Genomic DNA, 114543 nt, shown 5'->3' on the forward strand with positions numbered 1-114543 from the left:
CAGCCCCCGGCCAAGAATCGCTGTGGACGTAGCTTGAGCCACGATTGCAGAAAGCTTGTAGGCGGCAAAGCCTGATGCTTTGATGGCAGCCTGCAGGGAAGCCATCATGAGTGGCCCAGTACCTGTGAAGTTCGCTCCCAGGCTGTTGAACAACGCTTCACGTTCTTGTTCAGTCATCCGATCAATCGATTCTTCGAGAACCTTCAGTAAGATGACCATTTCGATTTTCGGGCAATCGCTGTTCTTGTTGTAGTTGACCTTCAAATGGTCAGCCACGTCACACAATAGCTCTTTGTATGCCACACCCCTCCCTCTTCGGAAGAGATTGAGGAGGGTATTTCCGCCGAATTTTCGCAGTTCTTGGGAAATGAGCGCGACATCTTCAGGGGAGACTCTCCCCGAGGCCTTGGCAAGTACGAGTTGTGCGCAGGACTCAGCGGAGAGCGAGATGCGCCCATCCCCCTTGGCAGTGATGTGGTCAATCAGAATGTTGATGTCGTCACTGTCCGAATCCAGAAGCAGATTATCCAGGTCAGGATCGATACTGTGTGCCATGTTCAGGGTCTTTATCAGTTGGCTGTTTGATCTGGTTTGCCAGCGATGCCGCCAGAGCGACAAGCACCAAATTCTGCATGCGGAGCTCCTCGTGCTGTGGCTGTCTGAGGAGCATCAACGCCCCTAACGTGTGAGTTATACGTCTGCGTCTTTCGTCTCTGCTGTCCAGGCGGGCTTTCTCCCTGGGATCAGGCGTTGCGTTGGAGGGCCGTGGCGTTCTGAACACGCCCACTTGTTCGAGAACTCGATGCACCGTTGCGTGGCTTCCAAAATCATTTCGCAGGAGTTTGTCGGCAGACTTCATCATTGTTTCAAGATCGCCCACGGCCTTGATCAAGAGCTCCCAGTCTTCTGGCGTCATGAGAAGAAACGCCATGGGGATACCCAGAAGATCGGCTAGCTTGGACAAGGTGCGTAGATCTGGTTTGGGTTCCAGCCCCTCCTCTGCTTGCCTGAGCGCTCGAAGTGTGCTCCGAGCAAGGCCGGTTTGCCTGTAGATGTCGGTGTCTCTCCAACCCCCTGCGCGGCCATCTTCGCGCTCAGGACCAGAGACGCTTAAGGCGGCCTTGATATTCATACGAAGCGCTTGGCAGTAGGCGTCAAAACGGTCTGACTCACCAGCGCCGTGGTTTGTTGTCATGCTGCGACCACTACGATTTCATCGCGACAGCAATGGAAATAATGCCCAGCACGGCGATAGCAGCGATCCGTGTGTTGCCGTCTGATTCCTTAGCCAATTCGAGGATGCTCTCAAGAATGTCTTTCATGGCTCTTCTCCAAAAAGTAAGTTTTTAAGTAAAGCTGTAGGTGAGTGAAGAGTACTGGATAATCTTCCTTTGGAAACTCCATATTGGAGTTTTCACGCTACATAAATAATAATAGTGGAGTTTATATGCTACGAATAGTCGCTTGATGAGAGTCTGTATCAAGAAAATTGGCACGGCAATTTGTCGCAGGGTACTGCAGTGGGTGGGGATACGGGCGACGACATTGGCCTGAAGAAAAACTATATTTCCGAGTAGTGCCTGTCGGCCAGGACGTGACTGCTGAAGCGGAAACCCTAAAAGAAAGTGACCTGATCGCCCGACATGACATGCGGTTTGTAACCGTCGCGGATTTTCAAAGCCTGGCAGCCTTTGACCTGAAGGCTGATGAGCGCCTTGTCACCGACCTGACCGAGCTGAACAAGGAATACGCCTTCTTCCTGCCCCTGGCGGGGTATGAAAAAACGGTGATGTATCCGGAGCGCCCGGCTGACCTCAAGGCCACAGAGAAAATGGGTCAGCTGTTCGACCTGATCCGCGAACGCAATGACCTCACTAAACCCGAAGACATCCATGAACTGAATGTATTTCTAACGCGCCTGCTGTTCTGCTTCTATGCCGAAGACACTGGCATCTTTGAAGAAGGCCAACTGACTTCCACGCTATAAGCCTGCACGCGCGAAGACGGTTCAGACGTAGATCAGTTCTTTACCGATCTGTTCACGGTGCTGAATCTGGTAGAAGACTCGCCCCAGCGCATGCGTATGCCCAGCCATCTCCAGGCATTCCGCTATGTGAATGGTGGGTTGTTCCGAGATGACGAACCTGTGCCTGAATTTGGCCGCAAGGCGCGGCGCCTACTGTTGGACTGCGGTGGGCTGGACTGGTCGGAAATCAAGCCGGATATTTTCGGGTCAATGTTTCAGGCGGTGATTGACAAAGAACAGTGCGGCAACCTGGGGCAACATTACACCTCAGTGTCCAACATCATGAAGGTGATACAGCCGCTGTTTCTGGACAAGCTGCACGCCGAACTTGAAAAAGTGCGTGGCAATGAGAAGAAGCTAAAAGCGCTGCTGGTGCGCCTGCAGAACCTGCGTATCTTCGATCCCGCCTGCGGTTCCGGCAATTTTCTGATTATTGCCTACGAGGAACTGCGCAGGATGGAAATGGAGATTATTGATGCCCTGAATATCTTAGGCAAACAGGCGGAAATGTACTACTCGGGCATCAAACTGACGCAGTTCTATGGCATTGAGATTGATGATTTCGCCTGTGAGATCGCTACGCTTTCGCTCTGGCTGACTGAGCACCAGATGAATATTGCGTTCAAAGAAAAATTTGGCTTCGCCGAGGCAGCCTTGCCATTGCGTGATGGCGGGCATGTAGTATGCGGCAATAGTTTGCGAAGAGAATGGGAAGAAATCTGCCCTTCACAGAACAAGCGCAGCGAGCCTTATGAAGTTTATATCTGCGGAAATCCCCATTTCATGGAAATAAGGGAAGAGCCGAACAGCATATCGATGATATGCAAACGGTCCTTGGTGATATAAAAGGCTAGCCTTTAGGACAAGCAGCGTCGAGTTGACGCGATAGCCTACGGAAATGATGGCGTCCAGACTATAGTGCCTCAGGCTGCGTTTAACCTGACGCTTGCCTTCCGTTCGAACTACTAAGAAATCCTTAGTAGTTGCCGGTTCGGTGAGTTCCTCAGCGTCGTAAATGTACTTCAGGTGCATCAGCACGTTTTCTGGAGATGGGGTCACTTTGTCCCACGGAATCAAGCCGCACCAGGCATCTTTTTTCGAAGCCCCGGAAATACACAGCAAACCCATGATTTTCAACGAAATCATGGGTTTTTTGGTATGCGGCCGCCATGCCCGCCGTGGCCGGGCCGGGTGCCGGCGCGTACACGGGGAAGCATCAAGGGATAGCGCCGAACTTTCCCTGCGACGCCCAGTCTAAAGTGCGATTCACATAATAATTTCATGCATGCCAACTTCGTGCATTCGCTTCAAATTGTCAGGGGCTCGCAACCATGTCATCCACTTCCTTTTTTCGTGATTCACACGTTCGTTACGGGCTGGTCAGCCGATGTTTGCATTGGCTGATGACGTTTGTTTTTGCCTGGCAGTTCACCTCGGTGGCGGCACGGGTGCTGTTCGAAGACTCGGCTTTCGACGAATTCATGTGGGCGACCCATAAAGCAGTGGGCGCCACCTTGATGCTGCTGATCGTGTTGCGCCTGCTGTGGTGGGCCGTCAATGCCAATACGCGCCCGCCCGCCGTCAGCCTGGCCGCCCGCCTGGGTCATCTGGCCTTGTACGCCTTGATGTTCATGGTGCCACTGATCGGCCTGATACGGCAGTATGGGTCGGGCAGGGCATTTTCGGCGTGGGGCATACCGCTTATGCCGGGTTTCGAAGGCGACAAGATCGAATGGATGACCGACCTGGGCGGCAACTTCCATGGCTTGTTGGGCTGGACGCTGCTGGCCTTGATTGTTGGCCACATTGGCGCGGCCTTGTGGCACCGGCGCAAAGGCGGCAATCAGGTCATGCAGCGCATGGTCGGCACGGTCTGAGGCCCTAGCGGCAAAAATCCCCTATTCGGAATCAATATCGGTATTGGGAATCAATATCGTTTAAACTGGCGAGCTTACCGTTACATCAAAGCATTCGGGGGATCGCTATGCGCAAATTATTATGGGGGGCGGGTCTGGCCGCATGCTTGGGCACCGCCGCGGCGTCTGCCGCTGTCGAGCCGAAGGCCGTGGTCAAAACCTACGCGGATGTGGCGCTGGCCGAATACCAGGATGCCCTGGCGACCGCCCAGGTCCTGCAGAAGTCAGTCGGCGCCTTGGTCAGCCAGCCCAGCCCGCAAACTCTGGCGGCCGCGCGCAGCGCCTGGTTGAAGGCCCGCGTGCCTTACCAGCAAACCGAAGCCTATCGTTTCGGCAACGCGATTGTCGACGATTGGGAGGGCAGTGTGAACGCCTGGCCCCTGGACGAAGGCTTGATCGATTATGTCGATGCCTCGTACGGCACCGAGTCGGACACCAATGCTTATTATGCCGTCAACGTGATTGCCAATCCCGCTTTGAAAGTGGGGGGCAAGCAGGTGGATGCATCCGAGATTACGGCCGAGTTGCTGCGCGATGGCCTGCACGAGGCGGACGGCCACGAGGCTAATGTGGCCATTGGCTATCATGCCATCGAGTTCCTGCTGTGGGGCCAGGATCTGAACGGGACAGGCCCGGCGCCCGCCGGCCGGACCGGCACGCCGCAAGAGCGCCATGCAGGCAATCGCCCGCATACGGATTTTGATCCCGCCCACTGCACCAACGGCCACTGCGAGCGCCGTGGCCAATACTTGAAAGTGGTTACCGATATGCTGGTGGCCGATCTGGAAGACATGGTCGGTGAATGGCAAGCCGATGGCGCCGCGCGCCAGGCTGTTCAGGAAGACCCCAAGGCGGGCCTGATCGCCATGCTCACCGGCCTGGGCAGCCTGTCATACGGGGAACTGGCGGGCGAACGCATCAAGCTGGGCCTGATGCTGCATGATCCTGAAGAAGAACACGACTGCTTTTCCGACAATACGCATAACTCCCATTTTTACAACCAGGTGGGCATGATGAATGTCTATCTGGGCCGGTACGAGCGCGTGGACGGTTCGCAGGTCAAGGGCGCCAGCCTGTCCGAGTTGGTCAAGTCGCGCGATGCCAAGCTGGACGGCGAAGTGCGCGGCAAGCTGAATGACACGCTCAAGGCCATGCAGGCCATGAAAGACCGCGCTGAAAACGTCGAAACCTATGACCAGATGATTGCCCAGGGCAATGCCGAAGGCAATGCGGTGGTGCAGGCGGTGATCGATGGGCTGGTGGCCCAGACCCGCAGCATCGAGCGCGTGATTGCCGCGCTGGAGCTGGGCAGCATCGAACTGGAAGGCTCCGACAGTCTGGATAACCCCAACGCTGTGTTTCAATAGGTGCGCGCCGCAAGGCGCATACTGTCCACGAAACCGGCTCGGCGAGTAGAACAAGTGTGAAACGGATTATTGGTTTGACTGCGCTGGGCGCCGCGCTGGCAGCGTCGGCCGGCCCTCTGGAGCACCGCGATGACCTCGATGCCAAGGATAAAGAGCGGGTCGCGCATATTACGAAGGCGGCTGCCGGCTTTACGGCTGCGGAACCGTTCGAGTCGATGCAGGGCGGCGCGGGGACGGTGCAAAAGCTCATCAATGCGGATATTTTCTCGCACCCGGCCGCCAACCTCGATTTCGAGGGACGGCAGGAATTCATGGTGGGCAACGGCTTGTTCCGTAAAGACTGGGTGTCCTCGCCCGCATCGACCCAGGCCTCCGACGGGCTGGGCCCGCTGTTCAATGCACGCTCCTGTCAGGGCTGCCATGTGAAAGACGGCCGGGGTACTGTGCCCGGCTTCGATCCCCTGGAGCAAAATGATGCGGTCGCCTTGCTGGTCCGCCTGTCTTTGCCGGACAGTTCGGCCGATGCGCGCAAGCGGCTGGACCAGGGCGAGGTCGCGTCGCGGCCCGACCCGGTGTATGGCCATCAGTTGCAACCCTTTGCCGTGGCGGGCCTGCCTGCCGAGGGACAGATACGCATCAGCTACCAGGAAGAGCCGGTCGCGCTCAATGGTGGTGAAACCGCCGTGCTGATGCGGCCTGCCTATCGGATCGACAACCTGGCTTATGGGCCTTTGCATCCGGATACGCGCCTGTCGCCCCGGCTGGCTCCGCCCATGCTGGGGCTGGGCCTGCTGGAAGCCATACATCAGGACGATATTCTGGCGCATGCCGGCCGTGATCATGGCGACGGCATTTCGGGCCGGCCCAACTGGGTCACCGATCCCCGCACGGGCCAGCGTGTGCTGGGGCGCTTCAATTGGAAGGCGGGCCAGCCTACGGTCGAACATCAGTCGGCCAATGCCTTTTCGGGCGATATGGGGCTGTCGACGCCTATGTTCCCCAGCCACTTCGGCGATTGCACGCCGGCGCAGCAGGCTTGCCACGGCATGCCGCATGGCGCCCAGCCCCATCTGGGCGAGCACGAGGTGCCGGCACGCCTGATGGATTTTGTGACGGTTTACTCGCAGAATCTGGCCTTGCCGCAGCGGCGCGATGTTGATGACCCGCGCGTTCTGGCGGGCAAACAGTTGTTTTACGCTGCCAACTGTATTGCCTGCCATGTGCCCAAGTATGTCACCCGCCGCGATGCCAAGCGGGCCGAGCACCGGTTTCAACTGATCTGGCCGTACACCGATCTGCTGTTGCACGACATGGGGGCGGGGCTGGCCGATGGGCAGGATGAAGGCGATGCCAGCGGCCGCGAATGGCGCACGCCGCCGCTATGGGGCATAGGCCTGACCAAAACCGTGAATCCGAATGCGACCTGGCTGCATGACGGGCGGGCTCGCACTTTGCTGGAAGCCATCTTGTGGCATGGCGGCGAAGCGCAGGCCGCGCGTGATCGCGTGGTGGACATGAGCCCCGAGCAGCGAGCCGACCTGATCCGCTTTCTGGAATCGCTGTAAATCATCAGGATCGCTATCAAATACAGGAGCCGCAATCACATCATGGCTGATTTCATCAAGTGCGCGGACAGGCGACCACGGGTCTTCAACAGACGGCAGCAGGGCAGCGCGGCTTTGCCAAGCCGTGGGTTGCGGGCGCGGCTGAGCCTGGCTGCCAGGACACGGGTGCTGGCCGGTGCCGTGCTGCTTGCTGGCGGCGGCCTGGCGCAGGCGGGCGAGCTGCCCGCCGATTATGGCGAACGCCTGGTCCAGGATTACATTGCCCCCGCCATGCAAGGCTTTCAGGCATCGGCGCGCCAGTTGCAAGCCAGCCTGCAGGCCTGGTGCGCGCTGCCGGCGCAGCAAGATGCGCCTGGCGCGGCAGCGGCGATGGCGGCGCCAGGCCAGGCCGGCGATGGGCGGGCGCCGTCCGGTTCCATCAGCGCCGGGCAGCTGGACGAGGCCTTTGCGCAGACCGTCGAAGCGTGGTCGGGCATTGAGTTCCTGCGTTTCGGCCCCTTGGTGGCGGCCAACCGCTACGAACGTATCTATTTCTGGCCGGATCCGCGCGGCGTTACCTTGCGCCAGGTGCAAGGCCTGCTGGCCAAGCCGGACAGCGTGCCCGATGCGAAAGCGCTGGCGACGCACAGCGTGGCGCTGCAAGGCCTGCCCGCATTGGAGTATGTGCTCTATAAAGAGAACGGCGTGTTGTCCTTCGGTGGGGCGGCGGCGCCTGCCGGGGCTTCTGGTTCACCCGGCGCTGCCTCAAGGTCAAACGCCGCCGCCTGCGATTACGCGGCGGCCGTTGCCGGCAATCTGGCCGCCGTGGGCGCCGAGCTGGTCCAGGCCTGGATGCCGGGTGGCGAATATGCCCGGCAGTTCAGCAGGCCCTTGCCCGACAGCACCTTGTATCGCAGCCAGCAAGAAGTGGCGGGCGAAGCCATCAAGGCGCTGTCCACCGGCCTGCAGTTTGCGCGCGATGTAAAGCTGCTGCCGGTATTGGGCGACAGCCCGGAGGCCGCTCAGTACAAGCGCGCGCCGTTCTGGCGCAGCGGCCTGTCGGCCCGGGCCATGGGGGCCGCGGTGCAAGGCATGATCAAGTTTTACCAGGCGGGCGCTTATCAATATGGCCATGACGAAGCCTGGGTGGACCGCAATGTGCAAGAGGAATTGCAGCGGGCGCGCGATGATTTTTCTGCCATGCGGGGCGATGCCCAGCAGTTGGTGCACAGTGCCGAGGGTTATCGTCAACTGACCCTGGCAAGCTTGCTGCTCAAGAACGCCAAGGTCATGGTGGATGAACACATGGCGCCGGCATTTGGCGTAAGGATAGGTTTCAATGCCCTTGATGGAGATTGATCGCCGCCGTTTTCTGGCCTTGCTGGCCGCCAGCGGGGCGGGTGCGCTGGCAACAGGCTTGGCCTGGGCACGCAGTGCTGCGGATGGCGCCGCCCCCTTGCCCGGTATCGGGGCGGCACGCTATCTGGCGGCGCGCCAACACGCCGGCCGATTCGAAGCGGCGCTGCTCGACGGCCAGGGGCGCGATCAGCAGGTGCTTCCCCTGCCTGGCCGGGGCCACAGCTTTGCCATTGACGCCGCGCGCGGGCGGGCGGTCGCTTTCGGCCGGCAGCCGGGCTTCTTTGCCGTGGCTTTCGATGTCGCGGGCGAACAAGCCCTTCAATCCCTGGACGTGGCGCCGGGCCGCCATTTTTTCGGCCATGGCGTGTACTCGCCCGATGGCCAGTTGATGCTGGCGACTGAAAATGACTACGAGGCGGGCCGTGGCGTGCTGGGTATCTATGACGCCAGCCCGCGCGGTGCTTACCGGCGCGTGGGCGAATTTTCCACCTACGGCGTTGGGCCGCATGAAGTGGTGCTGATGCCTGACGGGGGCACGGTATGCGTGGCCAATGGCGGCATCTTGACGCATCCCGATTATGGCAAGCTGCAGTTGAATGCCGACACCATGCAGCCTTCGCTTGCCTATATAGATATAGCAAGCGGCGATCTGCTGGAGCAGGTTTATCTGGATAAGGCCTTGAGCCGGCTTTCCATCCGGCATATGGTCGTGGATGGCACAGGCGCGGTCTGGTTCGGCTGCCAGCATACTGGCCCGGCGCACGAGCAGCCTGCGCTGGTGGGGCGGCACCGGCGCGGCGCGGCGCCGGATTTGTTCACCGGCGCGAGCGACGTCCTGCGCAGCATGCGGAACTACGTCGGCTCGCTGGCGGTCAGCCATGACGGCCTGACCGTGGCGACCAGCAGTCCCGTGGGCGGGCTGGTGGCGTATTGGGATGCGCAGAGCGGCCGCTGCCTGGGCAGCACGCCGGTTTTCGACGGCTGCGGCGTCGCGCCCGCGCCCGCCGGGGGATTTCTTGTCAGCAGCGGCGAGGGGGTATTGACGTATTCCATGGCGGGCCGGGAGCAGGCGCAACAGATAGCCAGGACGGACGGCCTGGCCTGGGATAATCATTTACGCCGTTTTTGAGCGCTCCGGGAATGTAAATCTCTGAAAACTCGAAGAAAAAACAGGGTTTGGCACAACCTTGAAACCCCCATTAAAAACAAGCGCTTGCGGTAAATACTTAAAATGACGCTGTAAGTACAAAGGCGCGTTTTTTTGTGGTGCGTCCGCCACATTCAAAACAAGGGTAAACCCTTATAATTTACCGGCAAAAACGCTGTTTTGTTGCTAAAAGCCTACAGCCTGTGCAAAAAACGCCACGTTTCCCAACAGGATAATAGCCAGCAGGCTGGAATTTTGATGCAATAGCACCAACTTCCCATCGCGGAGTTGGAAAGAGCAGCAGCACAGTGCAAACAAGTAGTCGCTGCTCTAGTTACTCAAATCTACGGAGATTTCTTACATGAAAAAGACTCTGCTCGCTGCTGCTCTCACCGTCGGCTTTTTCGGCGTTGCCCAGGCAGAAACATCGGTCACCCTGTACGGTATTATCGATACCGGTATCGGCTACAACAAAGTTGAAGTTGGTGACACCGATGCCAAGAAAGTCGGCCTTATCAACGGTGTTCAGTCCGGCAGCCGCTGGGGCCTGAAAGGCACTGAAGATCTGGGCGATGGCCTGCAAGCTGTTTTCCAACTGGAAAACGGTTTCGACAGCTCGACCGGCTACGGCGCTCAAGATGACCGTATGTTTGGTCGTCATGCCACCATCGGTCTGCAAGGCGACAGCTGGGGCCGTCTGGATCTGGGCCGCCAAACCAACATCGCGTCCAAGTACTTTGCTGACGTAGCCAGCCCCTTCGGCGCCAGCTTCGGCCAAGCCAACGTCGGTGCGACCTTCGGTTCGTCCAACACCGTCCGTTGGGACAACATGGTCATGTACCAAACCCCCAACTTCTCGGGCTTCCAGTTCGGCGTTGGTTATTCCTTCAACACCAACGGCGCCCAAGAGTGGGATGTTGACGGTATCGAAGAAGACAACGACAAGGGCGTCACCACCGGTCTGCGCTATGCAAACGGCCCCATCGGTGCTGCTCTGACGTACGACCAAGTCAAGAACGACACGGTTGACGAGAAAGTCAAACAGTGGAACTTGGGCTTGAGCTACGACTTCGAAATCGTCAAGCTGCACGCTGGTTTCGGCCAAACGCGTGACGGTTGGATCGGTGGCTACAGCTACGGTATCGCAGGCGCCCCCACTGGCACCATGTACGAAAGCGGCCGTGACGCCAACCTGTACACTGTCGGCCTGAGCGCTCCTCTGGGTGCTGGCAAGATTATGGCTTCGTGGGCCATGGCTGATTTCGACGACAACAACGGCGTTGACTACGAAAAGCAAAACATCTACAGCCTGGGCTACACCTACGCACTGTCCAAGCGCACCAACGTGTACGCTTACGGTTCGTATGCTAAAGACCTGTACGGCATCGACGACACCAAGTCGACCGCTGTCGGCGTCGGTGTTCGCCACCAGTTCTAATCGGATTGCATAGCTAGCCTATGCATCTGAACGGTCCGGCTTTGCCGGGCCGTCGTGGAACGCAGGCAGGCGCAAGCCTGCCAACAAAAGCCACCCCTAGGGGTGGCTTTTGTGTTGGCCTTTTCAGACTGTTGTGCGCAGACTGCCAACATGTTTCAGCTTAGGGTTATTCAGCAGAATGACGCTCTCAAAATGCTACAATCCAGAAGTTTACTTATCGTGATTGGATGCGCAGCATGAATCTGCAACAGTACTTTCCCGTTCTGCTGTTTATCGTCGTGGCAACCTGTATTGGCTTTGCCCTGCTGGGCGCAGGCAGGCTGCTGGGCCCGCACCGCCCTTACGACGAAAAGCTCTCGCAATACGAATGCGGTTTCGAAGCCTTCGGCGACTCGCGCATGAAGTTCGACGTTCGCTATTACCTGGTTGCGATCCTGTTCATTATGTTTGACCTGGAAATCGCTTTCCTGTTTCCGTGGGCCATGGCCAACGGCACCATAGGCATGGTCGGTTTCTGGACGGTTCTGGTGTTTCTGGCCATTCTCACCGTGGGTTTCATCTACGAGTGGAAGAAAGGCGCGCTCGATTGGGAGTAAGCGGCAGGTGTCCAGCCCCGCTCCAGGGCGCTTCGGAACAAGGCTAAAGGTAAATTATGGCTATTGATGGCATCATGAAAGAAGGTTTTATAACCACCAGCGCAGACAAGTTCCTGAACTGGGCCAAAACGGGTTCGCTGTGGCCCATGACGTTTGGCCTGGCCTGTTGTGCGGTCGAAATGATGCACGCGGGCGCGGCGCGTTACGACCTTGACCAGTTCGGCATTATTTTTCGTCCCAGCCCGCGCCAGTCCGACCTGATGATCGTGGCGGGCACGCTGTGCAACAAGATGGCGCCGGCGCTGCGCAAGGTCTACGACCAGATGCCCGAGCCGCGCTGGGTGGTTTCCATGGGCTCCTGTGCCAACGGTGGCGGCTACTACCATTATTCCTATTCGGTGGTGCGCGGCTGCGACCGTATCGTTCCTGTCGATGTCTACGTGCCGGGCTGCCCGCCCACGGCGGAAGCCCTGGTGTACGGCCTGCTGCAAATGCAGAACAAGATCCGGCTTACCAACACCATTGCGCGCTAGGCCCTGTGGCTGTCACCTTTAACGTTGAACTGCTTGAATTATGACTCGGCTCGAAACGCTACACACTAATCTGCAGGCCGCCTTCGGTGAATCCGTTGCGCTGAAGCTGGCCCTGAACGAACTCACGCTTGAAGTCCCCGCCAAGAACTGGATCGATGTCTGCACCGCTTTGCGCGACAACGACACGCTGGGTTTCGATACCTGCATCGACCTGTGCGGCATGGACTATTCCGCCTGGGGCGCGCCCACTTATCCGGCCGCCGCCGCTGCGCATCCGCAGCGCTTCGCCGTGGTGCTGCACCTGCTGTCGGTCAAGCGCAACTGGCGCTTGCGGGTGCGCGTCTATGTCCCCAATGACGAATTCCCCGTTATTCCGTCGCTGGTCGATGTCTGGCCCTCGGTCAACTGGTTCGAGCGCGAAGCCTTCGATCTGTACGGCATCGTGTTCGAAGGCCACCCCGACCTGCGCCGCATCTTGACCGACTACGGTTTCATCGGGCATCCGTTCCGCAAGGATTTCCCGCTCTCGGGCAATGTGGAAATGCGCTACGACACAGAACAGAAACGGGTGGTCTACCAACCCGTCACCATCGAACCGCGCGAAATCACGCCGCGTGTCGTGCGTGAAGCAGGCTACGGAGCAGGGCGCTAGAACATGGCTGAAATCAAAAACTACACACTGAACTTTGGTCCCCAGCATCCGGCTGCGCACGGCGTGCTGCGTCTGGTCCTGGAGCTGGACGGCGAGGTCATCCAGCGTGCCGATCCGCACATCGGCTTGCTGCATCGGGCCACCGAGAAGCTGGCCGAGCACAAAACCTTTTTGCAGGCGCTGCCCTATATGGACCGCCTGGACTATGTGTCCATGATGTGCAACGAGCACGCCTATGTGATGGCGGTTGAAAACCTGCTGGGCATCAAGGCGCCTTTGCGCGCGCAGTACATCCGCGTCATGTTCGACGAAATCACGCGCTTGCTGAACCACCTGATGTCGCTGGGGTCGCACGCGCTCGACGTGGGCGCCATGGCGGTGTTCCTGTATGCCTTCCGCGAACGCGAAGACCTGATGGACTGCTACGAGGCGGTATCGGGCGCGCGCATGCACGCCGCTTATTATCGTCCGGGCGGCGTCTACCGCGACCTGCCCGACGCCATGCCGCAGTACGGGCAATCCAGCAAGTACCGCGGCGAGAAAGAACTGCGCGCCATGAACGACGCGCGTTCGGGCTCGCTGCTGGACTTCATCGAGGACTTCACCAACCGTTTCCCCACCTGCGTGGACGAGTACGAAACCCTGCTGACCGATAACCGTATCTGGAAGCAGCGCCTGGTAGGCATTGGCGTGGTCGATCCCGATCGCGCCAAGGCGCTGGGCTTTACCGGCCCCATGCTGCGCGGCTCGGGCGTCGAGTGGGATCTGCGCAGGCACCAGCCCTACGAAGTCTACGATCGCCTTGATTTCGACATTCCCGTGGGCACCAATGGCGATTGCTATGACCGCTATCTGGTGCGCATTGCCGAAATGCGCGAAAGCAATCGCATTATTCGCCAGTGCGTGGAATGGCTACGCAATAACCCCGGCCCGGTCATCATCGACAACCACAAGATCGCGCCGCCCAGCCGCGAACGCATGAAGACCGGCATGGAAGACCTGATCCACCACTTCAAGCTCTTTACCGAAGGCATGCATGTGCCCGCGGGCGAAACCTATGCCGGCGTCGAACACCCCAAGGGCGAGTTCGGCATCTACATGGTGTCCGACGGGGCCAACAAGCCGTACCGCGTGAAGATACGCGCGCCCGGCTTTGCCCACCTGCAGTCCCTGGATGAAATGTCGCGGGGGCACATGATTGCCGACGCCGTCACCATTATTGGGACGCAAGACATTGTGTTTGGCGAAATCGACCGTTAATCGGCGCAAGCCAAGGTAAAAACCGGATTCAAATTATGCTGCTTTCCGAACAAGCCTATCGAAAAATCGACCGGGAACTCACCAAGTTCCCGGACGACCAGCAACAGTCCGCCATCATGGCGGCGCTGACCATTGCACAGGAAGAAAAAGGGTGGGTCTCGACCGACGTCATCGCTGATGTCGCCGCCTACCTGCGTGTGCCGGCCATTGCGGTGCAGGAAGTCGCCACCTTCTACAACATGTTCAATACCCACCCCGTGGGCCGCTTCAAGATCACCGTCTGCACGAACCTGCCCTGTGCCTTGCGCGACGGCGTCAAGGCGGCCGACTATCTGAAGCAGAAGCTGGGTATCGATTTTCACGAAACCACGCCCGATGGCCTGTTCACGCTGATGGAAGGCGAGTGCATGGGGGCATGTGGCGATTCGCCGGTGATGCTCATGAACAACAGGCATATGTGTGTACGCATGTCGTCGGAAAAAATCGACGCCATGGTCGAAGAACTTAAACAGCACGGGGAGTCGGCATGAACGCGCCGGGCCTATTGCAGCAGTTTTCCCAGGGCTTGACGCCCAATCCCGGCACCGAGCTGTCGGCCAGCATGATCTTTCACGATCGGCACATCAATCCGCAGATTGTGGCCGGGCTGGACGGCAGCAACTGGGGCCTTGAAGACTACGTCAAGCGCGGCGGCTACGAAGCCCTGCGCAAGATCCTGACCACCGGCATGACGCCGGACGACGTCATTGCCGAAGTCAAGGCCTCCAGTCTGCGCGGCCGGGGCGGCGCGGGTTTCCCCACCGGCCTGAAGTGGAGCTTCATGCCCCGCACTCTGCCGGGCCAGAAGTATCTGGTGTGCAACTCCGACGAGGGCGAGCCCGGTACATTCAAAGACCGCGATATCCTGCGCTTCAATCCGCACATCGTGATCGAAGGCATGGCCATTGCCGCCTACGCCATGGGCATTACCGTGGGCTACAACTACATCCACGGTGAAATCTTCGAAATCTACGAACGCTTCGAAGAGGCGTTGGAGCAGGCGCGCGCGGCGGGCTTCCTGGGCGACAAGATCCTGGGTTCCGAATTCAACTTCCAGCTGCATGCCTTCCATGGCTACGGCGCCTACATCTGCGGCGAAGAAACCGCTTTGCTGGAATCGCTGGAAGGCAAGAAAGGGCAGCCGCGCTTCAAGCCGCCGTTTCCAGCCAGCTTTGGCCTGTACGGCAAGCCCACCACCATCAACAACACCGAGACGTTTGCCGCGGTGCCCTGGATCTTCCGCCACAGTGCGCAAGAATACCTGGACATTGGCGTTGCCAACGCCGGAGGCACCAAGCTGTTTTCGATTTCCGGCGACGTCGAACTTCCCGGCAACTACGAAATTCCCCTGGGCACGCCGTTCAGCAAGTTGCTGGAGCTGGCCGGCGGCATGCGCGGCGGCCGCAAGCTCAAGGCGGTGATTCCAGGCGGGTCCAGCGCGCCGGTGCTGCCCGCCGACATCATGATGCAGACCAATATGGACTACGACTCGATCGCCAAGGCGGGTTCCATGCTGGGCTCGGGCGCGGTCATCGTCATGGATGAAACCCGCTGCATGGTCAAGTCGCTGCTGCGCCTGTCTTATTTCTATTTTGAAGAAAGCTGCGGGCAGTGCACCCCTTGCCGCGAAGGCACGGGCTGGCTGTATCGCATGCTGGCGCGCATTGAAAATGGCCAGGGCCGTCCGGAAGACCTGGACGTGCTCGATTCGGTCGCGCACAACATCATGGGCCGCACCATTTGCGCCCTGGGCGATGCTGCCGCCATGCCGGTACGCAGCTTCATCAAGCATTTCCGCGACGAGTTCGCACACCACATCGAGCATAAAAGCTGTGTGGTGCCCAAATATTTGTAGGGTCAGGACACGCTAATGGTTGAACTCACCATCGACGGCATCAAAGTAGAAGCCCCCGAAGGCAGCATGGTCATACAGGCCGCGCATAAGCTGGGGGTGTATGTGCCGCATTTCTGCTATCACAAGAAGCTTTCCGTGGCGGCCAACTGCCGCATGTGCCTGGTCGACGTCGAAAAGGCGCCCAAGGCCTTGCCCGCTTGCGCCACGCCGGTGACCAACGGCATGGTCGTGCACACGCGTTCGGAAAAAGCCATTGCCGCGCAAAAAAGCGTCATGGAGTTCCTGCTGATCAATCACCCGCTCGATTGCCCGGTGTGCGACCAGGGCGGTGAATGCCAATTGCAGGACCTGGCCGTGGGCTATGGTTCGTCGGCCTCGCGCTATCAGGAAGAAAAGCGCGTGGTGGTTGCCAAGGAAATGGGCCCGCTCATTTCCACCGACGGCATGCAGCGCTGCATCCACTGCACCCGCTGCGTGCGGGTGGGCCAAGAGATCGGCGGCATCATGGAAGTGGGCATGATCAATCGGGGCGAGCATTCCGAAATCACCACCTTTGTGGGCAAGGCCGTGGAATCCGAGCTGTCGGGCAACATGATCGATGTCTGTCCGGTTGGCGCGCTGTTGTCCAAGCCGTTCAAGTTTACGGCCCGCACCTGGGAAATGGCCCGCCGCCGCTCGGTCAGCCCGCATGACAGCCTGGGCGCCAACCTGGTCGTGCAGACCAAGCTGGATCGCGTCCTGCGGGTGGTGCCTTTTGAAAATGACGACATCAACGAATGCTGGATCAGCGACCGCGACCGTTTTTCGTACGAAGGCCTGTATACGCAAGATCGCCTGGCGCATCCCATGGTCAAGGGCGAAGACGGCCAATGGCGCGAAGCGTCCTGGACGGACGCGCTCCAGGCGGTGGTGCATGGCTTCAACACCGTGCGCGAGCAGTTCGGCCCCGAGCAGATCGGCGCCATCGGGAGTCCGGTGGCCACGGTCGAAGAGCTGGCCTTGCTGGGCCGGCTGGTCCGTGCGCTGGGCTCGGAAAATATCGATTTCCGCCTGCGCAGCATCGACCCCGCGTTCGACCAGGCCGTGACGGGCGTGCCCTGGCTGGGCATGCCGGTGGCCGAGCTCAATCAGCTTGACCGCGTGCTGGTGGTGGGCTCCTTCCTGCGCAAGGATCATCCGCTGATGGCGCAGCGCCTGCGTCAAGCCGTCAAGCATGGCACGCAGGTAAGCTTTATTGATTCGGCCGCCGAAGACCCCTTGTTCCCGGTGGCCAGCCGCATGACGGTGGCGCCCAGCGCGCTGCCCAATGCACTGGCCGAAGTCCTGGTCGCCCTGGCGCAAGCCGGCGGCCAGACGGTACCCGACGTCTTTGCGGACGTCACGCCGTCGGAAGCGGCGGGGCGGATTGCGGCCAGCCTGCAGTCGGGCGAGCGCGTGGCGGTGCTGCTGGGCAATATGGCGGTCGGTTCCGATCAGGCCAGCCTGATCGCCGCCAACGCGGCGGCGCTGGCCAAGTCGGCCAACGCCAAGCTGGGCTTCCTGACCCCGGGCGGCAATACCGTGGGCGGTTATCTGGCCGGCGCAACGCCGGGCCGGGGCGGCCTGACGGCCGAGCAAATGCTGCAGCAGCCGCTCAAGGCCTATCTGGTGGTGCATGCCGAACCTACCCTGGACAGCGATAACGGCGCGCGCGCGCTCGAAGCGCTGAAAGGCGCCGGGTTTGCGGTGGCCTTGACGTCATTCAGATCCGCCGCCGAGGACTGGGCCGATGTCATGCTGCCCATTTCCCCCTTTACCGAAACCTCCGGCACGTTTGTGAACGCCGAAGGCCGGGCGCAAAGCTTCAAGGGGGTGGCCGCGCCGTTTGCCGATACGCGCCCGGGCTGGAAAGTCCTGCGCGTGCTGGGCAATTTGTTCGAATTGCAGGGTTTTGACGACGAAACCTCTGAATCCATACGCGACATCGTCATGGTGGGCGGCATCGAAAGCCGCCTGTCCAACGAGGTTTCCGCTGCGCCGGGCCTGTCGGCGGCGCAGCCTGGCGGCCTGGAGCGTGTCGCCGACGTGCCCATTTACCGCAGCGATGCGCTGGTGCGCCGTTCCATGCCGCTGCAGGAAACGGCTGCCTCGCAAGCGCCGCGCGCCCGCATGGCGGCCGGCACCCTGGCCGGGCTGGGCCTGGCTTCGGGCGATGCCTTGCGCATCAGCAGCGGGCAAGGCCAAGTGGTACTGCCCGCGCAGGAAGACGAAACCGTGGCCCCGGGCTGCGTGCGGATCGCCACCGCGTTCAATGAAACGCTGGCGCTGGGTAGCGGTTTTGGCCAACTGACGGTGGAGCGTGCCTAATGGAGTGGCTTACCTTACTTGAGAATTTCGGCACGGGCCTGATCGGGCCAAGCGCCTGGATGGTGGTCTGGACACTGATCAAGATCGTGGTGATCGCGGTGCCCATTATTCTGTGCGTGGCCTACCTGACATACTGGGAACGCAAGATGATCGGCGCCATGCACGTGCGCCTGGGGCCGACCCGGGTTGGCTTCCGCGGCTTGCTGCAGCCGTTTGCCGACGTGTTCAAGCTGTTGACCAAAGAGGTCATTGTCCCCAACAAGGCCAATAAGGTGCTGTATGTCCTGGCGCCGGTCGTGACCCTGATGCCGGCCCTGGCTGCCTGGGCGGTGATCCCTTTCGGCCCGGAAGTCGTGCTGGCCGATATCAATGCCGGCCTGCTGTTCGTCATGGCCATTACCTCCATCGGCGTGTACGGCGTGATCGTGGCGGGTTGGGCGTCCAACTCCAAGTACGCTTTCCTGGGCGCCTTGCGGGCGGCCGCGCAGATGCTGTCCTATGAACTGGCCATCGGCTTTGTGCTGGTCACGGTGCTGCTGGTGTCGGGTACGCTGAACCTGAGCGGCATCGTCAACGGACAGAACGTGGGCTGGTTTGCCGACAAGGGCATCAACTTCATGTCCTGGAACTGGTTGCCGCTGCTGCCCTTGTTCGTCATCTATGTGATTTCGGCCGTGGCGGAAACCAACCGCCATCCCTTCGACGTGGTCGAAGGCGAATCGGAAATCGTGGCGGGCCACATGGTGGAGTATTCCGGCATGGGTTTCGCGCTGTTCTTTCTGGGCGAATACGCCAACATGATTCTGCTGTCGGCCTTGGCCTCCATTATGTTCCTGGGCGGCTGGGCGCCTCCGCTGGACATTGCGCCGCTGACCTGGATTCCAGGCTGGCTGTGGCTGGGGCTGAAAACGTTTGTTGTGGTTTCGATGTTTGTGTGGTTCCGTGCGACCTTCCCGCGCTACCGTTACGACCAAATCATGCGTCTGGGCTGGAAGGTATTCATTCCGCTCACCGGCATCTGGTTGTTGCTGGTGGCGATCTGGATGCAAACGCCCTGGAATATTTGGCAATAGGACACAGGGGCTAGATTATGGAAGCTATTAAAGATTTTTTCGGCAGCCTGATGCTGTCCGAAATGCTCAAGGGCATGCGCCTGACCGGCAAGTATTTTTTCAAGCGCAAGGTGACGCTGCGTTATCCGCAGGAAAAAACCCCGGCTTCGCCGCGTTTCCGCGGGCTGCACGCCCTGCGCCGCTACCCGAACGGGGAAGAGCGCTGCATTGCCTGCAAATTGTGCGAAGCCGTTTGCCCGGCGCTGGCCATTTCCATCGAATCGGAAGAACGCGACGACGGCACGCGCCGCACCACGCGCTACGACATCGACCTGGCCAAATGCATTTTCTGTGGTTTCTGTGAAGAAAGCTGCCCGGTCGATTCCATCGTCGAGACGCATATTTCGGAATACCACGGCGAAAAACGCGGCGACCTGTACTACACCAAAGACATGTTATTGGCGATTGGCGACCGTTACGAACCCGAAATCGCGCGCCGTCGTTCCGAAGACGCCCCTTATCGTTGATGCCGGATCCGACACCTATGATTTTTTCTACTATCTTGTTTTATGTGCTGGCGCTGGTATTGGTCGTGGCGGCGTTTCGCGTCATTACCGCCACCAGCCCGGTCACGGGTGTGTTGCACCTGATCCTGACCTTCTTCACGGCGTCCATGCTCTGGATGCTGCAGGGCGCCGAGTTCCTGTCCCTGCTGCTGGTGCTGGTGTATGTGGGCGCGGTCATGGTGCTGTTCCTGTTTGTCGTGATGATGCTCGATGTGCGCATGGATGCCTTGCGCGCAGGCCTGAAGACTTATCTTCCGCTGGGCCTGACCATCGGCCTGATCATGGTGCTGGAAATGGCCTTCGTCCTGGCCAAAAGCTGGATGGGCGCCGGCCCGGCGGCCGTCATCGCCGATGACGTCGACAATACGCGCGCACTGGGCGTGGCCATGTATACCGACTATGTCTTCGCCGTGCAGGTGGGCGGGGTGATCCTGCTGGTGGGCATGATCGCCGCCATCGCCCTGACGCTGCGCAAGCGCGCCGACGTCAAGCGCACTATACCGTCCGAGCAGATCCGTGTGCGGCCTCAGGATCGCCTGCGCATGGTCAGCATACCCTCGCAGACTGAAGCGCCCGCAGCCGCCGATGCGGATCAAGCCCAAGGGGAAAAACAATGACACTGACGCTGGCCCACTATCTGATTCTTGGCGCGATTCTTTTCGCCATCGGCATATTCGGTTTTTTCCTGAATCGGCGCAACCTCATCATTCTGTTGATGTCCATCGAGCTCATCCTGTTGGCCGCCAACATGAACTTCGTGGCCTTTTCCACCTGGTTCGGCGATACCGCCGGGCAGGTATTCGTCTTCTTTGTCCTGACGGTGGCCGCCGCTGAAGCGGCCATCGGCCTGGCGATTCTGGTGTTGCTGTTCCGCAACCTGAATACGATCAACGTTGAAGATCTTGACGAGCTCAAGGGTTGATGGGATTGCACATACTATGAATTCACCTAGTCTTTATCTACTGATTGCATTGGCGCCGCTGGCTGGCGCCATTCTGGCCGGCCTGTTCGGCACGGGCTTTCTGGGCCGCTTCGTCGGGCGCCGGGGCGCCCATCTGATCACCATTGCCGGTGTGCTGATTTCTTTTATCGGATCGGTCATTGTGCTGCTCCAGGTGCTCGACGGCCACACTTACGATGGCGCGCTGTATACCTGGACCGTCATCGGCACGACCAAGCTTGAACTGGGCTTCCTGATCGATTCCCTGTCGGCCCTGATGATGGTGGTGGTGACCTCGGTATCGCTGATGGTGCACATCTATACCATCGGCTATATGGCCGACGACCCGGGCTACCAGCGTTTCTTCTCGTATATCTCGCTGTTCACCTTTTCGATGCTGATGCTGGTCATGTCCAACAACATGGTCCAGCTGTTCTTCGGCTGGGAAGCGGTGGGCCTGGTGTCTTACCTGCTGATCGGCTTCTGGTATACGCGTCCCACCGCCATTTTCGCCAACATGAAGGCCTTTCTGGTCAACCGTGTGGGCGACTTCGGCTTCGTGCTGGGCATAGGCCTGCTGTTTGCCTATACGGGCAGCATGCATTATGGCGATATCTTCGCCAAGTCCGGCGAACTGGCCGGCATGGCTTTCCCCGGCACCGACTGGCAGTTGCTGACCGTGGCTTGCCTGGCGCTGTTCGTGGGCGCGATGGGCAAGTCGGCGCAGGTGCCTTTGCACACCTGGCTGCCCGACTCCATGGAAGGCCCGACGCCTATTTCGGCGCTGATCCACGCGGCCACCATGGTGACCGCCGGTATTTTCATGGTGGCGCGTTTTTCGCCCGTGTTCGAGCATTCCGACACCGCCTTGTCCTTCATGATGGTGATCGGCGCGATCGGCGCGCTCTTCCTGGGCATACTGGGCATTGTCCAGAACGACATCAAGCGCGTCATCGCGTACTCGACGCTGTCGCAACTGGGCTACATGACCGTGGCGCTGGGCGCGTCGGCCTACTCGGCGGCCATCTTCCATCTGATGACGCACGCCTTCTTCAAGGCCTTGCTGTTCCTGGGGGCGGGTTCGGTCATTATCGGCATGCATCACGATCAGGACATCCGCAATATGGGCGGCCTGCGCAAGTACATGCCCATTACCTGGATCACCTTCCTGCTGGGTACGCTGGCACTGGTGGGTACGCCTTTCTTTGCGGGTTTCTATTCCAAAGAGCACATCATCGAAGCGGCGGGCGCCGCCAGTGTGTGGGGGGCGGGCTTTGGCTACTACGCCACGCTCATCGGCGTGTTCGTGACGTCGCTGTATTCCTTCCGCGTGTACTTCCTGGTCTTCCATGGCAAAGAGCGCTTTGATGCCCACGGGCATGCCGCGCATGGCCACGACGACCATGGACACCACGGCGGCACGCCGCACGAATCGCCCTGGGTGGTGACGCTGCCTTTGGTCCTGCTGGCGATCCCGTCCGTGGTGGCCGGGGCGTGGTTCATCGATCCGCTGCTGTTCGACGGTTTCTTCGAGGGCGTGATTGCCGTATTGCCGGCGCATCCGGCCATGGCCGAGCTGGCTTCGCACTGGCATGGCTGGGTGGCGTATGCCCTGCATGGCTTCGTGACGCTGCCGTTCTGGCTCATGATTGCCGGTTTTGTAGTGGCCTGGTATTGCTACCTGATCAACCCCAGGGTGCCGGCGGCCATCCACCGCAGCCTGTCCGGCGTCAACCGCATTCTGGACAACAAGTACTACGCCGACTGGTTCAACGAACAGGTCGTGGCGCGCGGTGTCCGATGCCTGGGCCACGGCTTCTGGAAAGCAGGGGACCGCGGCCTGATCGACGGCGTGCTGGTCAATGGCAGTGCCCGCGTGGTGGGCTGGGTGGCGGCCATTAGCAGGCACCTGCAGTCGGGCTACATCTATCACTACGCCTTTGCAATGATCATCGGGATCATGGCTTTACTCTCCTTTTTTGTGCTCACGGTTAACTGATGGCTAGCGATATGGCGTCTTCTACTCTTCCCTGGTTAACGCTTTCGATCTTCGTCCCCATTGTGGCGGGGCTGATCGTGCTGCTGGTAGGTCGCGATGACCGGCCGGGCCTGACCCGCCTGCTTGCCCTGGCGGGGTCGGTGGCCGGCTTTCTGGTGACTTTGCCGCTGTACCTGGGCTTCAACCCGGACACCGCCGACATGCAGTTTGTCGAGCAGGCCAGCTGGATAGAAACCTTTGCCGTCAACTACCATCTGGGTATCGATGGCATTTCGATCTGGTTCGTGCTGCTGACGGCCTTCATCACCATTATCGTGGTGCTGGCAGGCTGGGAAGTCATTACCAGCCGGGTGGCGCAATACATGGCCGCCTTCCTCATCCTGTCGGGGCTGATGGTGGGCGTGTTCGCGTCGCTCGACGGCATGCTGTTCTATGTGTTCTTCGAAGCCACGCTGATACCGATGTACCTGATTATCGGTGTGTGGGGCGGACCCAACCGCGTCTATGCGGCGTTCAAGTTCTTCCTGTACACGCTGATGGGCTCGCTGCTTACCCTGATTGCCTTCATTTATCTGTGGCACGCGGCTGACGGTTCCTTCGACATCCTGACCTGGCATCAGCTCAAGCTGGGCTACACGCCGCAGATCTTGATCTTTATCGCCCTGTTCGCGGCGTTTGCCGTGAAGGTGCCGATGTGGCCGGTGCACACCTGGCTGCCTGATGCGCACGTAGAGGCTCCGACCGGCGGGTCGGTGGTGCTGGCCGCCATCATGCTGAAGCTGGGCGCCTATGGCTTCCTGCGTTTTTCGCTGCCCATCGTGCCCGATGCCTCCCACAGCCTGGCGGGCATTGTGATCGCGCTGTCGCTGATCGCCGTGATCTACATTGGCCTGGTGGCCATTGTCCAGGACGACATGAAGAAACTGGTGGCCTATTCATCGGTGGCGCACATGGGTTTCGTGACCCTGGGCTTCTTCTTGTTCAATACGGCCGGGATGGAAGGCGCCATTGTGCAGATGATTTCGCACGGTTTCGTATCGGGCGCGATGTTCCTGTGTATCGGGGTGCTGTACGATCGCCTGCATACGCGCCGCATCGATGACTACGGCGGCGTCATCAACGTCATGCCGCGCTTTGTCACGCTGTTTGTGCTGTTTTCCATGGCCAATGCGGGCCTGCCCGCCACCAGCGGTTTCGTCGGTGAATTCACCGTCATCATGGGCGCGGTCGAATACAACTTCTGGATTGGCCTGCTGGCGGCCACGGCCTTGATACTGGGCGCGTCGTATTCGCTGTGGATGCTCAAGCGCGTGGCGTTCGGCGATATCGCCAACGACAACGTGCGGGGCATGTCCGACCTGAGTCCGCGTGAGTTCTTCATCCTGGGCGTCATGGCCATCGCGGTACTGTATATGGGCATCTATCCCAAGCCGTTTACAGATGTTATGCACGTGTCGGTGGAAGCACTGCTGCAGCACGTCTCTATCTCGAAACTGTAGACCTCAAATATTATGCAAAATCCATTTGACTTCGCCTTGGCTACGCCCGAGATTACGCTTCTGATTCTGGCCGCCGTCGTACTGCTGATCGATGCCTTCAACAAGACCGAGTCGCGCCATACGACGTTCACGCTCAGCATCGGCACTTTGCTGGTGCTGACGGTGGTGTCCTTGTGGCAATGGAACGGCGGGGCGCAGGGCAACTCCTTCGGCGGCCTGTATGTGGTCGATTCCCTGTCGCACTTCCTGAAGGTGCTGTCTTACATCGCCGTGGCGGCGACGCTGATTTATGGGCGTGAATACGCCGAGCAGCGCGACATGCTCAAGCATGGCGGCGAATACTATTCGCTGACGCTGTTTGCCCTGCTGGGGCAGATGGTCATGATTTCGGCGGGCAGCATGCTGACCGTCTACCTGGGCGTTGAACTCATGTCCTTCGCCTTGTATGCGCTGGTCGCCTTGCGCCGCGACGATATCAAGGCCACTGAAGCGGCCATGAAGTATTTCGTCCTGGGCGCCCTGGCATCGGGCGTGCTGCTGTACGGCATGTCCATGATCTACGGCGCTACTGGCCAACTCGACCTGCGCCTGATTGCGCAAGTCATCGGCAGCGGCAATGCCGAACGCCTGCCCCTGGTCTTCGGGGTGGTGTTCATCGTGGCCGGCCTGGCCTTCAAGCTGGCGGCGGCGCCCTTCCATATGTGGACGCCCGACGTCTACCAGGGTTCGCCCACGGCCGTGACCTTGATCGTCAGCGCCGCGCCCAAACTGGCTGCCTTCGCCATTACCCTGCGCTTGCTGGTCGAAGGCCTGCACGGCATCGCCATCGACTGGCAGCCCATGCTGCTGATCATGGCCGTGCTGTCGCTGGCCATTGGCAATCTGGCGGCCATTGCGCAAACCAACTTCAAGCGCATGCTGGCTTATTCCACGATTTCCCATATGGGTTTCGTGTTCCTGGGCCTGCTGGCCGGCGTGGGTCAGGATCAGGCCGTCACGGGCTGGGCATACGGCTCGTCGCTGTTCTACATGGTCATCTATGTGTTGACCACGCTGGTGACTTTCGGCCTGATCATGCTGCTTAGCCACAGAGGGTTCGAGTGCGAAGAGATCGACGACCTGAAAGGCCTGAATCGGCGCAACCCCATCATGGCCGCCATGCTGATGCTGGCCATGTTCTCGCTGACGGGCATTCCGCCGCTGGCCGGTTTCTATGCCAAGCTGGCGGTATTGCAGGCCCTGGTCGGCGCGGGCCATGTTGCGGTAGCCGTGGCCGCCGTCATTTTTTCGCTGATCGGCGCGTTCTACTATCTGCGCGTGGTCAAGATGGCCTACTTCGACGAGCCCGTGGGCGACCGTGAGCCTGTCAACAATGGCGTGATCACCGGCGGCCTGATGTCCTTGAACGGCCTGCTCATCCTTTTGCTGGGCATCTTGCCCGGCGGCCTGATGGCGCTATGCGTGCAGGTCGTCGAAGGCTCACTCAAGTTCTGATCGAATGAATCAATCGTTTGCCGTCTGGGTGGTCATCGGCTTGTCTTTGCTTACCGCCAACCTGCCGTTTGTGGCGCAGCGCCCCTTCCTGGTGCTGCCCTGGACGCAGGCCGGCGAACCCGGCCGGCCGCTTTGGCTGAAATGGCTGGGCTCGCTGGTGTTTTTCGGGCTGCTGCTTGGTGTGGGCTACCTGGCTTTTGTCATGATAGGCCGTGCTTTTTTCATGGCATCCGATCCGGCCTCGGTGGCGGTGTTCATGGCCAAGCTGATTGCGGTGTTCGGCCTGGTGTCCGTATTGCTGGCCTTTCCGGGCTGGCGCAATCGCGGCCATGCCATACGCAAATCCTTTCTTGCACGGCTGCTGGAAGTCCTGGTGTTTTACGGCCTGGTCGGTGTGCTGGGCTTCGCCTTCGAGATCAACATGGGCAATCGCTTCGCCCAGACCTGGGAGTTCTATGCGATTACGCTGAGCCTGTTCCTGGTATTGGGATATCCGGGCTTTGTCTATCGCTATCTGCTGCGCCGGCCGAAACCGAAGCCTCTTTGAGCACCATGGTGGGGGGATGCTGCAGCGTCAGGTTTTCCGCCTTGAAACGCCGCAGCAGCTCGAACAGCAAGACGCTGCGCACCCGGTAGGCGATACGCGGTGAATGCACGTAGCCAGTCGCATTGAACACCATTCCGCTTGCATCTATGCCGTCCAGCATCACGTCGGGCGCCGGCTCCTCCAGAATCTCCATGTGCTCGGTGAATGCCGCCAGCATCAGGTCGTGTACCTGCCCGGCATCGGTGTCCAGCGGAAGCGCCAGCTTGATCTGGACCCGGCCCAAAGGGCTGGCATGCGTGACATTGCGCACGACCTTGGTAATGAACTCGGAGTTGGGAACGATCACGGTGGAGCGGTCGCCCATCTGGATTTCGGTCGCCCGGACGTTGATGCGCCGGATATCGCCCTCGACACCGCCCAGCGTCACCCAGTCGCCGACCTTGACCGGGCGCTCGGCCAGCAGGATCAGGCCCGATACGAAGTTCTGCACGACCGCCTGCAGGCCGAAACCGATACCCACCGACAGCGCGCTGGCAATCCAGGCGACGCGTTCCAGGCCTATGCCCACCGCCGATAGCGCCAGGGACACGGCCAGCACATAGCCGGCGTAGCCGAAAAGGGTGGCGGCCGACAGGCGCATGCCGGGGTCCAGGCTGGTGGTGGGCAGGTACTGGCGGGTCAGCCAGGCCTGTACGGCCTTGACCGCGCCGAACCCCAGCAGCAGCACCATCAGGGCGAAGATGACGGATGCGGGACGAATCTGGACTTCGCCTATCATGATGCCGTCATGCAGATAGTCCAGCCGCTGGAGCCAGGCGGTGGGGCCATCGCCAAAGGGGGCGGCCAGCAAGACCAGCGCCAGCAGGATGAGCAGCAAACGCATCATGCCGGCCAGCAGCACGATGGCCTGGCTGCGCAGGCGGGTCATGGGCCGGGTGTAGTGTTCGTCGCCGCTATTGCGCTTGATGGCGGCCAATATGCTTTGGCAGGCGTCGTCGATCAGGCCGGCCAGCAGGTAGGCGGCGCCCAGTACGATCAGTACCCAGGCGGCTTGCCTGACAATAAAACTGCCCAGCGCAATATAGCCCAGCAGCAGGCAGGCGAAGCTGATGGTGACCGCCAGCCAGATCAGACCGCGCGCGGCAAGGTATCCCGCAGGCGCGGGGGTGGGGGCGGGGGCTTTTTCCGCCGCGGCGTGCGGATCGGGGTCCGCCGGCCGGCGCAGGCGCGTGGCGCGGCGCATGGCCAGGGCCATCAAGCCGCCCAGCACCAGCGTCATGACACAATTTTGCGCCACGGTGGCCGTCAGGCTGGCATTCACTTGCGTGGCCAGTTTCTGGCCTATCCAGCCCATGGCAAGGGTGATGGCCAGGACCAGGGGATACCAGCGCAAACCGCTGGCCACCTTGTCGGGCAGGGAGATCAGCCGCCACGTCGGCCGGTCCGCCGAGAGCAGGGCGCGGCCCAGCCCGGTGATGAAGCCGCCGAAATAAATGGCCCCCGCCGCCTGGGACAAAAGATTGTCCAGCTCGCTGGACAGGGGCGCGTGCCAGCCGATGCCGGCATGCAGGATCTCGGCGATGGCGCCTGGAACCACGGTGGCCAGGACAAGCTGGGCCGTTGCATAAAGCGAGCGCCTGAGGCGGCCCGGCGCCACGCGGGTGGTGGTCAATTGCCAGAGTATCCGTCCCGCCTGCAGCCGCAGGATGATAAGGGCGGCGATGGACAGCACGACCATCAGCCAGACCCGGCTGCCGTTTGCCTTGATGGCGGCCGTCAATTCCGTCCAGATGGGCTGCAGGCTGCGGATGTCGCGGGGGAGCTGGGTATGCAGTTCCGTCCAGAACGTGCCGGCCAGCACGGAGTTCGAGCGTTGGCCCAGTTCGGCCTGGAATTGGGCGCGCCGCAACTGCAGGATGCGTACGTTGGCCTGCTCGGCCTCTACCTGAATCAGGCGGGCGAGCTTGATCTGGGCGTCCAGCGTGCTGCCGCTTTTGGATAATTCCTTGCGTTGTGCGGCGACGTCGGGCGTTTCCTTGATGCCTTCGACCGGTTCGCCCAATTCGGCCAGGCGCGCCTGCACGCTGGCCAGCATCGGTTCCAGCGCAGCGACGGCGGCCTGCGCCTCTTCCGATGCCTTGCGCGCCGCGTCGCGCAGCTTGACCAGTTCGGCATCCTGCAGGGGTTCGTCGGGCGCCCCGTCCAGGTCCTTTTGCAGTTGATCGATCTGGGCCCGGACGACGTCAAGCGTCTTGTTGATTTCAGCAGCGGGCTTGTTGTCCTGCCCATGGGCGGGGGCCAGGGCGGCGCCCAGGACCAGGCAGAGCGCCAGCAGGAAGCGCGCAATCGGCCTGAATCGCGTACGGACCGTTGCGGCGGCCCGTGCAGGCCGTGCCGGAAAATCGAGTGAAGTCATTGATTTTTTTGTGAAAAAAGCGAGCTTAGCACTGGCCGGCAGCCAGGGGAATTCGGAGCGTAACGGTGCGAATCATAATACTACCGGCAGCGGGTAAAATGGCGGGCGAACCCTTACTTCATTGTGTTTTATGACTCATCTTATTCTTCAGGCGCCCAATCTGGTTTCCGCCAACATCGAGAAGATCGCGGCCCTGGCCAGCGCCGGCGGCGTGCAGGAATTGGGCAGCACGGCGGTGCGCCTGCTGGACGTTGATGCCCAGGCGCGCCCCGATGTGCAGGCCTGCTGCGAAGCCTTTGGCATGGATTATGCTTTTTTCGAGCAGATCACGCGCCTGCGGGATTGCCGGATACTGGCCATGGATATGGATTCCACATTGGTCAATATCGAGTGCATAGACGAAATTGCCGATATGGTGGGCCGCAAGGCCCAGGTTGCCGCCATTACCGAAGCCGCCATGCGGGGGGAAATCACCGATTTCGCCGAAAGCCTGACGCGCAGGGTGCGCCTGCTGGAAGGGGTCCCCGAGGCGGCGCTGGAGCAGGTGTACGCCGAACGGCTGCGCCTGAACCCGGGGGCCGAGAAACTGGTGTCGACGGCCAAAAGAAGCGGCCTGAAGACTTTGCTGGTATCGGGCGGTTTCACTTTTTTTACCGGAAGGCTGAAGGAAAGGCTGGGCCTGGATGCCTGCCATGCCAATGTGCTCGAGGTGATCGATGGCACCCTGACGGGGCGGGTGCTGGGCGATATCGTCGATGCCCAGGGCAAGGCGGACCACCTGCAGGCGCTGGCCAGCGAACTGGGCGCGGGCCCCGAGCAGATTATTGCAGTCGGCGACGGCGCCAACGATCTGAAGATGATGGCCCATGCGCATTTTTCGGTGGCCTACCGGGCCAAGCCGGTGGTGCGCGAGCAGGCCCGCTATGCCTTGAACGTCAGTCCGCTGGACGGCATACTGAACTGGTTCCGCTTGAGCCACTGATTCCACGGCCACAACTGGTGGCCTGCTAGGTGCTGGCGGGGCGGCGGCTGGGTCTGCCTTAAGCCAGGGCGCGCAGCACATTGCGCACGGCATCGATGCGGGCGGGCACCTGCTGGCCCTGCTTGATGTCCACTTTCAACTTGTCTTGTCCCGCCAGCCTGACGTCGCGCCGGGCTTGAACCAGCTCGATGATGCGCAAGGGGTCGATATTCGGCTTGGCTGAAAACTGGATCATGGCCTGGGCTTCGCTGGCGTCGATCTTGCTGATGCCCAGCGGCTCGGCATTCAGCCGCAGGCGGTGGGTGGCCAGCAGCGTTTGCGCAGGCTCGGGCAGCTTGCCGTAGCGGTCGATCAGTTCTTCCTGGATCTGGATCAGGTCGTCCTCATGCTTGGCGTGCGCCAGCTTTTTGTACATGCCCAGGCGTGCGTGTACGTCGGGGCAGTAATCGGACGGCAGCAGGGCCGATGCGTGCAGGTTGACCTCGCACAGCGCGGCAAAGGGCGAGTCCAGATCAGGCTCTTCGCCTGATTTAAGCGCCCGCACCGCGGCATTGAGCATGTCGGTATACATGGAAAAACCGATCTCGTGGATATTGCCCGACTGCGATTCGCCCAGCACTTCGCCTGTGCCGCGAATTTCCAGGTCATGCATGGCCAGGAAGAAACCGGCGCCCAGTTCTTCCATGGCCTGGATGGCCTCGAGCCGCTTCTTGGCGTTGGAGGTCATGGCATCTTCGCCGGGCGTCATGAGATAGGCATAGGCCTGATGATGCGAACGGCCCACGCGCCCGCGCAACTGGTGCAGCTGGGCCAGTCCAAGGCGGTCGGCGCGATGGATGACGATGGTGTTCGCCGAAGGCACATCGATGCCGGTTTCGATAATGGTCGTGCACAAGAGCACGTTGTAACGCTGCTGGTAGAAGCCTTTCATGACGTTTTCCAGCTCGCGTTCCGGCATTTGCCCATGCGCCACGGCAATGCGCGCTTCGGGCACCAGTTCTTCCAGCCTGGCGCGGCGGTTGTGAATGGTGTCGACTTCGTTGTGCAGGAAGTAAACCTGGCCGCCCCGCTTGAGTTCCCGCAGCAGGGCTTCCCGTATGGTGCTGTTGTCTTCGCGGCGCACAAAGGTCTTGATGGCCAGGCGTTTCTGCGGTGCGGTGGCAATGACGGAAAAATCGCGTATGCCTTCCAGCGACATGCCCAGCGTGCGGGGGATGGGGGTGGCGGTCAGCGTCAGCACGTCGACCTCGGCGCGCAGGGTTTTCAAGGCTTCTTTCTGGCGGACGCCGAAACGGTGTTCTTCGTCGATGATGACCAGGCCCAGTCGCTTGAATTTGATGTCTTTCGACAGGATTTTGTGGGTGCCGATGACAATGTCCACCTGACCTTCGTTCAAGCCCTGGATGGCGGCCGCCACTTCTTTGGAGGAACGGAAGCGGGACAGTTCGACGACTTTGACGGGCCAGTCGGCAAACCGGTCGGCAAATGTCTGGGCGTGCTGTTCAGCCAGCAGCGTGGTGGGGCACAGCAGGGCGACCTGCTTGCCGTTCATGACCGCAAGGAAGGCGGCCCGCAAGGCGACTTCGGTCTTGCCAAAGCCCACATCGCCGCAGACCAGCCGGTCCATGGGGCGGCCCGAGGTCATATCGCCGATGACGGCTTCAATGGCCGCCGCCTGGTCGGGGGTTTCTTCAAAGCCGAAGCCTTCCGCAAACGCCTGGTAGTCGTTGGGCGGCAGCTTGAAACGGAAGCCTTCGCGCGCGGCCCGTTGCGCATAGAGCGCCAACAGTTCGGCAGCGGCATCGCGCACCTGCTTGGCGGCCTTGCGGCGCGCTTTGTCCCATTGGCCCGACCCTAGCTGGTGCAGCGGGGCGTGTTCAGGATCCGCGCCGCTATAGCGGGCGATCACGTGCAATTGCGCTACGGGCACATACAGCGTGCTGCCGCTGGCGTATTCCAGATGCAGGAATTCCATCTGGCCTTCGCCCAGATCCATTTCGATCAGGCCGCAGTAGCGGCCGATGCCATGCTGCGCATGCACGACGGGATCGCCCTCGCGCAGCTCGGACAGATCGCGCACCATGGCTTCCACATCGCTGCTGCGCTCCTGCGCGCGCTTGCCGCGGCGCATGGGGCGCGCCTGGCTGGGATACAGGTCGTTTTCGGTGATCAGGACCAGGGATTGCCCCGCGACCTCGAAGCCCGTATTGAGCGGCGCAATCACCAGGGCGAACCGGCTGGCCGAGTTCAGGAAGTCGTGCAGTGTTTCGCTGCCCGAGTCCGGCGCGATGCCGAATTCGGCCAGCATCTGCAACAGCGTTTCCCGCCGTCCGGCCGAATCGGCGCACAGGACGACACGGCGCTTGCCCTGGCCCAACAGCAGGCGCAGGCTGGCCAGCGGGTCATCGGCGCGCCGGGCCACCGCCACGTTGGGCGCGGGCTGAAAGTCAGGGTGGGGCTCGCCGCTGGCCAGCGACAGCCGCGCAAAGGACTTCAGGCGCAGGAACAGGCTTTCTTCGTCCATGAAGAGCTGATCGGGCGCCAGGACCGGGCGTTCACGGTCGCTTTTCAGGAATTGATAGCGGCTGTGCGTATCTTGCGCGAAACGCTGGACAGCCTGGTTGATGTCGCCCAGCGTCACGGTAAACGACTGCCCGGGCAGGTAGTCGAACAGCGTTGCCGTCTGAGTGAAGAAGAGCGGCAGGTAGTATTCGACACCGGCGAAGGCAATGCCGTTGCCGATGTCCTTGTAGGGCAGGGCCCGCGAAGGATCGCCCTCGAAAACTTCGCGAAAACGTGCGCGGAACTGATTGCGCGCGGCTTCGTCCATGGGAAATTCCCGGCCGGGCAGCAGTTGTACGTCTTTGACGGGATACAGGCTGCGCTGAGTATCGATGTCGAAACTGCGTATGGATTCGATTTCGTCATCGAACAGGTCGAGCCGGTAGGGCAGCGCCGAGCCCATGGGAAACAGGTCGATCAGGCCGCCGCGTATACAGAATTCGCCGGGCGCGGTAACCTGTGTCACATGGGCGTAGTTGGCCAGGGTCAATTGCTTGCGCAGCCCGTCCTCGTCCAGTTTGTCGCCTTGCCTGAACGAAAACGTATAGGCGGCCATGAACTCGGGCGGGGCCAGCCGGTACAGGGCGGTGGTGACCGGGACGGTCAGGATGTCTACCTGCTCCTGCATCAACGCGTGCAGGGTGCGCAGGCGTTCTGAAATCAGGTCCTGGTGCGGAGAAAAGCTGTCGTAAGGCAGGGTTTCCCAGTCGGGCAACTGCCGTACGCGCAGGTCGGGCGCAAACAGCAAGACCTCGTCGGCCAGGCGCTGCGCGGTCAGAGGGTCGGCGCAAAGCACGACCATCGTCTGCCCCGCGGCCCGGGCCAGGTCGGCCAACAGCCAGGCATCGCCGGAGCCGGGCGGCAAGGGTTGCGTATGCCGGTGGCCCGGTTTCAGGGCGGCAAGCGCGTGCTGGGTCGAGGGAATGGACAAAAGAGGGGTTGTTTCTGTGGTCATTTAGGCGGTCATTATAAAATGCCTTTCCTTATGCATAAGAAATTGATTGCAATTGTTCCCGCCGCCGGTATCGGCGCACGGGCCCAGTCGGGCGGGCCGGCAGCGGCCGATCATGGCCGGGGCAGGCTGTTGGCCGCGCAAACGACCCCCAAACAGTATCGCCTGCTCAAGGGCGAGCCCATGCTGCGCTGGGCAGTCAAGGCTTTACTGGCCGATGAACGCATCGAGCAGGTCAGGGTGGCGGTGGCGCCGCAAGATGCCTGGGTGGAACAGGCCTTGGCGGGCTTGCCGCGCACGGTCTGGCGGCCTTGCGGCGGGCCGACCCGGGCACAGACGGTCATGGCCGCCTTACAGGACGCGGCCCTGGCGGGCGATGACTGGGTGCTGGTGCACGACGCGGCGCGGCCGGGCCTGCCGGTCCAGGCCTTGAGGCGCTTGATCGATACCTGTCTGCAGCGCAATGTGGGCGGCTTGCTGGCGCAGCCGGTGGCCGATACCGTAAAGCTGGCCGGTACGGTGGGCCTGGACGACGCGGGCATTGACGGCGCGGCGCACGCTGGGCCGGCATTGGCGGGCGTCCAGAAATCGGTCTCGCGCGATCGCCTGTGGTTGGCGCAGACGCCGCAAATGTTTCCCGCGCTTCGTCTGCTCGAAGCCTTGCAGGCGGGCGTGGGTTCAATGGCCGAGATCACGGATGAGGCCTCGGCCATCGAGGCCGCCGGCTTCATGCCGTGCCTGGTGCCGGGGTCTGTGCGCAACTTCAAAGTGACTTGGCCCGAAGATTTTGAACTGATGGAAAAATGGCTCTGATTTCCTTTCCATATCAGGTGTGAGCGCGCCAGCGCAGTGCGGGCGTGGCGCATGCCTGGCCGGGGCCGGCAAGCTGCGCGCTTGATATGGAAAGGGAATATTTGAAAGACAGATACAGGAGTAGCAATGGGTTTTCCATTTCGCGTCGGGCAGGGCTTCGATGTGCATGCGCTGGTGGAAGGACGTCCGCTGATCATCGGCGGGGTCCGGATTCCGCATACGCACGGGCTGCTGGGGCATTCCGATGCCGATGTCCTGCTGCATGCGGTGACGGATGCCATTTTGGGCGCGGCGGGGCTGGGCGATATCGGCCGCCATTTCCCGGATACCGATCCGGCCTACAAGGGGGCGGACAGCCGCGTGCTGCTGCGGGCGGCGATGGACAAGGTGGCCGGGGCCGGCTGGAAAGTGGCGAATGTGGATGCCACCATCCATGCGCAGGCGCCCAAGATCGGGCCTCACGCGGCGGCGATGGCGGCCAATATCGCGCAGGACTTGGCCCTGGCGCCGCAAGACGTCAACATCAAGGCCAAGACCAACGAAGGCCTGGGTTACCTGGGCCGCAAGGAAGGGATCGCTGCGACGGTGGTCGCGCTGCTTGCGCGAGCGCTATAGCGTGTCGCCGCCCACTGCGCGATTGCAGGCGCAAAGCTCTTCGGTTTGCAAGCCGTCGAGCACACGAAGGATTTCTTCCGGGTTGCGGCCCACGTTCAGGTTATTGACCGAGACGTGCTGGATGATGTTGTCGGGATCGACGATGAAGGTGGCGCGCAGGGCCACGCCTTCCAGTTTTTCGCGTATGCCCAATTGGTCGATCAGGGCGCCCGTGGTATCGCCGAACTGATAGTGGCCAAGCTTGTTCAGGTCGGGGTGCTCGCGGCGCCAGGCCAGCTTGACGAACTCGTTGTCGACAGAGCCGCCCATAAGGATCGCATCGCGGTCCTCGAAGTCTTGCGCCAGGTTATTGAAGCCCACGATTTCGGTGGGGCAGACGAAGGTGAAATCCTTGGGGTAGAAGTAGATGACCTTCCATTTGCCCGGAAACGAGCTTTCGGTGATGTCCTCGAAAGCGGACACACCGTTTTCCTCGTGTAGATTGAAGCCGGGCTTGACGCCAGCCACCTTGAAGGGATCGAGTTTGTCGCCGACTGTTTTCATCTGAATAGCTCCGTATATGTAAGGCTGCGCTATCTATTGTGCCTGAGTATCCGCCTGGAAGTTCTTGCTGCGGACCTTGGGGATCTCTATGCGTGCACGCAGGCCGCCGGGCGGGTGCGAGATCAGCTCGAGCTGGCCGCCTACCTGACCCAGCAGGCGCTCGACGATGGCCAGCCCCAGGCCGGCCCCGCTGACGCCGGTGCGGGCGGATTCCCCCCGGGAAAACGGGCGCAGCAGCCGCTGGATGTCGGTGGGGGCGATGCCCGCGCCCTGATCCGTGACTTCGATGGCCAGGGTGTTGCCCCGCTGCTTGGCGGACAACTGTATGCGAGCCCGTCCATCGGACGGCGTGCGGCCATAACGGCGGGCGTTTTCGATCAGATTGCTGACGATGCGTTTCAGGTCGTGCGCGCTGATCCTGGCGTACAGATTGGAATCGATGTCGGCAGTGAGTTCGCCGCCCAGGGATTCGGTGTGGCTGCGTTCGCGTTCGTACAGCTCGCGCAAGACCGAAGATACATGGATGCCCTGTTCGGGGGCGGCCGCGGCCGGCCTGGCATATTCCATGAGCTGGCCGATACTATGGTCGATCTGCCCCAGGTCCTCGTCGATGGCCTGCCGGGTTTCGTCTGAGACCTCGCTCATTTCGATCTCGAGCCGCATGCGGGCCAGCGGTGTGCGCAGATCGTGCGAAATGCCGGCAAGCATGATTTCGCGATCGGCTTCGGTCTGCCGTATGTCGCGTGCCATGCGGTTGAACGCAATGTTCATGTCGCGGATCTCGGCGGGGCCTTTTTCAGGCAGGGGCGAGGGCGTTTCACCCCGCGCCAGTTGCTGCGCCACCTTGGCCAACTGGGCCAGCGGGCGATTGACGAAGCGGACGCTGATGGCGGCGCCGATCATGGCCAGCAGCAGGGCGGTCGCCCCCCAGCCGAACCACTCCACGCCCGCCGTCAATCCGAGCTGTTCGCGATCGAAAACCAGCCAGTATTCATCGTTATTGATTTCGAAGCTGACCCAGATGCCCTGGGCCTCGTTGACGGTCCACATGATGTGGGTGTCGGGCCCCAGGCGGTCTTTGATTTCGGCCGCCACGTGATTCCAGTAATTGGAGTTGGGCAGGGGAACGAGCACATCGGTGGGTTCGCGAGGCTGCACCCGCAGGCTTTCCTTGGTGGCCAGGTCAAGCAGCAGGGCCGGCCGCACGCTGGTGGGCGCGTAGACCAGGGCTGACCGCGTGATACTGACCGCCGTGGTAACGCGCTGCGCCATCTGGGCGGCGCGCGGGCCTTCTTCCATGCTGAAGAATACTTGCAGCCAAGCCCCCAGGCTGACCAGCATCAGCCCTGCAAGAAGCAGGAAAGAACGGCTGAACAGGCCTAGGCGGAACCGGGATGTTTTGTTGGTTCTGGGCTTTTGGGGGGGCGACATGGCGGCAAACCTGCTGAATTACAGCCGCAGGTGTTCAATGGCCACCATCGGGTACGAATACATAGCCCAGTCCCCATACGGTCTGGATGAACACCGGCTTGGATGGATTCGGTTCGACCAGTTTGCGCAGCCTCGATATCTGGACGTCGAGGCTGCGGTCGAAGGCTTCGTATTCGCGGCCGCGAGCCAGTTCCATGAGCTTGTCGCGCGACAGGGGGATTTTGGGATGGCGGGCAAATACCTTGAGCACCGAGAATTCGCCTGTGGTGATGGGCACTTGCTCGTTGTTGCGGGTCAGTGTGCGGGTGGACAGATTCAGCACATAGGGGCCGAACTCGATCGATTCGTTTTCCTGGCTGGGCGCGCCGGGATGTTCTTCGGTGCCGCGCCGGCGCAATATGGCATTGACGCGCGCGAGCAGTTCGCGGGGGTTGAACGGTTTGGACAGATAGTCGTCGGCACCCATTTCAAGCCCGACGATGCGGTCGATCTCTTCCGCCTTGGCGGTCAGAATGATGATGGGGGTGTTGTCGTGCCCGCCACGCAGCCGCCGGCAGATGGACAGGCCGTCTTCGCCTGGCAGCATCAGATCGAGAACCAACAGGTCGAAATGTTCGCGCTGCCACAGTTTGCCCATTTCTTTGGCGTCTTCGGCGACGAAAACGTTAAAACCCTGTTCCGTCAGGTAGCGGCGCAGCAGATCGCGCAAGCGTGGATCGTCGTCAACGACAAGGATTTTGCGGGATAGAGATTGGTTTTGTGTGTTCATGGGGAAAATGTAACAGGGTAGAGTTAACCCGTACAGGGCACGTAGCAAGATATTACACATTAAGCGTCTGGTACGAAATGCAGTTACATTCAGTCCGAAGACGCGGGTGCGTTTTCTGATTTTAGGCTGGGGTGTTACGAGCTATTTCAGATTATTTTATCCTTAATAGCCCTAAAACGGTACTCCTTTCGCCATGCCTTTGTCCGGGCGCCTGCCGGCCGCCCCGACAGGAAGCCTTGCGTTTAAAATGACGGCCTATGACCTTACATATTCTTGCCCTAGAGACCTCGTCCAGCCTGTGCGGCCTTGCGCTGTTATCACAAGCTGACGACGGCGCGATCGACGTGCGCACCCTGGAACATGACGCGACGTCCGAGCACGCCGAGCGCATGCTGCCCATGGTCGATCAATTGCTGGACCAGTCGGGTATTGGGCGCGGGCAACTGTCGGCGGTGGCGTTTGGGCAGGGGCCGGGCGGTTTCACCGGGCTTAGGGTCGCCTGCGGCGTGGCGCAGGGCATGGGTTTCGCGCTGGGCATTCCGGTCATACCGGTGCCGTCGCTGCTGGCCGCCGCCGCACGCGATCACGTGGCGCTGTCCACGGGCGCGCCTTTGCAGGTGGTCGTGCAGGACGCGCGCATGGGCGAGGTTTATCTGGCTGCCTATCAAGCGGGCCTGGATGCGGGGCGGGCATCGTGGCGGGAAGTGCAGGCGCCTATTCTGCTCAATGCCGAGCAGGTGGGCGCCTGGCTGGACTACGCCGCTTCCGATCAGGGGGGCGCTTATGGCGCCGTGCGCTTGCTGGGCGATGCGCTGCAGGCCTGTCCCGCCCTGGCCCAGGTCAAGGACGGCCGCGACTGGCTGGCATTGGGGCAAGCCTTGCGCGCCGATGCGCATAGCGTCGCCATGCTGGCCTTGCGGCGCTGGCAGGACGGCGGCGCCATGGCGCCCGAACTGGCCGCTCCCATTTATGTACGCGACAAGGTCGCCTATACAACGCTCGAGCGGGCGCGGGGCGCCGGCGGCAATCCCAGGGCGCCCGAGCGTTTTGCGGCGATCCAGCCCATGCAAGAGGCCCATCTTGACGCGGTTGCCCAAATCGAGGCATCGGTGCAGGCTTTCCCCTGGTCGCGCGGTAACTTTGCCGACGGCCTGCAGGCCGGCTATGGCGCTTGGGTGGCCGTGCAGGCAGAACAGGTCGTGGGGTTTTGCATGGTCATGTTTGCGCCCGACGTGGCCCATGTGCTGGTGATCGCCGTGGCGCCCGGCAGCCAGAACGCGGGGGTGGGTTCGCAGTTGTTGCGCCACTGCGAGCAAGAGGCCGGCCGGCGTGGTTTGCCGGCCATGGTGCTCGAAGTGCGGCCATCCAATGAAAATGCCTTGCTGTTCTACCGGCATCGCGGCTTCGAGCAACTGGCCGTGCGCAAAGATTATTATCCCGCGGCGCATGGGCAACGCGAAGATGCCTGCGTGATGCAGAAAAGGTTGCCATGATCAACGATACCGGGCAGAAGGCGCCGCAGCTGAGCACGTTGCAGAAGGCTTGGCTGCAAGAAATCGGGCTGGACCGGCGCATGCTGGCCTACTATGCTTCCCAGCCTGCGGCAGACCCTGCCGAGCCGGCCGATGGGGCGACAGATGTGCAGGCCAAGACGTGCCCGGCCCCGGCGGCCCGCGCCGGGCACGCGCAGCGGCCTGCCGGCTTGCAGCGGGTGTCCAAGGTACTGGCGCAGGCCAGCCCCCCGGCGGCCCCGGCCCCGGCCCTGGCGCCGCAAGCCCCTTCCGGGCAGGCCGTGCCGCAAGACTGGGAAAGCCTCGAGGCGCACATTGCGCAGTGCCAGTCATGCGGATTGCACGCGGGGCGCAGCCATGCGGTTTTCGGCGCGGGCGTGGCCCAGGCCCCCGACTGGATGATTATCGGCGAGGCGCCCGGCAGCTATGACGACCGCGCCGGCCTGCCGTTCCAGGGCAAGGCGGGCGTGCTGCTGCAGGCCATGCTGGCCGCTATCCAGGTCACGGACGAGTCGCCGGTGTTCATGACGAATCTGATCAAATGCCGGCCCCTGGGCAACCGTACGCCCAAGCCGGATGAGATTGCCGCCTGCCTGCCGTATTTGCGGCGCCAGATCGCCTTGCTGGCCCCACGCAGGATTCTTGCGCTGGGCGCGCTCGCGGCGCAGGCCGTTCTGGATTCGACGGCCGACCTGGAAGCCCTGCGCGGAACGGTTCATGCGATAGCCAGCGAAGCGGGGCAATCGATTCCCGTGGTGGTGACCTACCATCCCGCGGCGCTGCTGCTGCGGCCGCAGCATAAGCCCGATGCCTGGCAAGACCTGAATCTGGCCCGTTCCCTGGCCTTGGACGCCGTGAACCCTTAGCAGGCGCCTAATGGCGCAAGGCCTGGCCGTGCCCGTGCTGGCCTATGGTGTTTTCCAGGCCGGGGTCGGCGCGATGGTTCAGCCGGTTCCAGTGTATGAATACCAGCATCAGGCTGGACACCAGCAGGCCGAAAATAATAATGATGGCGTTGATGGGCAGGTTCAGCCAGAGCATCAGGCTGTACAGCGCCAGCATCAGCAGGATATTCAGTTGTTCGTTGAAATTCTGCACGGCGATGGAATGGCCGGCCGACAGCAGCACGTGGCCGCGATGCTGCAGCAGCGCATTCATGGGCACCACGAAAAATCCCGACAGGCCGCCTATCAGGAGCAGCACACTGTAGACCGCCCAGGTTTCATGCACGATGGGCATGAGCATGACGGTGAAGCCCATGACCACGCCCACCGGCAGCACGGCAAGCGCCCGCTTCAGGGGCACGCGGCCCGCCAGAATGGAACCGGCCACGGTGCCCAGGGCGGCCACGCCCATCAGCACGGACGCCTGGTCCAGCCGATAGCCCAGGTGCCTGGCGCCCCATTCAATCACAATGAATTGCAGCGTGGCCCCTGCGCCCCAGAACAGCGTGGTGACGGCCAATGATATCTGACCCAGCTTGTCGTGCCACAGGATGCAGATATAGCCCTTGAATTCACAGACCAGCTTCAGGGGATTGGTCTGCTGGCGGGGGTAGCGCACGTGGGTCCGCGGTATGAGCAGATTGGTGGCGGCCGCCAGGAAATAGACGAAGGCGATGACCAGAATCGCGGCTTCGGCTCGCGTCTGCGCCAGGTGCTGAATCCATTCGTGCGAGAGCAGCAGGGCGGATACGCCCGGGTTGATCAGCACGCCGCCCAGGACGGTGCCCACGATGATGGAAAGCACCGTCAGGCCTTCTATCCAGCTATTGCCCTTGACCAGCAATTCGGGCGGCAGCATTTCGGTCACGATGCCGTATTTGGCGGGAGAATAAGCCGCCGCGCCGATGCCCACCAGCGTATAGGCACAGAAAACCAGTAGCAGCTGATCGGTATGGCTGTTGCCGAAGCTCTGGTAGCTGAACATCAGCAGGCAGCCGCATACCTTGATGGCATTGGTGATGAACATGACCCGGCCCTTGGGAAACGAGTCCGCAAAGGCGCCCACAAAGGCCGCAAGCACCACGTAGGCCAGGGCAAACCACCATTTCATCATGGGCGCCATCCAGTCGGGCCCGTGCAGATCGGCGATAAGCGCGATGGCTGCAATGAGCAACGCATTGTCTGCCACAGACGAAAGTGCCTGGGCTATCATGACCAGATAGAAGCCTTTTTTCAATGGAAATCCCGGCGGGTATTAGTGGTAAGCCAAGTGGTAAGCCATTTGCATGCAACAGCAAGAAAATGTTAGCGAGTATAGCGGCTGCTGGCCGCTCAAACGGAAAATAATAGCGTAGTTTGGTTTCAGGGCATGGACGGCACTATGGGGTGCGTTATCATACGAGCCGGTTGCATGCCTGAATTATTGACCCAGTCCAATCGTCGTTTTCGCGGCCGCCCTGCAGAAAAACGCGGGGTCTGTCGGTTTTTTTATATTGTTCGCTTATTGTGCGTCTGACCCAAATAAAACTAGCCGGTTTCAAATCCTTTGTCGAGCCGACAGTCATTCCCACGCCCAGCCAACTCGTGGGCGTCGTGGGGCCAAACGGCTGCGGGAAGTCCAATATTATCGATGCCGTTCGCTGGGTGCTTGGCGAGACCAAGGCTTCGGAGCTTCGCGGCGAGTCGATGCAGGACGTCATTTTCAATGGCTCGGGCCAGCGCAAGCCGGCAGCCAGGGCGTCGGTAGAGCTGGTCTTCGACAATTCCGAAGGCCGTGCCGTGGGTCAATGGAGCACCTATTCCGAAATCGCGGTCAGGCGGGTCCTGACGCGGGACGGGACCAGCAGCTATCTGGTCAACAACCAGCAGGTGCGCCGGCGCGACATCCACGACATTTTTCTTGGCACGGGCCTGGGCTCGCGCGGCTATGCCATTATCGGCCAGGGGATGATCAATCGCCTGATCGAGGCGCGGCCGGAAGAGCTGCGGGTATTCCTGGAAGAAGCCGCGGGGGTATCGCGCTACAAGGAACGGCGCCGCGAAACCGAGAACCGCCTGGGCGACACGCGCGAAAACCTGACGCGGGTGGAAGATATTTTGCGCGAGCTGGGCAGCCAGCTTGAAAAGCTCGAGGCGCAGGCGGAAGTCGCCGGACAGTATCGGGCCTTGCAGGAAGAGGGCGAGCAGAAGCAGCACGCCTTGTGGCTGCTGAAAGAAAGCAACGCCCAGGAAGACCAGAAAAACAAGTTCGCGGCCATCGAACGAGCCCAGACCGAACTGGAAGAGGCAACGGCCGGCCTGCGTGCCGGAGAAGCCGCGCTCGAGTCGCGCCGGCAGGCGCACTATGCGGCGGGCGACGCGGTGCACGCGGCGCAGGGGCTGCTGTTTGAGGCCGGCGCCCAGGTCAGCCGGCTCGAGGCTGAAATCCGCCATGTGGTCGACTCACGCAACCGCGTGCAGGCGCGGCGCGAGCAGCTTCAGGCGCAAATGCAGGAATGGGCCGATCAGCAGGCGCACTGCGCCGAGCAGATTGCACAGGCAGAGGCCGACCAGGAAACGACCGCCGCGCGCACCGAAGAGCTGCGCGCCCAGGCGGACGAGGCGCAGAGCCAATTGCCCGACATTGAAAACAAAGTGCGCTCCGCCGCGCTTTCCCGCGATGAAATGCGTGGGGTGCTGGCCCGGGTCGAGCAGGAGCTCGCGCTGGTGGCCCAGACCCAGCGCGAGGCAGACCGGCAGTTGCAGGCCCTGGAACAACGGCAGGAGCGCCTGGATCAGGAACTGCGCAACCTGAATGCGCCTGATCCCGCCAATATTGAACGCCTGGCGGGCGACAGCGCCGCCATTGAAGAGCAGCTTGAAGAAGCGCAGGCGCAACTGCTTGAGCTTGAAGACCGCCTGCCCGAGCTGGATGAGCAGCGCCGCCAGGCGCAAGCGGCCGCGCAGGCCGAGTCGCAGGCGGTGTCCAAGCTGGATGCCCGCCTGGCCGCCTTGAGCAAGCTGCAGGAAGACGTGCAGAAGCAGGGCGCGCTGGAGCCTTGGCTGGCGCATCACGAATTGAACGGTTTAGGCCGTTTGTGGCAAAAGCTGCATATCGAGGCCGGATGGGAAACCGCCCTGGAGGCCGTGTTGCGCGAACGCATGGCGGGGCTGGAACTGCGCCAGCTCGAGCATGCCCGGGCCTTTGCCGGCGATGCGCCGCCCGCCAGGCTGGCCTTCTACCAATTGCCGCCGGCGGCGCCCGCGCCGGCCGCGCCCCAGGGCATGCAGGCGCTGGGCAGTCTGCTGCGCATCAGCGATCCCGATCTCCGCGCCCTGCTGAACGACTGGCTCGAAAACGTCTATGTCTGCGACGATGTTGGCAAGGCCTTGTCCACGCGCACGGCGCTGCCCGCTGGCGGCCTGTATGTGGTCAAGGAGGGGCACCTGGTCGACCGCCACAGCATCCGTTTTTACGCGCCCGACTCCGAGCAGGCGGGCCTGTTGGGGCGGCAGCAGGAAATCGAGAACCTGCAGCGCGACCTGAAGGCGCGTCAACTGATCGCCGACGAAGCCGTAGGCCATGTCAGCCGTAGCGAAAGCGCCTGGCAGCAGGTCTCGCAGGGCTTGGCGCCGGCTCGCCAGCGGGTGGCCGAGCTCACGCGCCGCCTGCACGATGTCCAGCTTGAATACTCGAAGCTGAAGCAGCAGGCCGAGCAATCGGGCGAGCGCGCGGGCCGCATCCAGGAAGACCTGGCCGAGATCAAAGTACAGAGCGAAGCCCTGCTGGCCAGCAAAGAGGAAGCCGAAGCCCGCTTCGAGGAACTGGATATCCAGTTGGGTGAGCACCAGACCCGCTTCTCGGACGCCGAAATGTCGGGCGAGGGCTTGCAGGAACAGGCCGAACAGGCCAGGCAGCGCTTGCGCGATCTGGAGCGCAGCGTGCACGAATCCGAGTATGCCGAACGGGCCCTGCAGACCCGGATGGCGGATTTGAAGCGCAATCTGCAGTTGGCGGCCGAGCAGGCGCAACGCGCCCATGCCGAGCTCGAGGGCCTGCAGGGCGAGCTGTTCGAACTGGATGCCTCGGCGTCCCAGGCCGGGCTGCAGGATGCGCTTGAGCTGCGCGCCGAACGCGAAGAGGCGCTTAATCTTGCCCGGATTGAACTCGATAATCTGGCCGCGACCCTGCGCAGCGCCGACGAGGAGCGCGTCGCCATGGAGCGGTCGCTTGAGCCGCGCCGGGCGCGCATTATGGAATTGCAGTTGCAGGAGCAGGCCGCGCGCCTGGCCATCGAACAATTTGCCGAGCAACTCGATGCCCATCAGGTCGACCGCGAACATTTGCGGCAGTTGCTGGAACAGCGGCCCGACGAGTGGCGCCGCACGGCCTGGCTGCAATCCGAAGTACAGCGGATATCGCGCCTGGTCGAGAGCCTGGGCTCGGTGAACCTGGCGGCGCTCGATGAACTGAACGCCGCCCGCGAGCGCAAGGGCTTTCTGGATTCACAGCATCTGGACCTGACCACGGCCATTGAAACCCTGGAAGATGCCATACGCAAGATAGACCGGGAAACCCGCGAGTTGCTGCAAGGCACCTTCGATACGGTCAATGGCCATTTCGGCGAACTCTTCCCGCGTCTGTTCGGCGGCGGCGAAGCCAGGCTGACCATTACGGGCGATGAAATCCTTGATGCCGGCGTACAGGTCATGGCGCAACCGCCGGGCAAGCGCAACAGCACCATCCATTTGCTGTCGGGCGGAGAAAAAGCCTTGACCGCGACGGCGCTGGTGTTTGCCCTGTTCAAGCTGAACCCGGCGCCCTTCTGCCTGCTGGACGAAGTCGACGCACCGCTGGACGACGCCAACACCGAGCGGTATGCCAATCTGGTCAGCAGCATGAGCGAGCAGACGCAGTTTCTGTTCATCTCGCATAATAAAATTGCCATGCAGATGGCCAAGCAGCTGGTGGGCGTTACCATGCAGGAGCAGGGCGTTTCACGCATTGTTGCGGTCGATATCGATTCCGCGCTTCAATTGGCCGAGGTTTGATAATGGATAGGCATAAACCCTTGATGAGACGGCGAGGCTGACAATGAGCGACTTGCAAATCGGTTTGATACTTCTGGGCATCGTCCTGATCCTGATTGTGCTCATCTTCAACTGGTGGCAGGATAGGCGCATACGGCAGAAAATGCAGGAGCATTTTCCCGAGCGTGAACACGACCCGCTGATGGGGGGCCAGCCGGCCGTGCAGGGCCGGCGCGAGCCGGGCTTCGGCCTGCGCGCGCCGGAAGAAGCGCCGGCCGCCGACGATCCTGCCGAGGTCGATCCGACGACTGAAGTCGTGATCGACATCAGTTTTGCGCAGGCCGTGCCCAGCGCGCCCCTGCAGACCGCGATTCAGTCGCTGCTCAAGACGGGCAGCAAGCCGGTGCGTGTCTTCGCGGAACGCGAGGGCGGCGGTCACCGGGCGCGCCTGCGTCCGGGCGAAGCGTATGCGTCCATGCAATTGGCGGTGCTGCTGGCCAATCGCAGCGGCCCCCTGACCGACATCGAGTGGTCGCAGCTCTGGACCGCGGCGCAGGGTCTGGCGGAGCGCTTCGATGGCGCTATCGAAGCGCTCGAACAGGAACAGGTGCTGGCCCGCGCGAGCGAACTCGATCAATTGTGCGCGGCCCTGGATGCCCAGGTCGGTCTGACCCTGCGCCTGCAGGATGCCCTGACGGTGGCTGACGTGTCCGGTGTGCTCAAAGAAGTGGGCTTCCTGCCGTACGGCCGGCAGTTGGCGTGGATGTCCGACACCGGCCTGCCGCGCTTTACCGCGCTGCTGGATGGCGCGCCGGCGCTTGATGTGCAATCGTCCGGCGTCAGCCGCATCGACTTGCTGCTGGACCTGCCCAACAGTCCTGCCGATGAGCAGGCGTTCAGCCGCATGGCCAGTGTGGGGCGCGATCTGGCCCGGCGGCTCAAGGCCGAACTGCTGGACGATCAGGGGCACGTGGTGTCCGATACGGCTGATCAGGCCATCGACCATCAATTGTTCGATTTGTATGGCCGCCTTGGGCAGGCCGGTTTCGAAGCGGGCGAGGAACGCACCGTAAGGGTCTTTTCATGAGTTCTGGCTCCAGCGTAGCAAACACGCCGGCGCAGCAGGTCGACGCTTTACGAACACAGATCAACGAACATAACCATCGTTATTACGTCCTGGACGCCCCGCTGGTTTCCGACGCGGAGTACGACCGGCTAATGGCCGAGCTGATGGCCATCGAACAGGCGCATCCCGACCTGATTACCCCGGAATCGCCTACCCAGCGTGTCGGCGCGCAGCCGCTGGCGGCGTTCAACAGTGTCCGCCACGCGGTGCCCATGCGGTCGCTGGGCAATGCTTTTGACCCTGACGACGTACAGGCCTTCAACAAGCGGGTGTTCGATACCTTGCGCGATGCGGGCCTGGCCAAGGCGGAAGACGCCGTGGAATATGTGGCCGAACTGAAATTCGACGGACTGGCGGTGAGCCTGCGATACGAGGGCGGGCGCCTGGTGCAGGCGGCCACGCGCGGCGATGGACAGACCGGCGAGGACATCACCAGCAATATCCGCACTTTGCGCTCGGTGCCGCTCAAGCTCAAGGGCGATTATCCCGAAGTGCTTGAGGTGCGCGGCGAAGTGCTGATGAATCGGCGCGATTTCGAGAAGCTGAACCAGGCCCAGCAACGGCGCGGTGAAAAAATATTCGTCAACCCGCGCAATGCCGCGGCCGGCAGTCTGCGCCAGCTTGACCCGCGGATCACGGCGACCCGGCCCTTGCGCTTTTTTGCGTATGGCTGGGGCGAGATCCGCATCGTTCACCATGGGCAGACCGAGATGTTCCGGCAAGAGGCCGGCCAGGCCGGAATGCCGCGCAAAACCCACGCGCAGATGCTCGATTGGCTCGAGGCGCTGGGCTTGCCGGTGAATGGCGCGCGCAAGCTGGTTCACGGCGCCGAGGGCTTGCTGGCGTTCTATACCGAAACGGGCGCCGGGCGCGCGGCCTTGCCGTTCGATATCGATGGCGTGGTCTACAAAGTCAATTCGCTTGAGGCGCAGGATGTGCTGGGCTATGTGGCGCGCGCCCCGCGGTTTGCGGTGGCACATAAGTTTCCCGCCCAGGAAGAAACGACACGCTTGATGGGCATAGAGGTGCAGGTGGGGCGCACGGGGGCGATCACGCCGGTGGCGCGCCTGCAGCCGGTGTTTGTGGGCGGCGTGACGGTCACGAATGCCACCTTGCATAACGAAGACGAGATTCGCCGCAAGGATGTGCGCGTGGGCGATACGGTCGTGGTGCGCCGCGCGGGGGATGTGATCCCCGAAGTGGTGGGCCCGGTTCTGGACCTGCGGCCGGCCGATACCTCGCTGTTTGTGATGCCCGAGCACTGTCCCGTCTGCGGTTCCGCGATAGAGCGTGCCGAGGACGAGGCGATCTCGCGTTGTACGGGCGGGCTGTTCTGCGCGGCCCAGCGCAAGCAGAGCCTGAGCCACGCAGCGGGCCGCAAGGCGCTGGATATCGAAGGGCTGGGCGAAAAGCTGGTCGATCAATTGGTGGACAGCGGGCGGGTCAAGTCGCTGGCGGATCTGTTCACGCTGACGGTGATAGAACTGGCGGCTTATGAGCGCATGGGCCGCAAGTCGGCCGAGAATCTGGTGGCGGCGTTGGAGCGGGCGCGTACGCCGGCCCTGGGCCGGCTGCTGTATGCCCTGGGTATCCGGCACGTGGGTGAAACCACGGCCCGCGACCTGGCGCGTCATTTTGGCTCGGTGGACGCGGTGATGGCGGCGGACGAAGCGTCGCTGCTGCAGGTGAACGAGGTCGGGCCTGTCGTGGCTGCATCGATCCTGCGGTTTTTTGCCGAGCCGCATAACCGGGATGTGATTGCCGCGCTGGCGGCGGCAGGGGTGCATGCGGACGCGGAAGCGGCGCCCTCGGGCACCGATTTGCGCCTGGCGGGCAAGACGCTGGTGCTGACAGGCACGATGCCGAACTGGACGCGCGACGAGGCGACACGCCATATTCTGGCCGCGGGCGGCAAGGTCAGCGGATCCGTGTCCCGGAAAACGGCGTATGTGGTCGCGGGGGAAGAGGCCGGCAGCAAGCTGGCGAAGGCGGCGGAGCTGGGGGTGCCTGTGCTGGACGAGGATGGATTGAAGGGGCTGCTGGGGGTGTCGTAGTCCAGCGAAGTTCGGTCCTGGCGTCAGTTTGAAACAAAAAAAGCCGGTGCGTTTTTAGTGCACCGGCTTTGGGTGGGGCGTGCCATGGGGTTCTTGGCGCGTTCCACGAGATGGGCAGCCCGAAAAGGCTGCCCTTTTTGTTTATTTGATTTTGGCGTTCTTGATCAGGCTGTCCTGATACTCGGCCAATTGTTGCTGACGCATCATTTCCTCGATCTGGGGTTTGACTTCAGCCAGTTCGGGGAATTTGACGTCGCGGGTGTCTTCGACCTGGATGATGTGCCAGCCGTACTGGGTTTGCACCGGCTTGTCGGTCATTTGGCCTTTTTTCAGCTTTTCAGCGGCTTCGGCAAATTCAGGCACGTATTTCGATACCGGCGCCCAGCCCAATTCGCCGCCGTTCTGGCCGCTGCCCGTGTCCACCGAGTCTTTCTTGGCGGCGTCGGCGAAGGTGACTTTCTTGGACTTGATGGCGGCGATCAGGTCTTCGGCTTGTTTCTGTTCTTTAACCAGGATGTGGCGCAGGTTGTATTCTTGTTTGCCGGCCTGGGTTTTTTTGATTTCGTCGTATTCGGCCTGGATCTTGGCGTCGGTTACGGGGTTCTTCTTCAGGTGGTCGGCCATCAGCGCGCGGACCAGTATCCCCTGGCGGGCGAGTTCGATTTCTTGCTGGACGGCCGCTTGCTTGTCGATGCCGGCTTTTTCGGCGGCTTGCACGGCGACCAGGCGGTTGACCATTTCCTGTTTGACCTGCGTGCGCAGTTCAGGCGTGTCTTGCGCGCCTTGCTCGATCAGCAGGGCGACGAACTGGTCCAGTTTGTCTTGCGTGATGTTTTGGCCATTGACGGTGGCGACGGTTTGCGCGTAAGCGGGAATGGCAATGGCGCAGGCTGCGGCCAGTACGGCGAGACGTTTCATGTAGGTCCTTTTAGCTTGGGAAATTTTCTTTGGCGACAATGGCCAAAGCGTGAATGGGGTAGGGCATGAGATCGTGGACACGATCATACACAAGCCTGTGCCGCGCAAGGGTGGACAGGCCGGTAAATTGCGGCGACCAGATGTGCACGCGAAAGTGGCTGGCGCCGCCTTTGCTGCCCTCGTGCCCCGCGTGCAAATGCGATTCGTCGATGATGTCCAGGTGGGTGGCCTGAAGCGGTTGAAGACGCGTTTCAAGCAGTGTCTTGCGGTCGGCGGACATCAGGAGCCCTCCTTTGAGTCGCCGGCGCCGGGCAGGGCCTTGCTGGGCTCTTCTTTCATGTGTTTGCCGAGCCAGACCGATTGCAGGATGACGAACAGCAGCAGCAGGGCCATCAGGCCGAAGACTTTGAAGTTGACCCATTGGGACTCTGTGAAGTAGCCCGAGAAGGCCACGTACAGGTTCAGGCCGCCCGACAGCAGGAAGAAGGCCGCCCAGCTGTAGTTGAGTTTGTCCCAAATGGCTGGCGGCATGTCGACTTTGGACCCCATGAGCTTTTGCATGAGGTTGCGTCCGAAGAGGACTTTGCCGCCAACCAGGATGGCGGCAAAGAGCCAGTACAGGACGGTGGGCTTCCATTTGATGAAGGCGTCGTTCTGGAACAGCAGGGTGGCGCCGCCGAACACGATGATGACCGACAGATTGATCCAGTGCGTGGCTTCGATGGCTTTGCCGGTGAGCTTGAGCCAGATGAACTGCCCGATGCCGGCGGCGATGGCCACCGCCGTAGCCGTGAAGATGTCGGAAAACTTGAACGCCAGGAAAAACAGGATCAGCGGAAACAGGTCGAACAGGAATTTCTTCATTGAGCGGGCTCGAATTTGAGCGAAACAGAATTGATGCAATAACGCAGGCCCGTGGGCGGCGGGCCGTCGGGGAAGACATGGCCCAGATGGGAGTCGCACACGTTGCACAGGACTTCGGTGCGCACCATGCCGTGGCTGGTGTCGGTTTCTTCGCGGACGTTGGCCGGGTCCAGCGCCTTGAAATAGCTGGGCCAGCCACAGCCGGCATCAAACTTGGTGTCCGAGGCGAACAGCGCGGTGCCGCAGCCGACGCAGCGGTAGATACCGTGCTCGGCCGTGTCCCAGTAGCGCCCGGTAAACGGGCGTTCCGTGCCTTTCTGGCGCGCAACGGCGTATTCTTCGGGTGTCAGCTCGGCCCGCCACTGCGCATCGGTCTTGGTGATCTTGTTCACATCCTTACCTATCAAAGCAATATTTGTGTCATCTGCCATGTTAATCGACTTTCAGCGGCGCAAGAAGTTGCAGGGAATCTAATTTTATTTTTGTTCGCCCTTGTCTATGCAGGGAATCCCCTAAAAGACTTTGTATCTATTTTTCTCGATAATGCCGAGGCGCCCGCCAAAATTCTTAGAACCTTAAACTATTTCGGACAAACACCTCTGTTTTTCGTTGGTTTAAAGTGATACGCTAATTTGATTAATGGGTTGGATTTTGTATAACTTTCAAGCTTGCCCCTTTTCCCGGAGGGCAGCTACGGTGTCTACCATGGAGACAACAATGAATATCACTCAGTCAATTCGGCTTTCGGCACTGGCCGCTGCAGTGGCGCTGGCCATGCCCATGCTTGCTTCGGCGCAGATCAAGGTTGGCGTTACCGTTGCCAGCACCGGCCCGGCTGCTTCGCTTGGCATCCCCGAGCGCAATACGGTTTCTTTGTTGCCCACCGAGGTCGCGGGTCAAAAAATCGAATACATCGTGCTGGACGATGGCACCGACACGACCGTGGCCGTCAAGAACATGCGCAAGCTGATTACCGATGACAACGTGGACGTGGTGGTTGGCACCTCCGTCACCCCTGGCTCCCTGGCCATGGTCGATGTCGCCGGCGAAACGAAAACACCCATGATCAGCGTGGCCGCCAATGCCAAGATCGTCGAACCGGTCGAAGGCGCGCGCGAATGGGTATTCAAGACGCCCCAGAACGACCAGCTCATGGCCGGCGCGCTGGCCGATGCCATGGAAAAGCAGGGCGTCAAGACGCTGGGCTTCATCGGTTATAGCGACGCCTATGGCGAGGGCTGGCTGAATGTCATGACAGAGGCTGCTGAAGCCAAGGGCATCAAGATGGTGGCGGTGGAGCGCTATGGCCGCACCGATACCAGCGTTACAGGCCAGGCCCTGAAGCTGGTCGCCGCCAAGCCGGACGGTATCCTGGTCGCCGGTTCGGGCACGCCGGTGGCCCTGCCGCAGCGCGAACTCAAAAGCCGTGGCTACAAGGGCATCATGTATCAAACGCACGGCGCGGCCAACAACGACGTGCTGCGCGTCTGCGCCAAAGACTGCAACGACATGATCCTGCCTGCCGGCCCCTTGCTGGTGGCCGATCAACTGCCCGACAGCAATCCCGTCAAGAAAAGCGCGCTTGAATACAAGACCAAATACGAAGCCAAGTATGGCGAAGGCACCATCAATACCTTCGGCGGCCATATGTGGGACGCCGGCCTGCTGATTGCAACGGCCATACCCAATGCCCTGAAAACCGGCGCCAAGCCCGGTACCGCCGAATTCCGCAAGGCCTTGCGCGATGCCATCGAGCAAGTCAAGGACTTGCCGGCCTCGCAGGGTGTTTTCACCATGAGCCCCACCGATCATGCCGGGTTCGATGACCGCGCCCGCGTCATCGTGAAAGTGGTCGACGGCGTCTGGACGTACCAGCCTGACCTGTAATCCGTCCAGTACCATTGGCCAGGCCCGCGCCGCGCGCGGGCCTGGCCAATATTTCGGGTTGAAGCGCCAGGCGTTTCTTTTCCCTAACGTGATGGCATATCCGAAATGGATTCAACGATCGTATTGATTTTGCTGCAGGATGGCGTCATGAATGGCGCTATCTATGCCTTGCTGGGACTGGCTCTGGTCCTGGTCTTCGTGGTGACGCGCGTCATCTTCATACCCCAGGGCGAGTTTGTGGCGTTCGGCGCCCTGACGCTTGCCTTCATGGTCAATGGGCGCATGCCGGGCACCGTCAACCTGCTGCTCATCATCGGCCTGCTGGTGTTCGCCGTCGAGTGCTTTTCCGCCCTGCGCAGCCGCAACTGGGGCGGCATGGGCCGAACCTTTTCCTGGACGGTGCTCCTGCCGCTGGTCTTGTATTTCCTGGCCCCGTTCGTGGTCAGCAAAGATACATCGTTGTGGATCAATGTCCTGTTTTCCATGGCGCTGGTCGTTCCCTTGGGGCCTATGCTGTACCGCCTGGCGTATCAGCCGGTGGCCGAAGCCAGTGTCCTGGTGCTGCTGATCATTTCGGTGGCGGTGCACTTTGCCCTCACGGGCCTGGCGCTGGTTTTCTTTGGCGCCGAAGGCTGGCGCACGCCCCCCTTCATGGAAGGCGAGGTGCAGATGGGCGCCGTGAGCTGGTCGGCCCAGACCTTTTTCGTGCTGGGCACTTGCGCGGCGCTGATTCTTGGCCTGTGGGTGTTTTTCGGCAAGACGCTGTATGGGCGCGCGTTGCGCGCCACCGCTGTCAACCGGCGCGGCGCGCGCTTGGTGGGTATCAGCACCAATATGTCGGGCAGCCTGACTTTCACCCTGGCGGCCGCCATAGGCGCCTTGTCGGGCATGCTGATCGCGCCCGTCACCACCATTTATTACGATACGGGCTTCCTGATCGGCCTGAAGGGCTTTGTCGCCGCCATTTTCGGCGGACTCATCAGCTATCCGGTCGCGGCCGGCGGCGCCTTGTTCGTCGGTATTCTCGAGGCTTTCTCTTCGTTCTGGGCCAGCGCGTACAAAGAGGTCATTGTGTTCACGCTGATTATTCCTGTGTTGCTGTGGCGCTCATTCGGGTCGCACCATATCGAGGACGAGGAGTAATCGCATGAATCGCTTATTGTTGATGGTTGTCGTCCTGGCGCTGGCCCTGCTTCCGCTCGTGCCCGCCACGCCGGAATTCTGGATCACGCATCTTAATTATGTAGGGCTTGCCAGCCTGGTCGTGCTGGGCCTTATCCTGCTGACCGGGATCGGCGGCCTGACGTCATTCGGCCAGGCCGCCTTTGTCGGCATTGGGGCGTATGCCACCGCCTGGCTGACGACATCCGCGGGCTGGTCGCCCTGGGTGGCGCTGTTCATCGGCCTGCTGATTACCTTTCTGGTGGCGTATATCCTGGGGGCAATCACCCTGCGGCTGTCGGGGCATTATCTGCCGCTGGGCACCATCGCGTGGTGCTTGTCCCTGTACTATTTGTTCGGCAACCTGAGCTTTCTGGGCCAGTACGATGGCATTGCAGGTATCGCCCCCATCGACATCTTCGGCTTCTCGCTGGGCCGGGGGCGCCATATCTATTACCTGATCTGGATCTTTGTGCTGCTGTCCATGTGGGCCACCCGCAATCTGCTCGATTCGCGGCCCGGGCGTGCCATCCGCGCCTTGAAAAGCGGCGGCGGCATGGCCGAATCCTTCGGCATCAACATGGCCAGCTACAAGGTCATTGTCTTCGTCTATGCCGCGCTGCTGGCCTGCGTTTCGGGCTGGCTGTACGCGCACATGCAACGAGCCGTCAGCCCCAGTCCCTTTGGCCTGAACTATGGCATTGAATACCTGTTCATGGCGGTCGTGGGCGGCGCGGGCAGCGTCTGGGGCGCGGTCATCGGGTCGGGCCTGATCCTGACGCTGAAAGACCAGCTGCAAAATGTACTGCCCAAGATTCTCGACACGACGGCCAATTTCGAGCTAATCGTTTTCGGCGTGCTGATGATACTGGTCCTGCAATATGCGCGGGACGGCGTATGGCCCATCCTGGCATCCTGGTGGTCGGCCCTGACCGGCAAGACCGAGCGCCGGCGCGTCGCGCCGCCGCCGCAGGCGCCGGCCCTGCCGATGCGCCCGCGCCCCGAAAAGGGTTCGCTGGTGCTCGAGGTCGACGCCATCCGCAAGGAATTTGGCGGCCTGGTTGCCGTCAACGACATCAGTTTTTCGCTGAAAGCGGGCGAAATCATGGGCCTGATCGGCCCCAATGGCGCCGGTAAAAGCACCACGTTCAACCTGATCACCGGTGTGCTGCCTGCAACGCGGGGCAAGGTCCGCTTCCTGGGCGAGCGGCTTGACGCCTTGCCTTCGCGCGAGATCGCCAAGCTGGGTGTGGGGCGCACCTTCCAGCATGTGCAGCTCTTGCCGACCATGACCGTGCTGGAAAATGTGGCCTTGGGCGCGCATCTGCGCAGCAAGGTCGGGGTGCTGGCCGCTGCCCTGCATATAGAAAGGCGGGAAGAAGCCGAGCTGCTGCACGAAGCCGCCACGCAATTGCAGCGTGTCGGGCTGGGCGACTATCTGTACGAGCAGGCCGGCAATCTGGCCTTGGGCCAGCAGCGCATTCTGGAAATTGCCCGGGCCTTGGCCGCGGACCCGGTCCTGTTGCTGCTGGACGAGCCGGCGGCGGGCTTGCGCTACAAGGAAAAACAAGAGCTTGCCAAAGTGCTCGACCAGCTTCGCCAGGAAGGGATGAGCATTCTGCTGGTCGAGCATGACATGGATTTTGTCATGAACCTGACCGATCACCTGGTCGTCATGGACTTCGGCACCAAGATCGCCGAAGGCATGCCGGCGGCGGTGCAGCAGCATCCGGCGGTGCTGGAAGCGTACCTGGGCGGCATAGACGATGATTTCAATTTCGATGACTCCACGGATGCGGCTGTGCCCGCCAGCGGCGCTGCCGTGGGTACCGGGGGAACAGCATGAGCACGAGCAAGCCTAAGCATCCCATTTTGCAAGTGACCGACCTGACGGCCCGCTATGGCAAGGTCACGGCGGTGACGGGGGCGAATATCGCCGTGACCCGTGGAAGTATTGTGACCGTGATCGGCGGCAATGGGGCGGGCAAATCCACCTTGCTCAATGCCATCATGGGTGCTTTGCCCGCCACGGGCAATAGTTCAGGGTCGGTACAGTACCTGGGGTCTGAAATCGGGTCGTGGCAGGTGGAGCGCCGGGTGTCGGACGGGATATCGCTGGTGCCTGAAAGGCGTGAGCTGTTCGGCAGCATGACGGTGGAAGACAATCTGCTTCTGGGCGGCTTTCGCCTGTATCGCGCCGGCAAGCACGGCTGGAAAGAAACCATCAATGAAGTCTATGATCTTTTTCCGCGCCTGCGCGAGCGCAAGGGGCAACAGGCAGGGACGTTGTCGGGCGGCGAACGCCAGATGCTGGCAGTGGGCCGTGCCTTGATGGCGCAGCCGCAGTTGCTGATGCTCGATGAGCCCAGCCTGGGGCTGGCGCCACGCATTGTGCGTGAGATTTTCCAGATTATTGCGCGCTTGCGCAGCACGGGTGTGGCGATTTTGCTGGTCGAGCAGAATGCCCGGGCGGCGTTGCAGGTGGCTGATTACGGGTATGTGCTGGAAACCGGCGAGATTATTCTGGAAGGCAAGGCGAAAGAGCTCGCGGGCAATCCGCGTGTGATCGAAAGCTATCTGGGATTGGGCAATGCGAATAAGGAAGTTGTTGTTTAGCCACCTGGTTTTTGGCGGGCTAGATGCACTGGATATGGGTTCTTGATAGAGATCGTCTCTTGATCTCTTGAGAAATATCGGTTCTCAAGAAATATCGGCTCTTAAGAAATATCGGTTCTTAAGAAAGCCGGCTGTGGCGGGGGCCGCTCCGGCTTCGCGCGCTACGACCCCGGCTACGCCGGGGTTGCCCGTTTGAGCCAGGCAAAACGAGGCGGGTGCGGAACTCGGCCGATCGGGCCAGTGGCCCGACATGCGCCGGCCTCAAACATGCCGCCCCCTTGCCCCCTCGTTTTGCCTGGCTCAAACGGCGTGCGCGAGGCGCCTGCGCAGCCCCCGCCACAGCCGGCTTTTTAGAATGTCTTATGCCTGGGAAGCCGATTGTTTGTTGTCCATGTTGCTGTGCTATTCGCAATCATCCAAGACTCTTTGCAGTTGCTGTGTGCGAAGGGGACGGTCCGGTGGTTGGGTGTGATATCGCTTCTTAAGAAAGCCTGCGCAGCCCCCGCCACAGCCGGCTTTTTAGAATGTCTTATGCCTAGGATGCCGATTGTTTGTTGTTCATGTTGCTGTGCTATTCGCAATCGTCCAAGACTCTTTGCAGTTGCTGTGTGCGAGGGGGGTGGTCCGGTGGTTGGGTGCGATATCGCTTCTTAAGAAAGCCTGCGCAGCCCCCGCCAAAGCCGGCTCTTTAGAATGTCTTATGCCTGGGATGCCGATTGTTTGTTGCTCATATTGCTGTGCTACTCGGGATTGTTCAAGACTCTTTGCTGTTGCTGTGTGCGAAGGGGACGGTCCGGTGGTTGGGTGTGATATCGCTTCTTAAGAAAGCCTGCGCAGCCCCCGCCACAGCCGGCTCTTTAGAATGTCTTATGCCTGGGATGCCGATTGTTTGTTGCCCATATTGCTGTGCTACTCAGGATCGTTCAATATTTTCTGCAGTTGCCATGGGCGAGTGGGGGCGGTCCGGCGGTTAGGCGTGCGCCGCGTGCTGACGAAGGGAAGCCGGGGGCTGTCGTCGGGCGCTGTTTGACCGGAGCGCAGCGTAGGGAGTTCGCCCGACGCCCGGCTGGACGAGGCAGACGCGGATTCAAGCACGCCGTGCCGGACCGCCCCCATTCGCCCATGGCAACGTGATAAGAATAACAAAGAGCCACGCCAACCCATACAAAAAAACAACCCGCTGATTTGGCAGTCAGCGGGTTGTCTTGATGCAGAGGGTTTGCCGGTTTGCTTCAGAAGAAGCGTCAGGCTTTTTTGGCTCTGAACAGGTGGACGAGTTCGCCCACGATGCCGCGCCGGAATGCCATGACGCAGATGATGAAGATGAGGCCGATCACAATGGTGACGGACTCGCCCAGGACCTGGAACCATTGGATGCCTGTGGCGTGGCTCAGGAAGCGTCCGAATTCGCCCACTTTGTTCTCGAGCATGACGACGATGAATGCGCCCAGGACGGGCCCGGTAAAGGTGCCCAGCCCGCCGATCAGGGTCATCAGGATGACCAGGCCGGACATTTGCCAGGTGGCGTCCGACAATGTCGCCGAGACGAAGACCAGTGCCTTGGTTGCGCCGGCAAGCCCGGCCAGCGCGGCCGACAACACGAATACCAGCAGCTTGAAGTTGTCGACGTTGTAGCCCAGGGAAATGGCCCGGGGTTCGTTTTCGCGGATGGCTTTGAGCACTTGGCCGAAAGGCGAATTGATGGTGCGCCAGCAGATGATGTAGCCAATAATGAAGATGGCCATCACCACGTAGTACAGGTTGATGTCCTGGGTAAGGTCCAGGCCGAACAGCGAGCCGCGCGGTATCCCTTGCAGACCGTCTTCGCCATGCGTGAAGGGCGCCTGCAGAAAGAAGAAGAACACCATCTGCGCCATGGCCAGGGTGATCATGGCGAAGTAGATGCCACTGCGCCGTATGGCCAGCGCGCCCATGACCAGACCCATCAGCGCGGCCACGCCGGTGCCGAACAGCAGCCCGACGATGGTCGGGAATCCCCATACCGCCAGTGCGTGCCCGGTGGCATAGGCGGCCCCGCCCAGGAAGGCGGCGTGGCCGAATGACAGCAGGCCGGTATAGCCGAGCAGCAGGTTGAAGGCGCAGGCAAACAAGGCGTAGCACATGACCTTCATGACGAAAATCGGATAGGCGCCTATTGCCGGCAAGAGGGCAACAATGATCGCAACCAGTATGTAGCTTATTAATTGACGATTCATTTTTCTTTCCCAAAGAGTCCGGCGGGGCGCAGCAGCAGAACAATAACCATGATGATGAATACAACAGTGTTGGAGGCCTCGGGCCAGAAGACCTTGGTCAGGCCTTCGATGACGCCCAGGCCCAGCCCGGTGACGATGGAGCCCATGATGGAACCCATGCCGCCGATGACAACCACTGCGAAGACCACGATGATCAGGTTGGAGCCCATCAGCGGCGAGACTTGCATGATGGGGGCGGCCAGCACGCCGGCAAAGCCGGCCAGCGCCACGCCGAAGCCGTAGGTAAGGGTGACGACCAGCGGTACATTGACGCCGAACGCTTCGACCAGCTTGGGATTTTCAGTGCCCGCGCGCAACAGGGCGCCCAGGCGGGTTTTTTCAATGACGAACCAGGTGGCGATGCACACCACAACCGACGCAACCACGACCCAGGCGCGATAGATCGGCAGGTACATGAAGCCCAGGTTGACGCCGCCTTTCAACAGATCGGGCGTGGGGTAGGGCTGGCCGGAAACGCCGTACATGCTGCGGAAGACCCCTTCAATGAGCAGGGTGATGCCGAAGGTCAGCAACAGGCCGTACAGGTGATCGAGCTTGTACAGGTGCCGGATCAGCAGGCGTTCGATGACGATGCCGAACAGGCCCACGAGCACAGGCGCGACGATCAGCATCAGCCAGTAGTTCAGACCCAGGTACTGCAGGCCCATCCATGCGACGAAAGCGCCCAGCATGTACAAGGCGCCATGGGCGAAGTTGATGATGTTGAGCAGCCCGAAGATAACGGCGAGGCCTAATGAAAGCACGGCATAGAAAGAGCCGTTGACCAGGCCCAGAAGCAACTGTCCGAGCAGGGCCTGGATGGGTATGCCAAATATTACAGTCATAACGATAAGAGGTCCGTGACGGGGCTATGATCGGTCCCCAGATGAAGCAAGAGGCCTCGCAGCTTGCGCGTGAGAGGCCTCTGGAGCGTAGCGTTTATTTTTTGATGAACTTGCAAGTGGATTCTTCGAGCGAAGCGTAGACTTGGTCGCCCGGCAGCTTCTTGACGACTTTGTAGTAATCCCACGGACGTTCGGATTCGGACGGTTTCTTGACTTCCATGAGGTACATGTCGTTGACGACGCGGCCATCTTCACGCACGACGGCGTCATGGGCAAAGAAGTCGTTGACCTTGTTGGATTTCATCCATTTCATGACTTCATCGCCGTCGTCAGTGCCGGTGGCCTCGACTGCCTTCAGGAAGTAGGCCGCGGCCGAATAGTCGCCGGCTTGCAGGAAGGATGGCATGCGGTTCATTTTCTTGTAGAAACGCTCGGCCCATTCGCGCGACGCGTCGTCCTGGTTCCAGTACCAGGCGGAGGTCAGGTTCATGCCTTGCGTGGCGTCCAGGCCCAAGGCGTGGACATCGTTGATGAACACCAGCAGGCCGGCCAGCTTCATGGTTTCGGTCACGCCGAATTCCTTGGCGGACTTGACCGAGCTGATGAAGTCGCCGCCGGCGTTGGCCAGCCCCAGGATTTTCGCGCCCGATGATTGCGCCTGCACCAGGAAGGACGAGAAGTCGGCCGTGCCCAGCGGCACCCTGACGGCGCCCACGACATCGCCGCCCGCCTTCTTGACGACTTCGCTGGTATCGCGTTCGAGCGAGTGGCCAAAGGCGTAGTCGGCAGTCAGGAAGAACCACGATTTGCCGCCTTCGTCCACGATGGCGGAACCCGTGCCGCGCGCCAGGGCGATGGTGTCATAGGCATAATGCAGCGTGTAGGGCGAGCATTGCGAGTTGGTCAGGTTGGACGAGCCCGGCCCGATGGCCATGAAGGGCTTTTTCTTTTCCTGGGCGACAGCGGCCATGGCCAGCGCAGTGGCCGAGTTGGTGCCGCCGATGAGCATGTCGATTTTTTGCTCGTCGAACCATTCGCGGGCGCGGGCCGAGGCGATGTCGGCCTTGTTCTGGTGGTCGGCGATCATGAATTCGATTTTCTTGCCGTTGATCTCGCCGCCCGCATCTTCGATGGCCATGCGCACGGCTTCGCCGCCGCCGGCGCCATCGATATCGGAGTAGACACTGGACATGTCGGTGATCATGCCGATGCGGATGACGTCATCGGAGATGCCGGCGGCCTGTCCCGGAAGGGCAAAGCCAAGTCCGGCAACGGCCAGCGCGGCCGATAGGGTGCGCAATTTCATGGGTAAGTCTCCTTGTTGTTGTGCCGGCATGTGCCGGTGATAGAGGTTGTGAGCTTATACGCCCAGTAGCGTGTTGAGGGTGTCTTGTTTGGAAGCCAGGTCGGCCGAGGCGATTTCCTCGACGATCTGGCCGTGTTCCATGACGTAGAAGCGGTCGGCCAGCGGCGCGGCAAAGTGGAAGTTCTGCTCGACCATGACGATGGTGTAGCCCTTGGCCTTGAGCGCCGTGATCATGCGCGCCAGCGCCTGCACAATGACCGGGGCCAGCCCTTCCGAGATTTCGTCGAGCAGCAGCAGGTTGGCGCCTGTGCGCAAGATGCGCGCCACGGCCAGCATTTGCTGTTCGCCGCCCGACAGGCGGGTGCCCGGCGAATGCTTGCGTTCTTCAAGGTTGGGAAACATGTTGTAGATTTCGGCCAGCGACATGCCGCCGCCCAGCGTATCGCCCACGATGGGGGGCAGCAGCAGGTTCTCTTCGCAGGACAGCCCGGCAAAGATCCCGCGTTCTTCAGGGCAGTAGCCGATGCCCAGGTGGGCAATGCGGTAGGTAGGCAGGTTGATGGATTCCGTGCCCTGGATGCGGATCGATCCTTTGCGTGCGCCGGTCAGGCCCAGGATGGCGCGCAGTGTGCTGGTGCGGCCCGAGCCATTGCGCCCCAGAAGGGTGACGACTTCCCCTTGGTTGACGTTGAAATTGACGCCGTGCAGGACATGGGATTCGCCATACCAGGCGTGCAGATCAGAGATTTCGAGTGCGGCGGTAGTCATCAGTGAGCCCCTTCAAGTTCGCCGGTGGTTGTGCCCATGTAGGCTTGCATCACATCGGGGTTGCGTGAGACGTCTTGATAGTTGCCTTCGGCCAGTACGGCGCCTCGGGCAAGTACGGTGATCTTGTCGGCAATTTGCGAAATGACATTCATGTTGTGCTCGACCATGAGGATGGTGCGGCCGGCACTGACTTTCTTGATCAGTTGCGTGACCCGGCTGACATCTTCGTGACCCATGCCTTGCGTAGGTTCGTCCAGCAGCATGAGTTCGGGCTCCATGGCCAGGGTCGTGGCGATTTCCAGCGCGCGCTTGCGGCCGTAGGGAAGGTTGACAGTATATTCGTGCGCGAAGTCGGCCAGGTCGACTTGCGCCAGCAGATCGTAGGCCGCGTCGTTCAGGTGATTGAGAATGCGGTCGCTGCGCCAGAAGTGGTAGGACTTGCCCGTGGCGCGCTGCAGGCCGATGCGCACGTTTTCAAGCACCGTCAGTTGGGGAAAGACCGCGGAAATCTGAAACGAACGGATAATGCCCCGCCGTGCGATCTGCGGGGGTTTCTCGTGCGTGATTTCGTGCCCGGAAAAGAAGATCTTGCCCGAGGTTGGCGTCAGGAACTTGGTCAGGAGATTGAAGCAGGTGGTTTTTCCGGCTCCGTTAGGTCCGATCAAGGCATGAATGCTGCCGCGCTGGACCTGCAAATTGACATTGTCTACCGCAACGAAACCGCGGAACTCTTTGTTTAGGTTTTGGGTTTCTAGAATATATTCGCTCATACCAACCGGCTGTGGTTTTACTACTATTTAAGATTCGAGTAAGTATGCGAGTATCACTTTTAAAACGCCATGCGGGTTTTACATAGGTTTCAGGAAAACCCCTAAACGGTTTTGTCTTTGTATTCACACAGGTCTGCAATGCCGCACTGTGGGCAGTTGGGCTTGCGCGCCACGCAGACGTAGCGGCCGTGCAGAATCAGCCAGTGATGCGCGTCTTGCAGGAAGGGCTTGGGGATGACTTTGTTCAGCTTGCGCTCGACCTCGAGTACGGTTTTGCCGGTTGCAATACGCGTGCGGTTGGCGACCCTGAATATGTGCGTATCCACGGCGACCGTTGGATGGCCGAAGGCCGTGTTCAGCACGACGTTGGCGGTCTTGCGCCCTACGCCGGGCAGTGCTTCGAGCGCCTCGCGGTTTTCGGGAACCTGGCCCTGATGCAGGTCCAGCAGCATCTGACAGGTCAAGATGACATTATGTGCCTTGGTTTTATACAGGCCAATGGTCTTGATGTAATCGGCCAGGGCGGCTTCGCCCAGCGCCAGCAGGCCGGCCGGTGTGCCGTGTTCGGGAAAGAACTTGCGGGTGGCCAGGTTCACCGACCGGTCAGTGGCCTGCGCCGACAGGATGACGGCGATCAGCAACTGAAAATGCGTGTCGTACTCGAGCTCGGTGGTGGGCGTAGGGTTGGCGGCCTGCATGCGCCGGAAAATTTCAGTGCGTTTGGCGGTATTCATTTTTTCTGGCGCCGCGCGCGGGCACGTGCCAGCGCATCGGCAATCACTTGTTGACGGGTGGCGGCATCGCTGCCGGCCAGCGCGGCCACGGGCGCTTTGTTGGCCAGTGTCCGGGCAGCCAGGCCGGAGGATTCGTGGTGCAGGGCTTCGAGCCTGCGTTGCCGCTGCTGATAGCGGGCGCGTGCGGTGTCGGCCTGCGCGACGGTCCAGTCCTTGCCCGATTCGACCATGCTGATGCAATCCACCGGACAGGGGGCCACGCACAGATCGCAACCGGTGCAGTCGTCGGCCAGCACGGCATGCATCAGCTTGTTGGCGCCGACGATGGCGTCTACCGGACAGGCCTGGATGCAGAGCGTGCAGCCTATGCAGTGGGCCTCGTCGATGACGGCGACCCGCTGCGGGAGGTGTTCGCCGCAGTCGGTGTTCAGGGGCGGCTCGGTACGTTGCAGCAGCTCGGCCAGGGCGCGTATGCCATCCTGGCCGCCGGGCGGGCAGCGATTGATTTCCTGTCCGTCCAGCGCGATGGCGCGTGCGTACGGACGGCATCCGTCATAGCCGCATTTTGTGCACTGGGTCTGGGGAAGCACCGCATCGATGCGGTCGATCAACTGGGAAGAAGGCATAAAAAAATCAGGGGCCGCCAAGGCCCCTGATTGCGATGATGAGCCAGAGCCCTTACGCGGCGTCGCGTATGAACCGGGCTATTTTAGGACATATTGTTTCGCGCCAGCGCCGGCCCGAGAAAATGCCGTAGTGGCCGCAATCCTTGGCGGTGTAATGCTGCTTGCGCGCTTGTGGAATGCCGCTGCACAGCTTGTGGGCGGCCTGGGTTTGGCCCTGGCCCGAAATATCGTCCAGTTCGCCTTCGATGGTGAACAGCGCCACCGTGCCGATGGCCGAGGGATCGACGGTCTGGCCGTCGATCTGCCATGTGCCGCGCGGCAACTGGTATTCCTGGAAGACGATTTTGATGGTGTCCAGATAGAACTCGGCCGGCATGTCCAGTACGGCGTTGTATTCGTCGTAAAAGCGGCGGTGCGCTTCGGCATCGTCGTTGTCGCCCTTGAGCAGGTCCATGTAGAAGTCATAGTGCGAGCGCAGATGGCGATCCGGATTCATGGCCATGAAGCCGGCATGCTGCAGGAAGCCGGGATACACCTGCCGGCCTACGCCCGGGTATCGGGCGGGGACGCGATGGATGACGTTGTCCTCGAACCAGGAATAGGGTTTCGTGGTGGCCAGGCGATTGACCTGGGTGGGCGATTTGCGGCAATCGATGGGGCCGCCCATCATGATCATGCTGCGAGGCAGGCAGGGATCATTGTTGGCGGCCATCAGGGAAATGGCTGCCAGCGCCGGGACAGTGGGCTGGCAGACCGACATGACGTGCACATCCGGCCCCAGATGGCGGATGAATTCCTGTATGTACCGGACGTATTCGTTCAGCGGGAAGGGGCCGGCCGAGGCGGGCACCATGCGCGCATCGATCCAGTCGGTGACATAGACCTGGTGGTTGGGCAGCAGGGCGCGTACGGTATCGCGCAGCAGCGTCGCGTGATGGCCCGACAGCGGGGCCACCAGCAGCACGCGCGGGTCGTCCTGCGCCGCGTCGTGGTGGCGTTCGAAGTGAATCAGGTTACAGAAACTTTTCTGCACGACCAGGCGTTCGCTGATCTCGACGGTCTTGCCGGCCATGGTGGTCTGGCCCAGGCCCCATTGGGGTTTTTCGTAGTCCTTGCCAAGACGGTGCACCAGCTCGTACGTTGCGGCGATTTGCCGCGATACCGGCGTATAGGCGAATGGGCTGTACGGATTCGAGAAAATCTGCGAACCGGTATCCGTGAAGGCAGCCAGCGGAGTCAGAAACGACCGTTGAAGCTCGTGTAGGTCATACAACATGGTAAAGCCTCGGTATGTGGAAACTTATTCTTTTGAATCGTGCTCTTCTTAACGGCGGTCAAGGCGGAACCTTTACTGATCGTCTATCGTTATAAGCTAATCACATAATAATCAGGATTACCAGATAATTACTGTTAATTTGGACGGGAGCAAGGCGCCCAGCTGTAGCGAACGGGCGTTCTACGCTAGGCGAAAGGGCTCGATCGGCAGGAATCGGGCCATCACCTGAATTGATGTATTTGCGCAACAGCGAGCGGCGCGGGGCCGCCTTAGCGCTCCAGGTACTGGAGCTTGTCGGCCACGCCATTCCAGTCGTCGGCCTCGGGCAAGGGTTTCTTCGAGCGGTTGATCATGCCGAACTCAGGGGAAAGCTCGGCATTCAGTTCGATGAACGATACCTGATCCTGCGGGACGTCTTCTTCGGCGAAAATGGCATTGGCGGGACATTCGGGCACACAGACGGCGCAATCGATGCATTCGTCGGGATCGATGACCAGGAAGTTGGCCCCTTCACGAAAACAGTCGACCGGACAGACATCGACACAGTCGGTGAATTTACATTTAATACAGTTTTCGGTGACCACGTGCGTCATTTTGCGACTCCAACATCAGATGCCAGGGATTTTAACCAATAAATACAGGTAAGCTCTGATTGACCTGCTGGTAAAGCAGGTCTTTAAGAAAAACAAAGCTTCCTGGCCACGGCATGGAGCCCGCCTTGTGCTATGGTAAGTAAAATTTTACCTGTTATGCGATGATAATCACCTCGTTACTCGACACCGACCTGTACAAGTTCAGCATGATGCAAGTGGTGCTGCATCATTTTCCCGCTGCGCAAGTAGAGTATCGCTACAAATGCCGCACACCCCATATCAATCTGGCGGCCTATCTGGACGAAATCCGAAGCGAAATCCACGACCTGTGCCAGTTGCGCTTTGCCGAGGAAGAGCTGCAGTATCTGCGCAGCCTGCGCTTCATCAAAAGCGATTTCGTCGACTTCCTGGGCTTGTTCCACATGCCCGAGAAGTGCATCAAGGTGACCGAGTCGGCCGTGCCCGGGGAAATCGATATCTCTGTGAAAGGCCCCTGGCTGCATACCATCCTGTTCGAAATTCCCGTCCTGGCCATCGTCAACGAAGTCTACTTCCGCAACGTCTGCAAAGAGCCGGGCTGGGAAGAGGGGCGCGAGCGGCTGCAGAAGAAAATGCTGCTGGTCACCGACGATCCGGCGCTGGCTGATTTTCGCGTGGCCGAGTACGGCACGCGCAGGCGATTCTCGAAGCAGTGGCACGAAGAGGTCGTCGTCACGATGAAGGCGCAGATGGGCGCCAATTTTGCCGGCACCAGCAATGTCAGGCTGGCCATGAAGCATGGGGTCACCCCGCTGGGCACCATGGGCCACGAGTACTTGCAGGCATGCCAGGCCCTGGGCCCCCGCCTGCGCGATTCGCAGGTTTACGCGCTCGAGGTCTGGGCCAAGGAATATCGCGGCGATCTGGGCATTGCGCTATCGGACGTCTATGGCATGGACGCCTTCCTGCGGGACTTCGATATGTACTTCTGCAAGCTCTTCGACGGGGCGCGCCATGATTCCGGCGATCCTTTCGTATGGGGCGAGCGCTTGCTGGCGCACTATGCCGCCAATCGCACCGACCCGCGCACCAAGACCTTGGTGTTCTCGGACGGGTTGACGATTCCGCGCGCCATCGAGCTGGCCAAGCGTTTTGCCGGGCGATGCAAGATTTCTTTCGGGATCGGCACCAACCTGACCAACGATCTGGGCCATGAGCCTTTGCAGATTGTCATGAAAATGGTCCGTTGCAATGGTCAGCCTGTGGCCAAGGTGTCCGATGCGCCGGAAAAAACCATGTGCGACGATCCCGCCTACCTGGCTTATCTGCGCCAGGTCTTCGAACTGCCCCCCGCCTGAGCCGGGTTCGGCCAGCCCCGCATCCCTCTTTTCCCAAATCCTTTCCGGAGCATGTATGAGTGAAATCAAACGCGTCAATGTCGAAAAACGCTTGTCCGACATGGCGATCTACAACGGGGTGGCGTATTTGGCCGGGCAGGTGCCCGACGATAGTACGCTGGACATTCAAGGCCAGACGGCCCAGGTATTGGCCACGATCGACGCATTGCTGGAAACCGCCGGTACCGACAAGTCGCGGATCCTGATGGCGCAGATCTTCATTACCAACATGAAGGAATTCGATGGCATGAACAAGGCCTGGGACGCCTGGGTAGCCGACGGCAACGCGCCGCCGCGGGCCACGGTGGAATCGCGTCTGGCCAATCCCGATTTCAAGGTCGAGATTGTGGTCACGGCGGCGCTGCGCTAGCCAGGAAGCGCCGCATGGCGGCTTAAAGCAGCAGGGCGGCCAGCGTGCCGCCCATTGTTTTGCTGGCTTCGATGTCTTGCTCGCGCAGGGTTTTGGGCGCCAGGATGGCGTCAGGGGTTTGCGCATTGGTGTTGGCAATGTAGGCGGGCGCGATGGATGCCAGGCGCCAGCCGGTGCAGATGCGTTCCGCTTGCCGGACGGCCGCGCTGCCATCGGAGCCCGCGCTGATCAACAGGCCATAAGGCCGGCCGTTCAACTGGTCCAGCACGCCGTAATAACAGCGGTCGAAGAATTCTTTCATGGCCCCGCTGAGCGCCGCCAGGTTTTCAGGCGCGCAAAACAGAAAGCCGTCGGCCTGGAGCAGGTCGGGCGTATCGGCCTCGTGGGCCGCTTTCATGATAATCGCCATCTGGCCGCCGGCCTGCAGCTCGGCCACGACCGCCTGGGCGCCTTCGGCCGCCGCCTGGGCCATTTGCCTGGCTGCCCCGGTGCGTGAATGCCAGACAACAAGCAAGATTTTTTTACCTGTCGAGTCCATAGTCCTTGATGCACGGCTGCTGTCAGACACGTTAGTATAGAGCCGCATGCATAACGCCTTTAATTTTGTAGTTGTAGATGATTGCTGACCATGGCCACGACTGACCTTACACAAACCGATACGCCGCCTTTCGATGCGGGCTGGTTTGCCAGTGCCAGCGCCGGCCTGGACGAAGCCGGCGCCAGCCTGCTGCAGCGGGCGGTGGCGTGGGTGCGCGAACCGTTGGCGGGCCTGAATGCAAGCACCGGCGAGCCCCTGGCCGAACACAGCGCGTCTGTGGTGCGCATCCTGGCCGAGCTGGGCACCGATGCCGAAACCCGGGCCAGCGCCTTGATTACGGTACTGCCGGCCGATAAGCCCGATGGCCCCGCGGGTACGCGCCAGGATCCCTTGCGCAAGGCTTTCGGGTCCGAGGTCGTGTCCCTGGTGCAGGGCACGCGCGCCTTGTTGCGCTTGGGCCAGCTGACCGGGCAGGCCGCCGACAGCGCGGCGTCGGGCACCGACCAGAAGGAAATGCAGCGCAAGATGTTGCTGGCCATGGCGGCCGACCTGCGTATTGTGCTGATGCGCCTGGCTTCGCGCCTGCAGTCGCTGCGCTGGTACGCGTGGGCCAAAGTGCCTTGCCCGGTCGATTTTGCCCGCGAAACCATGGAGCTTTACACGCCTTTGGCCAATCGCCTGGGTATTTGGCAGGTCAAGTGGGAAATGGAGGATCTTGCATTCCGTTTCCTGGAACCGGACACATACAAGGCCATTGCCCGGCAGCTGGAAGAAAAGCGGGTCGAGCGCGAAGCCTTTATCCGGGCCGCGGTGGAACGTCTGGAACACGAACTTGCCGGAGCCGGCGTTCCAGCCCAGGTGACGGGCCGCCCCAAGCATATCTACAGCATCTGGAACAAGATGCGCAACAAAGGCGTGGAGTTCAGCCAGTTGTTCGATTTGCGGGCATTGCGGGTGATTGTGGATGATGAGCGCGCCTGTTATGCCGTGCTGGCGCTGGCCCATTCGTTGTGGACGCCGGTTTCCGACGAGTTCGACGACTATATTTCCCGTCCCAAGCCCAATGGCTACCGTTCGCTGCATACCGTGGTGTCGGATGCGCAGGGGCGTACCTTTGAAATCCAGATCCGCACGCACGAGATGCATCAGTTCGCCGAGTACGGCATGGCGGCTCACTGGCGCTATAAAGAAGCCGGCCCCCGCGGCGGCCAGGTGGCGGCCGCGGGCCGGTATGACCAGAAGATCGCCTGGATGCGGCAATTGCTGGCTTGGGATAAAGACGGCGCGGGGCAGGACCAGGCCGATGACCGGGATCGCGGGGGCGGCGGCGACAGGGCGGCGCCCGAGCCGAGTGAACGTATTTATGTCATGACACCGCAGGCGCGCGTCATCGAGCTGCCCGCCGGGGCCACGCCGGTCGATTTCGCCTATTACCTGCATACCGATCTGGGGCACCGTTGCCGGGGCGCCCGGGTGGACGGGCACATGGTGCCCCTGCTGACCCGGCTCGCCACGGGCCAGACGGTGGAGATCATTGCCGCGAAATCGGGCGGACCCTCGCGCGACTGGCTCAATCCCCAACTGGGCTTCCTGGCCAGCCCGCGTTCGCGCGCCAAAGTCAGGGCATGGTTCAATGCGATCGAATTGCAGCAGCGGATCGCCCAGGGGCAGACCCTGGTCGAGAAAGAACTGCAGCGTTTGGGCAAGACGGCCATCAATATGGAACAACTGGCGCAGCAGCTGGACTTTGCCAAGGCCGACGACCTGTATGTGGCCGTGGCCAAGGAAGAGTTCAGCCTGCGGCAGATCGATTATCTGCTGGGCGCGGGCAAAGGCCGCCAGGCCGAGCCCGCGCATCCGGACGACGTGGCGGCGGAAACCCTGAGCCGCACCTATGCCAGCCGGGTGGACAGCGTCGACAAGACAGGCAAGAGCGGGGTGCTGGTGGTGGGGGTCGATTCCCTGCTGACGCAGTTGGCGCGCTGCTGCCGGCCGGCGCCGCCCGACCCTATCGTGGGCTTTGTCACGCGAGGGCGGGGGGTTTCCATACACCGCCATGATTGCGCGTCGTACGCTGCGCTGGCGGCGCGCCACCCCGAGCGGCTGATCGAAGTGGACTGGGGTGATACGGGCGAAGCCTTGTACCCGGTCGACATCAGCATACACGCGCAGGAAAGGGTCAATCTATTGCGCGATCTGTCGGAAGTGTTCGCCAAGCTGCGGCTGAATGTGATCAGCATCAATACGCATAGCCGGCGCTCGCTGGCCCACATGGTCTTTACGATAGAGGTCAAGAGCGGCGAGCAGATCAGCCGTGCGCTGGCCGGGCTGAATGAGTTGCCGGGCGTGAGCGCCAGCCGCCATTGATTCCGTTTTCGGCCCCGGCCCGCGCTTTGCCCGCCCGGCCGCGTCACGCTGTTAAAATGGCGGATAGCTGCCGCTCGGCCTGGTCAAGGCGACGGCAATCTTCTAGCGTAACCAGAGAGTAATGCTTTGAAATCCTACACTTTGCCTGATCAAGAAGGGCATTTTGGCCAGTACGGCGGTTCCTTTATTGCCGAAACGCTGGTTCATGCACTGGACGAATTGCGGGCCGCGTACGATACCTACCGCGATGACCCGGATTTCCTCAAGGAATTTGCCTACGAGCTCAAGCACTTCGTTGGGCGTCCCAGCCCGGTCTACCACGCCAGGCGGTGGTCGGACAGATTGGGTGGCGCGCAAATCTGGTTCAAGCGCGAAGACCTCAACCATACCGGCGCGCACAAGATCAACAACTGTATCGGCCAGATCCTGCTGGCGCGCCGCATGGGCAAGCCGCGCATCATCGCCGAAACCGGCGCTGGGCAGCATGGTGTGGCCACGGCTACCGTGGCGGCCCGCTACGGGCTGGAATGCGTGGTCTACATGGGCAGCGAAGACGTGCGGCGCCAGGCGTCGAACGTGTACCGCATGAAGCTGCTGGGCGCCACGGTGGTGCCGGTGGACTCCGGCTCCCGCACGCTCAAGGATGCCCTGAACGAAGCCATGCGCGACTGGGTCACCAACGTCGAGAACACCTTCTACATTATCGGCACGGTGGCCGGACCCCACCCCTATCCCATGATGGTGCGCGATTTTCAAGCCGTCATCGGCAACGAGTGCCTGGAGCAGATGCCGGCCGATGCCGGCCGGCAACCCGATTACGTCGTGGCCTCGGTAGGGGGCGGCTCCAACGCCATGGGGATTTTCCATCCTTATATCAACCATGACGCGGTGAAGCTGGTGGGCGTCGAGGCGGCCGGCGAAGGCCTGGAAACGGGCCGGCATGCGGCGTCGCTCAATGCCGGCAGCGTAGGCGTGCTGCACGGCAACCGGACCTATGTCATGCAGGATGAAAACGGCCAGGTCCAGGAAACGCATTCCATTTCGGCAGGGCTGGACTACCCCGGTGTGGGGCCCGAGCATGCCTGGCTGAAAGACGATGGCCGGGCCGAGTACGTGACGATCAACGACCAGGAAGCGCTGGCGGCTTTTCATGATTGCTGCCGTACCGAGGGCATCATGCCCGCGCTGGAGTCCTCGCACGCCATCGCCTATGCGCTTAAACTGGCGCCCACCCTGCCCAAGGACAAGATCATTCTGGTGAATCTGTCGGGCCGGGGCGATAAAGACATGCACACGGTGGCCGATTTCAGCGGCATCAGCCTGTAATAACCGGGATGACTCATTAAAATGACAGTTTCGAACGAACGGCTCAAGGCCGCGTTTGCCAGAACTTCGGGGCGCACTGCGCTGATTCCATACGTGACCGCGGGCGATCCTTCGGTGGCGGCAACGCCTCAATTGATGCACGCGCTGGTCAAGGCCGGCGCCGATGTGCTCGAGCTTGGCGTTCCTTTTTCAGACCCGATGGCCGACGGCCCCGTCATACAGCGCGCCGCCGAGCGCGCCATCAAGCGCGGCACGGGGTTGCGGCAGGTGCTGGACATGGTGGCCGAGTTCCGCCAGACGGACGATGTGACGCCGGTTGTGCTCATGGGCTATGCCAATCCGATCGAGCGCATGGGGCAGGACGCGTTTGTGCAATTTGCCGCGCAGGCCGGCGTCGATGGCGTGCTGGTCGTCGATTATCCGCCCGAGGAAATCGCGGATTTTGCCGCTCAACTGGGTGCCGCGCGCATTGACCCTATTTTTCTGTTGGCGCCTACGTCCACCGACGAGCGCATACAAAAGGTTGCGCAAGTAGCGCGCGGTTATGTTTATTATGTGTCGCTCAAAGGGGTGACCGGGGCGGGCCATATCGATACCGCCGATGTGGCGGCCCGGCTCGAGGCCATCCGCCGCCATGTGTCCGTGCCGGTGGGCGTGGGTTTTGGCATTCGCGATGCGGAAAGCGCCAAAAGCCTGGCCGCTTGCGCCGATGCGATCGTGATCGGCAGCAAGCTGATTGAAACCATGGAGGCGGCTGTCGCAGCGGCAAGCGAAGCCGGCCTGGACGACAAGGGGGCCGATGCGGCCGCCATAGACGCAGCGGCAAGCTGGCTGGGCGGTATCCGGCAGGCCCTGCCGGACAACCGGGCATAGCAAGAATTATTGATTGAAAACAGGCAGGCAACGGGTCGGCGCCTGCGGTAAAAGAACAAAAGCCTGGTCGGGAACCGGGCATTCACCGGGAATAAACCATGAGTTGGATCGAAAAAATTCTGCCCCCGCGCATCAATCGCAGCAACGATGGGGGGCGGCGTGTTCCAGAGGGCGTCTGGGTCAAGTGCCCGTCCTGCGAATCCGTGCTGTACAAGGAAGACCTGAAGGCCACGCTGAACGTCTGCCCGAAATGCAGCCACCATATGCGGATCGGGGCGCGGGCGCGCATTGAAGCCTTGCTGGACCTCGAGGGCCGGGTGGAAATCGGCCAGAACACGCGCCCCATGGATCCGCTCAAGTTCAAGGACAGCCGCAAGTACCCCGAGCGCGTGTCCGAGGCGGTCAAGCAAACCGGCGAAAGCGAAGCCATGGTCGTCATGAGCGGCGCCATTCACGCCGTGCCGGTCGTCCTGGCATGCTTTGAGTTCGAGTTCATGGGCGGATCCATGGGCTCGGTGGTGGGCGAGCGTTTCGCGCGGGGTGCGCAGGAAGCCATCAAGAACCGGACGCCCTTTATCTGCGTCGCCGCTTCGGGCGGGGCGCGCATGCAGGAAAGCCTGCTGTCCTTGATGCAAATGGCGAAAACCAACGCCATGCTGACTCAGCTGTCGGCGGCGGGCCTGCCTTTCATCAGCATCCTGACCGATCCCACCATGGGCGGGGTTTCTGCCAGCTTTGCTTTCATGGGCGATGTGGTCATGGCCGAGCCGCGCGCATTGATCGGTTTCGCCGGCCCACGGGTCATCGAGCAGACCGTGCGTGAAAAATTGCCTGAAGGCTTCCAGCGCTCCGAATTCCTGCTTGAAAAAGGCGCGATCGACATGGTGGTGGACCGCCGCGAGATGCGAAGCGAACTGGCCCATGTGCTGGCCTTGCTGATGCGTCAGCCCGTGGACGTGGTCGCCAAGTCCTGACGCGGTTCCGGGCCGTGGCCCGGCGGGCGCAAGGCCTGTGGGCTTGAATCGCCGCGGCATGTACTGAGCATATAAAAAAACCTTGCCGGACTATTCCGGCAAGGTTTTTTTTACTGTTTTTTGCTTCGGTCCATGGCTTGACAGGCCATGGACCGGGCGGGGGCTGCTACGCGCTTACTGCGTTTCCACCTGCTGCAAAGGCTCTGCCGCGACGGTGGCCGCGGGCTTGCGGGCACGGCCCAGCCGCACCGGCTGCGCAGGCGCCACGGGCGCCGCAGCGGATGTGGTCTCGATCAGCTGCATGCCTGCCGCCTGCAGTACTTGATCCAGCGATGCTGCCGCGGCCTTGGGCTGGCTGGGGCTGCCGGCTGGCGTCGCGTTGGCCTGAGCCGTTGCAGCCTGGTCGATATCGGCGGGCGCAATCGCCGCGGGCGTTTCGTCATCAGCGCTTGGCGCCGCTTCAGGGGCCGCCGTAACGGCGCTGGCGGTGTCGACGGTTTCCACCGTTTCCACGGCCTGGCTTGCCGCTGCGTCGGCTTCTGCGGCCACTTCCTCGATCAGGGCGGGCTCTTGGGGAGCGGGCTCGGCATCGGCGGCGTGCGCCTTGGGGGCCTCAGCGTGCGCAAGGGCGGAACCCTGGCTGTCGGCCTCTGCCGGGCTGACCGGTTCAGCGGCCGGGCTGAGGTCGGCCTGGGCAGGCGCCTGTTCTGCGCCGGACTGTGTGGTTTCGACCGGCATGAGCTGGGCTTCGGCGTCGGCTTGGCGGGATCCGGCAAGCTGGCCTTGCTCGGTGGCGATGGCGGGCAGGACGCCTGGATTGAAGGCAGGCGTTTCATGCGAGACGAAAGCCTGATCGTCTTCGCTGCCCTCGCTGCCGCTGTCTTGCGTGGCGCTGCTGTCCGAGGCGGCTTCGTTGTTGCGGCGGCCACGGCGGCTGCGGCGACGGCGGCGCTTGCGCTCGGGGTCGGCCTGATCGTGATCCTGCGCGGCTTCGGTGTTCTGGTCCAGATCGGCTTGAGTCGCCTCTATGGCCTCTTCAGCGGCAAGGGCGGCGTCGGCAGCGATGGCGGCCGGCACGATCACCTTGTCGGCTTCCACGGCGTCGCTTTGGGTTTCATCGCGGCGATTGCGTCCCCGGCCCCGGCGATTGCGGCCGCTACGGCCGCCCTGACCGGATTCGGCGCCTTCGGCGCTTTGCGGACGCGCCTCGGGCGAGGCAGAGCGGGGAGTGTGGGCAGCCTGTTCGCCATCCTGCGCACTGTGCTGACGCCGTCCACGCGGCGCCTGGGCCTCGTCAGCCTTGCCTTCCACCGCGTCATGGCGGCGCTCGCCGCGGCGATGGCGGTTGTTGCGGTCGCCCTGGCCCCGCTCGCGGCGTTCGCCGTGGCGGTGGCCCTTATTGCGTCCGGACTGCGGTTTGCCGGCTTCGGCCTTGGGCGCTGTTTCGGCGACCGGCGCGGCAGCGCCGGTCAGCCAGTTGATCAGGCGTTTGAACAGGCCAACGCTTTCCGCGGCTGCCGCGGCAGCCGGCGCCGCCGAGATCGGGGCGGGCTGCGAAGGGGTGATGCCCTTGACCAGGGCTTCGGGGCGGCTCTTGGCTTCCTGGGCCTTGTTGGGCTCCCAGGTGAGTTGCTCTTCAGGCTGGCTGACCAGCTCGATGCTGGTTTTGCTTTCTTCCAGGCGGGGATCGTCGTGGCGCAGGCGCTCGATATGGTGATGCGGCGTTTCCAGATTCTTGTTGGGAATCAGGATAAGGTTGACCTTCAGGCGCGACTCGATCTTGGTGATGTCGGCCCGCTTTTCGTTCAGCAGGAAGGTGGCGACGTCGACGGGCACCTGCGCGTGCAGCGAAGCAGTGCCTTCCTTCATGGCTTCTTCCTGGAGCAGGCGCAGCACATGCAAGGCGCTGGATTCGGCATCGCGGACCACGCCGGTGCCGTTGCAGCGGGGGCAGGTCACGTGCGAGCCTTCGTTCAGGGCGGGACGCAGGCGCTGGCGCGACAGTTCCATCAGGCCGAAGCGCGAGATCTTGCCCATCTGGACGCGGGCACGGTCAAAGTGCAGGGCATCGCGCAGGCGTTGTTCGACAGCGCGCTGGTTCTTGCCTTCTTCCATGTCGATGAAGTCGATCACGATCAGGCCGCCCAGGTCGCGCAGGCGCAACTGGCGCGCCACTTCGTCGGCGGCTTCCAGATTGGTGCGCATGGCGGTTTCTTCGATGTCGGAGCCCCGGGTCGACCGCGCCGAGTTCACATCGATGGCCACCAGTGCTTCGGTGTGGTCGATGACCACCGAGCCGCCGGATGGCAGCTGAACCGTGCGCGAATAGGCGGTTTCGATCTGGTGTTCGATCTGGAATCGCGAGAACAGCGGGATATCGTCGCGATACATCTTGACGCGCTGGACAGTGTCGGGCATGACCACGCTCATGAAGGCGGTGGCCTGCTCGTAAATGTCGTCGGTGTCGATCAGGATTTCGCCGATTTCCGGAGAGTAATAATCACGGATGGCACGGATGACCAGGCTTGATTCCAGATAAATCAGAATGGGCGCGGGATTGTCGCGGGCAGCGCCGTCAATGGCGCCCCACAACTGCAGAAGATAGGAAAGGTCCCATTGCAGCTCTTCCACGCTGCGGCCGATGCCGGCGGTGCGGGCGATGATGCTCATGCCGGCCGGAATGTCCAGCTGGTCCATGGCTTCGCGCAGTTCCTGGCGGTCTTCGCCTTCGACCCGGCGCGAAACGCCGCCGCCGCGCGGGTTGTTGGGCATGAGCACCAGATAGCGCCCCGCCAGTGAAATAAAGGTGGTCAGGGCCGCGCCCTTGTTGCCGCGCTCTTCCTTTTCGACCTGGATGATCAGTTCCTGGCCTTCCGACAGGGCATCCTGGATACGGGCGCTGCGCACATCCACGCCTTCCTTGAAGTAGGTGCGCGCCACTTCCTTGAAGGGCAGAAAGCCGTGGCGGTCTTCGCCGTAGCTGACGAAGCAGGCTTCGAGGCCGGGTTCTATCCGGGTAATGACACCTTTGTAGATATTGCCCTTGCGCTGTTCGCGCCCGGCGGTTTCGATGTCGAGGTCAATAAGCTTTTGACCGTCGACGATGGCAACGCGTAGTTCTTCTTGATGCGTTGCATTGAACAGCATTCGTTTCATGAGTGTGTTTCTCCGTAGTCATGGCGCACCGTTTATCGGCGCACGACCGCGGGTCACTCGGTGTGTGGCGCTAAATCTGCATGGGGGGCAAGGCTGACGGCGTCAGGCCGGGCCCACCTTGTGTCGGGTAGGCACGGCGGACCTGTAGGTACGCAGTTCAGTCAGCAGGAAGGTCAGTTTCACTATAGTGGTTGACAAAAAATTGCTGGGAACGGCAGACGCGTAGGTAAGTTCGCGGCTGGTGCATTAAACGAAGACATATTTTGCAAGAGATTCAGCGTCGCACGCGGTTGGCAGTCGATATGCGAAGAGCGGGCTATGCGCCACACCACACTTCACGCGTCGGGCCTGCCCCGGCGACCTAGTGACCCAGAAGCTGAAACCCAGGCGGTACAATATGACCTTTATTCGTCCAACGGAGACGCACCCTTGCATCTCTACGTTCGGCGGTTTTTCAGCTTCTATAGGCTGATGCGATTATATGCCGCTTTTCCCTATGCGCAAAACAGTTATTGCCAAAGATGACATCCCCAGCGTCCGTTTCGTTGAAATCGGCGACGAACAAGCGGGGCAACGGATCGATAATTTCCTGTTGCGCTTGTGCAAGGGGGTGCCCAAAAGTCATCTGTACAAGGCCATCCGCAGCGGCGAGGTACGGGTCAACAAGGGCCGCATCTCTGCCGAATACCGGCTTGAGCGGGGCGATACGGTGCGGGTGCCGCCCATACGGCTGCCGCGCCCCGACGAGGCACGCAGCGTGCCGCCCGCCGTGTTTCCCATCGTGTTCGAAGACGAAGCCATGATTGTTGTAAATAAGCCAGCCGGCCTGGCCGTGCATGGCGGCAGCGGCGTGTCCTTCGGCGTGATCGAGCAATTGCGCGCGGCCCACCCCGAAGCGCCTTTCTTGGAATTGGCGCATCGGCTCGATCGCGAAACCTCGGGCCTGCTGATCATTGCCAAGAAGCGCAAGGCGCTGCTGGGCTTGCACGACATGATGCGCGAAGGGGGCGGGCGCAAGCACTATCACGCCCTGGTGGTGGGCGACTGGGTCAACGACCGGCAGCATATGCGCCAGCCTTTGCTCAAGTGGCTGACCGCGTCGGGCGAGCGGCGCGTCAAGGTGGATGCGCAAGGCAAAGCCGCCCACACCATCATTACGCTGCAAAAGCGGTACGGCCGGTATAGTTTGCTGGATGCCGAACTGCGCACCGGGCGTACGCACCAGATCCGGGTGCACCTGGCATCCAGCGGCTACCCCATTGTCGGCGACGACAAATACGGGCCGGACGAGGTCCGGGCGCATTTTGCCCGCCTGGGTTTTAATCGCATGTTCCTGCATGCGCACCGGCTGGAAATACCGCATCCGCTGACCCAGGCGCCCTTGGTGCTGACGGCCGAACTGCCGCCCGCTTGTGTGAATATCCTTGATTATCTGGAGCAACATCCGTGAAACGTTACGACGCGGTGATTTTTGACTGGGATGGCACGGTCATGGATTCCACGCATTCCATTGTCGCCGCCATTCAGGGCGCGTGCGCCGATCTGGCTTTGCCGGTGCCGCCCCATCACGAGGCAAGCTGGGTCATCGGCCTTTCGCTGGAAAGTGCGCTGTATCGTTGCGTACCGACCCTGACGGAAGACAGGATGCCGGATTTCCTGGATCGTTACCGTTTTCATTTTCTTAGCCGAGACCCCCATATCAAGCTGTTCGACGGGATTGCCGGCCTGCTGGCCGAACTCAGGGCCCGCCAGGTGGCGCTGGGCGTGGCCACCGGAAAAAGCCGCGTGGGGCTGGACAGGGTGCTGGGCGCCATGCAACTGCAAGATCATTTTCATGCCACGCGCTGCGCGGATGAGTCGTTCAGCAAGCCGCATCCGGCCATGTTGCTGGAGCTCATGGAGGAGCTGGGGCTGGAGCCGGAAGGGGTGCTGATGGTGGGCGACACCTCGCACGATATCCAGATGGCCACCGCTGCGGGGGTGGACAGCATGGCCGTGACTTACGGAGCGCACGATACGCCCACCCTGGCGGCTGCCTCGCCCACGGTCATGGTCTCCAGCGTCAGCGAAATGCAGGGCTGGCTGATGGCGCGGGTGTAGGCGGGAAGGCCGCCTGAACCCAGCTATGGCGGTGTTATAAAGCATCCCCGCGGCATCGTCGGCGGCCCAGGTTCGTCCGGGAACTTTTGCCGCTTGCCGCCGTCCTATCCGGATACCTTCACGGAGCGGCATATTATGTCCAGGCTCAAGCTGCCAACCATTGCACCGTCCGACATCACACCCGAAGCCGTCTGGCAGTCGCGCCGAAGGTGGCTGCGGCAGGCGGGCCTGGGTGCGCTGGCGGCCGGTGCGGGCGGTTTGGGCGCCGCCGCCTCGTCCTGGGCGGACGAGGCCCCGAAGACGCTTGCCGCCACCCCGAATCCCGATTATTGGCTCAGCAACAAGCCCACGTCCGAAAAAGACATCACTTCGTACAATAATTTTTACGAATTCGGCACGGGGAAGGCCGACCCCTTCGAGTACGCCCACCAGATGCAGACGCGGCCCTGGACGGTCAGCGTCGAGGGCGAGGTCGCCCGGCCGCGTATCTTCGATATTGACGAGCTGCTGAAACTGGCGCCCATGGAAGAGCGCATCTACCGCCTGCGGTGCGTCGAGGCCTGGTCCATGGTCATTCCCTGGAGCGGCTACTCGCTGTCGGCCTTGCTCAAGGCCGTCGAGCCCACCAGCAAGGCCAGGTTCGTGGAATTCACCACCGTGATGCAGCCGGACAACATGCCGGGGCTCAGAAGCCGCATCATCGACTGGCCTTATGTCGAAGGCCTGCGCATGGACGAAGCCATGCACCCGCTGACCATGCTGGTGTTTGGCGTTTATGGCAAGCCGTTGCCGGGGCAGAACGGCGCCCCATTGCGTGTTGCCATTCCGTGGAAATATGGTTTCAAGTCAGGCAAGTCCATTGTCAAAATCCGCCTGCTCGAAGACATGCCCATGACGAGCTGGGCGCAGATCGCCCCGAATGAGTACGGCTTCTATGCCAACGTCAATCCCGGCGTTGCGCATCCGCGCTGGAGCCAGGCCACGGAAAGGCGGATCGGCGACGGTTTCTTCGCGCCGCGTGTCGATACCCTGATGTACAACGGCTACGGCGAGCAGGTTGCCGCCCTGTATGCGGGCATGGATCTGCGGAAAAACTATTGAGCATGCCAGCCGAGACCCTCAGCGCGGCCGGCCGGCGGAACTGGACGGCCCAGGAAGTGGGGCGAATCAAGCCACTGGTTTTTGCCTTGGCCTTGTACCCGCTGGCCCGATGGCTATGGCTGGGCCTGAACGGCGGCCTGACGGCCAATCCACCTGAGTTCCTGATTCGTTCCTCGGGGATCTGGGCCCTGGTGGCCCTGGTGCTGACGCTGGCCGTAACCCCTTTGCGGCGCTTGATCAAGCAGCCGGCGCTGGTGCGCCTGCGGCGTATGCTGGGCCTGTTCGCGTTTTTCTATACCTGCCTGCATGTGCTGGGCTGGGCTTTCTGGGAGCGCGGCTGGTCCCTGGCTTCCATGTGGGACGATGTCGTGCAGCGTACGTTCATTCTGGTGGGGGTGGCCGCTTTTGTGCCCATGGCGGCCCTGGCGGCGACCTCGACCCGGGGCTGGATACACCGGATGGGGCGCAACTGGCAGCATTTGCATCGCAGCGTGTATCTGGTGGCGGCGCTGTCGGTCTGGCATTTCTGGCTTGTGCGGGCGGGCAAGAACGATTTTTCCGAGCCTTACCTGTATGGCGCCGTGCTGGCCGCGCTGCTGCTGTGCCGCTTGATCTATTTCTACTGGCGCCGCCCGGCTTGATCCGTTCAGCGCAGCGACTTCATGATGGCCAGGGTCTGCGCGTCCGGCATACCGTCATGGCGGGCGGGGCGGTAGTGCATCTGGAACGCCGCGATCACATTTTGGGTGGCTTTGTCCAGCTCGCCGCTGTCGGGCACGGTGTAGCCCAGGCGCCGTAATGCCGTTTGTACCCAGACCATATCGGGCATGCCCTGGCTCAGGAAAGCCTGCTCGTGCAGGCGGGCGGCGTTTTCGTCGTACCAGCGGCCTATGCCCTGTTCAGCCAGTTGCTTCCAGGGGAACAGGGGGCCGGGGTCTATTTTGCGCTGCGGCGCGATGTCGCTGTGGCCGACGATATTATGCGGCTTGATCTGGTGACGCCGGATGATGTCTTTCAGCAGGGCGGCCACCACCTGCATTTGCACGGGCTCATAAGGCGCCCACGCATCGCCCTGGCGCCCTTGATTGACGATCTCGATGCCGATGGAACCGCTGTTCATGTCGCTGCGGCCGTACCATTCGCTGGCCCCGGCGTGCCAGGCGCGGCGGCTTTCGTCCACCAGCAGGTAGACATGCGGCCGGGGCTCGTTGGTGACCAGATAGTGGCTGCTGACGTTGCGTTCGGACAGGATCTTCAGCGAGGCCTCGTTATCGGCCGACGTATAGTGCAGCACCACGAACTCGACGCGGCTATTCTGGCTCTTGGCCTGAATGCTGCGATCAATGTCCAGCTTGCCTGGTTCATAGGTACTGCAGGCGGACAGCAGCAAGGCCAGCAAGGCAATCAGGCAGCGGCGCATGGCTAGCGTCCCGCCAGGAACAGGAAGATGGCCGGCTTTCGGGCCAGCGCCGGCGCGGGCAGCGATTTCCAGCGGCTGACGTCATGGGTCTGGACCCATTCGTCGGCGGTGGTCAGCGAGCGGGCGACGCACAGGCGGGTATTGCCCTTGAGCGCTTGCTTCAGGGTGTCGAACATGGCGTCGTTGCGGTAGGGGGTTTCGATCAGAATCTGTGTTTGCCGCTGTTTTTGCGACGCGATTTCCCAGGCCTTGAGCTGTTTGGCGCGTTCGGCAGGATCGACGGGGGCATAGCCGTGAAACGCAAACCGCTGCCCGTCGAGCCCGCTGGCCATCAGGCTGAGCAGGATGGACGAAGGCCCCACCCAGGGCTTGACGCGCACGCCCATGCCATGCGCCTGGGCGACCACTTTCGCGCCCGGGTCCGCCACCGCGGGGCAGCCGGCTTCGGACACGAGGCCGATATCGCCGCCGTCCAGCAGCGGCTTGAGCCAGGCCCGGATCTGCTGGGCGTCGACTTTGTCATGCAGGGTGTGTATGGTGATTTCCTGCAGGGGGCGGACGGTGCCCACCTGTTTCAGGAAGGCGCGTGCTGTTTTTGCATTTTCGGCAATGTAGGTGGTCTGGCTGCCGGCCAGTTCCTGCACGGCTTGCGGCAGCCAGATGGAAGGCGCCGCCTCGCCCATGCCAACGGGGATCAAATGTAGTGTGCCAGTGGAATTCAAAAGGTCTCCAGGGGGTTGAGCCCGAACGAACGCAGCATGCGGGCAAGCGCGATCAGCGGCAGGCCGATAATGGCGGTGGGATCGTCGGACTGCATGCTGTCCATGAGCGCGATGCCCAGGCCTTCGGCCTTGGCGCTGCCCGCGGTATCGTAGGGCTGCTCGCGCTGCAGGTAGTTGACGATTTCCGCGGTGGTCAGGGTGCGGAACCGGCAGCGCGTGACGATATCGTCGATTTCGTGGCGCTGCCCGTTGCTGACGCACAGCGCACTATGAAATTCTACCGTTTGGCCGCTCAGTTGTTCAAGCTGGGCGCGGGCCCGCTCGAAGCTGCCGGGCTTGCCGATGGGTTCGCCGCCGATGGTGGCCACCTGGTCGGAGCCGATCACCAGGGCGCCGGGGTGGGCGGGAACAATGGCTTGCGCCTTGGCCAGGGACAGGCGCGCCGCCAGGGCGGCGGGTGTTTCCCCCGCCTGCGGGCTTTCGTCTATATTGGGCGATACGGCGGTAAAGGGGAGGCCCAGCCGCGAGAGCAGTTCCTGGCGGTAGGGCGAGCTTGACGCTAAGATGAGACGCATACGGGGATATTGGCCGGTTCGGTTTGACTGTAAATGGCTGAACACGTTATTATCTAATGTTTTCTGTGTGCTTGAAAGGCGCGCAAGGCATGCAGTACATCGACATGCAGTACATCGACACCTATGAGCTTACCCGTTTGGGCAGTACCGTGCAGGGGCAGGCGCCCATTGCCCGGTTTACGCGGCTGACGGCGGATTTGCCCGAGCAGTCCGATGCGCCGGTTGCATGGGCCGTCACCGGGGAAACCGATGCGCGCGGCCAGCGCTTTTTGCGTGTGGCCGTCAAGGCGGCCCCTGTGCTCGAGTGCCAGCGTTGCATGCGGCCCTTCGAGTGGCGGGTGGAAACCGAGAATCGCCTGCAGGTGGTGAAGTCCGAGGCCGACCTTGATGTCGAAGGCGTCCACGATGCAGAGCCCGACGAGCTCATCGAGCGTATTGTCGGGTCGGCGCGGCTTGATGTGCTGGATCTGGTTGAAGATGAAATCATCCTTAGCCTGCCTTATGTGCCCAAGCATGATGTCTGCCCGTCGTTGCCGGTGCCCCTGGCTGAAGAACAGCCGGAATCCGAACCAGGCAAGCCATCGCCTTTTGCAGTCTTGAGCCAGCTCAAGAAAAATTGAAATTTCGTATCAGCTTGATTATTAACGCACTTAACTTGCGGGATCATCGCGTACAATAGCGACCCGTTTTCAGGAGTCATCATGGCCGTTCAGCAAAACAAAAAGAGCCCGTCTAAACGCGGTATGCATCGTTCGCACGATTTCATCTCGACGCCTCCGACGGCTGTAGAACCCACCACAGGTGAATTGCACCTGCGTCACCACATCAGCCCCAACGGCTTCTACCGCGGCCGCAAAGTGCTCAAAACCAAGAACGACGAGTAATTGTCGGTTTTTGCCATATCGCGATAAACACGACAGCTTGCGCGCTTGATGTCGACAACAAAGATTCGAATCGCCATCGATTGCATGGGCGGAGACATCGGCTTGCCGGTCACCGTGCCCGCTGCCTGCCGGTTCGTCAAACAGCATCCCGACACCCGTTTCCTGCTCGTGGGGGATGCCGCGGCGATCGAAGCGCACTTGCGCGACGCCGGCAGCCTGGGCAAGGACTGGTACGACATCCTGCCTGCCTCCGAGGTCATCCAGATGGACGACTCGGTCGAGGTGGCCTTGCGGCGCAAGAAAGACTCGTCCATGCGTGTGGCGGTCCAGGCCGTCAAGGACGGCCGCGCCGATGCCTGCATTTCCGCCGGCAACACCGGCGCCTGGATGGCCATATCGCGCTATGTGCTGAAAACGCTGGACGGCATCGACCGGCCGGCCATTGCCACGTCCATACCCAACCAGAAGGGCGGGGCCACCACCATGCTCGACCTGGGGGCCAACGTCGATTGCTCGGCGGAGCACCTGCTGCAGTTTGCGATCATGGGATCGGCCCTGGTGTCCACGGTCGATCAGCGCCGGCAGCCCTCGATCGGCCTGCTCAATATCGGCGAAGAAGTCATCAAGGGCAACGAAGTCGTCAAGCAGGCGGCCGAGCTGCTGCGCGAAAGCGGGCTTAATTTCCACGGCAATGTCGAAGGCGACGATATCTTCAAGGGTACCGTCGACGTTGTCGTGTGCGACGGCTTTGTGGGCAATGTCGTGCTCAAGTCCATAGAAGGGCTGGCCAAGCTGATCGCCACCATGATGCGCGCTGAATTCAAGCGCGATGTCTTGTCGCTGGCAGCGGGCGCCTTGGCCAAACCGGTGCTCAACCGGCTGCGCGACCGGGTCGATAACCGCCGCTACAACGGCGCGGCCCTGCTTGGCTTGCGCGGCATTGTCATCAAAAGCCATGGGTCCGCCGATGCCTATGCGTTTGGCTTTGCGCTTCAACGGGCGCGCGAAGCGGTGCATAATGGCTTGTTAGATGGCACGACCAGCGCCATTGATCATCTTCGCCAGAGCCTGCAGGCCGCTGCGGCGCAATCGGCGAAGCTTTCCAACGAATCATCTGATCCTGCTCCATAGCCAGGTATCTGGAAGCTACTATGCCTTACGCCAAGATAATAGGGTCGGGCGGCTATCTGCCACCACGGGTCGTCACCAACGACGAACTGGCTGCCGATCTCGCCACGCGCAACATCGAAACCTCTGATGCCTGGATTGTCGAGCGCACAGGCATACGTCAGCGCCATCTTGCCGATCCTGGCGTGTCGACCAGTCAACTGGCGACCAAGGCGGCGCAACTGGCCCTGAGCGACGCCGGCGTGGACGCGGCCGATATCGACCTCATCATCGTGGCCACGTCGACCCCCGATTTCGTGTTTCCCAGCACGGCTTGTCTGGTGCAGGCCAACCTGGGCGCCAAGGGCGGGGCGGCGTTCGATGTCCAGGCCGTATGCAGCGGCTTTGTGTACGCGCTGTCGACCGCCGATGCCTTCATACAGGCGGGCCGCGCCAAGACCGCGCTGGTGATCGGCGCCGAAGTGTTTTCCAGCATTCTCGACTGGAACGATCGCAGCACTTGCGTGCTGTTCGGCGACGGCGCCGGCGCCGTGGTGCTGCAGGCGGCCGACGAGCCCGGCATTATGGCGGCCCAACTGAATGCCGATGGCAGCCAAATGAAGATACTGTGCGCCGCGGGCAATGTGGCGCACGGCAAAGTCGTGGGCGACCCTTTCCTGCGCATGGACGGCCAGGCGGTATTCAAGCTGGCGGTGACGTCGCTGACCAAGTCCGCCCTGGATGTCTGCGAACAGGCGGGCATACGGTTCGAGGATATCGACTGGCTGGTGCCGCATCAAGCCAATGTCCGGATCATCAACTTCCTGGGACGCCGGCTGAATATCGCCGATGACAAGGTGGTGGTGACCGTCGACCGCCACGCGAACACCTCGGCGGCCAGCGTGCCGCTGGCCTTCGATGCGGCCCGGCGCGACGGCCGCATCAAGCCGGGCGATACCGTCATGATGCAAGGCGTTGGCGGCGGGTTCACGTGGGGTTCCGTGCTGGCCAGGATGTAAGCGCCGCATACGGGTCCGCCCGGCCGCGGTCTGGCCGGGTTTACTTTCAACCTTTTGTCTGCATGTTATGAAAATTGCTTTTGTCTTTCCCGGGCAAGGATCCCAGTCTGTAGGAATGCTCGATGCCTGGGCCGGCAACACGTCCGTGCAGGGCGTGCTCAGCCAGGCCAGCGATGCATTGGGGCAGGATCTGGCAGGGCTGATTGCCGCCGGGCCGGGCGAGGAACTGAACCTCACCACCAATACCCAGCCCGTCATGCTGGCGGCCGCCGTGGCGGTGTACCGTGCCTGGATCGACGCGGGCGGCCTGCCTCCGTCGCTGGTGGCGGGCCACAGCCTGGGTGAATATTCCGCCCTGACCGCCGCCAACGCCCTGAATCTGGATGATGCCGTACGCGTCGTGCGCATCCGCGCGGACGCCATGCAGGCGGCGGTGCCGGTCGGCACGGGCGGCATGGCCGCCATATTGGGGCTGGATGACGACGTCGTCCGTGCCGTCTGCGCACAGGCCGCGCAGGGCGAGATCGTCGAAGCCGTGAATTTCAATGCCCCGGCGCAAGTGGTCATCGCCGGGCACAAGAGCGCCGTGGAGCGCGCCTGCGAACTGGCCAAGGCCGAGGGCGCCAAGCGGGCCCTGGTCCTGCCGGTTTCCGCGCCATTTCACTCCAGCCTGCTCAAGCCTGCCGCGCAGGTGCTCGAGCGGGCGCTGGACGCGATCGATATCGCTGCGCCGGCCATTCCGCTGATCAATAACGTCGATGTCGCCAGTCCATCAGGGCCGGCGGACATCAAGGGCGCGCTGGTGCGCCAGGCCTGGCATCCCGTGCGCTGGGTCGAAATCCTGCAGGCCATGAAGGCGCAGGGCGTCACGCATGTGGTCGAGTGCGGTCCGGGCAAAGTGCTCAATGGCTTGACCAAGCGCATTGACCGCGATCTTGTCGGTCTGGCGATCACCGATCCGGCCTCGCTGCAGGCCGCGCTGGATACTTTACAGGGATAAAGGCTATGCAAGACAAACAACTCGAGGGCAAGCTGGCCCTGGTGACCGGCGCCACCCGCGGCATCGGCAAGGCCATCGCGCTTGAACTGGCCGCACGCGGCGCAACGGTGGTGGGGACGGCAACGTCCGAATCCGGCGCCCAGTCGATCACCGGCATGCTGGCCGACAGCGGCGGACGCGGCGTGGTCCTGAATGTGGACGACGCAGCGGCCTGCGAAAGCCTGGTGGCCGAATTGGGCAAACAGGACGGCGGCCCGCATATTCTGGTGAACAACGCCGGCATTACGCGCGACAACCTGGCCATGCGCATGAAAGACGACGACTGGCAGGCCGTGATCGACACCAATCTGTCGGCCGTCTTCCGCCTGTCGCGCGCTGCCATCAAGCCCATGATGAAAGCCCGCGAGGGCCGCATCATCAACATCACCTCGGTGATCGGCTCCAGCGGCAATCCCGGCCAGGCCAATTATGCCGCCGCCAAGGCCGGCGTGGCCGGCATGGCGCGGGCGCTGGCCCGCGAACTGGGCAGCCGCAACATTACGGTCAACTGCGTAGCGCCGGGCTTTATCGAAACCGACATGACGCGGGCCCTGAGCGAAGCCCAGGCGGCCGCCATTCTGGCGCAGATTCCCCTGGGCCGGCTGGGCGCCGCCCACGATATCGCCCAGGCCGTCGCGTTTCTGGCCGGCCCCCAGGCAGGCTATATCACCGGCACCACCTTGCACGTGAATGGCGGCATGTATATGTAATATCCCGAACAGGCTCCCTCTCGTAGGGTAAAATCTGTTCATTCCAGAGGTGTTCCGCATAGAGGCTTGCATGTCACGCAAAACTGCTCATATCCGGTAATGCCGTTTTTTTTGTCATGGCCAACACCAATAACTCTTTCGTTTGGCTATAATTCGCGGGAATTTTCCCCACTTGGAGATCTGCATGGAAAGCATCGAACAGCGCGTCAAGAAGATCGTCGCTGAACAACTTGGCGTCAACGAAGCCGAGATCAAGAACGAGTCTTCCTTCCTTGACGACCTCGGTGCCGATTCGCTCGATATGGTCGAGCTCGTGATGGCACTCGAAGACGAATTCGAAACCGAAATCCCCGACGAAGAAGCCGAGAAAATCACGACGGTTCAGCAAGCTGTTGACTACATCACGTCGCACAGCAAGCAGTAATTTCAACTTTCCAGGTGTGCGCCGGGCAGCCAGCCGCGCCACCTCAAGGCGGTTTCTAGGGTGCAGTCCCGCTGCTTTTCCAAATCGGCCAAGGTTTGGAAGCACAGCGCGTCTGCTCGCTTTAAGCCGCTTTTTTATTTTTAGGAGTCATCCGTGAAACGACGTGTCGTCATTACCGGTCTGGGTATTGTTTCGCCAGTCGGCAACGATATTGACAGCGCATGGGACAATATCGTTAATGGGCGGTCGGGCATCGGGCGCATCACGCGCTTCGATCCGTCGGCTTTCAACGCCCAGATTGCGGGTGAGGTCAAGGATTTCGATGTCACGCAGTACATGTCTGCCAAGGAAGCCAAGCAAATGGATACCTTTATCCATTATGGCGTCGCGGCTGGGGTTCAGGCATGGAAAGATTGCGGTCTTGCGCTGACAGAAGAAAACGCCGAGCGTATCGGCACGATCATCGGCTCGGGCATTGGCGGCTTGCCGCGCATCGAAGAAACCCAGGTCGAATATCTGGAACGCGGCCCGCGCCGTATTTCTCCTTTCTTTGTGCCTGCCTCGCTCATCAACCTGATTTCCGGGCAGTTGTCCATCATGCTGGGCCTGAAGGGTCCCAGCTATGCGGTGGTGTCGGCCTGCACGACCGGTCTGCATTCCATCGGCGACGCCGCGCGCCTGATCGAATACGGCGATGCCGATGTCATGGTGGCGGGCGGGGCCGAGTCCACCGTATCGCCCCTGGGCATAGGCGGCTTTGCCGCCATGCGCGCGCTGTCCACCCGCAACGATGACCCCACGACCGCTTCCCGCCCCTGGGACCGCGACCGCGACGGCTTCGTATTGGGCGAGGGCGCAGGCGCGCTGGTGCTTGAAGAATACGAACACGCCCGCAAGCGCGGAGCGCGCATTTATGGTGAATTTGCCGGCTATGGCATGAGTTCCGACGCTCACCACATCACGTCGCCCGATCGCGATGGGCCGCGGCGCGGCGTCATGAACGCCCTGCGCAACGGCGGCGTCAATCCGGACGACGTCAACTACGTGAATGCGCACGGCACCTCGACCCCGCTGGGCGACAAGAACGAAAGCGAAGCCCTGAAACTGGCTTTTGGCGATCACGCCCGCAAGCTGGTCGTGAACTCCACCAAGTCCATGACCGGGCATCTGCTGGGCGCGGCCGGGGGCATCGAGGCGGTCTTCACCACGCTGGCGGTCTATCACCAGATTTCCCCGCCTACCATTAATATTTTCAATCAGGACCCCGAGTGCGATCTGGACTACTGCGCCAACGCAGCGCGCGAGCTCAAGATCGATGTCGCCTTGTCGAACTCGTTCGGCTTCGGCGGCACCAACGGTTCCATGATTGTGCGAAGGGTTTGATCTGAGGCGCCCGATGGCTCCTCCCGCCAGGCAATGGCCCGTTTGCCGCAAGCGCTGGGCAGGTTTCTTCCGTGCCCTGGCGGGCCGGCCCTGGCAGGGCGCCGACACCTTATCGCTGGATGAATCGGGCCTTTGGCAGCTTGCCTCGCCGGCCGGGACCATGCCCCTGCGCCTTGTCCATGCCTGGCCGTCGGCGGCCTGGGTGGCCTTGCGCTTCGAGCCCGGCCATCCGTCGCAGCAGGGCGGGCCGTTGGCGTTCACCCTCTGGAAGCGGGGCCTGCCGGACCATGCCTGGCGCGAATTGCGCCTGTGCGTAGAACAACAGATTGCCATGCCGCGGCGCATCTTGCCCAAGGAGCACGCATGAGCGAGCGCGATGTCGATGCGGAACTGGTCGCACGCGTCCAGCGCGGCGACAAGCGGGCGTTCGACCTGCTGGTACTGAAGTATCAGCGCAAGATCATGCGGCTGCTGTCGCGCATGATACGGGACCCGGCGGAAATCGAAGACGTTGCCCAGGAAGCCTTTATCAAGGCCTATCGCGCCATGCCGCAGTTTCGCGGGGACAGCGCTTTCTATACCTGGCTGTACCGTATTGCCATCAATACCGCGCGCAACTGGCAGGTGGCCAGCGGGCGCCGTCCAAACACGCTAAATGTAATTGAAACCGAAGACGGTGAAACTTTTAGCCAAATTGACAACCTAACTGACAATAACACCCCGGAAGCAATGTTAACGAGCCGGCAGGTCGTTGAAACGGTCAACGCAGCCATGAATGCCTTGCCCGACGACCTGCGCACGGCCATTGTCCTACGTGAAATTGAAGGTATGAGCTACGAAGATATCGCCCAGAGCATGGGTTGCCCTATTGGTACTGTCCGTTCGCGCATTTTCCGCGCCCGGGAGGCCATTGCAGCGCAGTTGCGGCCTGTGTTGGGCAGCGATGCCGAGCGTCGTTGGTAAGGAGCCAGACATGCAAGCCGTCCATCAAGCCAGACACCCAGAACAGGAGCAAGACCAGCCCTCCTGGGAGGCCTCCGTATCCTCCTGGATCGACGGGGAAGGCGAGATGCGTCCTGAAGAGCTCGATACGCCTTATGGCCGTCAGGTATGGGACACTTACCACCTGATCGGAGACGTGCTGCGCAACCCGGAACTGGCCGTCAAGCCCAGCGATTTCTTCTATGCGCGGGTCTCCAAGGCCATTGACGCCGAACCGCATATCGTGGCGCCGCGCCTGCTGCGCAGGCATGGCTCGGCGCGCATCGGCTTGTCGGGGCTGGCGGTTGCCGCGGCCGTGGCAACCGTCGTCTGGGTTGCCCTGCCGTATGTGTCGGGCAGCGGCCCCGAGCAAACGGGTACGGTGCAGATCATGGCCAGCGCCGGCGACGATCCCGGCGGCCTGCGCGACTATCTGGACGCCCATCGCGAAATCGCCGGCGTCAATACCGTCAGGCAAGCCTCCTTCGAGGTGCCCCGGTGATGGGTATGGCTAGGCCTGGGGTACCTTTGCGATTCCACCGTCCTGCCCACGGCATGAGCCGCGCCTGCTATGTGCTGCTGGTTGCGGCGGCCTGCCTGATGATGCAGCCCGCGTTGGCCGCCCAGGAGCAGCCGCCCGCAGCCGGGCAAACGCTGCAGATGCTGCAAAAAATCCAGGCTGCGGCGCGCGAACTCGATTACTCGGGCATCTATACCTATCAGCAGGGCGCCATGATGCTGTCGTCCCGCATCGTGCATATGGTGGATGGCACCGGCGAGCGCGAGCGGCTTGAACTGCTGGACGGCGAGCCGCGGGAATTCCTGCGGCACAACGAAACGACCCAGTGCCTGATTCCCGCAAAGAAACTGATCGTAATGGAGCGCCGCCGCGGCGACCGTTTTCCGGCCCTGATACTGGGGGCGGGGCAAAGCATTCCCGACCACTATGACGTGGACGTTCAGCCGTCTCCGCACCGCATCGCCAACCGCGAATGCACGGTGATCGAATTGCGCCCCAAAGACGGGCATCGCTATGGTTATCGCCTTTGCGCCGATACCAAAACCCATTTGCTCCTGAAGGCCCAGACCATCAGCCCCGAGCATGGGCTGATCGACCAGATTTCATTCAACAGCCTGCAGATCGGCGACAAAGTCGCGCCCGAGCAACTGGCGTCCAGCTGGAACACCAAAGGCTGGCAGGTGCTGGAAACCCCCATGTCGCCGGTCGACCTGTCAAAAAACGGATGGCGCATTCCGTTTCCCTCGGGTTTTGAACCCATCACCCAAGTATCCCGCCCCATGACGCCCGGCCGCAAGGTAAGCCAATTGGTCCTGACCGACGGGCTTGCCGCCATATCGGTATTTATCGAGCCCTATAGCCCTGATCGCCGCGGCCCGCCCGCCAACGGGATGGCCAGCGCCGGCGCCATGAATATTTTCCAGGCGCGCATAGGCGATCACTGGCTCACTGCGCTGGGCGAGGTCCCTGCCGATACCCTGCGCAGCATTGCGGAACACACTGAGTATGTGCCGCTGGCGGGCCATCAATAATTTTAATGATCAACCTAGGAGTTGCACGATGTCATTTACTTATCTAGGACAAAACAAATTCAAACGCATACTGGCCGCCGCTTCGGCAAGCCTGCTGGTGGCGTGTTCCGCAGTAGGCGCGGCCAGCAGCGAGCAGCCGGCCTCGGTACCCACTTTGTCGGTGCCGGATTTCACCCAGGTGGTTGCCCAGACGGAAGGCTCGGTGGTGAACATCCGCACGACCGAAGCCGTGCCTGTGCGCAGTTCTCCCATGGGGCCCAACAGCAATGACCCCTATGAAATGTTCCGCTGGTTCTTCGGGCCCGACTTCATGCCGCCGGGCATGCCGGGCCAGCGCGACCGCGGCCGCAACGCGCCGGCGCCGGAACAGAAAGAACGCACGGTGCCGCGTGGCGTAGGATCGGGCTTCATTATTTCGGACGACGGGTATATTTTGACCAACAACCATGTGGTCGCCCGCTCCAACGGCATCTTTGTCACCCTGACGTCGGGCAAGGAATACAAGGCCAAAATCATCGGCACCGACCCCCGTACCGATGTGGCGCTGATCAAGATCGATGCCAAGGACCTGACCCCGCTGACCATCGGGGATTCCACCCAGCTCAAGAAGGGGCAGTGGGTATTGGCCATCGGCTCGCCTTTCGGGCTGGATTCCACCGTGACCTCGGGTATCGTCAGCGCCATTAACCGCGATACCGGCGATTATCTGCCTTTCATCCAGACGGACGTTGCCGTGAACCCGGGCAACTCGGGCGGGCCGCTCATCAATCTGGCCGGGCAGGTGGTCGGGGTCAATTCCCAGATCATTTCGCAAAGCGGCGGTTTCATGGGTATTTCACTGGCCATCCCCATCGATGAAGTCATGCGCGTGGTCGAACAGCTCAAGGCGCATGGCAAAGTCACGCGCGGCCGGATCGGCGTGCAGATCGGCCCTGTGTCCGACGATGTCGCCAAGGCCATCGGGCTGGACGGCGCCAAGGGCGCTATGGTCAGCAATGTCGAGCAAGGCGGTCCCGCTGCCGAGTCCGGCATCCGGTCGGGCGACGTCATCATCAAGTTCGACGGCAAGGATATCAAGCACATGACCGATCTGCCGCGTATCGTGGGCGCGACCAAGCCCGGCCATCGCGTCGATATGGAAGTGTGGCGCAAGGGCAAGGCGGTGACGCTGAAGGTGAAAGTCGGCGAAATGCCCGCGACGGACGAGGAAGCCGCGGTTGCCGAGCCTAACGCACCCAAGGCCACGCCTGTCGACGCCCTGGGCCTGAAAGTGACCGAAGTCGACGGCGATACGCGCAGCAAGCTCGATATCAAGGGCGGCGTGCAGGTGGTCGAGGCGCAGGAGCCGGCCTCTACGGCTGGCCTGATCGAGGGCGACATCATTGTGACCATCAACGATGTGGACATCACCGGTCCGGATCAGTACGCCAAGGTGGTGGCCGGACTGAGCAAGTCGCGCGCCGCGGCGCTGTTGGTGATGCGCGACGATCAATCTCAGTGGATAACCATCACGCCCGGAAAATAATCTGCAGAAACGGCTAAAATGGCGTAAAGCCGAAGGGAGCGCCCGGTAGGGCAGGTCTGAACAAACCGCTCCAAGCATTCTGTTCAGGCCCGCTGCTGGCGCTCCTTTTTCGTGTCTCCCCCTTCTAATACTGCTCTGGCTATGCCGAGCTTCTTTTTGCTGGTTTATGGATCACATCCGCAACTTTTCCATCATTGCCCATATCGACCATGGCAAATCGACGCTTGCCGACCGCCTGATCCATCGTTGCGGAGGATTGGCTGATCGCGAAATGTCGTCGCAAGTGCTTGATTCCATGGATATAGAGCGCGAACGCGGCATTACCATCAAGGCCCAGACGGCGGCGCTGAGCTATACGGCGAAAGACGGCAAGGTCTATGCCTTGAACCTCATCGACACGCCCGGGCACGTCGACTTCTCCTACGAGGTCAGCCGGTCGCTCTCGGCCTGCGAGGGCGCGCTGCTGGTGGTGGACGCCTCGCAGGGGGTCGAGGCCCAGACGGTGGCCAATTGCTATACCGCGATCGAACTGGGCGTGGAAGTCCTGCCCGTCCTGAACAAGATGGATCTGCCGTCGGCCGAACCCGAGAATGCCCGTCAGGAAGTCGAGGATGTGATCGGCATCGATGCCTCCGAGGCGATTTTGTGCAGCGCAAAAACCGGCATGGGCATAGACGAAATCCTGGAGACCATCGTCGCCAAGGTGCCGGCTCCCGTCGGCGATCCCAGCCAGGCCCTGCAGGCGCTCATCATCGATTCGTGGTTCGACAATTACGTGGGCGTGGTCATGCTGGTGCGCATCGTCAATGGCGTGCTCAAGCCCAAGGACAAAATCCTGCTGATGGCAGCCGGGGCCACCCATCTGTGTGAACATATCGGCGTATTCACCCCCAAGTCGGTGCCGCGCACCGAGTTGTCCGCGGGCGAGGTGGGCTTCGTGATCGCCGGCATCAAAGAACTGGAACACGCCAAGGTGGGCGACACCATCACCTTGGCGGGCAAACCCGCTGCCACCGCCTTGCCGGGCTTCAAAGAGGTCAAGCCCCAAGTGTTTGCGGGCCTGTATCCGGTGGAAAGCAGTGAGTACGACCAGTTGCGCGATTCGCTGGAAAAACTGAAGCTGAACGATTCATCGCTGATGTTCGAACCCGAGGTCTCACAGGCGCTGGGCTTCGGCTTTCGCTGCGGCTTCCTGGGCCTGCTGCACATGGAGATCGTGCAGGAACGCCTGGAGCGCGAGTTCGACATGGATATCATCACCACGGCGCCCTCTGTGGTGTACGAGGTCGAGCAGCGCGACGGCACGGTGGCCATGATTGAAAGCCCGTCGCGTATGCCGGAGGTCGGGAATATCACCGAAATCCGCGAACCCATCGTGACCATTACGCTGTTCATGCCGCAAGAGTACGTGGGGCCGGTGATGTCGCTGTGCATGGTCAAGCGCGGCGTCCAGCTGAACATGACCTATCATGGGCGCCAAGTGCACCTGATGTACGAAATCCCCCTGGCGGAAATCGTGCTGGATTTCTTCGACAAGCTCAAGTCCGTGTCGCGCGGCTATGCCTCGATGGATTACGAGTTCAAGGAATACCGGCCCGCCGACGTGGTGCGCGTCGACCTGCTGATCAACGGTGACCGCGTCGATGCCCTGTCCATGATCGTGCACCGTTCCAACGCACGGTATCGCGGCCGCGAGGTGGTCTCGAAAATGCGCGGCCTGATTCCGCGCCAGATGTTCGATATCGCCATACAGGCGGCGATCGGCGCCGAGGTCGTTGCGCGCGAGAACGTCAAGGCAATGCGCAAGAACGTGTTGGCCAAGTGCTACGGCGGCGACATCTCGCGGAAGAAGAAACTGCTTGAAAAGCAGAAGGCGGGCAAAAAGCGCATGAAGCAGGTGGGCAACGTGGAAATTCCCCAAGAGGCGTTTCTGGCCATCCTGCAGGTCGAAGACAAGTAGTTTCAGAAAAATAAGGTATATCTGGCATGAGTTGGGATTTCGCCCTGATTTTGTTTGTTCTGCTGGTGCTGACCGGCATCGTCTGGTGTCTGGATTTCTTCCATCTGCGGGCGCGGCGCCGCGCCAACGGGGTGGCGGCCATGGCGGCGATCGAACCGGCCACGGCCGCCATGGGCCAGGCCGAGGCGGCCCAGGCGCGCCAGCAAGCCTACGACAAGGCCAATCGCGCGCCCTGGTGGGTGGAGTATTGCGTCAGCTTTTTCCCCGTGATCCTGTTCGTGTTTGCCTTGCGCTCTTTTGTGGTCGAACCGTTCCGCATCCCGTCGGGGTCGATGCTGCCCACCCTGCAGAACGGGGACCTGATACTGGTGAATAAATTCCAGTATGGCATCCGCTTGCCCGTGATCGACAAAAAGGTCATCGACATCGGTTCGCCCCGCCGCGGCGATGTCATGGTTTTTCGCTATCCGGTCGATACCGATGTAGACTATATCAAGCGGGTCGTGGGCCTGCCGGGCGATGTCGTGCAGTATCGCGACAAGGTGCTGACCATCAATGGCGAGCAGGTGGCGCATGCCCGCGATGGCGATTTCTTCGAACCCGACCGCTCGGCGTACGTAGGGCGCTACCTGGAACAACTAGGGCCGGTGCAGCACAAGATCCTGCTGAACAAGCAGGCCGGGCAGGACTACATGGCGATCTCCAATTATCCGTATCGTGAGAACTGCGAATACCTAAGCAACGGTGTGCGCTGCACCGTGCCGCCCGGCCATTACTTCATGATGGGCGATAATCGCGACAACAGCCTGGATAGCCGCTATTGGGGCTTCGTGCCCGACGAGTACATTGTGGGCAGGGCGTTCTTCATCTGGATGAATTTCAGCGAGCCCAGCCGTATCGGCGGGTTCCAGTAATGGCCAGCCTGGCTTCGCTGCAGACAGCGCTGGGCTATCGCTTCAGCGATGCCGCCTTGCTGGAACAGGCGCTTACGCATCGCAGCCACAGCGCGCATCACAACGAACGGCTCGAATTCCTGGGCGATTCCGTCCTTAACTTTGTCGTGGCGGCCATGTTGTTCCAGCGGTTCCCCAAGATCGACGAAGGCGACCTGTCGCGCCTGCGGGCCAATCTGGTCAAGCAGGCGTCGCTGGCCGATATCGCCAGCCGGCTCGCCTTGTCGCAGTACTTGCGGCTGGGCGAGGGCGAGCTGAAAAGCGGTGGATTCCGGCGCCCGTCCATCCTGGCCGACGCGCTCGAGGCCTTGTTCGGCTCGGTCTTCCTGGATGGCGGTTTCGATGCCGCACAACAGGCCATTGCGCGCCAGTACGAGCCCATCCTGGTCAATGTCGATCCCAAGACCCTGGGCAAAGACCCCAAAACGCTGCTGCAGGAATTGCTCCAGGCGCGTAAGCTGGACTTGCCGGCCTACACGGTCATTGCTACACACGGCGCGGCGCATAATCAGCTGTTCGAGGTCGATTGCCAGATTCCCAAGCTGGACATCAAGGTCACCGCAGGGGGGGCCAGCCGCCGCGCGGCCGAACAGTCCGCCGCGGAACTGGCCATTGCGGCCATCGAAGCCCTGCCGCCGGCCAAAGGCCAGCGCAAACCGCGCGCGCGCAAGTCGGCCCAGCTTTCCCTGCCGGTGGCCGTTTCCCAGGAGAACAAATGACGACTCCCTTCCGTTGTGGTTTTGTCGCGATCGTAGGGCGCCCTAATGTTGGAAAGTCGACCCTGGCCAATGCCCTGATCGGCAGCAAGGTATCTATTGTTTCGCGCAAGGCGCAGACGACCCGCCACCGTATACACGGGGTCCTGACCCGCGACCACGAGCAGTTCGTTTTTGTCGACACCCCAGGATTCCAGACCCGCCACGGCGGGACCATGAACCGCATGATGAACCGCGTGGTCACGCAGGCCCTGGCCGATGTCGACGTGACCGTGCATGTGGTCGAGGCGGGGAAATGGTCCGCGGGCGATGCCCAATTGCTGCCCCTGCTGCCCAAGTCGGGCAATACCATTCTGGTGGTGAACAAGGTCGATGCGCTGAAAAGCAAGAACGACATGTTCGCCTATGTGAATAAAATCATGGCGCAGTTTCCCTATGCGGCTGTGGTCCCGGTCAGTGCATTGCGTGGCGTGCAGCTCGAGAATCTGCTGCAGGAGATCGCGTCGCGCCTGCCCGAGGGCGAACCCATGTTCGAGGCCGACACACTCACCGACCGGCCCATGCGCTTTATCGTGGCCGAGCTGATCCGTGAAAAGATCTTTCGCCTGGTCGGCGATGAACTCCCTTACGGCTGCACCGTCGTCATCGAGCAGTGGGATGAAAACGAGTCGGGCGCGCGGGTGGCCGCCTGCGTGGTGGTCGAGCGTGAAACGCACCGGCCCATCTTGCTGGGCGCGGGCGGCGCGCACATGAAGCGCATTGCCTCCGAGGCGCGGCAAGACATGGTCAAGCTGCTGGACAAGCCCGTATTCCTGGATGTGTATATCAAGGTGCGCAAGGGCTGGTCCGACCGCGAGAGTGCGCTGCGCGAACTGGGATATGAGTAAACGGGCGCAACGCGTCCAGGATGCAGCCGGTTATTTGTTGCATTCAGCAGCCTGGCGGGAAACTTCACTGATCATACAGGTGTTCACCCTGCATCACGGCATGGTCGCCCTGGTCGCCAAAGGCGCCAAGCGTCCTTATTCCGTGCTGCGGCCTGTGCTGTCCGCGTTCCAGCCGCTGGGGCTGTCGTGGAGCGGGGCGGGTGAAGTCAAGACGCTGGTCCGTGCCGAATGCGTGGGCATCCGGCGGCTGGACGGCCGCGCCCATATGTCCGCCTGGTACATGAACGAGCTGCTGCTGCGCCTGCTTCCGCGCGAGGACCCTCATCCGGTTCTGTACGATGCCTACGATGCGGCGCTGCGGCAGCTTGCGCTGCAACAGCCTGCGGCCAGCGCCTTGCGGCGTTTCGAGTGGATTCTGTTGAATGAAACAGGCTACGGCACTGAAGAGGACGTGCCCGATTTTGATGATCCGGCGCTTGAGCCCGCCTTGCGCCAGTCCCTGCGTACCCGGTTGAACGAGCTATTGGGCCGGCCCTTGCTGACGCGCAAGGTTCTGATGGAGCTGCAACGATATTGAACGCCCGTATTCCCCAGATTGCCGTTCTGGATACCTGTGTCCTGATTTCAAACGTATTGCGCCAGGTTTGCCTGAATCTGGCTGCGCAAGGCTGTTTCGAGCCGGCCTGGAGTCCCATCATTGGCGATGAGTGGCGCCGCAATGCCGCGCGCTTGTGGGGCGTGGCCGACAACGCTGTTCATGAACAGTGGCAAGCGCTGCAGCACGCCTTTCCGCAAGCCGATTGCGGCGACGTCAGCGCCTTCAAGGCGGGCTTGCAGCGCAGCGACCCCAAGGACTGGCATGTGATCGCCGCGGCCCGGGCCGTGCTGGCCCGGCGCCCCGATGCCAGCGTGGCTATCGTCACGCGCAATATCCGGGATTTCAATCGCAGCGAACTGCGGGACCTGGGGGTGGTGCTGCTGGACCCGGACCAGTTGCTGGTGCGTTGCTGGGAACAGCGTCAGGAAGCGGTCGAGGCGCTGTTCGAACACTTGCCCGGCTATGCGCAGGCGCCGGGCAGGCCGCTTGAACCCATCGATGCCATTCTTAAGCGCGAGCGCCTGTTCCGGTTCAATAAGGTGTGTACATGTCTTCCATGAGGCAGGGCGTTGCGCTGTCGGTGCTGTCGTCTTGTTTGTTCGCGGCCCTTTACTACTACACGACTGTCCTGTATCCGCTCAAGGGGACAGAGGTCTTCGCCTGGCGCGTCATGCTGTGCCTGCCGGTGCTGGCCTTGGTGATCTACCGGGCGCGGGGCTGGCATGAAATCAGGACGGTTTATGGGCGGCTGCGCAAGGAATGGCGCCTGTGGCCGCTGCTGTTGCTGAGCGCCGCCCTGATCGGTACGCAGTTATGGCTGTTTGCCTGGGCCCCTTTGAATCAGAAGGGGCTGGATGTATCGATGGGGTACTTTTTGCTGCCCCTGGTCATGGTGCTGGTGGGCCGGGTGTTCTACAGCGAGCGCCTGAGCCGCACGCAAACGCTTGCCGTGCTGGTGGCGGCGGTCGGCGTGGCCCACGAACTGCTGCAGTCCGGGTCGTTTTCGTGGGTGACTGCCCTGGTCATGTTCGGCTATCCGCCGTATTTCATCTTGCGCCGGGTCTTGCGGATGGGCTCGCTGAGCGCCTTGTGGTTCGACATGCTGTTCATGATGCCCGGCGCCTTGTTCATTCTGTTGAGCCAGGACATGAGCTTGCTGGACCAGTTTTCCAGTTTTCCGTGTCTATTCGGCCAAGTGCCTTTGCTGGGCCTGATCAGTTCGGCCGCCCTGGTCGCCTATGTATCGGCCAGCCGCATGCTGCCCCTGGGCCTGTTCGGCATTTTGGGGTATGTGGAGCCGGTATTGCTTTTCTGGGTGTCCGTCCTGTTCCTGAACGAAACGATCTTGCCTCAGGCCTGGTTCACCTATGTTCCGATCTGGATCGCCGTGGTGCTGATCGCCGCCGAGGGCGTGTTCAGCTGGCGCCGGCCGAAGCCGCCAGCAGAAAGCCCGCCAAGGCGGCGTGCCTGAGCGGGCTTGCGGGGATCAATGCGAGCCCGGCCTGGCGCTCGCGCTTGCGGTCCGGTGGTCTAGTCGCGGTCGCCGCCGAAGATGCCGAGCAGCATCAGCAGGTTGGCAAAAATATTGTAGACGTCCAGATAAATGGCCAGCGTTGCGCTGACATAGTTGGTTTCGCCGCCGTTGATGACGCGTTGCAGGTCGACCAGCAGCAGCGCCGAGAAGATGGCAATGGCCATGACCGAGATGGTCAGCATCAGCGCAGGCAATTGCAGGAAGATGTTGGCCAGCGCCGCGACGATCAGGATGACGACCCCGATGAACAAGAACTTGTGCATGGTCGAGAAGTCGCGCTTGCTGGTCGTGGCCACGCTGGCCATGGCGCCGAACACCACGGCCGTACCGCCGAAGGCCATCATGATGAGCTGCGAGCCGTTGGCCAGGCCCATGACATGCCCCAGCAGGCGGGACAGCATGATGCCCATGAAGAAGGTGAAGGCGAGCAGCAGGGCGACGCCGACCGAGCTGTTTTTGTTGCGCTCGATCAGGAACATGAGCCCGAAGGCGCCCGCCAGGAAGACAATGGCGCTGACGCCGGGGCTGGCGCCCATGACCTGGTTGATGCCGGTATTGAGCCCCACCAGGGCGCCCAGCACGGTAGGCACCAGCGATAAGGCCAGCAGCCAGTATGTGTTGCGCAAGACGCGATTGCGCGCCGCGGCCGATACGCTGCCGTATCCGTTGCCTTGCGTCATGGGTTGACGTAGATCGCTCATGTTTTTTAATCCTTTGCTTGGGTCAAGACTTGCTTGATCGTCCTGTGGACGGGTTCAAGGGCTAGAGTAACTGACAATTAGCTGAATTTGCAACTTTTTTATGCCCCCGCGCCGGATAGATTATGGGCATGGAGGGTGTGTCCGGCCGCTTTGTAGTGCCGCCAGCGTTCGCGGGCCGCCAGCTTGTCGTCATCGTGGTCCGAGACGATTTCCAGCACGCGCTCGAAGTGCTCGACGCCGGGCGGGCACGCCAGGTCGAGATTGATCAGCCAAGGCGGTTCGCCGTCGTCGCCGGATGCGGCAGGGGCTGTGCAGGTAAGCCGGACCGGCGTCTGGGCCGCCAGGGGATCATCGGCCATGACGTGCGGCACAAAGGCTGTCGGGTCGAAGCCCCACAGCAGGCGGTCGAACTGCGCCAGCCTTTCCGCATCCTGCGTATAAACAAGCAGCCGGCGTCCCGACAGATAGTGTTTGCGCACGACTTCGCAAGCCATGCGCAAACGGTCGGGGGCGCCGAAGGCGAAGTCTATCCGGGCCATGCCGCGCGGCTACGAAACCTGGCCGAGCAGGTACTGGACCAGCAAGGGCACGGGGCGGCCCGATGCGCCTTTGTCTTTGCCGCTGCGCCATGCGGTGCCCGCGATGTCCAGGTGGGCCCACGGGTAGTCTTTGGCAAAGCGCGAGAGAAAGCAGGCGGCGGTGACCGCGCCCGCCGGCGGGCCGCCGATATTGGCCACGTCGGCAAAGTTGGAGCGCAGCTGTTCCTGGTAAGCGTCGTCCATGGGCATGCGCCAGGCGGTGTCGTTGGCGTCGCGCCCGGCTTGCAGCAGGCCTTCGGCCAGCTCGTCGCTTGGGCTGAACAGGCCGGTGTTGATGTGGCCCAGCGCGACCACGCAGGCGCCGGTCAGGGTGGCGATATCGATGACGGCGGCGGGCTTGAAGCGTGCCGCATAGGTCAGCGCATCGCACAGCACCAAACGGCCTTCGGCGTCGGTGTTGAGGATTTCTATGGTTTGCCCGGACATGCTGGTCACGATGTCGCCCGGCTTGTTGGCGCGGCCGCTGGGCAGATTTTCACATGCCGGAATAATGCCGATGACGTCGCGGTCGAGTTCGAGCTCGGCCACCGAGCGCAGTGTGCCCAGTACGCTGGCCGCGCCGCACATGTCGTATTTCATTTCGTCCATATTGGCCGCGGGCTTGAGCGAAATGCCGCCCGCATCGAAGGTGATGCCCTTGCCGACCAGGACGATAGGGGCCTTGCGGTCTTTTGCCGCCGTCTTGGCCCCGGCGGTGTGCTTGAGGATGATGAAGGCGGGCGGCTCGTAGGAGCCACGGGCGACCGACAGGAAGGAGCCCATCTTCAGCGCTTCGATCTGCTTTTGCTGCAGGACTTCGGCTTTCAGGCTTTTGAATTCCTTGGCCATCTTCTTGGCGGTATTGCCCAGGTAGGCGGGGGTGCAGACATTGGGGGGCAGGTCGCCCAGCAGGCGGGTCAGGTTCATGCCGTTGGCGATGGCGCGGCCTTCGCGCAAGCCGTGTTGCGCTTCGGTGGCCTGCGCGCGCGTGACCGACAGCGTGATCTTCTTGAGCTTGGGGGCCGGGTCGCGCTTTTCGCTCAGGGTGGCGTTGTAGCGATAAGTGGCGCGTCCGGCTGCCACGGCCGCGGCCCGGGCGCGCGCCCGGATTTTGGTGCCCGGGCAGTCGATGGCGGCCAGCGTCGATACACCTTCAGCCAGATCGGCGCCGGCGCAATAATTGGCAAAGGCAAGCTCTGCGCCGGCGTGGGCCGCCGCGTTATAGCTGTCCTGTTTGCCCAGGCCGATTAAAATAACCCTGGCGGCGGTGACGCCGGGCAGGTTCCTGAGCACCAGGTGTGTGTTGGGCTTTGCCTTGAATTCGGTTTTGACCACCGCGCGCAGCGCGCCGTTGCTGGCCCGGTCGATGATATCGGCCGCTGTGCCCAGCACGCCATCTGTAAAAACGCCTACAGCAAGGGCTGCTGTTTTGATTTGATGCAAAGAAGCAGTGGTCTGTGTGCTAAATTCCATTCGAGTTTCCAGTAGGTGTCCATTAAGATGCTTACGATTATCCCGCATATTCTCTCATGTCACTATTCAAACGCTCAGTCGTCTCCGAAATAATGAGTCACGCAGGTGTCGTGTTCTCTACTTTGCTGGTCGTTTGGCTCAGTGTCTTGCTGGTGCGCCTGCTCGGCGAGGCCGCCAACGGCTCGATCGGCGCCGACGTGGTGTTCGGCCTGGCTACGTTTTCCAGCATCACGGCATTGCCGGTCATATTATCGGTCTCGCTTTTCATTGCCGTGCTCACCACGGTCACGCGCAACTTCCGCGAATCGGAAATGGTCGTCTGGTTTGCCAGCGGCCTGTCCCTGAAAGACTGGGTCGGGCCCGTGCTGCGCTGCGCGGTGCCGGTGGCCATCATTATTGCCGTGCTGACCTTGATGGCCTCGCCCTGGGCGTATCGCCAGATCAGCGAATACCGGCAGCGCTACGAGCAGCGTTCCGACCTGTCCAAGGTGACGGTGGGCCAGTTCATCGAAACCGACGAGGGAGCGCGCGTGTTTTTTGCCGAAGAGCCCACCGAGGAAGGCGCGGAAATGGGCAAGGTGATTGCCCGCGTCATCGATCCCGAATGGCTGAGCGTGATCACGGCGCAAGGCGCCCGGATCCAGACCGAAGCAAACGGGGATCGCTTCCTGGTGCTCACCGACGGGCACCGCTACGATCTGAAGCCGGGCAAGCCTGATTTCCGCCTGATCGATTTCGAACGCTATGGCTTCCGGCTTGAAAGCAAGGCCGAGGCCAATTCGGCCGAAGCGGTGCGAAGGATGGCGGAAAGCCAGATCAAGGCCAGGCCGACCATGAGCTTGATGGCCGACAACAACGACAAGGCGCGTTCGCAGATCATGTGGCGCATGGCCTTGCCCCTGGCCGCGCTCAATCTGGCCTTGCTGGCCATACCGCTGGGGGCGGTCAATCCCAGGCTGGGGCGTTCGGGCGACCTTCTGATCGCCGGCCTGGTCGGGCTCCTTTACATGAACCTGATCAACCTGTCGCGCGGATGGATAGGCAACGGGCAGCTTGCGTTCGGCGTGGGGCTTTGGCTGGTGCATGCCGTGTTTGCCGCCTTGATGGTGTACATGATGTGGCGCAAGCTGCGCGTCAAGGCGCCCAAAGACCCCTTGCCCAAGACGGCGTAAGCTCGGGCTGGGGCGCTGGACATCAGCAGGGCGCCACCGGCTCAATGGTCAAGCCGGGCGGCCTCCTGCGGCAGGTATTGCAGCGCGCTTTGTTCGCCGCGCAGCAGGGGCTGGTTCAACTGCACGGATTGCTTCAGGAAGTCCCATAGCGCCATGACTCTTTTCGAATGGCGCAGGTCTTCGTGGCAGTACATCCAGAAGCTGCGGGTCACCAGGATGTCCTGGTCGAGCACCGCCTGCAGGCGCGGGTCTTGCGCGGCCATGAAGCAGGGCAGGATCGCAAGCGATTGACCCTGCAGGGCCGCATGGTACTGGGCGATCACGCTGGTGCTTTTGAACGAGACGCGATGGGGGGCGATGATGTCGTCAAGATAGCGCAGCCTGTCGGTGAACAGCAATTCTTCGACATAGCCAATGAAGGTGTGGTCCGCCAGATCGGCTTTCTTGCGCAGGGGCGCGGCGCGGGCCAGGTAATCCCGGCTGCCGTACAGCTTCAGGGAGTAATCGAGCAGCTTGGTGCACAGGTAGGGGCCGCGCTGGGGGCGCTCAAGGGAAATGGCGATGTCGGCCTCGCGTTTGGACAGGCTGATGAATCGCGGCACCGGCATGATGTCCAGGGTGATGGCCGGGAAGCGCCGCTGGAAATCGATCATGAGCGGCGCCAGCACATAATTGCCGAAGCCTTCTGTAGAGCCGACACGCAAATGCCCGGACAGGGTTTGCGACTGGCCCGAAATTTCTTCCCGGGCGGTGAACAGGGTGCCTTCGATCTGTTCGGCGTAGGCAAAGAAACGGCTGCCGTCCTCCGTCAGGGTAAAGCCGGTGGCCTTGGACTTGTCGAACAGCACGGTGCCCAGCTCGCGTTCCAGGGCGTGGATGCGGCGCGATACCGTGCTGTGCTGCACGCCCAGCCGCAAGGCGGCGGCGCTGACGCGCTGGGTGCGGGCCACTTCCAGGAAATAACGTAATCCGTCCCAGTCGAGCATAAGGTTCGTTGTGCAATTTTTAGCAATGAATGTGCAAATATTTTGATGGAAATAAGTTTTTTACACAACTACACTTGGATGGGATGGCGCCCTGCGTGCCAGGGCGCCGCATGTTTTACGGTGCGCGCGGCCGGGGGGCGGACGTTCCGGCGCCCCTAGCGCGGGCCGCCGCAGCTTATCCATACTAATTGCATCTTGAATGCGCCAAGGAGACCTTAATGAGTGCAGTTCCACGTATTCCGCTGTTGATCGGCGGCGAGCTCGTCCAGTCCAAAACCACCGAGTGGCGGGACGTAATCAATCCCGCCACGCAGGAAGTCGTCGCGCAGGTACCGTTTGCCACCCGGGAAGAGCTGGATCTGGCGGTCGCCAACGCGAAAGAAGCGTTCAAGACTTGGCGCAATACCAGCCAGGCGGCGCGTACCCGCGTCATGCTCAATCTGCAAAAACTGGTGCGCGACAACACGGCGGCCATCGCCAAATCGATTTCGCTCGAACACGGCAAGACCTTGCCCGATGCCGAAGGCGAAGTCGGGCGGGGCCTGGAAGTCATCGAGCACGCGTGCTCGATGGCATCGCTGCAACTGGGCGAATATGCGGAAAACGCCGCCACGGGCATTGATGTCTACACCCTGATACAGCCCTTGGGCGTGTGCGCCGGCATTACGGCATTCAATTTCCCCATCATGCTGCCGTGCTTCATGTTCCCCATGGCGGTCTCGGCGGGCAACACCTTCATCCTGAAGCCGTCCGAGCAGGACCCCAGTTCGACGCTGATGCTGGCGCAACTGGCTCTGGAAGCCGGCTTGCCGCCCGGCGTGCTCAACGTGGTGCATGGCGGCCCCGACGTCGCCAACGGCCTGTGCGAGCATCCCGACATCAAGGCGGTCTCGTTCATCGGGTCCACCCATGTCGGGACGGAAATCTATCGCCGTGCGTCCAAGGCCGGCAAGCGCTGCCAGGCCATGATGGGCGCCAAGAACCACTGCGTCATTTTGCCCGATGCGGATCGCGAGGTGGCGCTTAATCAACTGGTGGGCGCGGCATTTGGCGCGGCCGGCCAGCGCTGCATGGCGACGTCGGTCGCGGTGCTGGTGGGCGAAGCGCGCGATTGGCTGCCCGACTTCATCGAACGCGCCAAGAAACTGAAGGTCAGCATCGGCTCCGACCGCGATGCCGACCTGGGCCCGCTGGTGTCGCCCAATGCCAAGAAACGGGTTGAAGGCCTGATCCAGCAAGGCGTGGACGAAGGCGCTGAACTGGTGCTCGATGGCCGCAACCTGAAGGTGCCCGGCTACGAGGCCGGCAACTTTGTCGGGCCCACCGTCTTCAATGGCGTCAAGGCCGACATGGCCATTTACCAAGAGGAAGTCTTCGGCCCGGTATTGTGCGTGGTGGGGGTCGACACGCTGGAAGACGCGGTTGAGTTCATCAACAGCAATCCCAATGGCAACGGCGTGGCAGTGTTCACGCAGGACGGCGGCGCGGCGCGCTACTTCCAGCACCATATCGATGTGGGCCAGATCGGCATCAACATCCCCATTCCGGTGCCGGTGGCCTGGTTCAGCTTCACCGGGTCGCGCGCCTCGAAGCTGGGCGACCTGGGTCCCAACGGAAAACAGGCGGTGCATTTCTGGACGCAGACCAAAACGGTCACGGCCCGCTGGTCCGCGCATGCCGCCGGCGTCAATACGACCATCTCCATGAAGTAAGCTTATAACTAAATTGAATATATTTTAATTTCTTTATTACATATAATAGCCCTTCATATCAAGGGCTATTTTTTATGAATCTGCAGCAATTCCGGTTCGTCCGTGAAACCATACGACGCAATTTCAACCTGACCGACGCCGCCCGGACCTTGTTTACGTCGCAACCCGGCGTATCCAAGGCCATCATCGAGTTCGAGGATGAGCTGGGCGTGAAGATCTTCGAGCGCCATGGCAAGCGCATCAAAGGCTTGACCAAGCCCGGCCACGTCGTCGCGCAGGTCATAGACCGCATCATGCGCGAAGTGGACAACCTGAAAAAAGTCAGCGACGAGTTCGCCCGGCGCGACGAAGGCGGCCTGGTCATTGCCTGCACGCACGCTCAGGCGCGCTACATATTGCCCAAAGTCATACCGGCTTTCCGCGAGCGCTTCCCCAAAGTGCGCCTTTCTTTGGCTGAAGGCAATCCGCCCCATTTGGCCCGGATGGTGCTGCATGAACAGGCCGATGTCGCCATCGCTACCGAAACGCTGGCATTGACCCCCGGCCTGGCGGCCCTGCCGGTGTATTCATGGGAACACACCATTGTGGTGCGGCCCGACCATCCGCTGGCCCAACTGACCTCCAGCGCGGCCAAGGCCATCACTTTGAAGCAGCTGGCCCAATATCCCATCGTCACCTACGATCACCAGTTTTCGGGCCGGGGCGCCATCGACGAGATGTTCGCCGCGGCCGATGTCGTGCCCGACATCGTGCTAGAGGCCATCGATGCCGACGTCATCAAGACGTATGTGGATGTGGGCCTGGGCATAGGCATCATCGCGGGCATGGCGTATGACCCGCGCCGCGACAAAGGGCTGGTCGGCCTGCCGGCGGGGCATCTGTTCGGCACCCACGTGACGCGGGTTGCCGTCAAGTCGGGCGTCTTCCTGCGCGACTACGTTTATGTCCTGCTCGAAATGCTGGCGCCCGAGCTGACCCGCGAAGCGGTCCAGGAAGCCATCGATAAAAGTCCCAAGGCGGAATAGTAAAAAACTGAAACAGGTTGCGTGCTCGGGGAGGAGAAAAGTTGCATCCTCTTGCACAGGTTTTTGTTGACTTTGATAATAAGAATGATTATCGTTACGAAACCACCTCATTCAGGAGCAACCATGTCTCAATTCGTCAGTGCAGTTGTAGTGGGGGCCGACCGTCTGGGTAATATCCCCGAGTTGCTGAAAGGGCACAATATTGCCATTCGCCATCACATCAGCGGTCGCGACCCGTCGCACCAGAAGAAAACCTTGCAGTTGCCCTCGGGCACTGAACTGCTGATATTGCTGACCGATTTTCTGGGTCATAACGTGATGAAGACGTTTCGTGCGGCCGCCCAGCGCGCGGGCATCCGCGTACTGGCTTGCAGGCGCTCGGTGTGCAGCATGAAGCAGGCATTGAATCAATGCGGCTACTGTGAGGCCTGCGACATGCCGAAAATAGCCGAGAAAGAAGCCAAGTTCATGGCCGATAACGGGCGCGGCCATGGCCGTCCGCGCGTCAGGGCGGCTTAGCCGGACCAAGCCGGAGGGGCACAGCACAACAAGACCAGAAAGCAAAAAGGCCGGCAGATGCCGGCCTTTTTGCTTCAACGGGTTTTAACCGGTGTATGTCCGATCAGTTGGCGGTCAGAGCTTGCGAGGTGTTGATGGCCAGCCTGCGCGCGCCGTTATAGCGCTTTTGCCAATAGGCGATATCCATGCTTTCGATGCGAACGACGCTTCCGGTGCGTGGCGCATGGACGAATTTACGATCGCCCAGATAGATGCCCACGTGGGAGAACCGGCGGCCCCGGGTATTGAAAAACACCAGGTCGCCTTTTTTGAGTTCGTTGCGCTTGACTGATGTGCCCAGGCGGGCCAACTCAGAGGATTTTCGGGGTAGCTTCAGCCCCAGCGATTTCTCGGCCGCATAGATGACCAGGCCGCTGCAATCGAAACCGGTATCGGGTGTTTCGCCGCCGTAACGGTATTTGATGCCCAGTACGCTGAGCGCGGTCGAGGCGAGCGTCGTGGTGGTTTGGGGGGCGGCGGAGCGCGCGTATTCTTGTTCCCGGTTGGTGAGGTAGGCGCCTAGCGGGTCGGATTGGGTTTGCGCAAGGTAGTGGTCGCGCGCCGTACGGGCCGGATTGCTGTCTGCCTGCTGGTTCTGGCTATTGGTGGCGCAACCGGCGAGCGCCACGGTGGAAACCAGCATCAGGGCCTTGGTGCCGCGCCAAAAATATCGGGATGTAATGTACGGGAGTAGGCGGGATAGTCGGTGCGGCGGCATAATTGGATGGTTTTCGCTTGTGTAAAGCCACCCCGCCGACCGTTCGATTTGAATTCAGATAGAAGTGAAATCGATAAGTTTTGGCAGAAAATGCGGGTAGAAAGAGGAAGCTTTACACAAATTAAACATGGGTAATCGGGCAAGTTTAACGAATCGACGCGTAAACGTAAAGAAGTTTTGCTTTGAACTTTGACTTTACGGGAGGGGCGGCTCGGGCTAGTCTATGGGTCGAATCGGCCAAGCGCCGCTATTCTTGTTATTAATAATGACTACTATTGCATAGGGATACACATGAAAACCAAACCCGTACTAAGCCTTGCCGACGTCAAAGCCATTTTGGCCGCCTCCGAGCAGCATGCGCTGGCCCAAAAGTGGGCGGTGTCGATTTCGGTGGTCGATGATGGCGGCCATTTGCTGGGCATGGTGCGCCTGGATGGCGCTGCACCGATTTCCGCGCAGATTTCGCCGGCCAAGGCCCGGACCGCCGCGCTGGGGCAGCGCGAGTCCAAAACCTACGAGGACACCATCAACCAGGGGCGCACCGCTTTCCTGTCGGCGCCTGGCCTTGAAGGCATGCTGGAAGGCGGCGTGCCTATCGTGGTCGACGGCCAGGTCATCGGCGCGGTGGGGGTCTCGGGCGTCAAGTCCTCTGAAGACGTACAGATTGCCCAGGCAGGGATCGCTACGCTCAAAGCATGATGCAAAACCGGGCTCCTGGCCAAAGCAGCGAAGCCGATGCGGTATTGAGCTCGGCGCTGGGGCCCGCACTGAATCCGGGTGTGTCAAAGCGCGAAGTCTGGGCCTGGGCCATGTACGACTTCGCCAATTCCGGCTACACCACGGTCGTCCTCACGACGGTATTCAGCGTTTACTTTGTCGGTGTCGTGGCCGCCCAGGAAACATGGGGCACGCTGGCCTTCACGGCGGCGCTGTCCTTGTCGTACCTGCTGGTCATGTTCACCATGCCTGCGCTGGGCGCGCGCGCCGACGCACGGGCCGGCAAACGCCGGCTGCTGTTCACCAGCACCTTGGGCTGCGTCGCGGCCACGGCCTTGCTGGCGTTTGCGGGTCCCGGCGATATCGTCTGGGGGCTGCTGTTCATCGCTCTGTCCAATTATTGTTATTGCGTGGGCGAATCCATTGTGGCGGCTTTCCTGCCCGAGATCGCCCGGCCGCACGCGCTGGGACGGGTATCGGGTTGGGGCTGGAGCTTTGGCTATTTCGGCGGCATGCTGACCCTGGGCCTGTCGCTGGCAGTGGTGTCGTGGGCCAGCGGCCATAACCTGGCGGCCAGCCAGTATGTGCCCTATGTCATGGTGCTGACGGCGGCGGTTTTCGCCATGGCGGCGGTCCCTTCCTTTCTTTTCCTGCGCGAGCGCACGCCGCCCACGCACAAACACCAAGAGAGCATGCTGGCCCGCCTGGCGTCCGCCTGGCGCGACACGGGCGCGCATTTCCCCGATTTCCGCGTCTTGCTGCTGTGCGGCGTCTGCTACCACGCGGGGGTGACCGTCGTGGTGACGCTGGCCGCGGTCTATGCCACCGAGGCGATGGGCTTCACCATGGCGCAGACCATGATCCTGGTCTTCACCGTGAACATTGCGGCGGCATTGGGCGCTTTTCTGTTTGGCTACGCGCAGGACCGCATCGGGCACAAGCGGGCGCTGGCCATCACGCTGGCGGGCTGGATAGGCATGGTGCTGCTGGCCTATAGCGCCGTGCAGGTTTGGGTGTTCTGGCTGGCCGCCGCCGTGGCGGGGCTATGCATGGGAACAAGCCAGAGCGCCGGGCGCGCCATGGTGGGGGCGCTGGCGCCCAGCCGGCGGCTGGCCGAGTTCTACGCCCTGTGGACCTTTGCCACGCAATTGGCCGCCGTGGTCGGGCCCTTGTGCTATGGCCTGGTCACCTGGCTGACGGGCGGCAACCACAGGCTGGCGCTGCTGTGCACCGGCGTGTTCTTCGTGGCGGGGCTGTTGGTGCTGACGCGGCTGGATTTTGCTCGCGGCGCCCGGGCGCGCGATACTATATCGACGTAGCGGCATTGTCAGCGTGACGTAAGTCTAGTCCGCTAGGGTGCATGGATAATTCAAACTTCAAAAGGAGCGAGCAGCATGTCTAACGAGATTGAGTCGGTATTGACCGAGAACCGCGTCTTTCCGCCTTTCGATAACCTGGTTCAAGGCGCCGCTATTTCCGGCATGCAGGGCTACCAGGCCTTGTGCGACGAAGCGGAAAAATCTCCGGACGCGTTCTGGGCGCGTCTGGCCCGTGAAAATCTGGTCTGGAGCAAACCCTTCACGCAGGTTCTGGATGAATCCGAAGCGCCGTTTTATCGTTGGTTTGGTGATGGTGAGCTGAACGTTTCAGCCAACTGCCTGGATAGGCATCTGGACACCCCAACCGCCAATAAAACGGCGCTTATCTTCGAATCCGACGACGGCAAGGTCACCCAGGTCAGCTACAAGCAACTGCATGCCCGTGTATGCGAGTTCGCCAATGGCATCAAGGCGCTGGGGCATCAGGCCGGCGAGCGGGCCATCATCTATATGCCCATGTCCATCGAGGCGGTGGTGGCCATGCAGGCCTGCGCCCGGCTGGGCATTATCCATTCGGTGGTGTTTGGCGGGTTCTCGTCCAAGAGCCTGAACGAGCGCGCTGTAGATGTGGGGGCGACCCTGGTCATTACCGCCGACGAGCAAGTGCGGGGGGGCAAGACCATCCCGCTCAAGAATGCCGTTGACGAAGCGCTGCAGATGGGCGGCTGCGAGGCCGTCAGCCACGTCGTTGTCTACAAGCGCACGGGCGGCAAGGTCGCCTGGCAGGAAGGGCGCGACCTGTGGATGCACGATGTCACCGCCAACCAGCCCAGCCAGTGCGAGCCGGTTGCGCTCAATGCCGAGCACCCCCTGTTCATCCTGTATACCTCGGGCTCGACCGGCAAGCCCAAGGGGGTCCAGCATGCGTCGGCCGGCTTCCTGCTGTGGGCGCTGCTGACGGTCAAATGGACGTTCGATGCCAAGGACAGCGATGTGTTCTGGTGCACCGCCGATGTGGGCTGGGTGACCGGCCACACCTACATTACCTATGGGCCGCTGGCGGCGGGCCTGACCCAGGTGGTTTTCGAGGGCGTGCCCACCTACCCGACGGTGGGCCGCTTCTGGGAAATGATCCAGCGCCACAAGGTCACCGTGTTCTATACCGCGCCCACGGCCATCCGGTCACTGACCAAGGCGGCGGAAACCTCGCCCGAATACCATCCGCGCGAATACGATCTGAGCAGCCTGCGCATTATCGGGTCGGTGGGCGAGCCCATCAATCCCGAAGCCTGGATGTGGTACTACACCCATGTCGGGCGCGAACGCTGCCCGGTGCTGGATACCTGGTGGCAGACTGAAACCGGCGCGCACATGATCACGCCATTGCCGGGCGTGACACCGCTCAAGCCGGGTTCGTGCACCTTGCCGCTGCCGGGCATTGCCGCCGCGATCGTCGACGAGGCGGGTGAAGAGGTCGAACGGGGCAAGGGCGGCTTCCTGGTCGTCAAACGCCCCTGGCCTGCCATGATACGCACGATCTGGGGCGACCCGGAGCGCTTCAAGAAAAGCTATTTCCCCCCTGAGCTCAAAGGCTACTATCTGGCCGGCGATGGCGCGCAGCGCGATCGCGACGACTACTTCTGGATCATGGGCCGCATCGACGATGTGCTGAACGTGTCGGGCCACCGCCTGGGAACGATGGAGGTCGAATCGGCCTTGGTCTCGCATGAGTTGGTCGCCGAGGCCGCCGTGGTGGGGCGCCCGGACGCCACGACGGGCGAGGCGGTGGTGGCCTTCGTGGTGCTCAACCAGGCCCTGCCCGAGGGCGCCGAGGCCGATGGCATCGCCAAGCAGTTGCGCGACTGGGTGGCCAAAGAGATCGGCCCCATCGCCAAACCCAAAGACATCCGCTTTGGCGAAAATCTGCCCAAGACCCGTTCAGGCAAAATCATGCGCCGCCTGCTGCGTGTGGTGGCCCAGGGCGAACCCGTGACGCAAGATGTGTCCACGCTCGAGAATCCCGCGATCCTGGATCAACTCTCGCAAGCGCACTAGTGACACCAGCGCAGGCTCTGTCTGCGCTGGCGGTGATAATATGGTCACCTTGGGCCCGCCCGTTTCGGGCCGGCCCTCTTGCCTTCGAAAATCAGGCTTTGGCCTGATTTTTTCTTTGTTTGGCCTTTGCGATGCATGACGGGAGCGACACTTGAAATCGAACCAGACCGATCACGGCGCCTTGCTGCTGATGGCCCTGACGGTGACCCTGTGGGGGTTCAGCTGGATTGCCATGAAGCATCTTTCAGTCTTCATCGGCCCATTCGATCTGGTCATGGTGCGTTATGGGGTCGCCTTTATTGTCCTGCTGGCGATCTTGCTGGCGACCCGGCAGCCCCTGACGTTTCCGCCGCTCGGGCTGACGCTGGGCATTGCGGTGTTCCAGACGATGGCATTCCAGTGCCTGTGCCAATTGGCGCTGGTGACGGGCGGGGCCGGCCATGTCGTCATGCTCGCCTACACCATGCCTTTCTGGGTCGTGCTGTTTGCCTGGATGCTGCTGGGCGACCGGCCCACGCGCCGCCACATGATCGGCTTTGCCAGCGCCGGTATCGGGCTGGTGGCCATCATCGCACCCTGGCAGGGAACGGGGTCGCTGACCGGCTCCCTGCTGGCCTTGGCCGGAGGCGTCAGTTGGGGCCTGGGAACAGTGCTGTCCAAGATGATGTTCCAGCGCTATGCGCCGAACGTGCTGAACGTGACGATGTGGCAGATGGCCTTGGGCGCCTTACTGACTTTCCCGGTCACCCTGATGTTTTCGCAGCAGTCTATCGTCTGGGCGCCAGACCTGTTCTGGGGCGTTGCGTATATGGCGGTCATCGCCTCGGCGCTGGGGTGGTGGCTGTGGATGTCGGTCGTGCGGCGCGTCAGCGCCACGGTCGCCGGCATGTCCAGCCTGGGCGTGCCGGTCCTGACGGTGCTGCTGGCCTGGCTGATCCTGGCGGAGCAGCCGACCCTGCCCGAACTGGTGGGCGTGGTGTTTATTATGGCGGGACTGGTGATCGTGAATCTGGAAGGGGGGCGTAGGGAAGGATGAGCCCCCACGCTGCGCACGCTGAAGCGCGCTTGCTGCCCCCCAAGGGGGCGTTTTTTGCCTTGGGGCGGCCCGGCGGCAAAAAGGAGCCCACACGCTGAAAGCGTGTTACCCCACCTCGCGGCCTGCATGCCGCTCGGATTCGCCAGGCATAAGACAGTCCGCAGGGACTGTCCTATGTCCGGGCTCATCCCACGCCGTGCGGGCTGACGGGGGCTACATGCCGTTGTAGACGGGGCCTTCGCCGCCTTGGGGCGCCACCCATACGATGTTTTGCGTGGGGTCCTTGATATCGCAGGTTTTGCAGTGGACGCAGTTTTGTGCATTGATCTGCAGGCGGTCTTCGCCGGTATCCGTCTTGACGAATTCGTACACGCCGGCCGGGCAGTAGCGCGCTTCGGGGCCGCCATACTTGGCCAGGTTGACCGACACGGGTATGGACGGGTCTTTGAGCGTCAGGTGGACAGGCTCGTTTTCGTCGTGGTTGGTATTCGAGATGAACACCGAGCTCAGGCGGTCGAAAGTCAGCTTGCCGTCGGGCTTGGGATAATCGATGCGCGCGCATTCGGCGGCGGGCTGCAAACAGGCGTGATCGGGCTTGCTGTGGTGCAGCGTCCAGGGCATCTTGCCCTTGAGCAGCCATTGTTCTATGCCTGTCATCAACGTGGCGACCGTGCGGCCTTTCTTGAACCACTGCTTGAAGTTGCGGGACTTGTTCAGCTCGGCGTGCAGCCACGAGCTTTCGAAGGCCGCGGGGTAGGCGACGAGCTCGTCATGGCGCCGGTCGGCCACGATGGCATCGAAAGCGGCCTCGGCGGCCAGGGCGCCGGTCTTGATGGCCGAATGGCTGCCCTTGATGCGGGATGCGTTCAGCACACCGGCCTCGCAACCGACCATGACACCGCCCGGGAAGCACAGTTTGGGCAGCGACAGCAGGCCGCCCGCCGTGAGCGAGCGGGCGCCATAGGCGATGCGCTTGCCCCCTTCGAAAGTGGGGCGGATGGCGGGGTGGGTTTTATAGCGCTGGAATTCTTCGAAGGGCGACAGCCAGGGGTTGGCGTAGTCCAGGCCGACGACCAGCCCCACCACGACGATGTTGTTGGACAGGTGGTAAAGGAATGAGCCGCCATAGGTATCGGCGTCGAGCGGCCAGCCTGCGGTATGGACGACCAGTCCAGGCTGCGACTGGGCGGGATCGACTTCCCACATTTCCTTGATGCCGATGCCGTAGCTTTGCGGATCGCGTCCGGCGTCGAGCTTGTAGCGCTCGATAAGCTCGCGCCCCAGCTGTCCGCGCGAACCTTCGGCGAAAACGGTATAGCGCGCATGCAGCTCCATGCCGGGCTGGTAGTGCTCGGTATGGCTGCCGTCGCGGGCAACGCCCATATCGCCGGTGGCGACGCCCTTCACGGCGCCGTCGTCGCTGTACAGGACTTCAGCGGCGGCGAAGCCCGGGAAAATATCGACCCCCAGCGACTCGGCCTGCTCGCCCAGCCAGCGCGTGACGTTGCCAAGCTGCACGATGTAGTTGCCGTGATTCTGGAAGCACTGCGGCAGCATCCAGTTGGGCGTGGCGCGCGCGCTTTTTTCGGTCAGGAACAGGAACTTGTCTTCAGTGACCGCGGTGTCGAGCGGCGCGCCTTTTTCCTTCCAGTCGGGAATCAGTTCGGTCAGCGCGCGCGGGTCCATGACGGCGCCGGACAGGATGTGGGCGCCGATTTCGGCGCCTTTTTCAAGCACGCAAACGCTGACATCGTGTTCGCGCTCGGCAGCCAGTTGCTTCAGCCGTATTGCCGTGGCCAGGC

The 114543-nt window shown here is 61.6% G+C and carries 106 protein-coding genes and 1 pseudogene (2 of these 107 running past the window's edge); 74 read left to right on the plus strand and 33 right to left on the minus strand.

The window, feature by feature from the left end; translation table 11 throughout:
- Both RE432_RS10560 and RE432_RS10565 read right to left on the minus strand, forming a co-directional pair.
- Nucleotides 1–555: the 5' portion of a ubiquinol-cytochrome C chaperone family protein gene (locus RE432_RS10560; RefSeq protein WP_310933377.1), read on the minus strand. Its footprint begins 264 nt before the window's first position; only the first 555 of its 819 coding nucleotides appear in the window; it begins with the start codon at nt 553–555; the stop codon falls past the left edge of the window.
- On the minus strand, nt 533–1195 hold the full coding sequence (locus RE432_RS10565) for a hypothetical protein (RefSeq protein WP_310933378.1): 663 nt from the start codon (nt 1193–1195) through the stop codon (nt 533–535). The genes RE432_RS10560 and RE432_RS10565 overlap by 23 nt, the downstream gene beginning before the upstream one ends.
- A gap of 399 nt (nt 1196–1594) precedes the next feature.
- Between RE432_RS10565 and RE432_RS19620 the strand changes: the two genes are divergently transcribed.
- Nucleotides 1595–1987: a type IIL restriction-modification enzyme MmeI gene (locus RE432_RS19620; RefSeq protein WP_409079843.1), complete on the plus strand. Its 393-nt coding sequence runs from the start codon at nt 1595–1597 to the stop codon at nt 1985–1987.
- A gap of 57 nt (nt 1988–2044) precedes the next feature.
- A complete protein-coding gene (locus tag RE432_RS19625; protein ID WP_409079844.1) occupies nt 2045–2872 on the plus strand; it encodes a DNA methyltransferase in 828 nt (275 codons plus the stop codon).
- Here RE432_RS19625 and rhuM read toward each other — a convergent pair.
- Nucleotides 2753–3172 (minus strand): RhuM family protein, encoded by a 420-nt coding sequence (gene rhuM, locus RE432_RS10580; protein WP_310933379.1) that lies wholly within the window; start codon nt 3170–3172, stop codon nt 2753–2755. The genes RE432_RS19625 and rhuM overlap by 120 nt on opposite strands.
- Nucleotides 3173–3357: 185 nt before the next feature.
- Here rhuM and RE432_RS10585 point away from each other — a divergent pair, with 185 nt between their 5' ends.
- The 22 genes and pseudogenes from RE432_RS10585 to RE432_RS10690 all read left to right on the plus strand — a co-directional run bounded on the left by RE432_RS10585 (nt 3358) and on the right by RE432_RS10690 (nt 26175).
- Nucleotides 3358–3903 carry a cytochrome b gene (locus tag RE432_RS10585; protein ID WP_310933380.1) on the plus strand — a complete coding sequence of 182 codons (546 nt, stop codon included), beginning with the start codon at nt 3358–3360 and terminating at the stop codon, nt 3901–3903.
- Between the two features lie 107 nt (nt 3904–4010).
- A complete protein-coding gene (locus RE432_RS10590; RefSeq protein ID WP_310933381.1) occupies nt 4011–5309 on the plus strand; it encodes an imelysin family protein in 1299 nt (432 codons plus the stop codon).
- A gap of 215 nt (nt 5310–5524) precedes the next feature.
- The gene (locus RE432_RS10595; RefSeq protein ID WP_310934202.1) at nt 5525–6874 is read left to right on the plus strand and encodes a di-heme oxidoredictase family protein; all 1350 of its coding nucleotides are present in this window, start codon (nt 5525–5527) and stop codon (nt 6872–6874) included.
- 219 nt (nt 6875–7093) lie between these two features.
- Nucleotides 7094–8212 (plus strand): imelysin family protein, encoded by a 1119-nt coding sequence (locus RE432_RS10600; RefSeq protein ID WP_409079865.1) that lies wholly within the window; start codon nt 7094–7096, stop codon nt 8210–8212.
- The gene (locus RE432_RS10605; RefSeq protein WP_310934204.1) at nt 8202–9341 is read left to right on the plus strand and encodes a DUF1513 domain-containing protein; all 1140 of its coding nucleotides are present in this window, start codon (nt 8202–8204) and stop codon (nt 9339–9341) included. Before RE432_RS10600 ends, RE432_RS10605 begins: the two co-directional genes overlap by 11 nt.
- 379 nt (nt 9342–9720) lie before the next feature.
- Nucleotides 9721–10797 carry a porin gene (locus tag RE432_RS10610; protein ID WP_310933383.1) on the plus strand — a complete coding sequence of 359 codons (1077 nt, stop codon included), beginning with the start codon at nt 9721–9723 and terminating at the stop codon, nt 10795–10797.
- Nucleotides 10798–11033: 236 nt separating this feature from the next.
- Nucleotides 11034–11393 carry an NADH-quinone oxidoreductase subunit A gene (locus RE432_RS10615; protein WP_310933384.1) on the plus strand — a complete coding sequence of 120 codons (360 nt, stop codon included), beginning with the start codon at nt 11034–11036 and terminating at the stop codon, nt 11391–11393.
- 56 nt (nt 11394–11449) lie between these two features.
- Nucleotides 11450–11926, plus strand: coding sequence for an NADH-quinone oxidoreductase subunit B family protein (locus tag RE432_RS10620; protein ID WP_013742839.1), 477 nt, complete (start codon nt 11450–11452; stop codon nt 11924–11926).
- A gap of 40 nt (nt 11927–11966) precedes the next feature.
- Nucleotides 11967–12578 carry an NADH-quinone oxidoreductase subunit C gene (locus RE432_RS10625; RefSeq protein ID WP_310933385.1) on the plus strand — a complete coding sequence of 204 codons (612 nt, stop codon included), beginning with the start codon at nt 11967–11969 and terminating at the stop codon, nt 12576–12578.
- A 3-nt stretch (nt 12579–12581) separates the two neighbouring features.
- Nucleotides 12582–13838, plus strand: a complete 1257-nt coding sequence (locus RE432_RS10630) for an NADH-quinone oxidoreductase subunit D (protein WP_310933386.1) — start codon at nt 12582–12584, stop codon at nt 13836–13838.
- A 35-nt stretch (nt 13839–13873) separates the two neighbouring features.
- On the plus strand, nt 13874–14368 hold the full coding sequence (gene nuoE / locus RE432_RS10635) for an NADH-quinone oxidoreductase subunit NuoE (protein WP_310933387.1): 495 nt from the start codon (nt 13874–13876) through the stop codon (nt 14366–14368).
- Nucleotides 14365–15732, plus strand: coding sequence for an NADH-quinone oxidoreductase subunit NuoF (gene nuoF, locus RE432_RS10640; RefSeq protein WP_310933388.1), 1368 nt, complete (start codon nt 14365–14367; stop codon nt 15730–15732). The genes nuoE and nuoF overlap by 4 nt, the downstream gene beginning before the upstream one ends.
- A 15-nt stretch (nt 15733–15747) precedes the next feature.
- Nucleotides 15748–18078: an NADH-quinone oxidoreductase subunit NuoG gene (gene nuoG, locus RE432_RS10645; protein ID WP_310933389.1), complete on the plus strand. Its 2331-nt coding sequence runs from the start codon at nt 15748–15750 to the stop codon at nt 18076–18078.
- The gene (gene nuoH / locus RE432_RS10650; protein ID WP_310933390.1) at nt 18078–19151 is read left to right on the plus strand and encodes an NADH-quinone oxidoreductase subunit NuoH; all 1074 of its coding nucleotides are present in this window, start codon (nt 18078–18080) and stop codon (nt 19149–19151) included. The genes nuoG and nuoH overlap by 1 nt, the downstream gene beginning before the upstream one ends.
- Before the next feature lie 17 nt (nt 19152–19168).
- Nucleotides 19169–19657, plus strand: a complete 489-nt coding sequence (nuoI, locus tag RE432_RS10655; protein WP_102070002.1) for an NADH-quinone oxidoreductase subunit NuoI — start codon at nt 19169–19171, stop codon at nt 19655–19657.
- A gap of 17 nt (nt 19658–19674) precedes the next feature.
- The gene (locus RE432_RS10660) at nt 19675–20313 is read left to right on the plus strand and encodes an NADH-quinone oxidoreductase subunit J (protein WP_310933391.1); all 639 of its coding nucleotides are present in this window, start codon (nt 19675–19677) and stop codon (nt 20311–20313) included.
- Nucleotides 20310–20618, plus strand: a complete 309-nt coding sequence (nuoK, locus tag RE432_RS10665; protein ID WP_310933392.1) for an NADH-quinone oxidoreductase subunit NuoK — start codon at nt 20310–20312, stop codon at nt 20616–20618. Before RE432_RS10660 ends, nuoK begins: the two co-directional genes overlap by 4 nt.
- A gap of 16 nt (nt 20619–20634) precedes the next feature.
- The gene (gene nuoL, locus RE432_RS10670) at nt 20635–22635 is read left to right on the plus strand and encodes an NADH-quinone oxidoreductase subunit L (RefSeq protein WP_310933393.1); all 2001 of its coding nucleotides are present in this window, start codon (nt 20635–20637) and stop codon (nt 22633–22635) included.
- 11 nt (nt 22636–22646) lie between these two features.
- On the plus strand, nt 22647–24134 hold the full coding sequence (locus tag RE432_RS10675; RefSeq protein ID WP_310933394.1) for an NADH-quinone oxidoreductase subunit M: 1488 nt from the start codon (nt 22647–22649) through the stop codon (nt 24132–24134).
- A 9-nt stretch (nt 24135–24143) separates the two neighbouring features.
- On the plus strand, nt 24144–25628 hold the full coding sequence (gene nuoN / locus RE432_RS10680) for an NADH-quinone oxidoreductase subunit NuoN (RefSeq protein ID WP_310934205.1): 1485 nt from the start codon (nt 24144–24146) through the stop codon (nt 25626–25628).
- Between the two features lie 4 nt (nt 25629–25632).
- A pseudogene (locus tag RE432_RS10685) lies at nt 25633–25728 on the plus strand (DUF2818 family protein); the annotation flags it as partial.
- A gap of 102 nt (nt 25729–25830) precedes the next feature.
- Nucleotides 25831–26175, plus strand: a complete 345-nt coding sequence (locus RE432_RS10690) for a DUF2818 family protein (RefSeq protein WP_409079866.1) — start codon at nt 25831–25833, stop codon at nt 26173–26175.
- On the opposite strand, the gene RE432_RS10695 is transcribed toward RE432_RS10690, so the two are convergent.
- Entirely contained in the window at nt 26090–28591 is a 2502-nt protein-coding gene (locus RE432_RS10695; protein ID WP_310933395.1) for a DUF3772 domain-containing protein, read from the minus strand. The two genes, RE432_RS10690 and RE432_RS10695, sit on opposite strands and share 86 nt — an antisense overlap.
- A gap of 130 nt (nt 28592–28721) precedes the next feature.
- Here RE432_RS10695 and serB point away from each other — a divergent pair, with 130 nt between their 5' ends.
- Nucleotides 28722–29573: a phosphoserine phosphatase SerB gene (gene serB, locus RE432_RS10700; protein WP_310933396.1), complete on the plus strand. Its 852-nt coding sequence runs from the start codon at nt 28722–28724 to the stop codon at nt 29571–29573.
- Between the two features lie 58 nt (nt 29574–29631).
- On the opposite strand, the gene mfd is transcribed toward serB, so the two are convergent.
- On the minus strand, nt 29632–33090 hold the full coding sequence (mfd, locus tag RE432_RS10705; RefSeq protein ID WP_310933397.1) for a transcription-repair coupling factor: 3459 nt from the start codon (nt 33088–33090) through the stop codon (nt 29632–29634).
- Nucleotides 33091–33120: 30 nt separating this feature from the next.
- Between mfd and RE432_RS10710 the strand changes: the two genes are divergently transcribed.
- Nucleotides 33121–33900, plus strand: a complete 780-nt coding sequence (locus RE432_RS10710) for a 2-C-methyl-D-erythritol 4-phosphate cytidylyltransferase (RefSeq protein ID WP_310933398.1) — start codon at nt 33121–33123, stop codon at nt 33898–33900.
- A 126-nt stretch (nt 33901–34026) separates the two neighbouring features.
- Nucleotides 34027–34515, plus strand: a complete 489-nt coding sequence (ispF, locus tag RE432_RS10715; RefSeq protein WP_310933399.1) for a 2-C-methyl-D-erythritol 2,4-cyclodiphosphate synthase — start codon at nt 34027–34029, stop codon at nt 34513–34515.
- Here the strand turns inward: ispF and RE432_RS10720 are convergent.
- The 3 genes from RE432_RS10720 to ompR are packed head-to-tail and all read right to left on the minus strand — an operon-like array spanning nt 34510 to nt 37258.
- The gene (locus tag RE432_RS10720; protein WP_310933400.1) at nt 34510–35058 is read right to left on the minus strand and encodes a peroxiredoxin; all 549 of its coding nucleotides are present in this window, start codon (nt 35056–35058) and stop codon (nt 34510–34512) included. The genes ispF and RE432_RS10720 overlap by 6 nt on opposite strands.
- A 33-nt stretch (nt 35059–35091) precedes the next feature.
- Nucleotides 35092–36489: an ATP-binding protein gene (locus RE432_RS10725; RefSeq protein WP_310933401.1), complete on the minus strand. Its 1398-nt coding sequence runs from the start codon at nt 36487–36489 to the stop codon at nt 35092–35094.
- 34 nt (nt 36490–36523) lie between these two features.
- The gene (ompR, locus tag RE432_RS10730) at nt 36524–37258 is read right to left on the minus strand and encodes a two-component system response regulator OmpR (RefSeq protein ID WP_310933402.1); all 735 of its coding nucleotides are present in this window, start codon (nt 37256–37258) and stop codon (nt 36524–36526) included.
- A 257-nt stretch (nt 37259–37515) separates the two neighbouring features.
- Here ompR and tsaB point away from each other — a divergent pair, with 257 nt between their 5' ends.
- Nucleotides 37516–38751, plus strand: coding sequence for a tRNA (adenosine(37)-N6)-threonylcarbamoyltransferase complex dimerization subunit type 1 TsaB (tsaB, locus tag RE432_RS10735; protein WP_310933403.1), 1236 nt, complete (start codon nt 37516–37518; stop codon nt 38749–38751).
- Nucleotides 38748–39635 carry a uracil-DNA glycosylase gene (locus RE432_RS10740; protein WP_310933404.1) on the plus strand — a complete coding sequence of 296 codons (888 nt, stop codon included), beginning with the start codon at nt 38748–38750 and terminating at the stop codon, nt 39633–39635. The genes tsaB and RE432_RS10740 overlap by 4 nt, the downstream gene beginning before the upstream one ends.
- A gap of 7 nt (nt 39636–39642) precedes the next feature.
- On the opposite strand, the gene lplT is transcribed toward RE432_RS10740, so the two are convergent.
- Complete coding sequence (lplT, locus tag RE432_RS10745; RefSeq protein ID WP_310933405.1) at nt 39643–40950, minus strand: lysophospholipid transporter LplT; 1308 nt, start codon at nt 40948–40950, stop codon at nt 39643–39645.
- A 269-nt stretch (nt 40951–41219) separates the two neighbouring features.
- Between lplT and smc the strand changes: the two genes are divergently transcribed.
- The 3 genes from smc to ligA are packed head-to-tail and all read left to right on the plus strand — an operon-like array spanning nt 41220 to nt 47903.
- Nucleotides 41220–44744, plus strand: a complete 3525-nt coding sequence (gene smc, locus RE432_RS10750; RefSeq protein ID WP_310933406.1) for a chromosome segregation protein SMC — start codon at nt 41220–41222, stop codon at nt 44742–44744.
- A 43-nt stretch (nt 44745–44787) separates the two neighbouring features.
- Nucleotides 44788–45810: a cell division protein ZipA C-terminal FtsZ-binding domain-containing protein gene (locus RE432_RS10755; protein WP_310933407.1), complete on the plus strand. Its 1023-nt coding sequence runs from the start codon at nt 44788–44790 to the stop codon at nt 45808–45810.
- Entirely contained in the window at nt 45807–47903 is a 2097-nt protein-coding gene (ligA, locus tag RE432_RS10760; protein ID WP_310933408.1) for an NAD-dependent DNA ligase LigA, read from the plus strand. The genes RE432_RS10755 and ligA overlap by 4 nt, the downstream gene beginning before the upstream one ends.
- 141 nt (nt 47904–48044) lie before the next feature.
- On the opposite strand, the gene RE432_RS10765 is transcribed toward ligA, so the two are convergent.
- From RE432_RS10765 to msrB, 4 genes are read right to left on the minus strand one after another with little or no spacing between them, the layout of a single operon-like run.
- On the minus strand, nt 48045–48821 hold the full coding sequence (locus tag RE432_RS10765) for a peptidylprolyl isomerase (protein WP_310933409.1): 777 nt from the start codon (nt 48819–48821) through the stop codon (nt 48045–48047).
- Nucleotides 48822–48831: 10 nt separating this feature from the next.
- The gene (locus RE432_RS10770; RefSeq protein ID WP_310933410.1) at nt 48832–49101 is read right to left on the minus strand and encodes a BolA family protein; all 270 of its coding nucleotides are present in this window, start codon (nt 49099–49101) and stop codon (nt 48832–48834) included.
- Nucleotides 49101–49685, minus strand: a complete 585-nt coding sequence (locus tag RE432_RS10775; protein WP_310933411.1) for a septation protein A — start codon at nt 49683–49685, stop codon at nt 49101–49103. The genes RE432_RS10770 and RE432_RS10775 overlap by 1 nt, the downstream gene beginning before the upstream one ends.
- Complete coding sequence (gene msrB, locus RE432_RS10780; protein WP_310934207.1) at nt 49682–50077, minus strand: peptide-methionine (R)-S-oxide reductase MsrB; 396 nt, start codon at nt 50075–50077, stop codon at nt 49682–49684. The genes RE432_RS10775 and msrB overlap by 4 nt, the downstream gene beginning before the upstream one ends.
- A gap of 325 nt (nt 50078–50402) precedes the next feature.
- Between msrB and RE432_RS10785 the strand changes: the two genes are divergently transcribed.
- From RE432_RS10785 to RE432_RS10800, 4 genes are all read left to right on the plus strand, one after another.
- Complete coding sequence (locus RE432_RS10785; protein ID WP_310933412.1) at nt 50403–51572, plus strand: ABC transporter substrate-binding protein; 1170 nt, start codon at nt 50403–50405, stop codon at nt 51570–51572.
- Nucleotides 51573–51677: 105 nt separating this feature from the next.
- Nucleotides 51678–52715, plus strand: coding sequence for a branched-chain amino acid ABC transporter permease (locus RE432_RS10790; RefSeq protein ID WP_310933413.1), 1038 nt, complete (start codon nt 51678–51680; stop codon nt 52713–52715).
- 4 nt (nt 52716–52719) lie between these two features.
- Nucleotides 52720–54579 carry a branched-chain amino acid ABC transporter ATP-binding protein/permease gene (locus RE432_RS10795; protein ID WP_310933414.1) on the plus strand — a complete coding sequence of 620 codons (1860 nt, stop codon included), beginning with the start codon at nt 52720–52722 and terminating at the stop codon, nt 54577–54579.
- Nucleotides 54576–55349: an ABC transporter ATP-binding protein gene (locus RE432_RS10800; protein WP_310933415.1), complete on the plus strand. Its 774-nt coding sequence runs from the start codon at nt 54576–54578 to the stop codon at nt 55347–55349. The genes RE432_RS10795 and RE432_RS10800 overlap by 4 nt, the downstream gene beginning before the upstream one ends.
- A gap of 1244 nt (nt 55350–56593) precedes the next feature.
- On the opposite strand, the gene RE432_RS10805 is transcribed toward RE432_RS10800, so the two are convergent.
- From RE432_RS10805 to fdxA, 9 genes are all read right to left on the minus strand, one after another.
- Nucleotides 56594–57565 (minus strand): branched-chain amino acid ABC transporter permease, encoded by a 972-nt coding sequence (locus tag RE432_RS10805; RefSeq protein ID WP_310933416.1) that lies wholly within the window; start codon nt 57563–57565, stop codon nt 56594–56596.
- Nucleotides 57562–58449 carry a branched-chain amino acid ABC transporter permease gene (locus RE432_RS10810; RefSeq protein WP_310933417.1) on the minus strand — a complete coding sequence of 296 codons (888 nt, stop codon included), beginning with the start codon at nt 58447–58449 and terminating at the stop codon, nt 57562–57564. The genes RE432_RS10805 and RE432_RS10810 overlap by 4 nt, the downstream gene beginning before the upstream one ends.
- A 94-nt stretch (nt 58450–58543) precedes the next feature.
- Nucleotides 58544–59755, minus strand: coding sequence for an ABC transporter substrate-binding protein (locus RE432_RS10815; protein ID WP_310933418.1), 1212 nt, complete (start codon nt 59753–59755; stop codon nt 58544–58546).
- Nucleotides 59756–59809: 54 nt separating this feature from the next.
- The gene (locus RE432_RS10820) at nt 59810–60523 is read right to left on the minus strand and encodes an ABC transporter ATP-binding protein (RefSeq protein WP_310933419.1); all 714 of its coding nucleotides are present in this window, start codon (nt 60521–60523) and stop codon (nt 59810–59812) included.
- Nucleotides 60523–61293, minus strand: a complete 771-nt coding sequence (locus RE432_RS10825) for an ABC transporter ATP-binding protein (protein ID WP_310933420.1) — start codon at nt 61291–61293, stop codon at nt 60523–60525. The genes RE432_RS10820 and RE432_RS10825 overlap by 1 nt, the downstream gene beginning before the upstream one ends.
- A gap of 101 nt (nt 61294–61394) precedes the next feature.
- Nucleotides 61395–62027 carry an endonuclease III gene (gene nth / locus RE432_RS10830; RefSeq protein WP_310933421.1) on the minus strand — a complete coding sequence of 211 codons (633 nt, stop codon included), beginning with the start codon at nt 62025–62027 and terminating at the stop codon, nt 61395–61397.
- Nucleotides 62024–62674 carry an electron transport complex subunit RsxB gene (gene rsxB, locus RE432_RS10835; protein ID WP_310933422.1) on the minus strand — a complete coding sequence of 217 codons (651 nt, stop codon included), beginning with the start codon at nt 62672–62674 and terminating at the stop codon, nt 62024–62026. The genes nth and rsxB overlap by 4 nt, the downstream gene beginning before the upstream one ends.
- A 31-nt stretch (nt 62675–62705) precedes the next feature.
- Entirely contained in the window at nt 62706–63929 is a 1224-nt protein-coding gene (locus tag RE432_RS10840) for a polyhydroxyalkanoate depolymerase (RefSeq protein WP_310933423.1), read from the minus strand.
- Between the two features lie 269 nt (nt 63930–64198).
- On the minus strand, nt 64199–64522 hold the full coding sequence (gene fdxA / locus RE432_RS10845) for a ferredoxin FdxA (protein WP_310933424.1): 324 nt from the start codon (nt 64520–64522) through the stop codon (nt 64199–64201).
- Between the two features lie 161 nt (nt 64523–64683).
- On the opposite strand from fdxA, the gene pncB reads away from it, so the two are divergent.
- Nucleotides 64684–65859 carry a nicotinate phosphoribosyltransferase gene (pncB, locus tag RE432_RS10850; protein WP_310933425.1) on the plus strand — a complete coding sequence of 392 codons (1176 nt, stop codon included), beginning with the start codon at nt 64684–64686 and terminating at the stop codon, nt 65857–65859.
- Nucleotides 65860–65914: 55 nt separating this feature from the next.
- Nucleotides 65915–66268, plus strand: coding sequence for a RidA family protein (locus RE432_RS10855; RefSeq protein ID WP_310933426.1), 354 nt, complete (start codon nt 65915–65917; stop codon nt 66266–66268).
- A gap of 22 nt (nt 66269–66290) precedes the next feature.
- On the opposite strand, the gene RE432_RS10860 is transcribed toward RE432_RS10855, so the two are convergent.
- On the minus strand, nt 66291–66806 hold the full coding sequence (locus RE432_RS10860) for an NAD(P)H-dependent oxidoreductase (protein WP_310933427.1): 516 nt from the start codon (nt 66804–66806) through the stop codon (nt 66291–66293).
- 90 nt (nt 66807–66896) lie between these two features.
- Between RE432_RS10860 and RE432_RS10865 the strand changes: the two genes are divergently transcribed.
- The 4 genes from RE432_RS10865 (at nt 66897) to accD (ending at nt 72346) form a co-directional block, all read left to right on the plus strand.
- Nucleotides 66897–69173, plus strand: a complete 2277-nt coding sequence (locus RE432_RS10865) for a bifunctional (p)ppGpp synthetase/guanosine-3',5'-bis(diphosphate) 3'-pyrophosphohydrolase (protein WP_310933428.1) — start codon at nt 66897–66899, stop codon at nt 69171–69173.
- A 126-nt stretch (nt 69174–69299) separates the two neighbouring features.
- Complete coding sequence (gene trpB, locus RE432_RS10870; protein WP_310933429.1) at nt 69300–70499, plus strand: tryptophan synthase subunit beta; 1200 nt, start codon at nt 69300–69302, stop codon at nt 70497–70499.
- Between the two features lie 21 nt (nt 70500–70520).
- Nucleotides 70521–71372, plus strand: a complete 852-nt coding sequence (trpA, locus tag RE432_RS10875) for a tryptophan synthase subunit alpha (RefSeq protein WP_310933430.1) — start codon at nt 70521–70523, stop codon at nt 71370–71372.
- Nucleotides 71373–71470: 98 nt separating this feature from the next.
- Nucleotides 71471–72346: an acetyl-CoA carboxylase, carboxyltransferase subunit beta gene (accD, locus tag RE432_RS10880; RefSeq protein ID WP_310933431.1), complete on the plus strand. Its 876-nt coding sequence runs from the start codon at nt 71471–71473 to the stop codon at nt 72344–72346.
- A gap of 174 nt (nt 72347–72520) precedes the next feature.
- Here the strand turns inward: accD and RE432_RS10885 are convergent, their stop codons facing one another.
- Entirely contained in the window at nt 72521–75502 is a 2982-nt protein-coding gene (locus RE432_RS10885) for an Rne/Rng family ribonuclease (RefSeq protein ID WP_310933432.1), read from the minus strand.
- Between the two features lie 496 nt (nt 75503–75998).
- On the opposite strand from RE432_RS10885, the gene RE432_RS10890 reads away from it, so the two are divergent.
- From RE432_RS10890 to RE432_RS10905, 4 genes are all read left to right on the plus strand, one after another.
- Complete coding sequence (locus RE432_RS10890) at nt 75999–76952, plus strand: RluA family pseudouridine synthase (protein ID WP_310933433.1); 954 nt, start codon at nt 75999–76001, stop codon at nt 76950–76952.
- The gene (locus RE432_RS10895; RefSeq protein WP_310933434.1) at nt 76949–77602 is read left to right on the plus strand and encodes an HAD-IA family hydrolase; all 654 of its coding nucleotides are present in this window, start codon (nt 76949–76951) and stop codon (nt 77600–77602) included. Before RE432_RS10890 ends, RE432_RS10895 begins: the two co-directional genes overlap by 4 nt.
- A gap of 135 nt (nt 77603–77737) precedes the next feature.
- Nucleotides 77738–78703, plus strand: coding sequence for a protein-methionine-sulfoxide reductase catalytic subunit MsrP (gene msrP, locus RE432_RS10900; protein WP_310933435.1), 966 nt, complete (start codon nt 77738–77740; stop codon nt 78701–78703).
- Between the two features lie 2 nt (nt 78704–78705).
- Complete coding sequence (locus tag RE432_RS10905; RefSeq protein WP_310933436.1) at nt 78706–79344, plus strand: protein-methionine-sulfoxide reductase heme-binding subunit MsrQ; 639 nt, start codon at nt 78706–78708, stop codon at nt 79342–79344.
- A gap of 5 nt (nt 79345–79349) precedes the next feature.
- On the opposite strand, the gene RE432_RS10910 is transcribed toward RE432_RS10905, so the two are convergent.
- Genes RE432_RS10910 through RE432_RS10920 form a run of 3 tightly spaced genes read right to left on the minus strand, consistent with a single transcriptional unit; the run spans nt 79350 to nt 81420 of the window.
- Entirely contained in the window at nt 79350–80123 is a 774-nt protein-coding gene (locus RE432_RS10910; RefSeq protein ID WP_310933437.1) for an N-acetylmuramoyl-L-alanine amidase, read from the minus strand.
- 2 nt (nt 80124–80125) lie between these two features.
- Nucleotides 80126–80806, minus strand: a complete 681-nt coding sequence (locus tag RE432_RS10915; RefSeq protein ID WP_310934209.1) for an SAM-dependent methyltransferase — start codon at nt 80804–80806, stop codon at nt 80126–80128.
- A gap of 35 nt (nt 80807–80841) precedes the next feature.
- Nucleotides 80842–81420 (minus strand): Maf family nucleotide pyrophosphatase, encoded by a 579-nt coding sequence (locus tag RE432_RS10920; protein ID WP_310933438.1) that lies wholly within the window; start codon nt 81418–81420, stop codon nt 80842–80844.
- 89 nt (nt 81421–81509) lie between these two features.
- On the opposite strand from RE432_RS10920, the gene RE432_RS10925 reads away from it, so the two are divergent.
- The 20 genes from RE432_RS10925 (at nt 81510) to rarD (ending at nt 98628) form a co-directional block, all read left to right on the plus strand.
- The gene (locus RE432_RS10925) at nt 81510–82040 is read left to right on the plus strand and encodes a YceD family protein (RefSeq protein ID WP_310933439.1); all 531 of its coding nucleotides are present in this window, start codon (nt 81510–81512) and stop codon (nt 82038–82040) included.
- An 81-nt stretch (nt 82041–82121) separates the two neighbouring features.
- Nucleotides 82122–82304 carry a 50S ribosomal protein L32 gene (gene rpmF, locus RE432_RS10930; RefSeq protein WP_310933440.1) on the plus strand — a complete coding sequence of 61 codons (183 nt, stop codon included), beginning with the start codon at nt 82122–82124 and terminating at the stop codon, nt 82302–82304.
- A 48-nt stretch (nt 82305–82352) separates the two neighbouring features.
- Nucleotides 82353–83435: a phosphate acyltransferase PlsX gene (plsX, locus tag RE432_RS10935; RefSeq protein ID WP_310933441.1), complete on the plus strand. Its 1083-nt coding sequence runs from the start codon at nt 82353–82355 to the stop codon at nt 83433–83435.
- A gap of 20 nt (nt 83436–83455) precedes the next feature.
- Nucleotides 83456–84430, plus strand: a complete 975-nt coding sequence (locus tag RE432_RS10940) for a beta-ketoacyl-ACP synthase III (protein ID WP_310933442.1) — start codon at nt 83456–83458, stop codon at nt 84428–84430.
- 67 nt (nt 84431–84497) lie between these two features.
- Nucleotides 84498–85430: an ACP S-malonyltransferase gene (gene fabD / locus RE432_RS10945; RefSeq protein WP_310933443.1), complete on the plus strand. Its 933-nt coding sequence runs from the start codon at nt 84498–84500 to the stop codon at nt 85428–85430.
- A gap of 5 nt (nt 85431–85435) precedes the next feature.
- Nucleotides 85436–86179: a 3-oxoacyl-ACP reductase FabG gene (gene fabG, locus RE432_RS10950; protein WP_310933444.1), complete on the plus strand. Its 744-nt coding sequence runs from the start codon at nt 85436–85438 to the stop codon at nt 86177–86179.
- A 184-nt stretch (nt 86180–86363) separates the two neighbouring features.
- Entirely contained in the window at nt 86364–86603 is a 240-nt protein-coding gene (acpP, locus tag RE432_RS10955; RefSeq protein ID WP_043680887.1) for an acyl carrier protein, read from the plus strand.
- Between the two features lie 153 nt (nt 86604–86756).
- On the plus strand, nt 86757–87986 hold the full coding sequence (fabF, locus tag RE432_RS10960; protein ID WP_310933445.1) for a beta-ketoacyl-ACP synthase II: 1230 nt from the start codon (nt 86757–86759) through the stop codon (nt 87984–87986).
- Between the two features lie 13 nt (nt 87987–87999).
- Complete coding sequence (locus tag RE432_RS10965; RefSeq protein WP_310933446.1) at nt 88000–88353, plus strand: hypothetical protein; 354 nt, start codon at nt 88000–88002, stop codon at nt 88351–88353.
- Nucleotides 88350–88949, plus strand: coding sequence for an RNA polymerase sigma factor RpoE (gene rpoE / locus RE432_RS10970; protein ID WP_310933447.1), 600 nt, complete (start codon nt 88350–88352; stop codon nt 88947–88949). Before RE432_RS10965 ends, rpoE begins: the two co-directional genes overlap by 4 nt.
- Nucleotides 88950–88959: 10 nt before the next feature.
- Nucleotides 88960–89469, plus strand: coding sequence for a sigma-E factor negative regulatory protein (locus RE432_RS10975; protein ID WP_310933448.1), 510 nt, complete (start codon nt 88960–88962; stop codon nt 89467–89469).
- A gap of 26 nt (nt 89470–89495) precedes the next feature.
- Entirely contained in the window at nt 89496–90518 is a 1023-nt protein-coding gene (locus RE432_RS10980) for a MucB/RseB C-terminal domain-containing protein (protein ID WP_310933449.1), read from the plus strand.
- A 28-nt stretch (nt 90519–90546) separates the two neighbouring features.
- Entirely contained in the window at nt 90547–92043 is a 1497-nt protein-coding gene (locus RE432_RS10985) for a DegQ family serine endoprotease (RefSeq protein WP_310933450.1), read from the plus strand.
- A gap of 166 nt (nt 92044–92209) precedes the next feature.
- Nucleotides 92210–94003, plus strand: coding sequence for a translation elongation factor 4 (gene lepA, locus RE432_RS10990; RefSeq protein ID WP_310933451.1), 1794 nt, complete (start codon nt 92210–92212; stop codon nt 94001–94003).
- A gap of 26 nt (nt 94004–94029) precedes the next feature.
- Entirely contained in the window at nt 94030–94917 is an 888-nt protein-coding gene (gene lepB, locus RE432_RS10995; RefSeq protein WP_310933452.1) for a signal peptidase I, read from the plus strand.
- Nucleotides 94917–95675, plus strand: a complete 759-nt coding sequence (gene rnc, locus RE432_RS11000) for a ribonuclease III (protein WP_310933453.1) — start codon at nt 94917–94919, stop codon at nt 95673–95675. The genes lepB and rnc overlap by 1 nt, the downstream gene beginning before the upstream one ends.
- Complete coding sequence (gene era / locus RE432_RS11005) at nt 95672–96559, plus strand: GTPase Era (protein ID WP_310933454.1); 888 nt, start codon at nt 95672–95674, stop codon at nt 96557–96559. Before rnc ends, era begins: the two co-directional genes overlap by 4 nt.
- Nucleotides 96552–97136 carry a DNA repair protein RecO gene (gene recO, locus RE432_RS11010; RefSeq protein WP_310933455.1) on the plus strand — a complete coding sequence of 195 codons (585 nt, stop codon included), beginning with the start codon at nt 96552–96554 and terminating at the stop codon, nt 97134–97136. The genes era and recO overlap by 8 nt, the downstream gene beginning before the upstream one ends.
- Nucleotides 97133–97717 carry a PIN domain-containing protein gene (locus RE432_RS11015; protein ID WP_310933456.1) on the plus strand — a complete coding sequence of 195 codons (585 nt, stop codon included), beginning with the start codon at nt 97133–97135 and terminating at the stop codon, nt 97715–97717. Before recO ends, RE432_RS11015 begins: the two co-directional genes overlap by 4 nt.
- The gene (rarD, locus tag RE432_RS11020) at nt 97705–98628 is read left to right on the plus strand and encodes an EamA family transporter RarD (RefSeq protein WP_310933457.1); all 924 of its coding nucleotides are present in this window, start codon (nt 97705–97707) and stop codon (nt 98626–98628) included. The genes RE432_RS11015 and rarD overlap by 13 nt, the downstream gene beginning before the upstream one ends.
- A gap of 59 nt (nt 98629–98687) precedes the next feature.
- On the opposite strand, the gene RE432_RS11025 is transcribed toward rarD, so the two are convergent.
- The 3 genes from RE432_RS11025 to RE432_RS11035 all read right to left on the minus strand — a co-directional run bounded on the left by RE432_RS11025 (nt 98688) and on the right by RE432_RS11035 (nt 101443).
- A complete protein-coding gene (locus tag RE432_RS11025; RefSeq protein ID WP_310934210.1) occupies nt 98688–99371 on the minus strand; it encodes a Bax inhibitor-1/YccA family protein in 684 nt (227 codons plus the stop codon).
- A gap of 119 nt (nt 99372–99490) precedes the next feature.
- Nucleotides 99491–99931 carry a DNA polymerase III subunit chi gene (locus RE432_RS11030; RefSeq protein ID WP_310933458.1) on the minus strand — a complete coding sequence of 147 codons (441 nt, stop codon included), beginning with the start codon at nt 99929–99931 and terminating at the stop codon, nt 99491–99493.
- A 9-nt stretch (nt 99932–99940) separates the two neighbouring features.
- Entirely contained in the window at nt 99941–101443 is a 1503-nt protein-coding gene (locus tag RE432_RS11035; protein WP_310933459.1) for a leucyl aminopeptidase, read from the minus strand.
- A gap of 56 nt (nt 101444–101499) precedes the next feature.
- Here RE432_RS11035 and lptF point away from each other — a divergent pair, with 56 nt between their 5' ends.
- Nucleotides 101500–102615, plus strand: a complete 1116-nt coding sequence (lptF, locus tag RE432_RS11040; RefSeq protein WP_310933460.1) for an LPS export ABC transporter permease LptF — start codon at nt 101500–101502, stop codon at nt 102613–102615.
- A gap of 41 nt (nt 102616–102656) precedes the next feature.
- Here the strand turns inward: lptF and RE432_RS11045 are convergent, their stop codons facing one another.
- Nucleotides 102657–103601, minus strand: coding sequence for a LysR family transcriptional regulator (locus tag RE432_RS11045; protein WP_310933461.1), 945 nt, complete (start codon nt 103599–103601; stop codon nt 102657–102659).
- A 218-nt stretch (nt 103602–103819) separates the two neighbouring features.
- Between RE432_RS11045 and RE432_RS11050 the strand changes: the two genes are divergently transcribed.
- The 3 genes from RE432_RS11050 to RE432_RS11060 all read left to right on the plus strand — a co-directional run bounded on the left by RE432_RS11050 (nt 103820) and on the right by RE432_RS11060 (nt 106857).
- Nucleotides 103820–105313: a CoA-acylating methylmalonate-semialdehyde dehydrogenase gene (locus RE432_RS11050; protein ID WP_310933462.1), complete on the plus strand. Its 1494-nt coding sequence runs from the start codon at nt 103820–103822 to the stop codon at nt 105311–105313.
- A gap of 74 nt (nt 105314–105387) precedes the next feature.
- Nucleotides 105388–106338 carry a CysB family HTH-type transcriptional regulator gene (locus RE432_RS11055; protein WP_310933463.1) on the plus strand — a complete coding sequence of 317 codons (951 nt, stop codon included), beginning with the start codon at nt 105388–105390 and terminating at the stop codon, nt 106336–106338.
- Nucleotides 106339–106461: 123 nt separating this feature from the next.
- On the plus strand, nt 106462–106857 hold the full coding sequence (locus RE432_RS11060) for a DUF2325 domain-containing protein (protein WP_310933464.1): 396 nt from the start codon (nt 106462–106464) through the stop codon (nt 106855–106857).
- A gap of 103 nt (nt 106858–106960) precedes the next feature.
- On the opposite strand, the gene RE432_RS11065 is transcribed toward RE432_RS11060, so the two are convergent.
- Nucleotides 106961–107539 carry a C40 family peptidase gene (locus RE432_RS11065; protein WP_310933465.1) on the minus strand — a complete coding sequence of 193 codons (579 nt, stop codon included), beginning with the start codon at nt 107537–107539 and terminating at the stop codon, nt 106961–106963.
- Nucleotides 107540–107905: 366 nt separating this feature from the next.
- Here RE432_RS11065 and RE432_RS11070 point away from each other — a divergent pair, with 366 nt between their 5' ends.
- The 4 genes from RE432_RS11070 to RE432_RS11085 all read left to right on the plus strand — a co-directional run bounded on the left by RE432_RS11070 (nt 107906) and on the right by RE432_RS11085 (nt 112741).
- Nucleotides 107906–108313, plus strand: a complete 408-nt coding sequence (locus RE432_RS11070) for a heme-binding protein (RefSeq protein ID WP_310933466.1) — start codon at nt 107906–107908, stop codon at nt 108311–108313.
- Nucleotides 108313–109650 (plus strand): MFS transporter, encoded by a 1338-nt coding sequence (locus tag RE432_RS11075; RefSeq protein ID WP_409079867.1) that lies wholly within the window; start codon nt 108313–108315, stop codon nt 109648–109650. Before RE432_RS11070 ends, RE432_RS11075 begins: the two co-directional genes overlap by 1 nt.
- Before the next feature lie 75 nt (nt 109651–109725).
- Nucleotides 109726–111705, plus strand: a complete 1980-nt coding sequence (gene acs / locus RE432_RS11080) for an acetate--CoA ligase (RefSeq protein WP_310933468.1) — start codon at nt 109726–109728, stop codon at nt 111703–111705.
- Nucleotides 111706–111856: 151 nt separating this feature from the next.
- Nucleotides 111857–112741, plus strand: coding sequence for a DMT family transporter (locus tag RE432_RS11085; protein ID WP_310933469.1), 885 nt, complete (start codon nt 111857–111859; stop codon nt 112739–112741).
- A gap of 213 nt (nt 112742–112954) precedes the next feature.
- Here RE432_RS11085 and RE432_RS11090 read toward each other — a convergent pair whose 3' ends face one another.
- Nucleotides 112955–114543: the 3' portion of an electron transfer flavoprotein-ubiquinone oxidoreductase gene (locus RE432_RS11090; RefSeq protein WP_310933470.1), read on the minus strand. The gene runs 58 nt beyond the window's last position; the window shows 1589 of its 1647 coding nt (coding positions 59–1647); the start codon falls outside the window, past its right edge; it ends in the stop codon at nt 112955–112957.

The organism is Pusillimonas sp. SM2304, assembly GCF_031628915.1.
Taxonomy (GTDB): Bacteria; Pseudomonadota; Gammaproteobacteria; order Burkholderiales; family Burkholderiaceae_B; genus Pusillimonas_C.

Coding starts and splice junctions, on each gene's coding strand:
- RE432_RS10565 (WP_310933378.1), bottom strand. CDS start 1,195: ATGACAACAAACCACGGCGCTGGTGAGTCAGACCGTTTTGACGCCTAC.
- rpoE (WP_310933447.1), top strand. CDS start 88,350: ATGAGCGAGCGCGATGTCGATGCGGAACTGGTCGCACGCGTCCAGCGC.
- RE432_RS11030 (WP_310933458.1), bottom strand. CDS start 99,931: ATGGCCCGGATAGACTTCGCCTTCGGCGCCCCCGACCGTTTGCGCATG.
- nuoL (WP_310933393.1), top strand. CDS start 20,635: ATGAATTCACCTAGTCTTTATCTACTGATTGCATTGGCGCCGCTGGCT.
- fabG (WP_310933444.1), top strand. CDS start 85,436: ATGCAAGACAAACAACTCGAGGGCAAGCTGGCCCTGGTGACCGGCGCC.
- ispF (WP_310933399.1), top strand. CDS start 34,027: ATGGGTTTTCCATTTCGCGTCGGGCAGGGCTTCGATGTGCATGCGCTG.
- RE432_RS10695 (WP_310933395.1), bottom strand. CDS start 28,591: ATGACTTCACTCGATTTTCCGGCACGGCCTGCACGGGCCGCCGCAACG.
- RE432_RS10595 (WP_310934202.1), top strand. CDS start 5,525: ATGCAGGGCGGCGCGGGGACGGTGCAAAAGCTCATCAATGCGGATATT.
- RE432_RS11025 (WP_310934210.1), bottom strand. CDS start 99,371: ATGACGCAAGGCAACGGATACGGCAGCGTATCGGCCGCGGCGCGCAAT.
- RE432_RS11075 (WP_409079867.1), top strand. CDS start 108,313: ATGCAAAACCGGGCTCCTGGCCAAAGCAGCGAAGCCGATGCGGTATTG.
- serB (WP_310933396.1), top strand. CDS start 28,722: ATGACTCATCTTATTCTTCAGGCGCCCAATCTGGTTTCCGCCAACATC.
- RE432_RS10630 (WP_310933386.1), top strand. CDS start 12,582: ATGGCTGAAATCAAAAACTACACACTGAACTTTGGTCCCCAGCATCCG.
- RE432_RS10590 (WP_310933381.1), top strand. CDS start 4,011: ATGCGCAAATTATTATGGGGGGCGGGTCTGGCCGCATGCTTGGGCACC.
- acs (WP_310933468.1), top strand. CDS start 109,726: ATGTCTAACGAGATTGAGTCGGTATTGACCGAGAACCGCGTCTTTCCG.
- RE432_RS10805 (WP_310933416.1), bottom strand. CDS start 57,565: ATGAATCGTCAATTAATAAGCTACATACTGGTTGCGATCATTGTTGCC.
- RE432_RS10675 (WP_310933394.1), top strand. CDS start 22,647: ATGGCGTCTTCTACTCTTCCCTGGTTAACGCTTTCGATCTTCGTCCCC.
- RE432_RS10615 (WP_310933384.1), top strand. CDS start 11,034: ATGAATCTGCAACAGTACTTTCCCGTTCTGCTGTTTATCGTCGTGGCA.
- rnc (WP_310933453.1), top strand. CDS start 94,917: ATGGCCAGCCTGGCTTCGCTGCAGACAGCGCTGGGCTATCGCTTCAGC.
- RE432_RS10785 (WP_310933412.1), top strand. CDS start 50,403: ATGAATATCACTCAGTCAATTCGGCTTTCGGCACTGGCCGCTGCAGTG.
- RE432_RS10740 (WP_310933404.1), top strand. CDS start 38,748: ATGATCAACGATACCGGGCAGAAGGCGCCGCAGCTGAGCACGTTGCAG.
- RE432_RS10860 (WP_310933427.1), bottom strand. CDS start 66,806: ATGGACTCGACAGGTAAAAAAATCTTGCTTGTTGTCTGGCATTCACGC.
- pncB (WP_310933425.1), top strand. CDS start 64,684: ATGATAATCACCTCGTTACTCGACACCGACCTGTACAAGTTCAGCATG.
- RE432_RS11055 (WP_310933463.1), top strand. CDS start 105,388: ATGAATCTGCAGCAATTCCGGTTCGTCCGTGAAACCATACGACGCAAT.
- RE432_RS10890 (WP_310933433.1), top strand. CDS start 75,999: ATGCGCAAAACAGTTATTGCCAAAGATGACATCCCCAGCGTCCGTTTC.
- recO (WP_310933455.1), top strand. CDS start 96,552: ATGAGTAAACGGGCGCAACGCGTCCAGGATGCAGCCGGTTATTTGTTG.
- RE432_RS10660 (WP_310933391.1), top strand. CDS start 19,675: ATGATTTTTTCTACTATCTTGTTTTATGTGCTGGCGCTGGTATTGGTC.
- RE432_RS10925 (WP_310933439.1), top strand. CDS start 81,510: ATGCAGTACATCGACATGCAGTACATCGACACCTATGAGCTTACCCGT.
- RE432_RS10765 (WP_310933409.1), bottom strand. CDS start 48,821: ATGAAACGTCTCGCCGTACTGGCCGCAGCCTGCGCCATTGCCATTCCC.
- era (WP_310933454.1), top strand. CDS start 95,672: ATGACGACTCCCTTCCGTTGTGGTTTTGTCGCGATCGTAGGGCGCCCT.
- RE432_RS10610 (WP_310933383.1), top strand. CDS start 9,721: ATGAAAAAGACTCTGCTCGCTGCTGCTCTCACCGTCGGCTTTTTCGGC.
- lepB (WP_310933452.1), top strand. CDS start 94,030: ATGAGTTGGGATTTCGCCCTGATTTTGTTTGTTCTGCTGGTGCTGACC.
- RE432_RS10985 (WP_310933450.1), top strand. CDS start 90,547: ATGTCATTTACTTATCTAGGACAAAACAAATTCAAACGCATACTGGCC.
- mfd (WP_310933397.1), bottom strand. CDS start 33,090: ATGACCACAGAAACAACCCCTCTTTTGTCCATTCCCTCGACCCAGCAC.
- trpA (WP_310933430.1), top strand. CDS start 70,521: ATGACAGTTTCGAACGAACGGCTCAAGGCCGCGTTTGCCAGAACTTCG.
- RE432_RS10865 (WP_310933428.1), top strand. CDS start 66,897: ATGGCCACGACTGACCTTACACAAACCGATACGCCGCCTTTCGATGCG.
- acpP (WP_043680887.1), top strand. CDS start 86,364: ATGGAAAGCATCGAACAGCGCGTCAAGAAGATCGTCGCTGAACAACTT.
- lptF (WP_310933460.1), top strand. CDS start 101,500: ATGTCACTATTCAAACGCTCAGTCGTCTCCGAAATAATGAGTCACGCA.
- rhuM (WP_310933379.1), bottom strand. CDS start 3,172: ATGATTTCGTTGAAAATCATGGGTTTGCTGTGTATTTCCGGGGCTTCG.
- rarD (WP_310933457.1), top strand. CDS start 97,705: ATGTCTTCCATGAGGCAGGGCGTTGCGCTGTCGGTGCTGTCGTCTTGT.
- RE432_RS10800 (WP_310933415.1), top strand. CDS start 54,576: ATGAGCACGAGCAAGCCTAAGCATCCCATTTTGCAAGTGACCGACCTG.
- RE432_RS10940 (WP_310933442.1), top strand. CDS start 83,456: ATGCCTTACGCCAAGATAATAGGGTCGGGCGGCTATCTGCCACCACGG.
- ompR (WP_310933402.1), bottom strand. CDS start 37,258: ATGAACACACAAAACCAATCTCTATCCCGCAAAATCCTTGTCGTTGAC.
- RE432_RS10755 (WP_310933407.1), top strand. CDS start 44,788: ATGAGCGACTTGCAAATCGGTTTGATACTTCTGGGCATCGTCCTGATC.
- RE432_RS10775 (WP_310933411.1), bottom strand. CDS start 49,685: ATGAAGAAATTCCTGTTCGACCTGTTTCCGCTGATCCTGTTTTTCCTG.
- nuoH (WP_310933390.1), top strand. CDS start 18,078: ATGGAGTGGCTTACCTTACTTGAGAATTTCGGCACGGGCCTGATCGGG.
- tsaB (WP_310933403.1), top strand. CDS start 37,516: ATGACCTTACATATTCTTGCCCTAGAGACCTCGTCCAGCCTGTGCGGC.
- nuoE (WP_310933387.1), top strand. CDS start 13,874: ATGCTGCTTTCCGAACAAGCCTATCGAAAAATCGACCGGGAACTCACC.
- RE432_RS10810 (WP_310933417.1), bottom strand. CDS start 58,449: ATGACTGTAATATTTGGCATACCCATCCAGGCCCTGCTCGGACAGTTG.
- RE432_RS10790 (WP_310933413.1), top strand. CDS start 51,678: ATGGATTCAACGATCGTATTGATTTTGCTGCAGGATGGCGTCATGAAT.
- RE432_RS10915 (WP_310934209.1), bottom strand. CDS start 80,806: ATGGGCGAGGCGGCGCCTTCCATCTGGCTGCCGCAAGCCGTGCAGGAA.
- RE432_RS10620 (WP_013742839.1), top strand. CDS start 11,450: ATGGCTATTGATGGCATCATGAAAGAAGGTTTTATAACCACCAGCGCA.
- RE432_RS10905 (WP_310933436.1), top strand. CDS start 78,706: ATGCCAGCCGAGACCCTCAGCGCGGCCGGCCGGCGGAACTGGACGGCC.
- RE432_RS11035 (WP_310933459.1), bottom strand. CDS start 101,443: ATGGAATTTAGCACACAGACCACTGCTTCTTTGCATCAAATCAAAACA.
- RE432_RS10910 (WP_310933437.1), bottom strand. CDS start 80,123: ATGCGCCGCTGCCTGATTGCCTTGCTGGCCTTGCTGCTGTCCGCCTGC.
- rpmF (WP_310933440.1), top strand. CDS start 82,122: ATGGCCGTTCAGCAAAACAAAAAGAGCCCGTCTAAACGCGGTATGCAT.
- RE432_RS10825 (WP_310933420.1), bottom strand. CDS start 61,293: ATGAGCGAATATATTCTAGAAACCCAAAACCTAAACAAAGAGTTCCGC.
- RE432_RS10920 (WP_310933438.1), bottom strand. CDS start 81,420: ATGCGTCTCATCTTAGCGTCAAGCTCGCCCTACCGCCAGGAACTGCTC.
- RE432_RS10585 (WP_310933380.1), top strand. CDS start 3,358: ATGTCATCCACTTCCTTTTTTCGTGATTCACACGTTCGTTACGGGCTG.
- fabD (WP_310933443.1), top strand. CDS start 84,498: ATGAAAATTGCTTTTGTCTTTCCCGGGCAAGGATCCCAGTCTGTAGGA.
- nth (WP_310933421.1), bottom strand. CDS start 62,027: ATGAATACCGCCAAACGCACTGAAATTTTCCGGCGCATGCAGGCCGCC.
- nuoK (WP_310933392.1), top strand. CDS start 20,310: ATGACACTGACGCTGGCCCACTATCTGATTCTTGGCGCGATTCTTTTC.
- accD (WP_310933431.1), top strand. CDS start 71,471: ATGAGTTGGATCGAAAAAATTCTGCCCCCGCGCATCAATCGCAGCAAC.
- RE432_RS10725 (WP_310933401.1), bottom strand. CDS start 36,489: ATGTCGCCCCCCCAAAAGCCCAGAACCAACAAAACATCCCGGTTCCGC.
- RE432_RS10690 (WP_409079866.1), top strand. CDS start 25,831: ATGATAGGCCGTGCTTTTTTCATGGCATCCGATCCGGCCTCGGTGGCG.
- RE432_RS11050 (WP_310933462.1), top strand. CDS start 103,820: ATGAGTGCAGTTCCACGTATTCCGCTGTTGATCGGCGGCGAGCTCGTC.
- RE432_RS10625 (WP_310933385.1), top strand. CDS start 11,967: ATGACTCGGCTCGAAACGCTACACACTAATCTGCAGGCCGCCTTCGGT.
- RE432_RS10840 (WP_310933423.1), bottom strand. CDS start 63,929: ATGTTGTATGACCTACACGAGCTTCAACGGTCGTTTCTGACTCCGCTG.
- RE432_RS10965 (WP_310933446.1), top strand. CDS start 88,000: ATGGCTCCTCCCGCCAGGCAATGGCCCGTTTGCCGCAAGCGCTGGGCA.
- RE432_RS10795 (WP_310933414.1), top strand. CDS start 52,720: ATGAATCGCTTATTGTTGATGGTTGTCGTCCTGGCGCTGGCCCTGCTT.
- nuoI (WP_102070002.1), top strand. CDS start 19,169: ATGGAAGCTATTAAAGATTTTTTCGGCAGCCTGATGCTGTCCGAAATG.
- RE432_RS10770 (WP_310933410.1), bottom strand. CDS start 49,101: ATGTCCGCCGACCGCAAGACACTGCTTGAAACGCGTCTTCAACCGCTT.
- plsX (WP_310933441.1), top strand. CDS start 82,353: ATGTCGACAACAAAGATTCGAATCGCCATCGATTGCATGGGCGGAGAC.
- lepA (WP_310933451.1), top strand. CDS start 92,210: ATGGATCACATCCGCAACTTTTCCATCATTGCCCATATCGACCATGGC.
- RE432_RS10820 (WP_310933419.1), bottom strand. CDS start 60,523: ATGACTACCGCCGCACTCGAAATCTCTGATCTGCACGCCTGGTATGGC.
- RE432_RS11065 (WP_310933465.1), bottom strand. CDS start 107,539: ATGCTGGTTTCCACCGTGGCGCTCGCCGGTTGCGCCACCAATAGCCAG.
- RE432_RS10710 (WP_310933398.1), top strand. CDS start 33,121: ATGCATAAGAAATTGATTGCAATTGTTCCCGCCGCCGGTATCGGCGCA.
- RE432_RS10885 (WP_310933432.1), bottom strand. CDS start 75,502: ATGAAACGAATGCTGTTCAATGCAACGCATCAAGAAGAACTACGCGTT.
- RE432_RS10815 (WP_310933418.1), bottom strand. CDS start 59,755: ATGAAATTGCGCACCCTATCGGCCGCGCTGGCCGTTGCCGGACTTGGC.
- nuoF (WP_310933388.1), top strand. CDS start 14,365: ATGAACGCGCCGGGCCTATTGCAGCAGTTTTCCCAGGGCTTGACGCCC.
- RE432_RS10605 (WP_310934204.1), top strand. CDS start 8,202: ATGGAGATTGATCGCCGCCGTTTTCTGGCCTTGCTGGCCGCCAGCGGG.
- RE432_RS11045 (WP_310933461.1), bottom strand. CDS start 103,601: ATGCTCGACTGGGACGGATTACGTTATTTCCTGGAAGTGGCCCGCACC.
- RE432_RS11060 (WP_310933464.1), top strand. CDS start 106,462: ATGTCTCAATTCGTCAGTGCAGTTGTAGTGGGGGCCGACCGTCTGGGT.
- RE432_RS11070 (WP_310933466.1), top strand. CDS start 107,906: ATGAAAACCAAACCCGTACTAAGCCTTGCCGACGTCAAAGCCATTTTG.
- msrP (WP_310933435.1), top strand. CDS start 77,738: ATGTCCAGGCTCAAGCTGCCAACCATTGCACCGTCCGACATCACACCC.
- RE432_RS10975 (WP_310933448.1), top strand. CDS start 88,960: ATGCAAGCCGTCCATCAAGCCAGACACCCAGAACAGGAGCAAGACCAG.
- fdxA (WP_310933424.1), bottom strand. CDS start 64,522: ATGACGCACGTGGTCACCGAAAACTGTATTAAATGTAAATTCACCGAC.
- ligA (WP_310933408.1), top strand. CDS start 45,807: ATGAGTTCTGGCTCCAGCGTAGCAAACACGCCGGCGCAGCAGGTCGAC.
- RE432_RS10720 (WP_310933400.1), bottom strand. CDS start 35,058: ATGAAAACAGTCGGCGACAAACTCGATCCCTTCAAGGTGGCTGGCGTC.
- nuoG (WP_310933389.1), top strand. CDS start 15,748: ATGGTTGAACTCACCATCGACGGCATCAAAGTAGAAGCCCCCGAAGGC.
- RE432_RS10855 (WP_310933426.1), top strand. CDS start 65,915: ATGAGTGAAATCAAACGCGTCAATGTCGAAAAACGCTTGTCCGACATG.